Source organism: Rhizobium giardinii bv. giardinii H152 (assembly GCF_000379605.1).
In the GTDB taxonomy this organism is placed as follows: Bacteria; Pseudomonadota; Alphaproteobacteria; order Rhizobiales; family Rhizobiaceae; genus Pararhizobium; species Pararhizobium giardinii.
Map to the genome: position 1 here is coordinate 1 of NZ_KB902724.1, position 113,922 is coordinate 113,922.

Genomic DNA, 113,922 nt, shown 5'->3' on the forward strand with positions numbered 1-113,922 from the left:
GGAATCTGGAGGGTTCTGTGAGGTCCGTGCGCTATGCGTGCGGCATTCGCTGATCGGACCTCATTGAAGCCGGATTGAGCGAAGGCGCGGGTTGTTTGGCGCTATGGGGATTTAGCCGAAGCGGCGGATGGCGTTTGGGAAGATCGAGCCTTGCCGGAACGCGTGGACAGGTTTGGTAGGAGATTGTTGGCGATCATTGCAGTGTCTTCGACGCTCCCGTCGGCTGGTTTGCGTCGATGGAACCCTTGGTGGTGTTCCGCTCTCCGTCGCTCAGGCACGATTTGCCAAAACACTTGCCTCGCGCCCTCGGCATGGCGACGCTGATCGTTGCAACGATGCCGCCTGATCTGATCATGAGCTGTTGTTCCATGACGGCCGGCAGACCGGCTGGGTCGGGATCCACGCGCCGATGATCGTCATGGCTCCACCACAACAGGGGCAGCAGTGCGCCAAAGGTGGTGGCTTTGCGTCCGGTTCTTTGGCCGGCTGTTCCGGCGGTGGGACGTTGAGCAGGCTTCGGCACTGGTCCAGCTTCAATTGCCGATGGCCGTTGGCCAGCAGTCCGTAATGACGAATGCGGTGAAAGCCGTCCGGAACGGTGTGAAGCAGGAAACGGCGGATGAACTCGTGGGCATCGAGTATCATCACCTTTTGCCTGCCGCCCGTTCGATAGTCCTTCCATCGGAATGAGACGCGATCTCCATCGATGCTGACGAGGCGGGAATTGGAGATGGCAATGCGATGGGTGTAGCGGCCAAGATAGGCCAGCACCTGTCGGGGTCCGGCAAATGGCGGCTTGGCATAGACCACCCAGTCGATGCGACGCGCTGCTTTAAGGGTTCGATTGAAGGCGACCGGATCGGCCAGGTTGGCGATATCGCCGAAGAACCGAAGTTGGCCCAGATCATAGGCCTGCTTCAGTTCTTCGAGAAACAAACGCCGGAACAGGCGTGACAGAACCCTCACGGACAGGAAGAAGCTCTGCCGGCAGGCAACCCAACGGGACTGGTCGAGCGACAGACCTCCACCCGGCACGATGCAATGGATATGCGGGTGATAATGGAGGTTCTGGCCCCAGGAGTGCAGCACCGCAATGAAGCCGATCTCTGCGCCCAGATGCCTGGGATCGGCAGCAAGCTTGCGCAGTGTCTCGGCGACGGCGTGAAACAGGATCGTATAGACCTGTTCCTTGTTCTGGAAGGCGATCTCGGCGATCTGCTGCGGCACGGTGAATACGACGTGGAAATAGCCGACAGGCAGAAGGTCGGCCTGCCGTGCAGCAAGCCAGTCACGGCTCGCCTGTCCCTGGCACTTTGGACAATGCCGGTTGCGGCAGGAATTATAGGCGATACGGATCGCCTCGCAGTCCTGGCATTGCTGGACATGCCCGCCGAGGCGAGCGGTCCGGCACATCTCGATCGCGCTTATGACCCGGCGTTCGACACGCCCGAGATGAGCGCCGTGTGTTTGACGATATCGTTCTGCGTGGCGGCGAAAGATGTCCGCCACCTCTGGCCCCGCCGCCATGTCGAGGCAATCAACCCGGCGGCACCACCTCCAGCGCCAGCCGGTCTATTGGGCTGGTCGTGCTGCGGATCAAGGTGTTTGACACCTTCGTGTAGCGTGCCGTGGTGGACAGATTATTATGGCCAAGCAATACCTGGATGATGCGGATGTCGGTTCCGCTTTCCAGAAGATGGGTAGCAAAGCTATGGCGCAGCGTATGCACCGTCACTCTCTTATCGATGCCGGCAGCAGTGCACGCCGAGCGGCAGGCAGAATACAGAACCTGAACATCGATGGGCTTGGTCTTGTCCCGACCCGGAAACAGCCAGACCTCGGGTCTCGCCAGCCGCCAATAGACCCGCAGGATCGCGAGCAACTGCGCTGACAGCATGACGTTGCGATCCTTGCCGCCCTTGCCATGCTCGACGCGGATGATGCCGCGTTCGCCATCAATGTCGCGGACCTTGAGATGGACAGCTTCCGAGGCACGCAGCCCCGCTGCATAGGCCGTCGTCAGCGCGGTGCGGGTCCTCAGGCTCGGAACCGCTTCCAGAAACCGCACGATCTCGTCGCCGTTGAGGATCGTCGGCAGCTTGGCGGGGGTCCGGGCATAGGCAATGCGTTCCGGTATCTCGGCATGACCGAGCGTGACGCCAAAGAAGAACCGCAGAGCGCAGACCGTCTGGTTCAAGGCCGGCCACGATAGGCCCGATGATACCAGATGCACCTGAAAGGCACGCACGTCTTCCAGTCCAAGGCGGTCTGGCGAACGGCCGAAATAGCGAGAAAACTTCGTCACCGCATGCAAATACGATCGTTGCGTCGCTGGCGAAAGATTGCGGATCGTCATGTCATCGATCATGCGCCGGCGTAGCGGGCTCATCTCTGTCATCGTCATCTCCTGTTCAAAGGTTGGGCTGAAACAGCCCAATCCTTCAAATCAGAAGCGTATTATGCAAATCCGCGCTCCAAATGCCGCGCAAGCGGCTTCGTTCAATCCCCTTTCCGACTCCGCCTAAATGCATCCCGCTCTAATGGTGCGCCCTGTGGTTTCGCAATGCCCGCTCCAACGCCAGTCCAATCATCATGACGGCAAAGGTCCAGCCAAGCATGTAGTTCATGGACATCAAATGGGTTGGATATGTTGGATAGAAGGCCGTGCGGAAAAGGGCGACGAAATGCATGATCGGGTTGTAGGCCAAGAGGTCCTTGATCTGCGGCGGCATGTACTCAGGAATGAAAAAGACCGCGCTGAAAAATATCTGAATGCGTGAAAAAATCGCCCAACAAAATTTCCACAAGGGAAACAAAAAGATCAGAAAGGAATTGATCAGGCCTATTCCAAAGGAAAACATCGTGATCATTGCGAGGAACTGAACTATCGCAACAGGATTGTATGGTATTGCGTAGCGCGACAGATCAAAGGCGCTAATCATTGCGAAAAAGCCGAGAAAGGCGAGGGTGAAGGATAGGAACTCCACGACACTGCGCGCAATGGAATAGTCGATCGCCTCCACGAATGGGATGCTTGTCACCGATTTGGATGCCTCGAGCGCGGAGGCAGCTTTTATGCTGATCGTCCGGAAAAAGAGAACTGGAAGGATGCCCGTTGTAATGAACAACAGCAGACTGTCTCCGATCATCAAGTTGCGGTGCAGGAACGTAAAGATAACCCAGTGACCAAGGATGAAGACAAGCGCTTCTAGCAAATCGAACAGCTGCATGAAGGCATGCTTGCTGTTACGCAGTCTGACTTCCCGGATCGTCAGCGCACTGACGATCCTCATTTGTCTGGATAGACCGAGCGCAAGTGTATTCATCGACGTATGAGCCCCAGCTGCCAGCGGCAATCAAGCATGGTCACGGATGCTGTAGTACACGAGCGTCAATACCACCCAGGCGCCAAACGCCGACAGGAATACCAGGAGCGTATCGATAAACGTGCGTGGGTAAGACGCAATCTGGGGCAGACCCGGCTGAACATAGGTCGCGAGATATGTCTGATTACTGCTGGCCCGCATACGGGCATTTTCATAGTTTGTTAGAGACGATTCATACAGTTTTGTCGCGATCACAACATCCGTCTGCAGCTGATCGTATTTCGTGACACGTTGGGCGTCATCCAATGCGCCGGGCTTCGATGCATCGACATCGGTGATTTGCGACTGCAAAATTTCAATCTGTTCTTTTGCTGCGGTGATCTGATTCTTGAGGACTGTAAGTCGCGGAGACGTCGGATCCATATCGCTCGAAAGCGCCGAATACTGCGCTTCCAGCGCTGCCAAATCGCCTCGCAGCTTGTTGTTCAGAAGCATCTTCCCTTCGGCTTCCTTGCGAACATCGATACTCTTCTGACCGGATCGCAGTTCGGTCTCGCGCTGGCGAACCTCCTTGAGGCGCGCTTCGGCACGCTCCAGTTCATTTTTGGCGAAGGCCATCTGGGTCTGACGCGCCTTTTCGGAAATGTCGTTGACGAGCTTTTCGCAAAGTGCCTGCAGGGCCGTGGAGATCTTGAGTGCGTCCTGGGGAGAGAAAGCCGTCACCTCAATGGTATTGATCCCGGTCATGATGTCGTAGCTTGTCGAAACCCTTTTGCGCCAGTAATCCACCAAACGCTCTAGAGAGACGTTGTCGGAAAGACGTGAGAACCGGTCAGTGCTGTCCATCGAATAGATTTCGCGCAATCCAACGCTCTTCTCCAACGATTCGACAGCATCACGGCTGAGCGCATAGTCGGCCACGATGTAGCTGTTCGACATCGCCAAGGCCGCATCTGCGGCAACGGAAGAAGACGACATAATGGCGCCATCCGTCGGCCGAACGGAAAAGCGGAACTCTGACATATACTGCGGAGACGCCACGAAAGCGAAATAAAGAGCGCCAATAATTGTCGGTAGGACGACCATGAGGAAAAAGGAAATGGATGTACCGGATAGGCTGCTTTTTGCCTTGGCGACCATGCCCGTAACACGCACAGATTTGTATGTGACGGTAGTTTTGCGAGGAAACGGCTTGGGAATGGCGACTGGGGTTGCAGCCGGCTGCTGGCGGACCGGCCGGACTTCGTCGAGGCGCAACACCAATGCTCCTGTCTCATCGGAGCGCGCCTGTGACCTTTCGAGCTTCGCCGACCGGTTCGTATCCTTCAATGTCGTCTCCTGAACTGGGCGCAATCATAGCGGCAAGGGAGCCTCATAACACAGTTCCACCATTGGGAAAAGCGCTGCGACCCACCGGCGCCAGATGCCTCGACCGATGCAGCTTTAAGCTTAACAAGTTGGCGGCTTTGAGACCGGTCCGTCCCTCAAGCGCTAATTTCTCAAATCGCTGAGCGTGTTCGTAACAGATGCAGCTTGCGCGACTGGCGCAGCGGTCGAGCTGACGAGTGTTGCGAACTTGCGAACCTCGGCAAGAGACGAGTTTGCGATGTAGATAAGGTCACGATTGCGCAGGTTGAAGCTCTTCAAAAGGAAGAAACCGCTCGGATCCGTAAGATCGACCTGGTAAATGACGTTGGTGGTCGGCCCATACGCGGAGAAGTTCTTTTGCGGCATCAGCTGCCGGAGCAGTTCTGTGGACTCTGTCCGGTAGATGAAGATTCCCTTCGCATTCGCCCGCTCGTCGTTCAGGCCGCCGACTTTGGCCAGGGCCTGGTTCAGATAAAGTTGGGACTCGTCGAACTGTATCGATGCATTGGCCGTTGACGCGCCGAAAACCGTAAAGCTCCTGGGCTGGCGGATCAGTGCGACGACGTCATCCGGCTGAACATAGATGTTTTCGCTCGGGTCGGAGATCAGGCGTTCCATCGGAATGGTCTCCGTCCGGCGGCCGCGCGTGATCTGAGCAGAGAGCTGATGTGATTCGATGCGAGGCCCGCCAGCCATGGCGATGACATCAAGCAGTTTTTCTCCGCGCGGAGACAAAGGAATACGTCCGCTATTTGCCACCTCGCCCGTCACCGTGACGGTGTTGGACACGTTCTTGACGACGCTCACAAGAACCTGCGGCTGAACCGCCATGCGCACGAGCGCTTTCTCAATCGATTCCTTGACCTGCTCCGGCGTCCGGTTTGCAGCCTTGATGATGCCTGCGTAAGGAACGGAGATCGTCCCGGCTTCGGAAACCGGCTGCTCAGGAATCTGGGTTCCGCCGCCCCGCCCCGAACTCGAGAACAGGCCGTCAGGCGACGCTTCCCAGATGGAAATAATGACCGTATCTCCCACGCCGATCAGCGCGGAACTGCGCTTTTTCGTGTTTCCAAGGGAGGCCGCGAGTTGCTTGTCAAAGCCCTCGGAAAGAATGGAAACGACATCGGAAGTCACATTGATGAGCGTGTAGGGCGCATATTGCTCCTTGGCCTCGGCCTGGATCTTGTTTGCGCTCGGACCGGAACTGGGCATCGTGCACGAGGACAGGGCAACACAAACCGCAGCTACCGAAAGTTTGGTGAATTTATCCAAAAACTGCATTTGAACCCTGTACACCGGGCTTGCCCGCAAGCCCATTTCCTAATCAAATTCCGGTGCCGCATTGGATATATCAACACCAACGAGTAGACAATGACATCAAAGCCGCAACTCAAGAAAACAACAGTTTTGAGTTAAAGGCGGCGCATTGGCGTCATCAATAGCGGTTTCCGTGCAACACCTCTTCAGAGCATCGCCAGACCTTGTCCTCGAATCGAACCGCCCGCGGCAGTGGAAACGCGTTGAACAGCGCCTCACCCGTGTAGTCCAGTGGCTGCCAGTGGCTATCGATAAATTCCATTGCCTTTTCCCAATCCGTTTCCTGATGAAGCGGGTGAAGATAACTCAAGACCGAATCCCGATCGGCGCCGCCATAAAAATCGATCATGCGATGATCGATTGATCGCGATCCATCGATGGGCAAAAACCCGGACGCGCCATGGTTGGTTGAAAACCAAGCGCAGGGGATGTTGTAGGTCTCAGCAATGACCAAACCGTGAAGACTGGTGGAGAGAATACGCCGGCAGGAGACGATTTCCCGTATTTTGTCCTGCATTCCAGCGATATCCGGGGCGGCATAGGTGTTGATTATCTTAATGTTTTGGGCGAGTTCAGGAGGAATCCTGTAGCGTTCGAGATTCTTGCGCACGGATGCGCGTGCAGTTGCTTCATCCAGTTCGGAAATGTGGACGATCACGCCCAGTTCGAACTCCTTCCTGATGTCTGCAAACGGAAACACACGTGGCAGAAACCAGACCGGATCGCCATAGATGTCGGGAACGTCCACGCCGAGCTTTCTCAGGCCAGCCGCCGTTTGTTTCCCTCGCACCGCATGAACAACCAGTTCGGTATTGTCCGGAACCCGGTAATCGCCGATGGCGCCCGTGGGCCCCCGCTTCAAATCGAAGCCGGTGCCCCACACGTGAACCTTTGCTCCGTACTGAGCATGACCGATGGTTCCGACCGCCGTCATTCTCTCGTTGTCGTGATTAAAAGCAGCTGGCTCTATCTTCAAACCGGAAATTGCCGAGACCATGACCGCGCTCAGGGCATCTCCCAGGTTCGCATCAGGGTGCTGCCCCGTGGTCCAGACCCAGGAGAGGCGAATACGCCCGCTTTTCGCTTCGTTGTCCTTCGAAATAACGCCCGCCGCAGGCGACGCGGCCTTGCGACGAAACAGCCGCCGTGCAGCTCCCAGACCCACCGAAACCACCATCCTCTTATCGTACCCATCGCAAAATGCGCGAAACCAGGCCGTTCTTGGCGCGCATGACCAGTCCAGCTTCTCGTCTGGTCGGGACGGAACGAATTAATGGATGATCGAATGCACTGCCGGTCACGCCTTTTTCCATCATGGACAAAGGGAGCGGGAACGATTCAATGAGCGGATCTTCAGAGAGATATTTCGGTTCCCAGACGTCGTCGATGGTGCGGATGAGAGCATCCCAATTCGTTTCTTCGGTGCGCGGCTGGTACCAGACATCGAGATGGTCCTGCCCAAGACCGCGATAGAGATCGACAAATCGCAAGTCGAGCCCTTCTTCGCTCATCAGATCGATGCGCCCGAGCCCTGATGTTTTCGCCCTCGGCGAGAAGTAGAGACAGGGAATACCGTAGGATTCTGCGAACACCATTCCATGCAGGCTTGTGGAAACGATACGTTTGCAAGCCAGAATCTCGTCCAGACGCTGCCGCAGGCCTTGGATCGAAACAGGCGTTACCGTATTGATTAACTTGATCGCCTGGCGATCCTCCGGCGCAATATCGTGGCGCTTCGAATCAGTTCTGGGATGTGCGTCGTGCTCACGGTCCGCCAGTTCCGACAAATGAAGAATGACACCCAGTTCATGGGTCTTCTTTTTTGGCGCTTCGTGGAAGCGCGGAAGAAGCCATAAGGGATCGCCATAGACTGCCGCCCCGGTAGCATCCGGCGCCAGGATCCGCCGGCTGAACGGGCCGCGGGTAGCGTACGTATGGATCTTGGTATTCGCCGGCCGTACATAGGGGACTTTTGGTTGATCAGTTTGATTCGGGTTGGCGTTCGGCGATGTTCCAGTTCCCCAAAACGATACGTTTCCGCCCGCAAACATATGACCGATCGTCCCGACCGCTGCCAGTCTCACCATTTCGGACTTGGACGCGGTATGCTCCACCGGCAAGCCGGACATCATTGATACGATGACAGGGGACAAAGCGTCGCCCAGATTGAGATAATTGTGATCACTGCTGGTCGTAACCCATGAAAGGGGGATCGACCTTTGGGAACGAACGATTTCAAGGAGTTCTTGCGACAATTTTCACCATTTTCGGCTTTTTCGGATGGAACCGGGAAGTTGATATTCCCACAGAAAGCACCGCCGTTTCAGTTGCGGCGGCGTATACCATATCGATTTAATATGCGAAAGTGGCGCTTGTGGGAGCAAAAGACGAGCGATTGGGTGAGGACGCAGTCCGCTTTGAATTGTTGCGCAACGGCGGTTATTGGACTTGTGGGTATAGATGTATCGTCTTTCAATGAGGTCCCTCTCAATCGAGACACCTCGCGTGCTTTTTGATATTTCACGTCTTGTGCGCAGTTACGAGCAGCCATTTGGCACCGGCGTGGACCGAATCGATCTGGCGATAGGACTTGAATTGTCGAAACGATTTGGCTCTGAATGTCATTTCGTGCATGCCGGCCGTCATGGCGTTTGCATTCTGCCGCAGGCGCTGGGCAATTCTGTTCTTCAACGCCTCCAGCATATGTGGAACGATGGTCTCTCTCCGTTAGAAACCGAGGACCGGTTAACTAGGCTCCGGCTGAAATATGAGCCCCACGTGCACAGCCATTTTCTACCCAAGGGCGACCCAATCGTGTCGGCGCAAACGACCTATGTCGTGGCTTCGCATTCGGGTGTAGGAAAGGTGAGGGGCGGAATGACCCGCCTTGATCCGCTTGGGAAAATGCAGCGTCTGATCTATATCCACGATCTGATCCCCCTAGAGTATCCTGAATATCAACGGCCGGAGACGAAGCAGCAGTTTTCAGGCTTTTTGAAAGAGCTGACGAATGCGCCAGTGATTGCCGTCAGCAATTCGAACGACACTGATCGGCGCGTCAAGAAATATGCGGCAGAAAATGCGTGGCAACTGGCAGGAACCGACGTTATCGTGCCGACGCTGGATTTCATAGACACCCCAGCCACGCCCTTGGCGCCGCCAGTCAACGCATTCTTGCAAAACAGCAGTCCCTACTTTGTCATCCTTGGAACGATCGAACCTCGAAAAAACCATCTTCTGTTGCTCCAGATCTGGCGAGAACTGTCTCAGCGTAAAAATCCGCCCCGCCTCTGCATCATCGGAAAGCGGGGCTGGGAAAATGAAAATGTAGTCGACATGCTGGAACGTTGCCCGGCCATAAGGGACACGGTATTCGAGTTCGCGGGTGCTTCCGATTTTGAAGTTCAGACAATGCTGCAAAACGCAACGGCGCTTCTGTTCCCGTCGTTTGCCGAGGGCCTCGGGATTCCCATATTGGAGGCTGCTGCCCTCGGCGTTCCATGCGTTGCTTCCGACATTCCGGTGTTTCGTGAAATCGCACCGGCCGGAACGACGTTTTTAAACCCTTTGGATGGCGTGGGCTGGCTGGCCGAGATCGTTTCGCGGGCGAGTGATTTGCGCACAATCAGATGAAAGACCAACCTTGACAATCAGTTTCACCAACGTTCACAAGACGCTACGCAAGAAGAACGCGAGAACCAAGGTCCTTGAGGGCGCGGACGCGGAATTTATCCCGGACCGGCTCACTGGCATCCTCGCGCCTCCCGGCAGCGGAAAGACGACGATTGCCAACTTGACGACAGGTAAGCTGCGGCCCGATTTGGGCCGCGTTCGGCGATCATCACTGGTTTCATTCCCGGTTGCAGCTGGTGGAGTTTTCAACGGCGCTTTGACAGGCCGCGAAAATCTTGCATTTCTTTGCCGTGTGTTCGGCTTTGATCCTGTCCCCATCATCCGCTTTGTCGTAGATTTCACGGAGATTGGAAAGGCAATCGACAAACCGTTCAAGGATTTGAATCGGGATGAACGTACGAAACTGATGTTCACTTCCTGCTACGCTATTCCATTTGAGACGTACATCGTCGACGAAAGCCTCATCGGTGGCCGCGGCTCATTCAGGGTGCGATGTGAGGAGCTTGTCCTGGAAAGAATGCAGTCTGCTGGGTTTCTGGTTCTGACGTCATCCCCTAATTTGATCAGAAAATACTGCAGGGACATCTTCATAGTCGATAATTTCAAGATCTTGGAAATGAATTCAATAGAAGAGGCCGAAGCCTGGTTCGGCGCTGAACGTCTGCGCGATGGGAATGGTGAGCTTGAGCTTGTTGGGGAAACCGAAGAGAACAATGAGCTGAATCCACGTGGTTAGTGAGGGCGGAGGGATTGGATCCGGTAGTTTTAGGCTGGGCCAGAGTGTACAATGGTGGGTCCTTCTTAAAAAGTTCTCCAATCGCACCTTCCGGGCGCCGTCTGCATGCACCCGCGTTTCACCCTGAAGGCTGTGACACGCCCGTCCCGTCACAACCTCACTGTTTCCCGTATTTAAGCCAGAGAGCCAAACGCCCGTCGTCGCAACGACTTTCCGAACAAACTCCAGCGACAGCATTAAGGTTGCTTCCAGAATGGCAATCGCCTAGATAGCGGATCGCATGTTTTCAGCCAGCAATGACAGTTTCGTCATGTGAGACTGGGAACGAACAACCTCCTCGGACTCGCCTCCGCACAATCCGGGCCGATACAGCAAACCGCAAGTGGGATCTACATTTCATGTCTAAAGCTCGCGTCATGGTCGATGGCTATAATCTCGCTTTGGAGAAGGGCACCGGAATTGCTACCTACGCCCGAAACCTGAGTGAGCAGTTGTCGGCTCTGGGGCATCAGGTGGACTTGATGTATGGAATTCGATCATCAGTCGGAAAAAATGATCTCCTTGCGGAAGTGAGCTTCTTTGACCCTTCTGTCAAACCGATGAAGACGCAGGAAATCGTCAAGCGTCTGATCACATCCCCATTTGGGGTCACTGCCCGCCGTGTCCCGATCACTGGCAAGGTCATCGCCCGGAACACACCCGGCGGCCTTCCTGCGCATGACCGGATTTTCAATTCACGTAATCTGTACGCGATCTCCCGCTGGCATTTTCGGACCTACGGCCAATTTCTAAACGTCGAATATCCCGGCAGTGCCGACATCGCCCACTGGACCTATCCACTGCCGGTCACACTCAAGAATGCATCCAACCTTTATACCATCCATGATCTCGTTCCGCTGCGCCTGCCCTACGCGACGCTCGACAACAAGAAGGAGTTTTTGAAGATGGTTCGGCGCATCGGTGAGAAAGCCGATCACATCGTTACGGTTTCGGAGGCTTCCAAGCGGGATATCGTCGAGCTTCTAGGCGTTGACGAAAGCCGCGTCACGAACACCTATCAAGCCGTCAACCTACCGAGCCGTATTCTCAACCGAAAAGAAGACGAGGTGCGCGAAGAGGTGTCGTCGATATTCGGCCTCGAACATAAGCAGTATTTTCTCTTCTTCGGTGCGATCGAGCCGAAGAAAAATGTGGGCCGAATAATCGAAGCCTATCTCGCCAGCCAAAGCCGGTTTCCGCTGGTAATCGTCGGTCAGCTGGTCTGGAAGAACGCCAATGAGCTCCGTCTTCTTGGCGTTCCTCAGGATTTGGGAAGATCGACGCGCCAGCAACCGTTCACGGATCCGACGATCAGCCACGCCTCGAAGACCTCTTCGGTTATTCGACTGGAATATCTGCCTCTCAATCTGCTGACGTCTTTGATCCGATGTGCGAGGGCGGTTGTGTTTCCTTCACTCTACGAAGGGTTCGGCTTGCCGATTCTCGAGGCGATGCAACTGGGCACCGCGGTGATCACGGGAAGCGAGGGCGCAAACCCCGAGGTTGCCGGCGACAGTGCATTGATCGTTGATCCGTACAATGTTAACTCGATCACACAAGCGATCAAAGACATAGCAAATGACGACGGTTTGATGGAGCACTATCAGACGGTGGGTCAAGAGCGCGCCAGGATGTTTTCTCCAGAGAAGTACGCTGAGCGCCTTCAGGATCTCTATGCCAAGTTCAAATGACATCTTTGGGGAATGGCACGGCGCACTCTCGTGATGAAGAAATCAGACCACCGATGACCGATCAGAAGCTTTCACTCAACGACCTTCTCGCAAGGGCGAGGGATACAGCGCAGAATATCGGCGATCAAAATACGGCAGCGCTTCTTCTCGAAGTTTGTTCTGCGGCGTCAGCTCTTGCCGCGCAACAGGACGAGATCCGAAAAGAGGCGTTTCGGGATGGCATCCGCGGGGCCGCCAAGGTGATCCGAAACCGGCAAGCATCACCCGGGTCCGCGCTCTCCGAGCTGTTTACGGGTGAAGGAACCAATCCGGATCTCTTTGCGGATGAGCTGGCAGGCATAGCCGGCAATACCGCCGTCACGGTCAACGATCTACGCAAGCTTCGCCAGAAAATAAAGACCGCGCCTGAGGGGAACGACGACATCGATAACGATATCAGGCGTGTCTATTACTCGGTGATGAGCGATCGTAATCCGACATCCGCCGATATTTTGCCGCCAGGCTCCCCATCCAGATCGCTTGACGTCGCGACTTTCGTCATCGAAAAGATTCTGCGCGAGGGCTGGTGGACGCTGGGCAATAGCGGCGTTAACGCGAGCGACAAACCGGTTGGGAAAGTCGGCCTTACTCCAACGCAAAGCTCCAAACCCCAGACGGCCGCCACGACACCCCTGACACTGCTTTCCGCGCTCGTGTTGACGTTGATTGAAAGCAGCAAATCGCGCTGAAGCAGCCGTTGCCGCGCGCTCAAAAGCCTCTTTGAGAGTTGGATTTCATATTCTACGCGCGCAGTTTGTCCACACGCTTCAACTCATTGACATCATGCCGAAGAATAAGATTTTGCAGGGTCGGGTGATCCCAAATCGTCCCGCCGGCAGGTGATGTTAACGGAGCTAGATCGAGCGGAAAGGCATCGAGAAGAGCCTGCGCATCGAAGGTCTTTTGAACCCAGACACTATCGATCGCAGCCATCAGGTTATCCCAATCGGTCAAAGTGTCGCGGTCCTGAGCGTAAACCGGCAGCTCAGTCATCCCCAACCCTCGATAAAGGTCAATGATGCGTAGATCGAGATCGCAGTGGACGTCGAGATTCCGCACTTGAAGGCCCTGCGTCGGGCCGTGCGACGGAAAATGCAGGCATGGAATACCGTAGCTTTCGGCAAAGACCATGCCGTGAAGGCTTGTGGATACGATCCGATCGCAGGACAATATCTCATCGATCTTGTCTTTGATCGACGTCATGCTGATCGGCGTCACGGTGTTAATCAGACGGATATGATCCTTCAGGTTCTCCGGGATGGAATAGCGCTGGAGCTCGGACCTGACGTGGGTCTCGGGATCGCGATCTGCCAATTCTGACAGATGGACGATAACGCCCAACTTCCACTTCTTGATCGGCACCGGCGCATAGAATCGCGGCAGCAGCCACACCGGATCGCCATAAACTCCGACCGTCCCTTCCGGCTTTCCCGTCAGCAGATGCTCCGATACCGGACCGCGTGTTGCGGTCACCGTAAAACCTTTCTCCCCGGCCCCGCTAAAGCTTTGCCAGTCGCTGCGCGGTGCGGAGGGATTTTTCCACATCGACGCGCCCGTTCCCCAGAACCATACGTCTCCGCCGGCAAATCCATGACCGATCGTCCCGACGCATGCCATGCGCAGTGAATTCGATTTTGAGGGCACGCGCTCGATATCGCGGCCAGACAGAAGTGCCACCATCACAGCGCTGAGAGCATCGCCGATGTTGAGATAGTCCATGTTGGAAGTGGAGCCGGCCCAAGACAGGGGGACCTTATGATGACGACGCACATACTCGGCAAGCGCGTTCGATTTTCCGCCTGCCACCCGTGCGGTTAACGCCCTAAAAATCGACTTCACTGAGCTTCTCCTGAATAACCACCGCTTCGTACGAGCACTTCGATTTTTCTGTCAAGGACGAGGTGAATTCCACGGCGGTCGATGGGGCGTCTTGGCGAGAATCGTCCGATAATCCCTGGCACGTTGTCCTGTCCATGAGCAATCTGCGACGTGATACACGCGAAGTCCAAAACGCAGGGGCCCCCATAGCTGATTATTTTCTGCTCCAGCGTCCGACCGAGGAAACAACTCACAGGCTTTCGAACAGCGTGTCGCATTGCAGTCCCGCCACGAGCGTGACAACCAAAAAGTGGCCGGAGAGCTGGCGGCATTTTCCGCCTTTGCTGATCGGCTTCTGGTGAACTGTCAAACAGGCAATCGATCATTCGGAGCCTGTTCATCGTCAAACATAAGTTGATTTATTTCGGTCTCGAGGTCAAAGGCGTGTTCTGCGTCCGGCGCGCTGGCATCCAGGACATTTTCAACGGCGGGAGTGCCGGTTCGAACGTGACGCACGGCAAATCGTTCAGCGAGAAGGGTACGATAACGCCTGGCAACTTCCGGCATCTCGATATGCCCGGCGATCCACTCCTCAATCCAAGCGTGGAAACGCTCGTCCTGTTCAACGGCGTGCCCTGCCTCTCGCGCTCGTTGAAACGCGTTTTCCGCGGCCCTTCGCCTCGTCTCTGCTGACATGCCTTACCTCACACTGTACCTTCATTGACCTGAACATAGGCGCGGCGGTCACGATTTCCATGCCACTCCTTGTCCAATTCCCAAGGGTACCTTCGTCAGTACGTGCGGTAAAAGTGTGGTCAGCAGGCACGCAAACTCATTCGATCAGGCCGTCAAAGACCTCGAGCATCGCATCGCAGATTGCCTTGCCAAGCGTTGCGGCAGTTGCCGCAAGCGCTTCATCATTCATATCACGTGCGGCAATGGCAAAGGACGCACCTTCCGTCGTCACGATTTCCTGTGCACGCTGAATAGCCCAAAGTGCAAAATCACTGCGGCTGCCGATCTCTGTCGTTTCCACGCGTTCTCTCCTGATTTGGTTTAGCGTGTGGCATAACATCCGAGCCGCGGCTCTGCGAGAGCCAAAACAGAATGCGCTTTGCTTCCTCTGTACAGCCCGAACTCGGTTCAGCCGAATGGCATGGCATCGGTCCCATGGCGGTGGAGTGTAACGCGCCGATTTGTCGTCTCAACGTTCGGGGGCGTTACAACAGTGCGGAGCGCAGGCTCATTGTTTGGCGCAATCAGAAGGAAAGATCGAGAACCCGGTCCTCGAAGAGGCGGTTGCGGGAACCTTCGAGATGAAGCCGCATCGCCCGTTCCGCATCCTCCGCGCGGCCATCGGCGATCGCCTGATAGATGGCGTTGTGCTCCTCGAACACTTTTTCCAGTCCAAGCCGCGGACCCATCAGCGACAGGCCATGCAGGTGCATACCAACGGCGATGTGCGGTTTGAGGGCCTCGATCGACGCCGTATAATAGTGATTGTTGGCTGCCTCGGTAACGCACCGGTGGAAAACGAAGTCCGCGTCGGTGCGGTGAAGCTGATGGCTCGTCGCCTCGCGCAGATCGGCAAGGGCCGCGGCAATCTTCTGGAGGGCAGCTTCGTCGCGCCGCTGGGCGGCAAAGAAGGCGGCTGCCGGTTCGATCGTCAGGCGGAATTCGTAGCAGCGCTGGATGTCGGCGATCGTCTTGACGGGTGAATACGCAAGATGCGTGGCAGGCGACGCCTGGGCGCTGACGAAGGTTCCGGCTCCCTGGCGCGAATAGACCATGCCTTCCTCGCGCAGGCGCCCCAGCGCGTCGCGCACGATCGGACGCGAAACACCCATGATCGAGGCCAGTTCATGTTCCCCCGGCAGGCGGGAGTCCGGCGGATAGTTGCCCGAACGAATACGCGCGCGAAGCTGGTCGAAAACGCGATCGACCAGCCTCACCGACTTTCCGCGTTCTGGTTTGGCGGCCTGGCCGGGCTCTCTAATTGAGGGGGCATCTTGCGCCATTTTCTTCACCACGCCTGTTTTTCGCTCCTCGTCCCGTCGGACGTCTCTTGCCTTAGCAGATTCTCGGGAACGAGTTTTAGCAAAGAATTGATATTGCCAAAGCCCCCCGATTTTACGGCACACCGGATTGTGCGGTCATGCCTGTCTTTGATCTCGAACCAGGGAATGCCCGCCTCGATTTCGCCGTTCGGCATCAGCACCGTGGCCCCCAGTTCTTTGAGGATCGCCAACGCCGTATCGCCACCACCCATCATGATCATGTCCGGCCGCGTCTGCACAATCGTTTCGCAGACCCCTTCGGCGAAAAGGCAAACGACGCGTTCGGGCCGCGCCGTCTGCTGGCCTGAGCATCGCACCACCGCCGGAAGTCGGTTAACAGCCCGCGATGTCAGATCGCCGGCAGGCGCATCCACGACGCTTACGCTCCGGCAGCTTTCCGCGAGATTTTCGATTTGGGCGGTCGTGATCGGATCCCGCGACCCGAAAGCGAAGAGGGTTTTCTCCGATGGGGAAAATGTGGGTGGTGTCGCAGTGGGTTTTGCGAACATCCGGGCAAAGGCGCTGCCGAGGCCCCGCGCGCCGACGGCAATCGCGCCCGACCAATCGGTGCTGGCGACCAGATGATCGAGCTCCGCGTCGCTGACGGCATCACAGATATCGATGGGGAAGCATATTTCGGGAAACAACGGCCGAACCGGCAGGGGGGCGTCGACACCGCGCCCCGTGACCGCGCCGTTGATCGTGAAGCGCTGCTGATCGGGAATAGCAGGCGCCACGATAATCCGGTCGCGACCTGAAACCTTGGCGAGCGCCACGCTTTCAGCGGCAACGTTGCCCTTGAGCCTGGAATCGATCTTCTTGAACAGGATGTGGGGTTGCGCCGATCCGAGTGTCCTTGCCGTCGCGGTGATCCTTTCCACCGCTTCGTCGGCGGATAGCGCCCGCGACGCGGTGTTGACCACAACGACATCCGGAGTGTGGGCCAGCGCCGCGGGAAGGGCACCCACCTCGATTGCCACCGCCGCCTTCAGCCCGGCCGCGACGAAAGGCGTGCCGGTATCGAGCGCGCCCGTCAGGTCGTCGGCGATGATGGCGACCTTCAGCGTCATCCGGGCAGGCCCTCAGTGACAGCGTGACAGGCGACCATGTGTCCCGGCCGGGCTTCGCGCCATTCCGGCACGACCTTGCTGCAGATATCCATGGCGATGGGACAACGCGTGTGGAACCGGCAGCCGGACGGAGGGGACAGCGGGCTTGGCACGTCACCCTGCAGGATCTGCCGCTTGCGGCTTCGCTCATGCACCGGGTCGGCTTCCGGGACCGCGGAGAGAAGCGCCTTGGTATAGGGATGCAACGGGTGCTCGAACAGCTCCTCGCGGGTCGCCAGTTCGGCCAGACGGCCGAGATACATGACGCCGACCCGGTCGCTGATATGGCGCACGACCGCGAGGTCATGGGCGATGAAGAGATAGGTCAGGCCGTATTTCTGCTGCAGGTCGAGCAGGAGATTGATGATCTGCGCCTGGACCGAGACGTCGAGCGCCGAGATCGCCTCGTCGCAGACGATGAATTTCGGCTGGCAGGCAAGGGCGCGGGCAATCGCCACGCGCTGGCGCTGGCCGCCCGAAAGTTCGTGCGGATAGCGCGATGCGAAGCGGGGCGGCAGGCCGACATCGGCGAGCAGCGTGGATATCCTCTCCGGCAGTTCCGCCTTGGTCGCGAGTTTGTGAAACAGGATCGGCTCGCCCACCGCCTCGCCGATCGTCATACGTGGATTGAGCGTCGAATAGGGGTCCTGGAAGACGATCTGCAATTGACGCCGATAGGGGCGCATCGCCTTCTCGTCGAGCTCGACGATGTTCCTGCCTTGATAAATGACCTTGCCCTCGGTCGCCCGGTGCAGGTTGAGAAGCGTAAAGCCGGTGGTCGACTTGCCGCAGCCGGATTCGCCAACGAGGCTCAATGTCTCGCCCTCAAGAATGTCGAAGCTGACGTCGTCCAGTGCATGCACGGTCGCTGACCTTTCGCCGAAGGCGCCGAGCCGGATGTGGAAATGCTTGACCAGATTTTCGATGCGCATCAGCGGTTGTGCGCCCATCACGCAGCCTCCAGTTTTCGTTGCGCGACAAAGCAGGCGACACGGTGCGCCCCGGCCTGGCCGATGCCTTCAAGCGATGGAACACGGTCGCGGCAGATCTGCTCGACAAGCGGGCAGCGCGGCGCGAAGGGACAGCCCTTTGGGCGCCGTCCCGGTTCCGGTGGCGTGCCGCCGATCGAGCTGAGGCGGGCCGAGCGCTCGTCGGTGAGTTTTGGGATCGAGGCGAGAAGCCCCTGGGTATAGGGATGGCTCGGATTGGCAAACAGCGCGTCGACCGGAGCATCCTCGACGACGGTGCCGGCATAAAGCACGTTGATGCGGTCGACGAGCCCGGCGATCAGCGCCAGGTCGTGGGTAATCCACACGACGGACATGCCGAGCTTGTCGCGCAGTTCCTTCACCAGATCGACGATCTGCGCCTGGATCGTCACGTCAAGCGCGGTCGTCGGTTCATCCGCGATCAGAAGCTGCGGATTGCAGGCAAGTCCGATGGCGATCATCACGCGCTGGCGCATGCCGCCGGAGAGCTCGTGCGGGTAGGCGTCCAGGCGCTCGTCCGGTCCCGGAATGCCGACAAGACGCAGGAGTTCACCCGCCCGCTTGCGCGCCTGGGCCTTCGTCATGCCACGGTGATAGATCAGCGGCTCGGCCAGCTGCTGGCCAATGCGCATCACCGGGTTGAGCGAGGTCATCGGGTCCTGGAAGATGAACCCGACCTCGCCGCCGCGCACCTTGCGCAGTTCGGCATTCGACAGCTTTTGAAGGTCGCGTCCGGCGAAATTGGCCTCGCCCTTCGTGACCTTGATCTTGTTCGGCAGAAGCCGCATCAGGCTCAACATCGTCAGGCTCTTGCCGCAACCGGATTCGCCGACGATGCCGAGCGTTTCGCCCTTGTCGACATGTAGGTCGATGCCGTCGACGACGGTTGCCGGGCCACGCCGGGTGTCGATCTCGATCGTCAGGCCCTTCACGTCGAGCAGCCGCTCGCCGGTGTTTGTCGCGGGTTCAGGTCGGAAGTCGTTGGCCATCATCATCACTTCGCTCCGCGGGGATTGAGGGCATCGTTGAGACCGTCGCCGAGAAACGAGAAGGCGACGGAGGCAAGGCCGAGAATGGCGGCAGGCGCTGCCAGCAGATGCGGATAGTGCTGCCAGACCCGCAGCCCGTCGGAGATCATGTTGCCCCAGCTCGGAGTGGGCGGGTTCACCCCGACACCGAGGAAGGAGAAGGCGCTTTCAAGCACCATGGCGGTACCGAGGCCGGCGCTGACGGCAACGATCAGCGGTCCGAGCGCGTTGGGCACGACGTAGCGCATGAGAATGAGGCGGTTGGTCAGGCCGAGCGCCTGTGCCGCTGTGATATAGGGTCGCGAGCGGATCGACAGCACTTGCGCGCGCACGAGGCGGGCATAGGGCGGCCAGGAGATCAGCGCCATCGAGCCGAAGACGAGCAGGAAATCGACCCAGACGGTCTCGCGGTAGATGGGGTTGAGGGTCGCAAGGTAGCGGCTCTCCATCCAGCTGGCGATCGGCGATTTCAGCGAGGCATTGATGACGACGACGAGCAGCAGGTTGGGAATCGACATCGTCATGTCGGTCAGCCACATGACGATCCTGTCGAGCAAGCCGCCGAAGAACCCGGCCATTGCCCCCAGGGTAACGCCGATGAGAACGGCGATGAATGTGACGACAACGGCCACAAGGAAAGCAGTTCGCGTGCCATAGACGACGCGGCTGAAGACATCGCGGCCGAGATCGTCGGTGCCGAACAGATGCGACATCGACGGCGCCAGATTGCGTGCTCCGAGATCCTGGCTGAGGAAGTCGTGAGGGGTCAGATAGGGGCCGAATGCCGCCGTGAATGCAAGGATGATGACGACGATCAGGCCAAAGACGGCAAGCCTGTTGCGACGCAGCCGGTACCACGCGTCGCGCCACAGGCTGACGGGCGGCTCGATATCGGTTTCGACAGGAGTGGTCACAGGAACGGTGGACACGGTCAGCGGCTCCTTCTGGTGTCGTTGGCGCGCGGGTCGAGCAGCGGATAGAGCACGTCGACCAGAAGATTGGAGATCATCACCAGGAACGAGCCGATCAACGTGACGGCGAGAATGACCGGGTAGTCGGTATTGGTCAGCGCCTTTACGGTCAGGCGGCCAAGACCGGGCAGGCCGAAGACCAGTTCGACGAAAATCGCGCCGTTGACGATGGTGATCATGATCAGGCCGAGCTGGGTCACAACAGGCGTCAGCACCGGTCGCAGGATGTGGCGTAGCGCCACCATGGTTTCCGGTACGCCCTTGGCCCGGGCGGTGCGGACGAAATCCTCAGACAGCACCTCGATCACGGCAGCACGGGTCTGGCGAACGATCAAGGCGATTGGCTGGAAGGAAAGGACGAGCAGCGGCAACAGGATGCGCACATCAAAGACGCCGCCCCAGCCATAGGGAACGGCCGAGCCGGGCAGCACCATGATCAGGAGCACCATCAGCATGGGGCCAGCGACGTAAGCGGGGATCGCCCAGAGAAACAGCGCGGATCCGAGGATGATGTAGTCGGTGCGGGTGTTCTGTTTAAGCGCTGCGATCAGCCCCAGGGGAATGGCGACCAAAGCGGTGAGGAGGATGGAACAGAGCGCCAGCTTGAAGGAAACGGGGGCGGCGGCCGAGATCATTGCCCAGACGGAGCGGCCGGAACTCAGTGAATTGCCAAAATTCCCATGCAACAGGTTCCAGATATAACTGCCGAACTGGGCGAGGAACGGCCGGTTGAGGCCGGCGCTTTCGCGGATCGCCTCGATGCGCTCGGGATTATAGGCGACGTCGCCCGGCGCGCGCAGGAAGATCAGCTTGATCGGATCGCCGGCGCCATAATAGGCCAGGGCATAAACGCCGAGCATGACAAGCAGGACGGATGGAATCCAGACGACGAAACGGGTCGTGATATAACGCAGCATGGCAGTCTCCCACCCAGTTTTCGAAGGATGATGCCTCGAGCCCTGCGCTGCGGCTCGGGCTCCCGCAATCATACTCCGGCAATCGCAATCTGTGCGGAAGCGGCGCGCGCCTCCGCACAGGAGTATTGGTATCCGCGTCGCGTCAGGCGACCGAGATGTCCCACGGTGCAACGACCTGCCAGTCGAGGTTCTTTTCCATACCGGTCACCTTGTCGGTGGCCCAGCGCGACATGGCCTGGGCGTACCAGGGAATGAAGGTCCAGTCCTCGCGGAAGGCCTTCTGGGCTTCCTGCGCCAGCGCGATGCGCTGCGGATCGTCCACCGCTTTGGTGGCTGCTTCCGCCAGCAGGCTGTCGACCTTGTCGTTCTTGTAGCCGCCGAGCTTGTTCTGCGCATTCGATGAGGTCGAGGCGATGGAGCCCGCCAGATAGGAAACGGCATCCGGAACGCGGGTGCCGACATCGTCGCGGAAGATCTGCACGGCGTTCTGGTCCGGACCGGCATAGGCATCCTGTTGCGGCTTCATGTCGACTGCCGTGATGCCAAGGTTCTGGCGCCACTGCTCGGCGATGAACTGCGCTGCGGCCTCGATGGCTGGGCCTGAAACGCCCACAAAAAGCAGCTTCGGCAGGCGCTCAGGACCGCCATAGCTCGATTCCGCCAGCAGTTTCTTGGCGCCTTCCGGATCGAAAGGGTAGGGTTCGAAGCCGGAATTATCGGCGCCGGGAACAGAGTTCAGAATCTGGTCCGTCTTCTTGTGCGGGCCGTCCGGGAAAGATGCCTTCATCAGGCCTTCGCGATCGACGGCCATAATCAGCGCCTGGCGCACTTTCGGATCGTCCATCGGTGCACGGGACCCATTGAACCAGAAATGCTGGCTGGTCGGGATCAGCGGCCCCTCTGCAAAACTGGCGCCCAGATCCTGCACGATGGTCGACGTAACAAGCTCGGTGTGGGCATTGTATTCGCCGGACTTCAAAAGCGACGTCGCGGTGACGTTGTCTTCAATGGAGTCGATCTCGATGCGGGCAAGCTTCGGCTTCGGCCCGAAGAAGTTCTCGTTGGGTTCGAACACAAGCTTGCCGGCATCAAGGTCGATGCTCGTCAATTTGAACGGGCCGGAATAGACCGCGCCGTTGTCGGGCATGTACCAGTCAGCCACTTCCTCGCCATCTGCGCCGCGTGATTGCGATGCCTTGGTGATGGGGGCGATATGGTTGCCGAGGCGCATGAAGAAGATCGGGTCGGCTTCCGACAGCGTGACGACGACCGTGCCTTCGTCCGGCGTCGCGATGCCGGAAATTTCCTTGGCCTTGCCGGCGCTGACATCGGCGTAGCCTGCCACCTTGCTCAGGACCTGGTCGGCACGCTGGTTCTTGGTGTTCGGCATGGCCGATACATTCCACGAACCCTTCACGTCTTCGGCCGTGATCTTGCTGCCGTCGGAAAAGACGGCTTTAGGGTCGATCTTGAAGGTCCAGGTCTTGTTGTCGGCATCCGGCTCCCAGCTTGTAAAGACGTAAGGATGCAATTCCCCCTTGCTGTCGAAATACATCGGCGACGCCCACCAGGCGGAATTCCAGCGATAGGGAACGCCGCCGCCGCGCAGCGGCGACCAATCCTGGTTGAAGGCTGGGTTTGCGACCTTGAGCACCTGGCCTTCCTGCGCCACGACGATGTGGGCGCTCAGGCCGAAGAGGCTAAAGGCCACGCTCGTCCCTAGGCCAAGTTTCAAGGCGTTGCGGCGCGTCAACTGCGGCTGCGCCGAGCCGGATTCATTGTTTCGATTAGACATCTGATCCTCCCATAGATGCAGTCATCGCGCCCTCCATCCGTCTGGTTCCTGACGGGTACCGCGCCATGATAGGATCAGACACTGGATCGATATTGTAAATATGTCAATATTAATTCTCTGAGATATATCCATCGAAAATTGCTTTTCTGATAAAGGCGTTATAAATCAATAGGATAATTTTTCTCTAGAAATTTCGCACCGGAATTTTTCTTGACAAGTTGTTATGATTGCGGAAAAAGCGGGTGCCTTTACGTGAGATCGAAAAGCGTAGGGCCGGGCAGGAGGAGTTCGCAGGGATGACACATCAACAGATACGCGGCGTCTACAGCGCTGCCACCACGCCGCTCAATGCCGACAATACGCCGGATCTCGGTCTTTTCACTGGCCACTGCCAGCGTTTGCTGAAGGAGGGATGCCATGGCGTGGCGTTGCTGGGCACGACGGGCGAGGCCAACTCCTTCTCATCAGCAGAGCGCCGTCAGATCCTTGAAGCAGCGCTGAAGTCCGGCCTTTCCGGGGATCAGCTGATGCCGGGCACCGGTGTTGCCGCGATACCCGAGACGATCGAACTGACCCGGCATGCGTTGAGTGTCGGCGTTTCCCGGGTCGTCATGCTGCCGCCGTTCTACTACAAGGGTGTTTCCGACGATGGTCTTTTTGCGGCCTATGCGCAGATCATCGAGACGATTGCCGACGACCGGCTCCGTGTTGTGCTCTATCACATTCCTCAGGTTTCCGGCGTTCCCTTGACGCTGCCGCTGATCGGGCGCCTCATCAAGGCCTTCCCCCATACCGTTGTCGGGATCAAGGATTCCGCTGGTGATTTCGCCAATATGCAAGCGTTGGTGACGGCGTTTCCAGGCTTCTCGGTCCTTGCCGGCGCCGATCCGCTGCTCCTGCCGCTGATCAAGGCCGGCGGTGCGGGCTGTATTACCGCGACGTCCAACCTGGTCGCCGATTCCTTGCGGATCGTTTATGACCACGCCAACGATCAGGCCCGCGCTGCGGACGTCGAGGCGGCACAGGTCCGCATCAACGCATATCGTTCCCTCTCGAATTCCTACGTGCAGATCCCGACGATCAAGGCGATGGTCGGACTGAAGACCGGCATTGCCAGCTGGGCACGCCCTCGTCCGCCCTTGATGGCGCTGAGCGCCGCCGAGCACGCCGATCTGGCAACCAAATTCGCGCAACTGCCCTGAGGAGCGACGACTATGCTCACCACCTCCGGCCTGCGGCCTGATGAAATCCCGGCGCTGATGGACGGCGTCCTTGCCGTGCACCCGCTGGAAGAGAAGCGCCTCCAGGCGTTTCTCCCATCACCCTGCGTACAAAACCACGCCGCCAATCTCGCTTTCCTGCCGGACGGGACGCTTGCCTGCGTCTGGTTCGGCGGCACCATGGAGGGCATGGGCGACATCTCGATTTACATGTCGCGGCTCACGCCGGGCTCGGCCCGCTGGTCGCAGCCGGAGAAGATGTCGGACGATCCGCAGAAATCGGAACAGAACCCGCTTCTGTTCATCGCGCCCGACGGCAAGGTCTGGCTGGTCTTCACGTCGCAGACGTCGGGAAACCAGGATGGCGCCATCGTCAAGCGGCGGATCTCTGCCGACGGCGGACGCACCTTCGGTCCGGTCGATATTCTCTGCGATATTCCCGGCACATTCGTGCGTCAGCCGATCATCGTCAATCGCAACGGCACATGGCTTCTTCCGGCCTTTCGCTGCATTGGCCTGCCGGGCGTGCGCTGGACCGGGGATGTCGATACCGCCGCGGTTCTCGTGTCGCGCGATGCCGGCGCAAGCTGGGAGATGGTCGATGTGCCTGGCAGTACCGGCGCGGTGCATATGAACATCGTCAGACAGGGCGGCGGACAGATGGTGGCATTTTATCGCAACCGGTTTGCCGAGCAGATCCTGCGTAGCGTCTCGGCAGACGACGGCATAAGCTGGAGTGCACCGGAGCCGACCGATCTGCCGAACAACAATTCGTCGATCCAGGCAGTTGGCCTGTCAGACGGGCGCATTGCCATCGTCTACAACCATTCCAATGCCTCGATGTCGGAAGCCCGCCGCCACTCGCTGTATGACGAGATCGAGGGGGAAGAGGCGAACCAAGGCGAGAAATCCGAGATCGCCGCGGTCGCTGCGGCACGCAAGGCCGTCTGGGGCGTCCCACGCGCGCCGATGAGCCTGGCCTTTTCCGAGGATGGTGGCAAAAGTTTCGGGAACCGGCGCGATCTCGATACCGGCGATGGCTACTGCCTGACGAATAATTCCAAGGATGCGCTCAATCGGGAATATTCCTATCCCTCTGTGGTCGAAGGCCCGGATGGAGCCTTGCATATCGCCTATACCTATTATCGACGCGCCATCAAATATGTGCGCCTGGCGCCCGTCTGAGGCTGTCGGGGCTCCCGAACGACCCAAGGGCGCTCCGGCAGGAAATTTACAACCTGGAAAAAATGCCGTAGTCAGCGCGTCTTTCGGGCGAAATGAGCGTAAGTACGCTTGATTTTTGAGCCAAATTGAACGTTCGGCCGCCATACAATTTACATGGGCGTCGGCAGCCATAAGATCTTGCTTCCTGTGCACTCATTTAAATTCGATGAGTTCGTGACGTGCTGCGTCAGTCAGTATAAATGCATTAAAACAAAATGTTATGCGGGATCTGAGTCAAAGGCATGGCGGCCGCGGCCTGCTTGCAAGTGAGAAATGACCGGGAAGCGGCAAGTTCGCTATTGCCAGAAAAGTCAATCTTGTGTAACAAATTTACATGTTGTCTTGACCATCTGATGGACGCAGAAGCAGAGACGGGAGGATCCATCATGACAAGCCTGAGCGCCCCCATCACGATCGTGCGTCCCGAAATCATCGAATTCGGCGTCGGGGTCGCGGCAAAGCTTGGAAAATGGGCGGGCGCACAGGGCTTTTCGCGTGCTCTTGTTGTTTCGGATGCCTTCAATGCCTCGCGCGTCGATATTCTCGAGTTGCCAGGGCGCATCACCGTCTTCTCGCAGGTCAAGCCCGAGCCCGATACGGACAATCTGGATTTGCTTCTGTCCGTGGCGAACGAAGCGCGCGCCGATTTGATCGTCGGGTTCGGCGGCGGCAGCGCCATGGACCTTGCCAAGCTCGCGTCCGTCCTCTCCGGTTCTGCGCAGACATTGCGCGACGTCGTCGGCGCAGGAAAGGTTGCGCAACGGCGCCAGGTTGGGCTCGCACAGGTGCCGACGACGTCCGGCACCGGCAGCGAAGCGGGCATCCGCGCTCTGGTTACCGATCCCCAAACCCAGGCAAAACTCGCGGTCGAGAGCATCCATATGTTGGCCGACATTGCCGTCATCGATCCCAGCCTGACATTCACGGTGCCGGCAACGACGACAGCGGCGACAGGCGTCGATGCCATGGCGCATTGTGTCGAGGCCTTTACCAACCGCAAGGCTCATCCGATGATCGATCTTTATGCGATCGAGGGCGTTCGCCTGGTCGGGCACTATCTCGCCCGCGCCGTCGCCGACGGCTCGGATGCGGAGGCACGGGCAGGGCTTTCGCTCGCCTCGCTTTACGGCGGCTTCTGTCTCGGCCCGGTCAATACCGCCGGTGGGCATGCACTTGCCTATCCGCTCGGGACCCGCTGGCATGTCGCCCATGGTGCGGCCAACGCGCTGATCTTTCCGCATGTGCTGGCCTTCAATACGCCGGCCGTTGCCGAAAAGACGAGTAAAGTGATCGAGGCGTTGAACCTGAAGGCAGCGGCAGACCAGGCATCGGTGTTCGATGCTACGTTCGGTTTCTGTGCCGGTCTTGGCATCGAGATGCGGCTTTCCGCGCTTGGCGTGCCTGCTGACGATCTCGCCACCATGGCTGACGACGCCTACGCCATTCGCCGCCTTCTCGACAACAATCCGCGCGAGCTTGGGCGGGACGACATTCTTGCGATCTACCAGGCCGCCTATTGAGACGACAGGCCCGCGCTGACTTGCCGGACCGCCGCAGAGGAAATTGATCATGAGCACATCACGCGTAGCCGTTACCCTCGGCGATCCGGCTGGCGTCGGCCCCGAAGTCATCGTCAAGGCGTTGGCGGCGCTGCCGGAAGCCGAAAGAGCGAATTTCGTCATTGTCGGCAATGTAGAGGCGCTTGAGCGGGCGAACAGGGTAACGGGGACGGACCTGAAATTCTCAGCTGCGCCGGGCAACGGCACTATCGCCGTCGATGAAGTCGCGATCGGTGGCAGCCTGCCTGAGATCGGCAAGGTCAGCCCCGTGGCAGGCGATGCGTCGGTGCGCTACATCAAGCGGGCCGTCGAACTTGCCCTGGCGGGGGATGTCGACTGCATCGTGACGGCGCCGATCAACAAAGAGGCGATGAATCTCGCCGGTCACCATTTTGACGGCCATACCGGTCTTCTCGCCCATCTCACCGGTTCGAAAAGCTCCTTCATGCTGCTTGCTTCCGAGCGGCTGAACACCATTCACGTCTCGACGCATGTGTCGTTGCGCACGGCCATCGAGCGAGCGACTGTCGAACGCGTGCTGGCGACCATCGAGGCCGGCCACAAGCATTTCCTGCGGCTTGGCAGCAAGGCGCGCATTGCCGTTGCAGGCCTCAATCCGCATTGCGGCGAAAACGGCCTGTTCGGCGACGAGGACATGAAATTTCTGACGCCGGCCGTTGAGCTCGCACAGGCGAAAGGGATCGATGTCGTCGGCCCGATTTCAGCCGACACGGTCTATGCTCGTGCCTATGGCGGCGCCTTCGACCTTGTGGTGGCGCAGTATCACGATCAGGGGCATATCCCCATCAAGCTCGTCGCCTTCGAAACCGCCGTCAACGTTTCGCTGGGACTGCCGATCGACCGTGTCTCCGTCGATCACGGGACGGCTTTCGACATCGCCGGCACAGGCAAGGCAAACCATGCGAACATGCTGTCGGCCATCGACTATGCACGACTGGTTGCGCGGTCGCCAAGAGCGGTGGCATAGGCCAGAAGCGCGGAGTGCGCTTGAGAGACGGTCCAGGGCAGCAGGCGGGCGGCCGGTTACCTGAAACGGCCGTCCATCATTTCTTGATCACGATTCTCGACTGCCGTTACGGCAAGTTCCTTGGATGCCGCATAACCCTGTTCGACGTCAAACTCTGGCCCCCCGACATTTGACCACCTCCAGGCGCCTTCCGTTTCCAAGCGTCCCTCCAGCGTCACTCTGCCGATCATTCGTTCGCCCTCATAGCCAACAAAATCGTGGTCAGGCGAGAAATACGACGAGATCCAATAATAGGCATGGGGTTCAGAATCCGGCAGCATCGCTGGTCACTCCTTTGCGTGTGCAAGGTTTGCGTTTGCCCCAAATTTTGCCCGTTGACGGGCTGAAGGATGCTCCCCGTTTCGAAAAAAGGAAAGCCGATATTTTCCGCCTGTCCTATTCCTCGGTTCGGTCGATTGCGCGGGTGATATTTCCGGTCTGGGACCAAAGTCTTGATGCGCTTAGGACCAAAGGCTGAAGCGCGCGGCCTGAATATGGGCCAATATGCGCACACACGCGGCTCGACATCGGGCGGGGCGAAACGATGTCCGGAGGCAAATGATGGAAATGAAGACCGAACCAGTGTGGTATCGTTTCCTCGAGCGCGTTCATCCGACATCGGTCGATGGCGAATTTGCCTCGGTCGAGTTTGAACTGGCTTTTGCGGTCAATATCCGGACGGCCTTGTTGCTTGTGGAGACCACTCCCGCCTGTCGCCGATTTGCCGACGTTGCCATCAAGAATGCAGTCAACTACAGCTGCTTGCGCCATAGCGGAAAGAGAGGCGGGGTTCTCGCCGATGCCCACCGCGCAATTGACGAGGCATTGTGGCGATTGATAACCGAGTTGCGCCATTGCAAGTCGAAGGTCGAAACCTTTGTCGATCTCAGCGCGGTCTTCGTCGATCATGTGACCGATCGCGGGCGTCGTCATGAACAGCTTGCTGCGTCGCGGCCAGCAAAAGCATATCTCCGCAGACCCTAGATGATCAGTTCGCCCCGAGATTGACGGATTGCATCGGACGCAGCTGGAACTCAGCCGCGCCCGAACGCATTTCCGTCTGATTGCGGATCAGGCGATGTCGAAGCGATCCGCGTTCATCACTTTCGTCCAGGCCGCCACGAAGTCGCGGACGAACTTGTCTTGCGTGTCGCTCTGGCCGTAGACTTCGGCAAGCGCCCGAAGCTGCGAGTTCGAACCGAAAACGAGATCGACGCGGGTGCCGGTCCACCTCACTTCGTCCGTATTGCGGTCGCGCCCCTCGAACACATATTTCGAATCCGGCGCAGCCTTCCAGACCGTGCCCATGTCGAGCAGGTTGGTGAAGAAGTCGTTGGTCAGCGTTTCAGGGCGCTTGGTGAAGACGCCGTGCTGGGACTGTCCGGCATTGGCGTTCAGCACGCGCAAGCCGCCCACGAGAACCGTCATCTCCGGCGCGGTCAGCGTCAGGAGCTGTGCCTTGTCGATCAGCAACTCCTCGGGCGAAATGGAATATGCGTCCTTCTGATAGTTGCGGAACCCGTCGGCGATCGGTTCGAGAACGGCAAAGGAGTCCACATCGGTCTGCTCCTGCGTCGCGTCGGTGCGGCCAGGCGCGAACGGAACCTCGATGTGGCGGCCGCCGTTTGCCGCCGCCTTCTCGATGGCTGCTGCGCCGCCGAGGACGATGAGGTCGGCGAGCGACACCTTCTTGCCGCCAGGCTGAGCGTCATTGAACGCCTTCTGGATGCCTTCAAGCGTCTCAAGCACAGTCGCCAGTTGGGCCGGCTGGTTGACTTCCCAGTCCTTCTGCGGGCTGAGACGGATGCGCGCGCCGTTTGCGCCACCGCGCTTGTCGGAACCGCGGAAGGTGGACGCAGACGCCCAGGCCGCCGAAACCAGCTGGGAGATCGGCAGCCCCGATGCGAGGATCTTGCCCTTGAGATCGGCAATGTCCTGCGCGTCGATCAGGACGTGGTCAACGGCGGGGACCGGATCCTGCCAGATCAGTTCCTCTGTCGGAACTTCAGGGCCGAGATAGCGCGCGCGCGGGCCCATGTCGCGGTGGGTCAACTTGAACCAGGCACGGGCGAACGCATCAGCGAACTGATCCGGGTTCTCGAAGAAGCGCCGCGAGATCTTTTCGTAGGCAGGGTCGAAGCGCAAGGCAAGGTCGGTGGTCAGCATGGCCGGCGCATGACGCTTGGACGTGTCGTGCGCATCCGGCACGGTGCCGGCGCCGACGTCGTGCTTCGGTTTCCACTGATGCGCACCGGCCGGGCTTTTCGTCAGTTCCCATTCGTAGCCGAACAGGTTCCAGAAGAAGTTGTTGCTCCACTTCGTCGGCGTCGTGGTCCAGGTGACTTCCAGGCCGCTGCTGATCGTGTCGCCGCCCTTGCCGGTCCCAAAGCTGCTCGTCCAGCCGAAACCCTGCTCCTCGATGCCGGCTCCTTCCGGCTCGACGCCGACATGCGAAGCGTCGCCGGCGCCATGGGTCTTGCCGAACGTATGCCCCCCCGCGATGAGAGCGACGGTTTCTTCGTCATTCATCGCCATGCGCGCGAAGGTCTCGCGAATGTCCCTGGCCGCAGCAAGCGGATCGGGGTTGCCGTTCGGCCCTTCCGGATTGACATAGATCAGGCCCATCTGCACGGCGGCGAGGGGCGTTTCGAGATCGCGTTCGCCGGAGTAACGCTTGTCGGCAAGCCAGGTGTCCTCGGCGCCCCAATAGACGTCTTCCTCGGGCTCCCAGACATCCGGCCGGCCGCCGGCAAAGCCGAACGTCTTGAAGCCCATCGATTCCAGGGCAACGTTGCCGGTGAGGATCATCAGGTCGGCCCAGGATATCTTGTTGCCGTATTTCTGCTTGATCGGCCACAGCAGCCGGCGCGCCTTGTCGAGGTTGACGTTGTCAGGCCAGCTGTTGAGAGGCGCGAAACGCTGCTGACCGGCTCCTGCACCGCCACGGCCGTCGCCGGTGCGGTAGGTGCCGGCGCTGTGCCACGCCATGCGGATGAAAAGCGGACCATAGTGACCGAAGTCGGCCGGCCACCAATCCTGCGAATCGGTCATCAGCGCGTGGAGATCTTTCTTCAGGGCTTCCAGATCGAGTTTCTTGAACTCCTCGGCATAGTCAAACCCCGTGCCCATGGGATCGGACAGGGAGGAGTTCTGGTGGAGAATCCTCAGATTCAACTGGTTCGGCCACCAGTCCCGGTTCGACCTACCGCCATGAGCCGTGTGCGTGTGCGCGACCGGACACTTGCCCGCGGTTTCGACTTTTGAATCCATAGTGTTTTTCTCCCTTGTGATCACATGAAGCGGACCATCCGGTGGTCGTCCTCAAGCAAAGAGCTCAAGGGGGTTCGGCGCCGGGTTGGACTGGACGTCAACAAGTTGCGCGCCGCTGGTGGCCGTTCCATGGCGGTTCCTGGCGGCAGCTGCAATTCGTCTTCGCTATCGGCACTATAGCCAAGCCCGTTCATTAATTTAAGTTGGATTTTCTGATAGCGGCGATAAGGTCCGGTTATGACAAATTTGACACTGAAGCAGTTGCGCTATTTCGAGGCGTTGGCCCGACAGGGGCATTTCGGGCGCGCGGCAGATGCATGCGCGATCTCCCAGCCCGCCTTGTCGATGCAGATCAAGGAGCTGGAGGAAACGCTCGGCACGGACCTCTTCGAAAGAGGCCCGCGACAAGTCCGGCTGACCAATTTCGGAGAAGCGTTTGCCCTGCGTGTCCGTGACATCCTGCGTGCTGTCGACGAACTGGGCGACTTGGCGCGCGCTTCGCGGCACCGGCTGGTCGGGCGGTTGCGGATCGGCGTCATCCCCACGATCGCGCCTTATCTGTTGCCTGCAATCATCGGCAACCTCACGCGCATGCATGAAGGCCTTGAGATTCATGTGCGCGAGACGTTGACCTCGAAGCTCGTCCAGGAGTTGGCGGAAGGCCGGCTCGATACGGCAATTGTTGCGTTGCCGGTCTCAGAGCCTTCGTTGACCGAGGTTGCATTGTTTTCCGAGAATTTCGTGCTGGTCCGGCCAGGCGAGGACGAGGGCAAGCCAGTTCCCAATCGCGAAGCGCTTCGTGAAATGAGGCTTCTTCTGCTGGAAGAGGGGCATTGTTTTCGCGACCAGGCCTTGTCGTTCTGCAATATGCATTCGGCATTGCCGCGCGAGTTGCTGGACGGCAGTTCTCTGTCCACGCTGGTGCAAATGGTCAGCGCCGGCATTGGGGTCACCTTGATCCCGGAAATGGCCCTTGGGGTGGAGACACGCTCGGCGTCTGTGTCTGTCGCGCGCTTTCACAGTGTCCAACCCTCGCGAACCATTGGCATGATTTGGCGCAAGACAAGCCCCCTGGCCAAGCAGTTCCTGCAAATTTCGGACATCGTTCGCCATTCAGCCGATGCGATGCGCGAGCAATACGATCCAACATAAGCGACAGTGAACGCTCGGACCCAGCTACTACATGCTGCCAATGACGCCCGCCTTCCGGCTCGGGCTCAAGATCACCGAGTATGGGCGTTGCCGGCTTGTACGTTGATTTTAAATGCAATTTTCGCAGCGATAGCCGCTTCGCGAAAACGAATCGCAAATCGATTCGTGGTTTAAGCTCTTAATAAGTCCACACTTTAAAAAATGGTGTCATTCGGAATGGGCACGCGTCTTCGTTGCGCAGTTTCCGCCACGCTTTTAAGGCCACTTCGCCTTCGTTGAAATGGCGGCCGCTTGAGTCAACCTGGATGAAAGCACCTGATCGGCAGCTTCGAAATTGAAGCAAGAAAATTGGGTCGCCGTGTTGCAAGTTCAGCAGCCGTTTGCGAAATCGACGTGATTATCACCAATCCATATTGGTTCCCGCTCCATCCGGTTCAGGTTCGGGCAAGCCTGTTCGCTCATAAATTGTTCCCGTGAGCGGCAACGCTTGATTTTGATATCCGTCACTGCCTCAGGGGCAGGCGGCATATGCCGGCACGTCGACGCGGGCGGTTGTCGAAAATCTGGCTCACATTTTCCCGGAAGCTGGCAGCCGGGAAAATCCAGGCGGCGGGATAATACAAAGGGTTTCATTTTATGACTTCGACCATTCCCTCCCTCAGCGTCAGCCAGATCCGGTCACTCACGACGACGGCAATTGCAGCCTGGACCACCGAAGACATTGCTGCGCTGTCTACGACGCAGATCAGGGCCCTTTCGTCGACCCAGGCCGCAGCCCTCGAAACGGAGGACCTTGCTGCCTTTTCGACGACGCAGATCCGCGCGATATCAGCGGCGGCTATCATCAGCCTGAGCCTGGACCAAATGGCCGTTCTGACGACGGACAAGATCGAAAGCCTGATAACGACCCAGGTCGCCGCCCTCAGCACCAAGCAGGTGGGTGGGCTGGATTCGGCACAGGTCGAGGCCTTGACCTCCTTGCAGGTTGCCGCCCTGAGCTCGGCGCAGCTTCAGACTTTGACCACCGATGAAATCGTGACGCTGTCGACGGCCGACATTGCGGCGATCACCTCGACTGCGATAACGGGGCTTTCCACCGACAATATTGCGGCGCTCAGTACCGCCCAGGCGGCTGCTCTGAAGACGAGTCAGGTCGCGGCGTTGAAGACAACCCAGGTCGCAGCCCTGACATCCGGGCATCTCGCGGTGCTGACCGCCTCGCAAATCGGCGCCTTGAGTTCGGGGCAAATCCGGGTTCTGTCCAGTGAGGACATCGCCGCCCTCTCCACAAGCCAGGTTGCCGCACTGAGCGCGAAGGCGGTCGCAGGACTGACCTCCACGCAGATCGTTGCCTTGTCGACCGATCAGGTGGAGGCCTTGACGTCGTCGCAGGTGGCGGCCCTTAGCGCGACGCAACTTGCCGCTTTGGGCGCGGACGACGTGGTGACCTTTTCGACCGCCGATATTGCGGCGATCAGCTCGGCGGCCATAACCGGACTGTCCACCGGTAGCATCGCGGCACTGGGCTCCGCCCAGGCGGCAGCCATGAAGACGAGCCAAATCGCCGCGTTGAAGACAAACCATGTCGCGGCGCTGACGTCAGTGCAGGTCGCAGCTCTGACAACGGCGCAGATTAGCGCCCTGAGTTCGGCGCAAGTCACGGCGCTGTCCACCGACCGAATGGCCGCTCTCTCGACGGACCAGATTGCCGCTCTCAGCACCAAGGCGATTTCGGGCCTGACCTCTGCGCAGATCGATGCCTTGTCGACCGATCAGGCAGCGGCCCTTACGACTTCCCTCGTCGCCGCCATGAGCTCGACCCAGATCGCTGCACTGGACGCAGATGACATTGCAGCCTTCTCGACGGCCGATATCGCGGCGATCAGCTCGTCTGCCATAACAGGGCTTTCCACCGACAGTGTTGCTGCACTCAGCACCGCCCAGGCAGCGGCGCTGAAGACGAGCCAGGTTGCGGTGTTGAAGACGAGCCAGATCGTCGCCCTGACGTCCGAGCAGATCGCGGCGCTGACCACCTCGCAGTTCAGCGCCTTGACTGCGGCGCAAGTCAAGGTTCTCTCGAGCGACACCATTGCGGCTCTCTCCACCGGCCAGGTCGCCGCCTTGAGCACGAGGGCGGTCACCGGTCTGACATCCGCGCAGGTCGATGCCTTGTCCATCGACCAGGTCGAGGCTCTGACATCATCCCAGGTTGCGAACCTCAGCTCGACGCAGATTTCTGCTTTGAGCGCGGCAGATCTGGCAACCTTCTCCACGGCCGACATCGCGGCGATCGGCTCGTCTGCCATAACCGCACTTTCCACCGGGATTATCGCAGCGCTCAGCCCCGAGCAGACGTTAGCCCTGAAGACGGGCCAGATAGCGGCGTTGAAGACAAGCCAGATCGCCGCGTTGACGTCCCAGCAGATTGCAGCCCTGACCCCGTCGCAGATCAGCGCCCTGAGTTCGCTGCAGGTCACGGCCCTCTCGAGCGACAGCATCGCCTTGCTGGACACTGACCAGATTGCCGCCCTGAGCACCAAGGCGATTGCGGGGCTATCCTCGACGCAGATCGATGCCTTGTCCACCGCGCAGGTCGAGGCCTTGAGTTCGTCCCAGGTTGCGCACCTCAGCGCGACGCAGATTGGCGCCTTCAGCGCAGCAGATCTGGCGACCTTCTCGACGTCCGAGTTGGCGGCGATTACCCCGGCCGCCCTGTCCGGGCTATCCAGCGATAATATCGCGGCTCTCAGCACGGAGCAGGCTGCGGCCCTGAAGACAAGCCAGATCGCGGCGCTGAAGACAGCCCATGTCGCCGCGCTGACGTCCGAGCAGATCGCGGCGCTGACCACGTCGCAGATCGCAGCCCTCAGTTCGGCGCAGATAGCGGTCCTGCCCAACGACAGCATCGGTGCTCTCGCCACAGACCAGATTGCCGCCCTGAGCACCAAGGCGATCGCCGGTTTGACCGCATCGCAGATCAATGCCTTTTCCACCGCCCAGGCTGCGGCTCTGACCTCCGCGCTTGTCGGTGCCATGAGCTCGAGCCAGATAGCGGCACTCTCTTCCGAGGACATTGCGACCTTCTCGACGGCTGATATCGCGGCTATCAGCGCGACGGCCCTGTCCGCACTTTCGACCGGCAACATCGCGAGCCTCAGTGCCGACCAGGCGGCGGCTCTGACGGCAAGCCAGGTGGCAGCACTGTCTTCCAGCCAGATCGCCGCGCTGACGAATGACCAGATCGCCGCGCTGACCACGGCACAGGTCGGCGCCCTCAGTTCGGCGCAGGTCGCGGCTTTGTCCGACGACAGCATCGCCGCGCTGGACACGGCGCAGATTGCCGCCCTGAGCACCAAGGCACTGGCGGGCCTGAGCTCCACCCAGCTCGGCGCCTTGTCCACCGAGCAGGTCGAGGCATTGACGCCGAGTCAGGTTGCAAGCCTGAACTCGACGCAAATTGCCGCTCTGGACACGGCGGACCTCGCGACCTTCTCGACGGGTGACATCGCGGCGATCAGCTCGTCGGCCCTGTCAGGGCTGTCGACCGGAACGATCGCCGCGCTCAGCGCTGAGCAGGCGGCGGCCTTGACGACAAGCCAGATGGCAGTGCTGTCTTCCAGCCAACTCGCCTCGCTCACGTCGGGGCAGCTTGCCACGCTGACGACGTCGCAGATCGGTGCATTGAACTCGAACGCTATATCGGGATTGTCGAGCGCCAACATAGCAGCGCTTTCCGCAGATCAGATCGCCGCCCTGAGCACGCTGGCGGTCGCAGGCTTGACCACCACGCAAATCGAAGCCCTGAGTACCGACCAGCTGGACGTCTTGTCTTCTGCGCAGATCGGAGCGCTCGGCAAGGAGCAGGTGGCCGTTCTGAGCGCCGAGGATCTGGCAACCTTTTCAAATGACGAGATCGCGGCGATCAACTCTGCTGCCATACTTGGCCTTTCAGCCAGCAATATTGCGGCTCTCAGCCCCGACCAGGCTGCGGCCCTGACGACCGGCCAGGTGGCGGCGCTGTCCTCCACCCAGATCGCGGCGCTCGATTCCAGCCAGATCGCCGGCTTGACCCCGGCGCAGATCGGCGCCTTGACGTCTGCGCAGGTCGCGGCTCTATCGCCTGACGGCGTCGCCGCCCTCTCCACCACCCAGATTGCAGCCTTGAGCGCCACGGCGGTGGGTGGTCTGACCTCCTCGCAGATCAGCGCGCTCTCCACGACGCAGGTCCAAGCCCTCTCATCGTCTCAGGTGGCAGGCCTCAGCTCGACGCAGATGGCCGCTTTGAGCGCGGCGGACCTGGCTACCTTCTCGACCGCCGAGATCGCGGCGATCAGCTCGTCTGCCCTATCCGGCCTTTCCACCGGCAACATCGCAGCCCTCAGCTCCGAGCAGACCGCAGCCCTGACGACCGGCCAGGTCGCAGCGCTGTCGACCAGCCAGGTCGCGGCGCTGGGTTCGACCCAGCTTGGCAACTTGACGACGGCGCAGATCGAGGCGCTGAGCTCGGCGCATGTCACGGCATTGTCCACCGGCGGCGTCGGCGCGCTCTCCACGGCCCAGATCGCCGCGCTCAGCACCAAAGCGCTCACGGGTTTTACCTCCAGGCAGATCGATGCCTTGTCGACCGCGCAGGTCGAAGCTCTGACCTCCCCTCAGGTCGCAAGCCTCGACTCCACACAAATTGGCGCTTTGACGGCGGCGGACGTCGCTACCCTTTCGACTGCCGACATTGCGGCGATCAGTTCGTCGGCCATTTCCGGTCTTTCAACCGGCAATATAGCGGCCCTCAGCTCACAGCAGATCGCCGCCCTGACCACAAGCCAGGTGGCGGCGTTGTCATCCGGCCAGGTCGAGGCCGCCCAGCTCGGCAACTTGACCACCGCGCAGATCGGTGCCCTGAGTCCGACCGCCCTTTCGGGGCTGTCGACGTCCACCATCGCCGCACTCTCCACCGACCAGATTGCCGCCCTGAGCACGAAGGCAATCGGGGGGCTTACCTCGGCACAGATCTCCGCATTCACAACCGGCCAGATCGACTCGTTGTCTCCCACGCAGGTCGCCTCATTGGGATCGGCGCAGTTGGCGGCCCTGTCGAGCGGGGACATGGCGAGCTTCTCGACCGCCGATATCGCAGCGATCAGCTCGTCCGCCATACCGGGATTGTCCACCAGCAATATCGCTGCCCTCAGCCCCGAGCAGGCGGCAGCCCTGACGACAAGCCAGATACCGGCGCTGACCTTCAATCAGATCAAGGCCCTGAGTTCCAGCCAGATCGGCGGCCTGACCACCGTGCAGATCGGCGCCCTGAACGCCATACAACTTGCGGCGCTGGGTACGGACACGATTGCCGCACTGTCCACCAGCCAGATTGCCGCCCTGAACTCCAAGGCGATCGTCGGGCTGACCACCGCGCAGATCGGCGCCTTGACGACTGAACAGGTGGAGGCATTGACGGCGGCCCAGGTCGGAGGACTGAGCTCGGCGCAAATCGCGGCACTGACCACCGAGGACCTCGCGACCTTCTCGACCAGCGATATCGCGTCGATCAGCACGTCTGCCCTTTTCGGACTGTCGACCCAGGATATTTCGAGCCTGTCGAGCAACCAGATATACGCCATAACCACGACCCAGATTGAGGCGATGGATGCCGAGCGGATTGCTGCAGTCGTTTCAGCCTACCAGTCATTCTGACGGTGGGCTGCGCGGCGTTGACCAGATGATGCAGGGCGGCGTGCGCTTGTTCGACGAGCCGATGGGACAGTTTGTCGAAAAGCGCCTGTCGTCGGGGCTCCGGGCTGCTAGCCCGGAACCCTCGAGGGGGAAACCGGTGGAGGCCGTCATCGCGCTAAGCATTGCCTTCGTTGCCAAGGAATTGATCACGCAGCGTCCCGGCGAACGACGCCTTCCCAAGCCTATCCCTGTCTCGTGGCATTTGCTTTTGGACTTCTTCATGGCTTCGGATTTGCTGGCGCGCTCAAGGGGACGGGGTTGCCACAGTCGGACGTGCCGGTAGCTCTGCTGACCTTCAATCTTGGCGTCGAGGCCGGCCAGCTCCTCTTCGTGGCGGCGGTGCTGATTTTGTTCTGGGCATACCGCCGCCCCCTTCGCCTGATGGCCGGTCGCCCAGCAGCCATACGCTGTACCTCGCTTACCTCGGGTTGGCATGGGGGCTGGCTGGCATTCTGATGTGGCCCGCCATTGCGGTCTGGCGGCAACAGTATCAGCAAGACGGCGAAGCTGACCGGCTGCAGCGAAGCGCAGGTGAAGCGCGTCTGGGCTCGACATCAGAAGGAAAGCGGGAAGCAGGAAATGTTGTCGCAAAAGTTGAGTTCTGCGACTGTGCAAAAGTCAGTTGCAAAACCGTCGCTTTGATCGGGAGTTTTCGCGACAAGGCAAGGTCGCGAGAGGTGGTTTTCTTCCGTAGCTTCCCTCGATCGGAACGAGAAAGAAGCGCCATTTCGCGACATTCGTGGCCCTTCTCAAAACCTGCCCTTCGCGCAACGGCTCGAGTCGACCCTTCTGCTACGTTCACCGGTCACAACGGGACCAGCAGTCATGACCCAAGGCTGCCACTTCGGGGCCAGTCGCGGATATGGTCGCCCGCCTGTCCTGCCGCCCATTTTGGGCACTTGGGTTCGGATGACCACGGCGTCCGCGCTGGTTCATTTCTCGGGAATGCCGGCACGGATCAGACCTGCAATGACGTGCTGGAGGTGTGGCAGACGACGCGAAACCGGCAGGGCGGCATGCCGCGCGATCGTGAAATCGGGCTGCAATTCGAGGAACCTGCGCGCCGCCCAGCGAGCCGTCGCAAGATCGTCGGCCATCGCCGCCCAGGACGCCAGCATGCGGTAGGCCCAGGTGACATTTGGATGCCGAGTGACGACGTCCGTTGCGATTTCGGCCGCTTCCTTCCAGCGCCCCTCCAGCGAAAGCGTTGCCCCCACGCCCATCTTCATGTTGAACGCGAAAGGGTCCAGCGGACTTAAGGCCATGGCTCGTTCGAAGCGAGCGCGGGCGTTTTCCGGCTCGTTCTGATAGATGCCTACCCAACCGAAGCGATTCCAGGCCCAGGCATTGTTCGGGTCCAGCGACAAGGCGGCCTCGATGAAGGTAAGGCCCTTCTCGATATCTCCCGCGAGGCTGGCGGCCGAACCGCAAGCCGTCAACGCGGTCGGATCGTTCTCGATCAGGCCGGTTGCCTTTCCTACCTCGTCCATCGCTACGGCCACGGTGCCGGCGGTGTCATTCGTCCAAAGATACTGTGCTGACAACGCAAGGCACCATGCCAGCAACGCATGCGCCCGACCGTAATTGGGGTCGAGGTCGATCGCCTGTCGCAGGATCGCCACGGCTTCGTTCATGGATTCGGAATTTTGGCCCCACAATTTGGGAAAGGCCCGCATGACCAGATCGTAGGCACCGAGATCCGCCGGCGGCGTGCTCCTGGCTGCCTCGATTTCCGCCAGGCGGACCGCTGGATGGATCGCGCCGGCAACCTGCGCCGCAATCCGGTCCTGGAAGGCGAACAGCTCCGACGTATCGCCCTCATAACGGTCCGACCAGAGCTGGTTGCGGGACTGCGCGTCCACGAGCTGCACGGAAATGCGTAAACGGCTGCCTCCACGCCGCACTGTGCCTTCCACGACATAGGCAACCCCAAGTTCTTCGCCGACCTCGCGCACATCGATGAACCGGCCCTTGAAGACGAAGGCGGACTGGCGGGCGATCACGAAGAAATCGCGCACACGCGACAACGCAGCGGTTATCTCCTCAACGACGCCGTCGACGAAGTAACCATCATCGCCACCGCTCAGATTATCGAAGGGCATGACAACGATCGAGGGCTGGTCACGACGCCTGCGGGGCACCGAGATAGAGACCTGTGCGGGACCAGCCGGCGACTGCGCCACAACAGGGCTTTGGTCCGGCGTCCCGTCGATCTGCCCGGAAAGCAAGGCCTGTGTGGCTTGTTCCGGCTCCACGCCCAAATCGCGACGCAGGACCTCCTGGCACAGCAGATATTGTCGCAGCGCCGCATTAGCCTTGCCGCGATCGAGGTAAATTCGGATCAGGGCGCGATGCGCCTCCTCGGCAGACGGATCGGTTTTTAAAAGCCGTTCCGCCAGACGCTCGCAAGATAGTTCTTCAGGCGAGCCACCGCGCGGCGAGGCGAGGCTGAGACGCTCGACCAGTTCAAGGGCAGTGCGGCGGTAGCCCATCCTGTAGGGTGCGAACCATTCCACCCCCTCCGAAGCAGGCTGCGCGCCGAGCAGATCGCCAACATAAAGGTCGGCAGCGAAGGCGAGAGCAGCAGCATCGTTTGCCGAAGCTTTGTGATCGAACAGCCAGACATCGACATCGTCGTCACTCGCAGTCAGCACGAGGCACTCGTTGTCACCGGCGATGTGGATTGCAGCTCCCTCGCCGGATGGAAACACTCGCCTGATGTCCACCAATGCCTGACGCAAACTATTGCGTGCCTGGGCTTCGCCGCGATCCGGCCAGAAGGCTTCAGCCAAGGCTTCACGCGTCCGCCCCTTCTTGCCGGCCAGCACAAGCGCCGCGAAAACCAAGGCGGCCTTTCGCGTGGCAAAACGGACCGCCCGGCCTTGCGGGGATACGAGATCGAAACCGTCGAACAACCGAACACGCATGGGAAAGCCTTCGTTGCCCGCGGTCACGATAACATTTGCGGCTGTCGTTTTAACGCAGATTTAGCGCCGCTGCCGCCTGCAACGAAAGTTTTTTCACGCCCGGACGAATGGTGGCCAAGCGCCGGCCTGCGAATCTTGTCCCATCGAAATTTGAAAAGTGGGAGACCAGCATGGCACATTTTCAGGTCAATACGGGGTTCGGGAACCGCAACCTCGGCAAGACGCTGAGCGAGTATCTCGGGCCAATCCTTGCGAGATTGGACAGCTGGCGGCGCGAAACGGCCCAGCGCCGGGCAATTGCGGACTTGACCGACGATACATTGCGCGACGTGGGCTACTCACCCGATGCTACGCCGAAGCCGGTCATTGAGATCGAAGCGGGCCTGATGAGCAAGCTGATGTCCATGCGCTGAGGGCTAGGCAGTTCCGGTCGCATTGCGGCAACAAAGCGATCGATCGCCGAACCCGCGGCGTGAAGACCACCAAGTCAGCGGCTTCATATAACATGGCGGCTTTGCGCAACACGACCAACCGAAATTGCCGCGACCGCCCCTGATGGCCCAGGAATGCAGAACCGCAGCTCGGTCGGGATTCTGGCTCTCCGTCGGCGTGCCGATCCGCCGCGCCAGGTCGGCCCGGAGATCACCGGAATCGAAATAGGCTCGCATCCGGAATTCATTGAGAAGCTTTCGGCCTACCCCTCGTCGGCCGTCGCCGTGCCGCACCTTTTTCAGAAACGCTCTGCGTGGCGTAGCGGCAGGTGAGCGTCACGACCAAAATAATTCATCCTGTGGCTGGCTTGATTGCGATCCTGACCCGCGATCGCTTCGGAATTTCGGTAATCGGGAATATGGAGCCCGGTGGTTTCACAAGGGTTCGGTCTCGTAAAAATTTGAAAATTGATGGCCTTCGTCCAGAGGACCGCATCGTAGCGGTCCTCTGTCATTTCGGATTTATGCCCGCGCCGGTGTCCTTGCGGGCACGATGGCATTGACCGCAACCGCGACGGCGATGTTCGCCGCAAGGGCAAGCAGGCCGGTGTAGATGGTGAACGGTTCTCCACCGAGGCTGATCAGGTGCAGCGGCTTCCAGCCGGCATCCCAAACGAGGAAGGTGCCGCCGATGAAGCCGACGAACCAGCCTGCGAGCAGGCTCGGTGCACGGAACCAGTTGGTATAGAGACCGAAAACCAGGGCCGGAAGCGTCTGCAGGATCCAGATACCGCCAAGCAATTGCAGGTCGAGGGCGAACTGCGTCGGCAGGAAGATGATGACCAGCAGGGCGCCCACCTTGACGACGAGCGAGGTCAGTTTGGCGACCTTTGCTTCGCCCGCATCGCTGACATTCGGATCGACGTAAGCCTTCCAGAAATTGCGGGTGAAGAGGTTCGCCGCGCCGATGCTCATTACCGCAGCCGGCACGAGGGCGCCGATCGCGATCGCCGCGAAGGCGAAGCCGGAGAACCAGCCCGAGAACAGCGTCTTGAAAAGAGCCGGCACGACATCATTGGCGCTTTCGAGCTTCAGGCCGGCGGCATGGCCCATATAGCCGAGGAGTGCGAGAAGGCCGAGCAGCAGCGTGTAGGCCGGCAGCAGGACGGCATTCTTGCGGATCGTCTTGCCGCTGTTCGAGGCGAAGATACCCGTCAGCGTATGCGGATACATGAAGGCGGCGAGCGCCGAGCCGAAGGCGAGCGTCGCATAGGCGACATACTGGTTGCCGGCGAGCAGAAGATCACCCTTTCCCTTGGCCTGGAAAGCCGCGTCGGCCGAGGCAAAGACGTTGGCATAACCGCCGAGCTTCGAGGGAATGAGCGCCACGGCTGCGATCACCACGATATAGATCATGATGTCCTTGACGAAGGCGATCAGCGCCGGGGCGCGCAGACCGGCCGAATAGGTATAGAGCGCAAGCACGATGAAGGCGATCGCCAGCGGCAGTTCGCCGTGCAGGCCAAGCGCCTTGAGCACAGCCGTCATGCCGACGAGCTGGAGAGCGATATAGGGCATGGTGGCGATGACACCGGTTGCCGCCACCGCGAGTTCGAGGCCGCGCGAACCATATTGGCCGTGCACGACGTCACCGGCCGTCACATAGCCGAAATCCCTTGCCCGTTTCCACAGGATAGGCATGACCATGAAGACGAAGGGATAGACGACAATGGTATAGGGCAGGGCGAAGAAGCCGTAGGCGCCGACCGTGTAGACGAGTGCCGGAACGGCGATCACCGTATAGGCCGTATAGAAGTCGCCGCCGACCAAAAACCAGGTGATCCATGTGCCGAAGCTACGACCGCCAAGGCCCCACTCGTCGATATGGGCAAGCGTCTCGGGCTTGCGCCAGCGGGAGGCGACGAATCCGAGAACGGTTACGAGTGCAAAGAAGAAGAGGAAGACGGCAAGCGCCGTGCCGTCGATATCAGTCGTCATGGCGCGTGCTCCGATAGGCGATAAAGGTCAGCGTGGCGGTGATCGGTACCCAGAGAAGCTGGTACCAATAGAAGAAGGGAAAGCCGAACAGCGCCGGCTCGCGCATATTGTAGAGGGGCGGCCAAAGCAGGCCGATATAGGGAATGACGAGCAGCCAGAGCGCCGCCTTTTTCCGTGATTTTTCCATGTCGGATACCTCTCGGGCGCCAAAGGTGGCGCCAGGTTGCAGTTGTCGGCGTGGAAGGTGGGGCTTGTCAGTCGCTCGCCGGGGCGAACTTGGCTCGGGCCGTCGCAACGGGTTTTCCGACTGAGCGGAAGCAGACGTGATGCATTTGAAATCCTCCCAACGGCTCGCCTTAGCCAGCCGTGGTGGAGTCCTATGGCGAGGGTTTTCGTCCGGCAAGATGGCGGGAAGGGTGAAATACCCGCGTCTACCCAGAAGTGGGTAGACGCGATTTATCCCGCTTTGACGCCGATGCCGTGATCGAGCGCATAGCGGATCAGGCCGGCGGTCGTTGCAATGCCGAGCTTCCTTTTGAGGTTCTTGCGATGGGTTTCGGCCGTCGCTGGCGTTATTCCGAGCGCCTCGGCCATCTCCTTGTTGCTCCGGCCGGAACCGATGAGGCCGAGGATGTCGCGTTCTCGCGGCGTCAGGGAATGCGTGTCACTGCCGTTCTCGCGCTCCATGAGCACATCGACGACGCCCGACGAGAAGTATGTGCCACCGCCAGCCACCGTCTCGATGGCAGAAACGATCTCGTCGCTGGAAACGTCCTTGAGAATATAGCCGGCGGCGCCACGCATCACCGACGAGGAGATGTATTCCCGACTGTCATGCATGGAGAGCATGACGATTCTCGCGTCGGGCAGTTCCTTGCGGAAGAGCTCGATGGCGTCGATGCCGTTCAGCTTCGGCATGTTGATGTCCATCAGAACGACGTGGGGGCGGACTTCACGACCGATATCGAGGCCGGTTTGCGCAAGGCCCGCCGTTCCTGCAACCTCGATATGATCGAAGGTTTCGAGCACCGCCTTGAGCCCGTCGAGCACCAGCAGATGATTGTCGATCAGCAAGACCTTGATTTTCGAACGCGCTGTCATGCGGCTTTGACCTGGTCGTGCGGCTGCATATTGGCCGATTTCGGCATCATCGCCGTCAGTGTCGTGCCTGCGGCGTTGCTGTCGATCAGAAGCAGGCCGCGGAAATGCGCCATTCTTTCCTGCATGTTGCGCAGGCCAAGACCGTGCCCGCCGGGACTTGCCCCTTTGCCGTCGGCGAAGCCCGCGCCGTTGTCGGACACCGTCATGCGCGCCCGTCCGTCCTCGCTCCAGAGTTTCACCGCAAGTCGGTCCGCGCCGGAATGCCGCTCGACATTGTTGAACGCCTCCTGTGCAACGCGATAAAGCGCCGTGCTGGCTTCGGGCTTGAGCCGGTCGATAAAACCGGAAGCCTCGATCTGCGTCGATATTCCCGTTCGTTCCTGAAAATTAAAACACAGTGCCTGAAGCGCTGCCGTCAGCCCCATATCGTCGAGCACGCGAGGGCGAAGATCGTGCGACAGCCGGCGGATCTCCTTGATCGCGCCGTTCAGCGCCTCGACGCCGCGGTCTATGGTCAGGGCGGCATCGTTGACATCGGTCCTGACCTTTCGGCCGGCCAGGTCCATCGCATAGCGCACGCCGACGAGATTTTGCGAAATGCCGTCGTGCAGTTCGCGGGCAAGACGGGCGCGTTCCTCCTCCTGCGTGTCGATCACCCGCTGGGTCAGCGCCTTCAACTTGCCGTCGGCCATGCGTCGCTCGTGAAAGGTCAGCAGCATGCAGGTCGTGAAAACGACGATGACCGCGGGAACGGCAATCAGCGCCACGATCACGAAGGTGCTTCTGATGCTGGCGCGCATGCTTGCATTCGCCGCCGCCGTCTGCGCGAAGACGTCGTCGAGATATACGCCGGTTCCCACGACCCAGCGCCATTTGTCGAGGCTGACGACGAAGGACAGCTTGTCGGCCATCTGGCCGCTGGACGGCTTCTGCCATTTATACTGGTGCAGGCCACCCCCTGCCTTTGCCGTTGCGATCAGCTCCGCGATGACCTTGTCGCCGTCGGGATCGGTCAGGTCGAGCCAGTTGCGCCCATGCCTGAAGATCTGGCGCGGATGGACGATGTTGTTTCCGTCATAGTCGTAGGCGAAGAAATAACCATCCTTGCCGTAGTCGAGCGACGTCAGGATCGCTGCGACCCTATCCTTTGCGGCCTGATCGTCGGCATCGGCGTCGCGGTATGTCGCCTGGATGGCCGAGAGGGCGAGGTGAATGAGGTTGAGGATTTCCGTTTCCTTGGCCTTCAGCATGTTCTGTTCGAACGTCGCGATATTGTCCTTTGTGAGGTTTGCCGACTGCCAGGTGATGAAGGCCGTGATCGCCAGGATCGCAATCACAAGCGGAATGATCGCCAGTGCTATGATCTGATGCCTTAGCGTCAAGAGACGTCCTCCCCCAGGTTCCCGGCCGATTTCATGCGGGTCGCTCCTCGTCACGGACCGCCGAAACATTGGTCAGTAAGGCGGCAATGATAGCGCGCGGTCAAGTATGGCATGTGCCATCTTGTGGTATATCGTTTCCGTGCGATGAAACGTGCTTGGCGACAGCCGGCGCCAGGCCGACATGGTACAAGGGGGCAGGCCAGCGCCGCGATGACGCCGTGGGCGCACCTATCCGTAGGCTCCGGAAATCAGCAGAATGGCGCCCACCGCCATCATACCCAAACCGGGCCAGTTCCGGCTGACCCCGAGGAAGCCGAGCCCTTGTCTGGGCGGCTCCAGCGTGGGGCTCGCGGCACCCTGAGCGGCCTTGTTCGGATCACTCAGCCGCCGGCGAGCGATCGCTTCGCGGAACAACAACAGCAAGCCGCAGATAAACAGCGCGGCACCCGCAAAAATTGCCAGCATGGCAGCATCCTCCCGGTCACGCAGTATAGCGCATGCGCGCAGCGGACGACACTCCGGCTGGCCGAGGGAATATATTTGACCTCATGGTGATGCCGAATGCGTCCGGCCACTGGCTTTTCCGGCACCGTTCCCTTAAGCCCCGGTGCGATGCCACCAGTAGTCCATCCATCGGCAAGGTACACCCAATGCGAGAATTTTCGTTGCAGGGGAAAGTTAATCTGATAGGTTGTATATGGACGAGCTCGTGTGGAGCAAGCCCGCCCCGGTATCTTGCCCCTTGCCGAGCGGCAAGGGGCTTTTTTGCGAAGATTCGGCGACATCCGGGCCTTCGTTTTGCGGATTGCGCAGCAGCGCCCGACGCCCCAATGCCTCTCCCGGGATTGCTCGTCCTACGTGTATTGCCGCCGCCGTCTGGGTCGGGCGGCGAAAGCCGGTTCTTCCTCGGCAGCCGCAAGGGCGCGCCACGCCTCAGGCCACGCAGCCGCACCTCGCGGATCGGGCATAGGAAGCGAGCGCGGCCCGCTTGCTGCGACCGTCGCCGAGGAACGCATCGATCACGGCGGCGATATCGCCGGATCGGTACCGCGCCCAATGGCCGAGGCCATGAAGGGCTGCCTCCTGACAGGCGATCCAGTCGAGTTTCAGCGTCCGGCGCATGACATCGATCGCGGTGCTGTGCAGCAGGTCGCAAGCCGGATCATCCGGAAGCGCCAGGCAGGGGAACTCGTCCCACCACATATAGCACACGGTGTTCAACGCCGCCGCGCCCGGTTCGTCGCTGTGACAGAGGACAGCGGCGCAGCGCGGGGCAAACAGGTCGTCGAAGACGTCGGCGATCGCCTCGATGCACCGCCGGCGCGCTGCCGTCGGCACGGAGGTATTGTAGAACCAGCCGTTGTCGCCCGACGCGCTCGTGCTCAAGAGATAGGTGAAGCCCTGCGCGATCTGCGCGTCGGAAAAACCGGCGAGCGACGGTCCGGTCGACGAAAACAGCCGCGTAAAATAATCGATGGCGACGGACGGCTGCGGATCCCACCAGGGCGGGTCGTCGTCGAAGAACCACTGGTTGCCGTGCGGCCGGATCGCGGGGCCGAACGCGTGCTCGAGCCAGTCGTCGTAGTTCAGGTCTGATACAGCAGGCATGGAAGCCTCCCTGGCGGCTGCGATTCCAGCCGGATCTTTTTTCTCATGACCTGGTCGCGAACGCCAGTGATGTCCTCGAATGTCGTTTTCCAAGGCGTGGCTGCTCAGACTTTCCCGCGGTCTGTGGCTGGCTGCGGCTTTTACTCTCCCCTCGAGGGGGCGGTTCCGAGCACAGCCCGGGGTGGGGGTGAATTCCGCCGTCCCTGACGCTCATCCCGCTGCGCTGTGCTCCCGCGTCAAGGGGAGATGGGCCGCCGAAACACCGTCCGAACCATCCTCCCTGGTGTTACCTGTCCTTTACCTGACTGGGGCGCTGGGAGGTGGATGTAGATTTTTCTCCTCTCCCAGAGGGGAAGAGGCGCGCGGCGGCTTTCCTGGCGCACGGAGCGTCCGCGTTTTCGGACGTTTCATGTGTCGGGCCTGCGCGCTATTTGCTCATTTCCGTATGCGAAAGATCGGATTCAATCTTTGTTGGTAATTTTCCGTTAGCAATTGACGGCAGTGGGGCGCGTCAGCGCCGTGGGCTTTGTTTTGCGTGTGTGGTCCTATGCGTCTGTCGGCTGTTCTAGCACTTCTTCTTGTCGGGTTTGCCCTGTCGGGCTGCGGGTCGCGGCCCGACAGCGGCGCGGCGGCCCGACCATCGCCGGAGACGACCAACTCGGTCACGCAGCCGGTCGTCCCCGTGCCATCGGCCGACGTCGCCGAAACGCAGGCTGCGCCGCAGCAGGAGGAGCTGGCCTGGGCCGGGCAGGTCCCGCAGCCGCAGGCCTTCGAGGCCGTGGCGACCGAGGGCATGGCCATTCCGACGGAACGGCCGGTGGCGCTGATGACGCCGGACAATCCGGCGACGGCGGCGCGGCCGGGCCGGCGGGCGCAGATCTACAGTCGCCAGTTCCGCGACGCCCATCCGATCAATTTTGGCTCCCGCTCGCCGCGCAAGCTTGCCGTCCACGGCGTCGACATTTCCCGCTGGCAGGGCGAGATCGACTGGGACAAGCTTCGCACGCAAGGGGCAAACTTCGCCTATATCAAGGCGACCGACGGCGGCGACCATCTCGACCCGATGTTTAGGAAGAACTGGAAGCGCGCCAAGGAGGCCGGGCTGAAGCGCGGCGCCTATCACTTCTTCTATTGGTGCCGCACCGCCGGCGAGCAGGCCGACTGGTTCATCCGCAACGTACCGCGCGACCCGCAAGCGCTGCCGCCGGTGATCGACGTCGAATATAACGGCGAGTCGAGCTGCAAGCGGCGCATCTCGCGGGCCAAAGTGCTGGAAAAGATGCAGGTCTTCATGGACAAGTTGGAGCGGCACTACGGCCAGCGCCCGGTAATCTACACCGCACCGGATTTCTACCGCGACAATCTCGACGGCGAATTCAAGAACCACCCCTTCTGGCTCCGCTCCGTCGCCGCCCACCCGTCAAAGGTCTATCCGGGACGCAAGTGGCTGTTCTGGCAATATTCCGGCTCGGGGCTTTCGCATGGCGTGGAGGGCAGGATCGACCTCAACGTGTTCCACGGCAGCGAGGAGGATTGGCATGGGTGGGTTGCCGGGCTCTAATGGCGGAACGTCGTGGCCGACCGGTGGGCACTGAGCGCAGCGACACGTCCAAAGCAGCATAAAACATCGTCTTCCTTGTCTCGGTTACATCGAGATCATAGTGGGAGAGCTTGCCCCTTTTGGAACCGCCCGATTACACATGCTTTGGGCCGATAGCGGCCCCCATCGGCCCTAAGATCATCTGGGGAGGGACAAATCTCCGCGTTGACGTGACCTGAACGTTTTGTTTTAGTTGCGCCGCCTGTAGAATTCGAACGCTCCGGGTACGTAGAGCCCTCTCGGCATTGCCGACTGGGCTCTTTGTTTTTCTAGCAAACCCATTACCGCAAGATCATCTGTGCTCCAGCCCCTGGGGCTTTTTTGTCTGGTGGTGTTCGCTGATTTATGTCGGGTTCGACATCTATTTGATCTCGTTACCTCTGCCCGCCTATCGCCCGTGTCAGCCCATCCGCCGCAGCCTTGACCACCGGCCCCAGCTCCTCAAGCCGCCCGTCCTGCAGCCTTACCGCCGGACCTGATACCGAAATTCCCGCGATCGCTTCGCCATATTCGTTGAAGATCGGGGCGGCGAGGCAGCGCATTCCCAGGGTGTGTTCCTCGTCGTCGACGGAGAATCCGCGGGTGCGGATGGCGGCAAGGTCGGTCAGGAGCCTGGGCAGCGTGTCGCGGGTGTTTTCGGTGAAGCGAGGCAGCGGGCGGGACGCAAACAGGCTTTCGATAGCCGGTTGGCTCCATGTCGAGAGGATGGCCTTGCCGATGCCCGACGCGTGGACCGGGCCGCGGCGGCCGGGACGGAAGAAGGCGCGCATCGGGGCGTGGCTCTCGACCTGGGAGATGAAGACGACGTCGCCGCCGTCCTCGATTCCGATATTGGCGGTTTCGCCGGAGCGTTCCATCAACTGTTTGAGGAAGGGGCGGCTGATCGTGCCGAGCTTGCGGAAGCGCAGGAATGCATTGCCGATCTCGAACGCCTTCAGCCCGATCGTCCAGGCGCCGGTCTCGGCGTCATGGGCGACCATGCCGTGACCGGAAAGGGCGGTGAGCAGCCGGTGGACGGTGGAGGGGGCCATGCCGGATTGGTCGGCAAGGTCGGTCAGCGCCGCACCGTCGCCGCCCGCCACCAGCTCGAGCAGCTTCAGGCTGCGGTCGAGCACCTGGACGGAGGAGTGGGCGGCGTTTTCATTTGCCTTGCGGCCGGGTCTGGCGCGCAGATGATCCTGTCTTGGTGGTTTTTCGTCTGCCATGTGCGTCCCCTTGACCGTTTCGTACACCACCCCCTCTGCCCTGCCGGGCATCTCCCCCGCAAGGGGAGACCGGCGTGGGGGGCCGGCCGCTTGCTCCCGATCTTCCCCGGCGGAGAGAAGAGGGTCATTCATGTCGGTTTCGTTGAAAATGTTTATTTCCATTCTATGGGAATGATTTCCATTATTCAATTGCTCGCTCAAGAAAAAGGACTACCCTTCCTCTCAGACGATGGAGGATCTAGTCATGGCGAAAATGCGCGCTGTCGATGCGGCGGTTCTGGTTCTGGAGCGGGAAGGCGTCGATTGCGCCTTCGGGGTTCCGGGCGCGGCGATCAATCCCTTTTATTCGGCGCTGAAGGCGCGCGGCTCGGTGCGCCATATCCTGGCGCGGCATGTCGAGGGCGCCTCGCATATGGCGGAGGGTTTTACCCGCGCCAAACACGGCAATATCGGCGTATGCATCGGCACCTCGGGGCCGGCCGGCACCGACATGATCACCGGCCTTTATTCGGCCCAGGCGGATTCGATACCGATCCTCTGCATCACCGGCCAGGCGCCGCGCGCCCGGCTCGACAAGGAGGACTTTCAGGCAGTCGACATCGCCAGGATCGCCGGGCCGCTGACCAAATGGGCGGTCACCGTCATGGAGCCGGCGCTGGTACCCTTCATCTTCCAGAAGGCGTTCCACCTGATGCGCTCTGGCCGCCCCGGGCCGGTGCTGATCGACCTGCCGGTCGACGTGCAGCTCGCCGAGATCGAGTTCGACATCGACACCTATGCCTCGCTTCAGCCCTACAAGCCAACGGCGACGCGGGCGCAGGCCGAAAAGGCGATCGCAATGCTGAATGCGGCCGAGCGGCCGCTGATCGTTGCCGGCGGTGGCATCATCAATGCGGACGCCTCTGATCTTCTCACTGAATTCGCCGAAATCACCGGCATTCCCGTCATCCCGACGCTGATGGGCTGGGGAACGATCCCGGACGATCATCCGCTGATGGCCGGCATGTGCGGACTGCAGACCTCGCACCGCTACGGTAATGCCACCCTGCTCGCCTCCGATTTCGTGCTTGGCGTCGGCAACCGCTGGGCGAACCGCCACACCGGCAACGTGCCGACTTATACGGAGGGGCGAAAATTCATCCATGTCGATATTGAGCCGACCCAGATCGGCCGCGTCTTCGCACCGGATTTCGGCATCGTCTCGGATGCGGGCGCAGCCCTGAAGCTGTTCCTCGACGTTGCGACCGAATGGAGGACGGCGGGCAAGTTGAAGGATTGGTCGGGCTGGGCGGAGGAATGCCGCGAGCGCAAGCGCACCATGCTGCGCAAGACGCATTTCGACCAGACCCCCTTGAAGCCGCAGCGCGTCTACGAGGAGATGAACAAGGCGTTCGGCCGCGACACCTGCTACATCTCGACCATCGGCCTCAGCCAGATCGCCGGCGCGCAGTTCCTGCATGTCTACAAGCCGCGCAACTGGATCAATTGCGGCCAGGCGGGGCCGCTCGGCTGGACCCTGCCGGCAGCGCTCGGAGTGCGCGCGGCGGACCCGAGCCGGTCGATCGTGGCGCTGTCGGGCGACTATGATTTCCAGTTCATGATCGAGGAACTGGCGGTCGGCGCCCAGCACAGGCTGCCCTACCTGCATGTGGTCGTGAACAATTCCTATCTCGGCCTCATCCGCCAGGCCCAGCGCGGCTTCGACATGGATTTCGAGGTGAGCCTCGCCTTCGACAACATCAACGCCTCGGGTGACGCGGAAAAGGGCTACGGCGTCGATCACGTTGCCGTCGCAGAGGGCCTCGGCTGCAAGGCGATAAGGGTGAGGAGCCCGAACGAGTTCCAGGAGGCATTCGCGAAGGCAAAGGCATTGATGGACGAACATCAGGTACCGGTCGTCATCGAGTTCATCCTTGAGCGCGTCACCAACATTTCCATGGGCGTGGACATCAATGCGGTCGTCGAGTTCGAGGAGCTGGCCGAACGCGGCGAGGATGCGCCGACGGCGATCATGGCTGCCCTGCTCGACTGATCGATGACAAGAAACGGAGGATTGTTCATGCCGAAATTCGCGGCAAACCTGACCATGCTTTTCAACGAGGCGCCGTTCCCCGATCGCTTCGCGCTCGCCGCCAAGGCCGGCTTCGATGCGGTGGAATACCTCTTTCCCTACGACTTCGACGCCGATGCGCTGAAGGCTGCCCTCGATGCCAATGGCCTGACCCAGGTGCTGCACAACCTGCCGGCCGGCGACTGGGCCGGCGGCGAGCGCGGCATCGCCATCCTGCCCGACCGGGTGGACGAGTTTCGCCGCGGCGTGGTGTCGGCCATCGACTATGCGACGGCGCTCGGCTGCACGATGGTCAACTGCCTCGCGGGCATCGAACCGGCCGGAATTTCGCGCGAGGTGCTGCGGGCAACCTTCGTCGCCAATCTCAGGCTGGCCGCAACCGAACTTGGCAGGCACGGCATCCGGCTTTTGATCGAACCGATCAACCGCTTCGACATTCCCGGCTTCTACCTCAACACGGTCGAACAGGCAGGGTCGATCATCGCGGAGGTCGGCAGCGATAGCCTGTTCATCCAGTACGATCTCTATCACCAGCAGCGGACCGAGGGCGAACTGATCGGCACGTTCCGCAGATACCAGGATCGCATCGCCCATATCCAGCTTGCCGACAATCCGGGCCGCAACGAGCCGGGCACAGGCGAGATCAACTATCCGTTTGTATTCGAGGCGCTCGAAGCCGCCGGATATGACGGCTTCATCGGCTGCGAATACAAGCCGCGCACGACGACCATGGAAGGGCTCGGCTGGTTCGCGCAGACGAGCCGGCAGCCGCACAGCGCAGACATCATCAAGATCAGGAGCTAAGCATCATGGCCACAATCGGCTTTATCGGACTGGGTATCATGGGCACGCCGATGGCGCGCCATCTGCAGGATGCCGGCCACACCGTCGTCACCTCGAAATTCTTCATCCCGCCGAAGCAGGAGCTGGTCGACAACGGCCTCTTGTTTGCGGAAAACCCGAAGGCGCTGGCCGAAGAGGTCGACATCATCATCCTGATGCTGCCGGACACGCCGGAAGTGAACGACGTGCTGTTCGGTGAGAACGGTGTCGCCTATGGCCTGTCAAAGGGCAAGCTTGTCGTCGATATGAGCTCGATCTCGCCGATCGAGACCAAGGAGTTCGCCAAGAAGGTCCGCGAAACGGGGGCCGAATATATGGACGCGCCGGTTTCGGGCGGCGAGGTTGGCGCCAGGCAGGCGTCGCTCTCGATCATGGCAGGCGGCACGCAGGAGAGCTTCGATCGGGCTCTGCCGCTGTTCAAGCTCATGGGCAAGAACATCACGCTGGTCGGCGATTGCGGCGACGGACAGGTCACCAAGGTTGCCAACCAGATCATTGTCGCGTTGACCATCGAGGCCGTGTCCGAAGCACTCGTCTTCGCGTCCAAGGCCGGCGCCGACCCGGCCCGGGTGCGCGAAGCGCTGATGGGCGGGTTTGCCTCCTCGCGCATCCTGGAAGTGCACGGCGACCGCATGATCAAGCGCACCTTCGACCCGGGCTTCCGTATCTCGCTGCACCAGAAGGATCTGAACCTGGCACTGCAGGGGGCAAAGTCTCTCGGCATCTCGCTGCCGAACACGGCGGCGACGCAGGAACTGTTCAACAACTGCGCCGCCAATGGCGACAGCGGCCTCGATCACTCGGGCCTCGTCAAGGCTCTTGAACGCATGGCAAACCACGCGGTCGCCTGACGAACCGACCGGGCGGCAAGGAGGACTGCCGTCCGGTCTTTCTGACCTACGAGGACATGAATCATGCCTGCGATCGAAAACCCCAGGACCTTTCTGGAAACACTCTTTCATGCGGCGGTCGCGGCCGCTGATCCGGCCAAGGTGCTGGCAGCGAACCTGCCGGAAAAACCGAAGGGCAGGACTGTCGTGATCGGTGCCGGCAAGGGTGCCGCCCAGATGGCGCAGGCATTCGAACGGCTCTGGGACGGTCCGCTCTCGGGTGCGGTCGTGACGCGCTACGGCTACGGCGCCCCCTGCGAGCGGATCGACGTGCTGGAGGCATCGCATCCGCTGCCGGATGAAAGTGGGTTGAAGGCATCGCGAAGGCTACTGGAAGAGGTAGGTGCCCTTGGCGAAGACGATCTCGTTGTCGCGCTGATCTGCGGTGGCGGGTCGGCGCTGTTGCCACTGCCGGCGGATGGGCTGACGCTGGATGACGAGATTGCCGTCAACCGGGCACTTTTGGCCTCAGGTGCCCCCATCAGTGCGATGAATGCGGTGCGCAAGCAGGTTTCCGGGATCAAGGGCGGGCGGCTGGCGGCTGCGGCGTATCCCGCAAGGGTAGTGTCATTGGTCGTGTCGGACATTCCCGGCGACGATCCAGCACTGGTCGCTTCCGGGCCGACGATCGCCTGCACCAGTACGCGCGAGGACGCGCTGAAATATATCGAGCGCCACCGGCTGGACCTGCCGCAGAAGATCATGGATGTCATTCGCGGCGGCGACGCCGCCGCACCGCGACCGTCCGATATGCGCTTTGCGAGAAATACCGTCCGGCTCGTGGCGTCGGCTGCGGTTTCGCTGGAGGCGGCGGCAGCGATGGCCCGCGCGGCGGGTGTCGAAACCGTCATTCTTTCCGATGCCATGGAAGGGGAAGCGAGCGAGGTGGGACGTGTGCATGCTGCGATCGCGCGCGAGGTTGCCATGCGCAACCGGCCGTTCCGCAAGCCCGTCGTCATCCTCTCCGGGGGCGAAACGACCGTGACGATCAAGGACGGCGGCAAGGGTGCGGGCAAGGGCGCGGGCAAGGGCGGACGCAACAGCGAGTTTCTCCTGTCGCTGGCGCTCGGCATCGATGGCCTCTCCGGGATATCGGCGCTTGCGGCAGATACGGATGGGATCGACGGATCCGAAGACAATGCGGGGGCGTTTGCGGATGGCGCGTCCGTCGCCCGGCTTGCCAAGGTCGATATCGATGCGGCGGCCCTCCTTGACCGCCATGACAGCTGGTCCGCCTTTGCTGCCCTCGGTGGTCTATTCACGCCAGGCCCGACCGGCACGAACGTCAACGACTTTCGGGCTATCCTCGTTCAATAACGCCATCCCTGGGTCGAAAATCAGGAACCAAAAAGCGGTTTGCCGGTTTGTCTCCTTATGGAAAATTCAATGATACGAGGATCAAGGCAATGCTGAAATCTCTGACCGCCGCTATGCTCGGCACGGGGATCGATCCGCAGCATGGCGGGGAAAGCCTTGTCGATTTTGAATGGCGCCACCGGGTTCTCGTCATCTTTCCCGGCGACCATCCCGACGAAGCGAAGCGCCAGGCAGACAGGCTGCTGGCTGAAACCGCGGGACTGCGCGAGCGCGACCTGATCGTGCTGGAGGTCGGCCGCGGCGACGTGAAGGTGCTGTTCGGTCCGCACTATGATCTCAACCCCCATGCCATCCGCTATGATCTCGATGTCGCTGATGGCGACTTTGCCCTGCTGCTCGTCGGCATGGATGGGGCCGTCAAGCTTCGGGCGAACCAGGTGGTGCCCGTCTCCACCATCTTCGAACTGATCGACCAGAGACCGGCACGGAAAACCTCCGGCTGAAGATCGTCACTGGGCATGCAGCCATGCGAGGATGCCGCGCGCGGCGGCGCGACCCGTGGCGAAGCAGGCCGTCAGCAGATAGCCGCCGGTGGGCGCCTCCCAATCCAGCATCTCTCCGGCAGCGAAGACGCCGGGGAGCGCCTTGAGCATATATCGCTCGTCGAGATCGTCGAGACGAACACCGCCGGCCGATGAAATCGCTTCGGAGATCGGGCGCGGCCCAAGCAGCGGTATCGGCAGCGCCTTGATAGACCGCGCAAGTCTTTCCGGATCGGTGGCTTCGGGCGCGACTTCCCGCAGCAAGGCGGATTTGACGCCTTCCAGCCCGGCGCCCTTGCGCAGGCGGTTGGAAAGGCTGGCCTTTGCCTCCTGCCGTGCGAGGTCTTTCGCCAGGCGTTCGATACTTCTTCCCGGTACGAGATCGATGACCAGCATCGCCCGGCCGTCCTGGCTCAGCCTGTCGCGCAAGGCAGCCGCATGCGCGTAGACAAGGCTGCCTTCGATGCCATGGGAGGAGATGACGAATTCGCCGGGAAAGGTGCCAGCGTCGGAGGTCGTGGTTACCGCTTTCAGGGGCGCGCCCGCGAAGCGGTCCTTGAAGACGTCGCTCCAGGCCACGTCGAAACCGCAATTGGCGGGCTGAAGGTCGGCTATTTCAACGCCCTTGTCGCGCAACAGCGTCGTCCAGGCACCATCAGAGCCCAGACGCGGCCAGCTGGCGCCGCCCAGCGCAAGTAATGTGGCATCGCTGCGGACAATTGTTCTTCCATTCGGCGTTTCGAAGACGAGACCATCGCCCTCAAAACCCGTCCAGCGATAGCGCGTGAAGAGCGTCACGCCTTGCGCCTCCAGCCGCCCGAGCCAGGCACGCAGAAGCGGCGATGCCTTCATCACTTTCGGGAAAACACGCCCGGACGTCCCTACGAAGGTTTCCGTGCCGAGCCCGGACGCCCATGCCCGCACGTCTGCGGGAGTAAAGGCATCAAGCGCGGGGCGCAGTCGCTCGCACGCGGCGCCGAAACGGCTGGCGAAGCGCGCGTAATCCTCGGAATGCGTGATGTTGAGGCCGGACTTGCCGGCGAGCAGGAATTTGCGGCCGAAGGTCGGCATGGCGTCATAGACCGTGACCGCATGCCCGGACAGTGACAGCACCTCCGCTGCCGCCAGCCCTGTCGGCCCGCCGCCAATGATCGCGATCTGCTTTGCCGTCATGTATTTGTCCAGTGTCGAATCCTGTTGTCTCGTCTTGGGGCCTATGGCGGTCTCGCGCAAGGGCCATCGCGCTCATCCGCCGGCGCAAGGTACGCACTCTTGCCGCTCGTCTGGCTTCCTTGTTCGATAGGAGGGGCTCCCTTCTCCCCGTTCTGGGAAGGGGCAAGCGGCATCCTCTGTTCATTCCCTCTCCCCGCGTGGGGGGAGAGGTTAGGGTGAGGAGCAAAAGCGAGCAGGGCATTCGTAGTGTGATGTACACTGCGCCGTGGGGTTGCCATGTCAAACAACCGATTTCGCACCACAATTTTTGCAAAACGTGCGTCCAAGCCCCTGTCTTGGTTCGGAAATTGTCGGGCGGGTGTGATAGTGTCGAAATCGGTACCGGCGAAATGGAAGAGGAGTCCCTTGGCCGGCCCAATTGGATAGTTGCGGCCCCGGGAGGAATGCAGGTGTTCGCCAAGTGCGCCCGGCGAGGCCGCGGTGGATGTCGTCTCCGTCTCTCCTGTGAGGACGGTGAAGACGGCGTGACGTGATAGGGGGAGGAGACCCGATGTATTCAGGCGGTTTGAGCTTTGCTCTGGGCGAAGAGATCGAGGCCCTGCGGGAGACCGTGCGCCGATTTGCCGGCGAGCGCATCGCGCCGCGGGCGGCCGATATCGATCGGGACAACAGCTTTCCGGCGCCGCTATGGCGGGAAATGGGTGATCTCGGGTTGCTTGGCATAACCGCCGATGAGGCCTATGGCGGCAGCGGGCTTGGCTATCTTGCCCATTGCGTAGCGATGGAGGAAATCAGCCGCGCCTCGGCGTCGGTCGGTTTAAGCTACGGCGCGCATTCCAATCTCTGCGTCAATCAGATCAACCGCAACGGCTCGGATGCGCAAAAGGCTCGCTATCTGCCGAAGCTCATTTCCGGCGAGCATGTCGGCGCGCTGGCGATGTCCGAACCGGGTGCCGGCTCCGATGTCGTTTCCATGAAGCTCAGGGCCGACAAGCGCGGCGACCGCTATGTGCTCAATGGCAACAAGATGTGGATCACCAACGGCCCGGATGCCGATGTGCTCGTGGTTTATGCCAAGACCGATCCTCAAGCCGGCGCGCGCGGCATCACGGCGTTTCTCATCGAAAAGACCTTTGCCGGTTTCTCGACCGGCCAGAAGCTCGATAAGCTTGGGATGCGCGGCTCCAACACCTGCGAACTGATTTTTGCGGATTGCGAAGTGCCGGAGGACAACGTGCTAGGCGCTGTCGGCGGTGGAGTGCGGATCCTGATGTCGGGGCTGGACTATGAGCGTGTCGTGCTTTCGGCGGGGCCGCTCGGGATCATGGCCGCTTGCCTCGACGCGGCACTCCCCTATCTGCATGAAAGAAAGCAGTTCGGTCAGCCGATCGGAGAATTCCAACTGATGCAAGGCAAGATCGCCGATATGTATGTGACGCTAAACGCGGCGCGCGCCTATGTCTATGCCGTAGCGGCGGCCTGCGACCGGGGCGAGACGACACGGAAGGACGCTGCCGGCTGTATCCTCTACGCGGCCGAGCGGGCGACGGCGCTGGCGCTCGAAACCATCCAGGTGCTGGGCGGTAATGGCTATACGAATGAGTATCCGGCGGGGCGGTTGCTGAGGGACGCGAAACTCTATGAGATCGGCGCGGGAACCTCGGAGATACGACGCATGCTGATCGGCAGGGAGCTGTTCGGCGAGACGGCATAGCACCGGAGGCACTGACCGGGCCGTTGCTTCGGATATAGGGGGGGACGACTACCGGATGTCGGGTCGATCGGGGGATGAATGGCTGTTCTGAAATCGCAGATTTCAACGTCTACGGAGGCATTCCGCGCCAACAGCGCGGCGATGGCCGAAGCGATGCGCGTGGTAGAAGAGGCGGCGCTTTTGGCAGCTGGCGGCGGCGGCGAAGTGGCGCGCGACCGTCATGTCAGCCGCGGCAAGATGCTGCCGCGCGAGCGCGTGGCCCAGCTGCTCGATCCGGCAACACCGTTCCTCGAAACGGGCATGACCGCCGCCCACGGGCTCTACAATGGCGATGCGCCGGCAGCCGGCCTGATCACCGGCATTGGCCGCGTTTCCGGCCGCGACTGCATGATCGTCTGCAATGACGCGACGGTCAAAGGCGGCACCTATTATCCGATGACGGTGAAAAAGCATCTGCGGGCACAGGAGATCGCCGCCGAAAACAACCTGCCCTGCATCTATCTTGTCGATTCCGGCGGTGCCAACCTGCCGAACCAGGACGAGGTATTTCCGGACCGCGACCATTTCGGCCGCATTTTCTACAATCAGGCCAACATGTCGGCCGCCGGCATTCCGCAGATCGCCGTGGTGATGGGCTCGTGTACGGCGGGCGGCGCCTATGTGCCGGCGATGTCGGACGAGGCGATCATCGTCGAGGGGCAGGGCACCATTTTTCTGGCCGGCCCGCCGCTGGTGCGCGCGGCGACCGGCGAGATCGTCTCTTCCGAGGATCTCGGCGGTGGTGATGTTCATACCCGCCTTTCCGGGGTTGCCGACCACCTGGCGCGCGACGATGCGCATGCGCTTGCACTGGCGCGCCGGACCGTGGCCAACCTCAACCGTCCCTCCGTCACGAGCGTGGTGCGGCAGGCGCCGGAGCCACCTGTGTACGATCCGGAGGATATTGCCGGCATCGTCCCGTTCGATCTGCGCACGCCCTATGATATTCGCGAGGTGATCGCCCGCGTGGTCGACGGCTCGCGGCTGGACGAGTTCAAGGCGCGCTACGGCACGACGCTGGTCTGCGGCTTTGCCCATGTGCACGGCATTCCCGTCGGCATCATCGCCAATAACGGCGTGCTGTTTTCGGAATCCGCGCTGAAGGGCACGCATTTCGTCGAATTGTGTTCCCAACGCAAGATTCCGCTCGTTTTCCTGCAGAACATCACCGGCTTCATGGTCGGGCGGAAATACGAGACGGAAGGCATCGCCAAGCACGGCGCCAAACTGGTGACGGCGGTGGCGACGACGAAGGTGCCGAAGATCACCATGCTGGTCGGCGGCTCCTTTGGTGCTGGCAACTACGGCATGGGCGGCCGGGCGTTTTCGCCGCGTTTCCTGTGGACCTGGCCCAATAGCCGGATTTCGGTGATGGGCGGCGAGCAGGCGGCGGGCGTGCTCGCGACCGTGCGCGGCGATGCGCTGAAGCGGGCAGGCACCCCCTGGAGCGAAGAAGACGAGGCGAAATTCAAGCAGCCGGTGCTCAACCTGTTCGAGACCCAAAGCCATCCTCTCTATGCTTCGGCACGGCTTTGGGACGATGGCATCATCGATCCGCGAAAGAGCCGTGACGTGCTGGGGCTCTCCCTTTCGGCGACCTTGAATGCACCGATAGACGATACCCGTTTTGGCCTGTTCAGGATGTGAGGAGACGACAATGAAACGCGAAGCTTTCAATGCCAAGAATGCCCCTCAACCCCGCGGCGGCTATTCGCAGGCCGTCCGGCTCGAGGATTTCCAGCGGCTGCTGCTCGTCAGCGGCCAGATACCGGCCTCATCCGACGACACCGTCCCGGCTGGCTTCGAGGCGCAAGCCCGCCAGGTCTGGCTCAACGTTGATGCGCAGCTGAAGGCCGCGGGGATGACGAAGGCGGATATCGTCAAGGTGACCACCTATCTTGCGGACCGGCATCATACCTCGGCCAATCGCGAGATCCGCAGCGAGTATCTCGGTAGCCTGGCGCCGGCGATGACGGTGGTGATCGCCGGTATTTTTGACGGGGCCTGGCTTCTCGAGGTCGAAGTCGTGGCCGCGCAGTAACCGGGATACACCATGTTTTCGAAGATCCTCATTGCCAACCGAGGTGAAATCGCCTGCCGCATCATCCGCACGGCGAAACGCCTCGGCATCCGCACAGCAGCGGTCTATTCCGATGCCGACGCCGGTGCGCTTCATGTGGAAATGGCCGATGAGGCCTTCCGCATCGGTACCGCCGTGGCCGCCGAGAGCTATCTTTCGATCGAACGCATCATCAGTGTGGCGCAACGGTGTGGTGCCCAGGCGATCCACCCAGGCTATGGATTCCTCTCGGAAAATGCGGATTTCGCCGAGGCGGTCGAGGCGGCGGGGATGGCCTTCATCGGGCCTTCCCCAGCTGCCATCCGAGCCATGGGTTTGAAGGATGCGGCCAAGGTGGTGATGGAGCAATCCGGCGTACCTGTTGTTCCAGGATATCATGGGGACAATCAGGACGCTGCCTTCCTGAGCGAACAAGCCACCGACATCGGTTTTCCCGTTCTGATCAAGGCGCGGGCGGGCGGTGGCGGCAAGGGCATGCGACGGGTCGACCGGCCGGAAGATTTCGGTGCGGCACTCGACGCTGCGCGGCGAGAGGCGGAAGCGGCCTTCGGTGATGGCGCCGTGCTGATCGAGAAATTTCTGCAACGGCCCCGCCATATCGAAATCCAGGTCTTCGGCGACCGCGATGGCAATGTTGTGCACCTGTTCGAGCGCGACTGCTCCTTGCAGCGACGGCACCAGAAGGTGATCGAGGAGGCACCGGCACCGGGCATGACGGCCGAGATGCGCATGGCCATGGGCGAGGCGGCCGTTCGGGCGGCGCAGGCAATCGGTTATCAGGGGGCCGGCACGGTCGAATTCATCGTCGACGTCTCCGATGGGCTGCAGCCGGACAGGTTCTTTTTCATGGAAATGAACACGCGGCTGCAGGTGGAACATCCGGTGACGGAAGCGATCACCGGGCTTGATCTTGTCGAATGGCAGCTGAGGGTGGCAAATGGAGAGCCCTTGCCGAAGCGGCAGTCCGAGCTTGCGATTAACGGCTGGGCCTTCGAGGCACGCGTCTATGCCGAGGATCCGGCGCGCGGATTCCTGCCGTCGACCGGCACGCTGTGGCATCTGAGCTTCCCGGATGACGAAGTGCGGATCGACGCGGGCGTCAGGCAGGGCGATCGCATCAGTCCCTATTACGATCCGCTGATTGCAAAACTCACCGTGCACGGCGCGACCCGAGCCGCCGCGCTCGCCCGGCTGACGGAGGGCTTGATACAGAGCCATATCGGCGGCGTTGCCAACAATCTCGAATTCCTTCGCCGCCTGAGCCAGCAGCAGGACTTTGCAGCCGGCCATCCTGACACCGGCCTGATCGACCGAGAGGTCGAGACACTGGCGGTGACTGAGGCGCCCGATGCGGCAGCGGTGGCGCTGGCGGCGGTCCTGTCACTTGGCATCCTGCGCAAACGGCCCGCCGGCGATCCCTGGCTGTCGCTTGGCCACTGGCAGATCTGGGGGCAGGCGACGCGCACGGTGACGCTTGATCGTGGCGGCGAGCGGCATGACTTGCGCGTGGCAGCGCGAGGGCTCGATCTGTTTGCAGTTCATATCGGCGGCCGCGTCCTGCCGGTGCGCATTTTCGGCCGCTTCGACGGGGGCTGTCATGCCGAGGTCGACGGCCGGCAGCTCCGCTTGCTGCTGCTGGAGACCCCGCACGGTCTGACTTTGCTGCTTGACGGCCAGGCCCATGATTTCCACCTGCCTGATCCGCTGGATGGCGAAGCCGAAAGTGCTGCCGGAACCGATCGTGTCGTTGCGCCCATGCCGGGACTGGTCAAGCTGGTGCGCGTCCAGGCGGGAGACGCTGTTTCCAAAGGTGACGCGTTGGTCGTCATGGAGGCGATGAAGATGGAACTGACGCTGTCGGCAAGCCGCGACGGCGTCGTCGAGAGCCTGAATGTCGCCGAGGGCGACCAGACCGCCGAGGGCACGGTCCTGTTGTCGCTGAAGCCCGAGGCCGCGTGATGTCACGAACGGATACAGGCGGCGCGTCGAACCGCGTTTCGATCGTCGAGATGGCGCCGCGCGACGGGCTTCAGAACGAGAAGGTGCCGATCGATACGGCAGACAAGATCAGGCTCGTCGACCTGTTGTCGGCCTGCGGGTTCGAGCGGATCGAGGTGACGAGTTTCGTCAGCCCGAAATGGGTGCCGCAACTGGCCGATGCAGCCGATGTCATGGCCGGGATCGCACGCCGGCCGGGGGTGCGCTATACGGTTCTGACACCCAACATGAAGGGGTTTGAGGCGGCGCTGGCAGCAGGCGCAGACGAGGTAGCGATCTTTGCCTCGGCGTCAGAGGGGTTTTCGCGGCACAACATCAATTGCTCCATAGCGGAGAGCATCGAGCGGTTTGTGCCGGTCGCGCAGGCGGCACGGAAGCACGGCATTGCGATGCGCGGCTATGTCAGTTGCGTGGTAGAATGCCCATATGACGGCGCCATCGCCCCGGCGAGCACTGCCGATGTCGCGGCACAGCTCATGGAGCTCGGCTGTTACGAGATCAGTCTCGGCGATACGATCGGCCGGGGAACGCCGGATGCGGTCGACCGCATGTTGACGGCGGTGATGACGACGATCCCGCCGGCAAGGCTCGCCGGACATTTTCACGATACGTCGGGACGGGCGCTCGACAATATCGGCGTCGCGCTGGATCGCGGCATCCGCGTGTTCGACGCTTCGGTGGGTGGCTTGGGCGGCTGCCCATACGCACCGGGCGCCAAGGGCAATGTCGATACGCTACTGGTCGACCGCTATTTGAAAGGCCGCGGGTTCGAGACGGGTCTCAGCGAAGGCGCGCTCGCTACGGCTGCGGAATTCGCGCGCGCATTGAGGAGTTTCACATGACGTTCAAGACGATTCACCTGTTTGTCGATGACCGGGGCGTGGCGCGCCTGACGCTTGGCCGCCCGGAGAAACACAATGCGCTCTCGGCCGCGATGATCGACGAGTTGACGGATGTGGCAGGGCAATTGGGGATCGACCGGTTCGTGCGTGTCGTCGAGGTGACCGGCGAGGGCACAAGCTTCTGCGCCGGTGGCGATCTCGGCTGGATGAAGGCGCAGGTCGAGGCCGACCGGGCGACGCGGATGGCGGAGGCGCGGCGGCTGGCGCAGATGTTCAAGGCACTGAACGACCTGGAAAAGCCTGTCATCGCCCGCGTCCACGGCAATGTCTTTGGCGGCGGCATCGGTCTGCTTGCCGTTGCCGACGTTTCCATTGCCGCGGACACGGCGAAATTCGGGCTGACCGAGACGCGGCTCGGGCTGATCCCGGCGACCATCAGCCCCTATGTGGTGGCCCGCATTGGCGAAGGCCACGCGCGGCCGCTGTTCATGTCCGGCAAGATCATCGGCGCGCATGAGGCGCACGCGGCCGGATTGGTGACGCGCGTGGTGCCAATGGCCGTGCTCGACAAGGCGATGGAGGCGGAGATCCAGCCTTATCTGCAGGTGGCTCCCGGCGCCGTTGGACGCGCTAAGGCGCTGGCGCGATCGCTGGGGATGCGGATCACCGACGCGGTCATCGAAGCGACGATTGAACGTCTGGCCGACAGCTGGGAGACGGCGGAGGCGCAGGAAGGCATTTCGGCCTTTCTGGAGAAGCGGGAGCCGAGCTGGCGCAAGCCGGGCTAGATATACTGCGCTTGAAATGTGCACAGTTTGAGCATATTTTGATATTGTGTTTATCAAGATGTGCTAGGAATGTGCCATGACGGCTTTGAGCTTGGATACGACAGCAACCCGGTTCGGGGACGGGCAATCGCCGTTCCTGTCGGCGGATAGGGTTGCGAAACAGCTCGGCGTCACGCTGTCCGAGCTCGCCCGGCTAATCGGCGTTGCCCGCAACACGCTGACGGCAAAATCCGGCGCGCGAAAGGTGGACCACGCCTTGAGCCATGTCGTGCGCATCCTTGCCATGGCAAGCGAAATGGCCGGCGACGAGAACCGCGCGACCATCTGGTTCAAGCATCAGCCGATCCCTGGTTGGGCGGGCAAGACGGCCTTTGATCTGGTGAGCGAGGGCAAGTCGGACAAGGTGCTGGCCTATCTCGAGGCGGTGCGTTCCGGCGTCTATGCCTGATAAAGACGCGGGTAAGCTGACCCTCTGGCGCGCCTTCGTGCCATTGTCGGGCGAAGGCGCGGCCCGGTTTGGCGGACGCTGGAACCCCATCGGCGCGCCGACGATCTATGCGGCTTGCGAACTCTCGACGGCGTGGGCGGAATACAATCAGGGCTTTGTCCAGCATCCGGCACTGATCGCGCAGCTGGAACTCAAAGACGCCACGCTGGCCGACCTGACCGATGAAGCGGCGCTCGCAAAGCTCGACACGCCAGCCGATATTCATCGGTGCGAATGGCGGATGGATCTCGACAAGGGCGAGGTGCCCGAGACCCATCGGCTGCGCGAACGGCTGATCAAGCAGGATTTCGACGGGGTGGTCTACCCTTCCTTCATGTCACCGGGCGGAACCTGCGTGGCGCTTTGGCGGTGGAACACAAATGGCGCGCCGCGCCTTGATGTGGTCGATCCCGACAGCAGGCTGCCGAAGACACCGGCCTCGTGGATGTAGGCACCCTCCCTTCGCATGCCGGAGAGGTGGACCTGCGAGAACTTTGCCTGAAGGCACCGAACCGGAACGAATTTTTCCAAAATAGTCTATAAAATAGATAAGCATAATTGTTTAACCGGCGACGCTTCGATGTAGGTTCCCTCGACGCCGGGGAACAGCACCACATGACCAGCAAGCCGTCTTACATCATCAAGGTCGCGGGCCGCCGCCTGGAATGGCCGACCGTCGTTCTCACGGCCGTGATCTATGGGGGTTTTCTGGCGGTGACCTGGTGGTGGGACGCGCTGCCATTGCCTGTCGTTGCGCTTGCCGGCGGCTGGCTGGTCGCCTGGCATGGATCGCTGCAGCATGAGGTCATCCATGGCCATCCGACGGGCAACCAGCGGATCAACAACGCCATCGGTTCGGTCCCGCTCTCGCTCTGGCTGCCCTATGAGATCTACCGCGAGAGCCATCTGGAACATCACCGCGACGAGCATCTGACGGACCCGATCGAGGATCCCGAATCCTCCTATTTCACCAGGGCGGCCTGGCAGCGGCTTGGTCCGGTGGGCAGGGTGCTTGCGCGCTGGAACACGACGCTGTTTGGGCGGCTGACCATCGGCCCGGCCGTGATGCTGTTGAGCTTTCTGGTGCAGGAAGCCCGGCTGTTGGGGGCGGGAGAGCCTGGCCGGGCGCGCATCTGGACGGTCCACCTGATTGGCGCCGCCTTCGTTGTCCTTTGGGTCACCGCCGTCTGTAACATGCCGCTCTGGCTCTATTTCTTCGGTTTCGTCTATCTCGCGGCGGCGCTGACGCGGCTGCGGAGCTACGCCGAACACCGATATGCCGAGCGGCACGAGGAGCGGACGGCGATCGTCGAAAACAGCCATCTGTTCGGTCTGCTGTTCCTCTACAACAACCTGCATGTGCTGCATCACCTGAAGCCCGGAATTTCCTGGTACCGCCTGCCGGGAGTCTATCGCCTGAACCGCGACGACCTTATCGCCACCAATGGCGGGCTGGTCTATAACAGCTATTGGGACATCGCCCGCCGGTTCTTCGTGAAGCCGCATGACAGCATCACGCATCCCAACCATTCGTGATCGCACCGAATCGCGGCTGACTGCGAACTGCGCCAGCCCAACTGTGGTAAGTTCACCCGTCACTGCGAGAGTTCCCGAATGCGTCTTGCCAGCCTTGCCATGTATACCAGCCCGCCACCGCTCGCCGAAGCTACGGTGGCTTTGTGGAATTTCCTGAGCGGCGCCTTGAGGCGGGCGGGTCTGGATGATGTTCCCGACACGCTCAACGCGTCTGTGGGGTACAAGGAGGCCTGGACGGATCCCGAGCTGCTGCTCGCCCAGACCTGCGGCTTTCCTTATGTCAAACAGCTGCGCGGTAAGGTGCGGCTCGTCGCGACGCCTGTCCATGCCCATCCGGGTTGCAACGGACCGTTCAAATGCAGCTTTATCGTCGTTCGAGAGAATTCCGGCGCCCGGTCGCTGGAAGACCTGCGCGGCGCAAGGGCCGCGATCAACGAGCCCATCAGCAATTCCGGCGTCAACCTGTTTCGTGCGGCAGTCGCGCCGCTGGCGCGGAATGGGCGGTTCTTTTCCTCGGTGGTCGAGACGGGCGGGCATCGCAACAGCATCGCGGCGATCATCGCCGGCAAGGCGGATGTGGCGGCAATCGACTGCGTCACCTACGGCAATGTGCTGCGCTTTGACCCGCAGAGCCTGGCGGGAGTTCGTATCCTCGCCGAAACGGCCAAGGGGCCGGGACTGCCGCTTGTCACCCGCGCCGGCGCCTCCGACGAAGAGGTGTCATTGCTCAGGCAGGTGTTGCAGCAGGCGATCATCGAACCATCGCTCGCGCCGGTGCGGGACGCGTTGGCGCTGAAGGATTTTGTCCTTCTGTCCGACGCGGACTATGAAGCGTTGGCGGAGCTGGAACGAGAGGCGCAGCGATTAGGGTATCCGCTGGTCGCCTGACGCTGCGGTATCGTTTTTTGGCGTGTCGCAGGCGACCGGCGGGTTCGGCAAGCGCTTGGGCCTCGTGCGTGGCATGCGTGTCGCGGTCACCGCATTTGCCCTCACCATGGCAACGCTGGCTATCGTCATGAGCCTTGGCTTCAACCCGCTACCGCTTCCGGCTGCATTCTTCTTCGTCGGCTACGGCTGCCTTGGTCATCCCGACGACGGCGGTTCTGGCGCGCGAGGACTATGGCGAAGATCGCCGGCACGGCCTCGTAGATGATGGTTGCGTCGATCTTCTTCGATGGCACCGCCGTTCCGATGGCGATGGGGATAGCGCTGTGTGCCGTCGCCGCTCTGTTGCCTTTTGGCGGGCGTGTTGCGGCGCGGCCATGCGCTGAAGCTGGAAAATTCCGACCCGAGCGTTATCTTGCTTCCGGAATGAAGGACGTGGACCGGCAACCGAGGACGACGCATGACAGGCGAACTGAGCATATGGCAGGGGATCCGGATCCCCGATCTCGAGGGAAAAGCAGTCCTGATTACCGGTGCATCGACCGGCATCGGCGCGGCGCTGGCGAGGGCGTTTTCTGCCCAGCACGCAAAAGTCGCGATCCATTACAATGAGAGCCGCCAGGCGGCAACCAAACTGCTGGCGGACATCGAGGCGGCGGGCGGCAAGGCGGTGGTGGTCCAGGGCGACCTCTCCGCAGATGGGGCGGCGGAACGGGTGGTCGAGGAGGCAGCCAGTCATTTCGGACGGCTCGACGGGCTGATCAACAATGCCGGGGGCATGCTCGGTCGCGTCCCGACCGCCGACATGAGTGATGCGCACTACCAGCGCGTGATGGATCTGAACGCCCGTTCGGTGCTTGCCGCGACGCGGGCCGCACATCCATGGCTGCGCAAACAGGGCGGCTTCATCGTCAATACAACGTCGATCGCCGCCCGCAACGGCGGCGGCAACGGCGCGATCCTCTACGCGGCGGCCAAAGGCTTCGTCTCGACCATCACCCGCGGCCACGCCAAGGAATTCGCCGGCGACGGCATCCGCGTCAACGGCGTGGCGCCCGGCATCATCGACACGCCGTTCCATGAACGCTACACCAGCCCCGAGATGCTCGACGCGCAACGGCGTACCGTGCCGATGGGCCGGGTCGGCTCACCGGATGATTGCGTCGGCGCCTATCTGTTCCTGGCGTCGCCCGCTTTGTCCGGCTACATCACCGGCCAGATCATCGAGGTCAATGGCGGTCAGTTGATGCCTTAGCAAACCGATCAAACGCGGTTGAACAGCGACGCCGGCCATCTTGACGCTGTTGCCACGTTCGGACTAAACCATTGCCGACGGTTCCCCGATGGATGACTTCGAGGGGATTAATAGGGAACACGGTGCGGAAGACCCAACAGGGACCAAGACCGTGGCTGCCCCCGCAACTGTAAGCGGATTGCCAATCGTCCTCGTGGCGCCTTTGCAGGCGCCATGCCACTGCGAGACCCTTCGGGTTTTGCGGGAAGGCAGACGCAAAGCACATGTTCGCAAGCCAGGAGACCTGCCGTCGAAAGCAAGATCCACTCACCCGGGCGGGGTTGCCCGGAAAGGAACCGTCATGATCGATTTCGACCGCCTCGCCGGGCGCCTCGTCGCCTTTTCCCGTATCTTCGCGCCGATATCTGCAGCAGCCATCGCATTGGGATGCCTTTCCACACCGGCCGCGGCCGCATCGACGCACTATCCCCTGGAACTCGCCAATTGCGGCCACACCGTCCGCTTCGACAAGCCGCCGCAGAAGATCGTCTCGATTGGCCAGGGCATGACCGAAATCCTGTTCTCGCTTGGCCTGGTCGACAAGGTTGCCGGGACTGCCGTCTGGGTCGGTCCGGTGCTGAAAGAGTTTGAGGCCGAAAACCGGAGGATCAAGCGTCTTGCCGACAACGACCCGAGCTTCGAATCCGTCGTCGGCGAGGCGCCGGATCTCGTCACCGCCGAATTCGAATGGCATGTCGGATCGCAAGGGTCGGTCGGAAAACGCGAGCAGTTTGAAACCCTTGGCATCAACACCTATGTCTCGCCTGCCGATTGCGTCGCAAAGGTCAATACCGATGGCGGCGATGGCGTGCGCAAGCAACTCTTCACGATGGACCTGATCTGTCAGGAAATCCGCGAACTCTCGCAAATCTTCGACATAAAGGATCGCGGCGATGCGCTGATCGCGGACCTGAAGAAGCGGGAATCCGCCGCCGTCGCTTCGATCGGCGGCGCGAAACTCGGCGATATCCCGGTCGTGTTCTGGTTTTCCAGCAAGGAAGTGGCGGGGGATGCCTTCATTGCCGGCAAGAACGGCGCCCCGGCCTATATCCTGAAGACGCTCGGCGCCCGGAATGTCGTGACGACCGAGGAGGAATGGCCGCTGGTCGGCTGGGAAACGATCGCTTCGGCCAATCCCTCCGTCATCGTCATTGCCACCATGGACCGTCGCCGCTATGCAGCCGACGATCCGGCGGTGAAGATCGATTTCCTCGAGAAGGATCCGGTCACCAGCCAGTTGGACGCGGTCAGGAACAAGCGCTTCATCCAGATGGATGCGCAGTCGATGAACCCGACGATCCGCACGATCGACGGCATCGAGACGCTGGCGCAAGGCATCAAGGCGTTCGGATTGTCGCAGTGACGCTTGCGGCGGCCGGGCAACCCGTGGCGGCCGAGGGCCGGTGGTGGTCGCGTCTTGCGCTTGCCACGCTGGCGCTCGCCGCGCTCGCCTTCATGATCAGTCTCGCCGTTTCGATCGGCGAGATTCCCATTCCGCTCGCAACAACCGCCAAGGCGGTGGCCAATCGGATTTTCGGGGCGTCATTCGAACTCAGCCGCATCCATGAGGGCATCGTCTGGGACTATCGGCTGAGCCGCGCCCTGCTTGCCGCGAGTTGCGGGGCGGCGCTTGCGCTGTCGGGCGCGATCCTGCAGGCGCTGCTGCGCAATCCGCTGGCCGAACCCTATGTGCTCGGCATTTCCGCAGGCGCCTCCACTGGCGCGGTCGCGGTGATGATCCTTGGGCTCGGCTACGGTGTTCTGACGCTCTCGGGCGGTGCTTTCCTCGGCGCCGTCCTTGCCTTCGTTCTGGTCTCGGCTCTGGCCGCCGGCGCCGGCGGAGGGGCGGACCGGATCATCCTCGCCGGTGTCGCGGGCTCGCAGCTTTTCACTGCGCTGACCTCCTACATCGTCACCACATCGGCTAACGCCGAGCAGGCGCGCGGCGTCATGTTCTGGTTGCTCGGCAGCCTGGCCGGCGTGCGCTGGCCGGACGTTTATCTCGCGGCACCCGTCGCTCTCGCCGGTTTTGCCGTCGCGATGTTCCATGCCCGTGCGTTGGACGCGTTCACCTTCGGGGTCGACGCGGCGGCGGCCCTGGGCATTGCGGTCAACCGCGTCCGCACGATCCTTCTGGGCGCAACGGCGCTGATGACAGCGGCCATGGTGAGCATCGTCGGCTCGATCGGCTTTGTCGGACTGGTCATTCCGCATGCGGCACGGTTCGTCGTCGGTCCTGCGCATGGCCGTCTTCTGCCGGCATCGGCATTGATCGGCGCGCTCTTCATGGTCACCGCCGATATCGTATCGCGCATCATCGTTCCGCAGCAGATCCTGCCGATCGGGGTCGTCACCGCGCTGTTTGGCGCGCCGGCCTTCGCGATCATTCTTTACAAGGCGAGGAGACCGGTTTGAGCATTTCCGTCCATGACGTCCATTGGTCGGCCGGCGGCGCAATGATCGTCGACGGCATCAGCATCGAGGTGGCGCCCGGCAGCACGCTCGGCCTGCTTGGACCGAACGGTTCGGGAAAATCCAGCCTGCTGCGTCTCATCTGCAGGCTGCGGAACGTCAAGAGCGGCGTCGTTTCGCTGGGAAACACAGATATAGCCGCAATGTCCCGTCTCGACATCGCCCGGCGCGTCGCCTTCGTCGAGCAGCAGGCAACGACCGACGCCCAGGTCACCGTTCTTGACGTGGTCCGGCTGGGGCGAACGCCGCATCGTGGCCCGCTCTCGCCCTGGGGTGTCGCTGACGACGCGGCGGTCTATGCCGCTCTTTGCCATGTCGGTATGCCCGGCCGGGCCGGACAACTCTGGCACACTTTGTCCGGCGGCGAGCGCCAGCGCGTGCACATCGCACGCGCACTCGCCCAGACACCGAGCGAACTGCTGCTTGACGAGCCGACGAACCATCTCGATATCCAGCATCAACTGGAAATCCTAGGGCTGGTGGCCCGGCTGCCGGTGACCAGCATCGTCGCGTTGCACGATCTGAATCTGGCGGCGATGTTCTGCGACAGTCTTGCCGTCCTGCACCGGGGCAAGGTCGTGGCCGCCGGCGCGCCGGAAGATATTCTCACAGAAAGGCTCATAGCCGAGGTTTTTGGCGTGCGTGCGCATATCGAGCGCTCGGCCTATCATGGCCGCTGCCATGTTCAGTACCGTACGCTCTGAATGCGGTGCAGATCAACATCCACATCTACGCAGCGCTCCGCCGAGCTACGATCCGATCTATCGTCAGCGCTGTTGTGGCCAGTGCCGATGCGACAGAGGCGACCGTGATCCCGATCGAGCCAAAAAGAGCGGCGCCTTGCGTTGCACTGAATGTCGCGACAGATACCCCGATTGCCACACTAGCGTTGTGGCCTCCGCTACCTATGGGTACACGGACGGCGATTCCACGAGAGCGAACATACTCAGCAACGGCGATTTCGCTAGCGACACGGTTTGGGTGAAGGGATCAGGCTGGACGATATCGGGCGGCAAGGCGAGCAGGGCTCTTGCCGCTGTATCTACCCTCCACCAGACGCTTGCCTTTGCTACCGGCGATGTCGTCAGATGTGCCTTCACGGTGACTTCCTACTCGGCGGGCAATGTGCGCCCTCGACTTGGGACCAATGGTGGCGCACCGAACCGCGCGGCGAACGGCACCTATATGGACACCCTTGTCGCTGCTGGCGCGAGGGATTCGTTTGTATTGCGTGGCGACCCTGCCTTCGTCGGGTCTGTTGATGATGCAATCGCATACAAGCAGACGCTGACCACGGCGCCACAGGGCATCTGGGGCAACTACGCCGTGCCGTTCAACGGCTCCGGCATCGCGGGAACGTCTTCCGGCCCCGGTGACTGTCACAATCATCTGACGCTCAAGAAAATCATTGACCTAGTCCTGGCCGCTTGCCGCGGCGCATTTGCATGGAGACCAGCATGGGCGATATCCGCAGTGCTTTCGATGCCGCCTTCCCAGATGGACCTAGTGGAGCCCCATCGCAGCCGGACAAGCCCGCCATCCGGCAGATCGGCACTACCATCGAAACAGCCGTTGAAGGTGCGGCCGCCGGCGAAGTACGCATGGAAACATGGGCAGCTCTTGCGGCTGTAGCCGGAACGCGTGCTGGGCAGCCTGCTGAAATCCCCGAACACCGCGACTGGAACGCACACAACCCTGTTGCCGGTGGCACTGTACCAAATCCGGGATTTTATCGCTGGAGCATCTCTCCGGCGGGATGTGCGCCATCCACCGGGGGCGCAGCAGGGGCGCCGGCTCTGGCACAGCTTGATGCCTGCAAGTCGGCAACTGGATTCTACATGTCGACGCCTAAGTACATCTTCCGCATGGATGATTCGGTACATCTCCAAGCGCTGGATTATGCCGTTCTGGGCGAGTACCAGGCCAAGGCATGGCGCCGCATCAATTTCAACGTGCCACGTGGTGCGCTGGCCTTTGAATTCGACCTCCTACCGGAAGACAAAAACTACGGCTTTGAATATGCGGACGACAGTGCCTCAGCAACGATCTCGTCAGTCGCTATCACCGGACCAGCCCAGGTGACGTTGACCCTGTCCAACACGCCGACCGGTGCGAACAAGAAGGTTCGCTACGCCTACACGGGCATCAACCTGGGTTCCGGCACCCGATCGGGTGCGTGGGGCAACCTGCGCGACAGCGACACCGAACCGTCATTTCAAGATCCCGGCAGACTTTTGCGCAACTGCGTCAGCTTCGAAGAGGTAATTTCATGACCCGCACTGTCCGTATTCCCAATTCAAACTTCACTCAGCCTGGCATGCCGATCGTTCGCACTTTCGCCGATCGCATCCGTGATTTGCCGAACCTGACCTCGTGGTTTAACGGTCTACCGGCCACGGTCGTGCGCGACCCTGACGACCGCCTTGTCACATGGAGGGATCGGTCGCCCGATATTCGCAAAAGCTCCGCCGGCCGACGCGGCTAATCCGCTGTTTGTCGCAAATGCCTACAATGGTCGCAACGCCATGCGGTTCGTGAAGTCGCGCGGCGATGCGATCAAATGGAGCGGTCAGCGAGGCATCGGCAACGCACGCCTGACCTCCATCATCATCGCTTCCCTAACTCCGCAGAGCACAACCGCGCAGCATCTCCTGTCCGATATTGAGCCAAAATTCAGGATGGAACGCGCTCTATGTAAAGAAGGAAGGTAGCGGATCGGTCTCACTCAATCTCTCGACTGGTGAGAGTGGCGCAGTCGGGAAAATAGTTGATATCACCAACTATATCGGCCGGCCCATTCTCATCATGACGGTGGTCGATGCCTTCTACGGAGCATTGAAGACCAGGATCAATACACAGCCTGTTTCGATTACCACAGGCGTCACCCCCGTCCTTACCGCGGCCGACGTAAATATCGGCGCGTCTGGCTACCCGACGTCCTGGCAGCGCTCGGTATCGATATGGACCTGTTCGAGCTTATAACCATGCAGAACGATATCTTTGCTGCCGGCAACGAAGACCATCATGCGATGATCCTGGAATACGCCAAGGCGGCCTACGGTATCGTGTAAAAAGAATGCGGCGTGGTTATCCTCGGAACTCGGACAGACGATCTCCGTATTCTTTTGTCAGTCCGAGACTATTTTTTTCGAGGAAACCAGTGAAAATATTCAGCCTATCTTTGTAAACGTTGATGAATGACGAATAATCAGTCCGTTGGGCATGCTCGAGCAGGGGGGATTCAAGTGAAAACTCCTCCGCTCCAATGGACGGAAGGGAAAAATAATCGGTCATTTCTCTTGTGCGGCTGTCAAACGTAATAAATAAAGATCGAACGCCGGCCAAAATTGCCGCCACATTGCCATGAAAGCGCAGGCCGAAACTGAAGTCGTATCGGCTGTTGTGGCGTACCCATGATTCCAGGTCAAAGAACAAATGCGTGTGACGATCAAACCATTGCCTAACCTGACTATCAGGCATTGACGCGGGGGTAAGCGGTAAAAGCGTCTGCTCGGAAAAACCGTGGCAGTGTGTTGCGATGTATTGCAGCATCTGGTGATCAGCGGGCTTCAGTTCCCCGTAGAAAGAACGATAGTTCGCTGTCGTAAATTCCGCGGATGGCTCTTTGGCTAGGAAATCCAAGTTATCGGCATAAAGGGGTATTTGATACATCGAAGGGCATCCGATGACCTCGATGTTAGTTACGCCGTGACGCCTCAGTGTCTCCGCGGTGTATTCACCTCGAACCGCCAGCGTACACCGAGATTCAAGCTCCTTAAGCGCAAACAACATTTCCGGCTGCAACGTGAAGTCAGGGTTAAAACCGTCAGACTGTAGGCCCACGCTAATGGGTATGATCGGACGGTTCTTGGCTATCTTGATGCGGTTTAATAGCCGATCAGATGGCTTGGTGCTCTCTTGAATCCAAATAAATTCTGTCGTGATGAATGCGTCGTAATCCTCCATCTTCCAGTCTTCCAACGACTGGATGATGTCGCAATCGATCGTTTTCTTGATCGCCTCAAAAAAAAGGATGTTGCCTGTGTTCCAGCCGATGGAATCGTACTTTTCACTTAAAGACGTGTAGTGGTTGTACGTATCAACGAAAAAACCGGCTTTCATTACCCCACCCCCTGATTATCGCATCTCGCCTACCATTAAGAGCCGCAAGCGTTCAACAACAAAACGCCAGCTTCTCACCCATCGCACCACAAGGACTCGAAGAACAAATGACCATCACCACCACGTCACCGCGTGGGCGCTCCTTCATGCGTGGGCATGAGGGCAATCCAGCCGATTGACCACAGCAAAGCTCGAACCAAAGGACATCATCATGCTTGCCATCACTGCCGCGCAGGTGCGCGCGGCTGCGCTTTCGCGCGTCAACGACAGCAATCTGAATTCCGTCATCTCTCGCTCGACCGCTATGCCGACGATCTCGGCATGAACAAGCCGCATATCCTGGCGCAGTTCCTGCCGCAGCTGATGCATGAGGGCGGCGATTTCCGCTTCGACCGAGAGATCTGGGGGCCGACGCCGGCGCAGAAGGGCTATGACACCCGCACCGATATCGGCAACACCCCTGAGAAGGATGGCGATGGAATCTCTATCGCGGCCGCACCGCCATGCAGCTCACCGGCTAGAGCAACTACCGGCAGTTTCGCGACTGGTGCCGGCAGCGGAGCTATAACCCGCTGGATTTCGTTGCCTCGCCGGATCTCGTCAACACCGATCCGTGGGAGGGGCTGGTGCCGCTCTGGTATTGGGAGAGCCGCAACCTCAACAAATGGGCGAACGAAGGCGACATCGAGACACTGACGAAGAAGATCAACGGCGGCAAGAACGGGCTTGCCGATCGTATCAATCGCTACGGCCGTGTTGCCCTTGTCCTGCTCGGCTATCGGGCCGACGGCGTGCGGCAGTTCCAGGCGGACCATCGACTCGAGGTAGATGGCGACGTGGGGCCGAAGACGCGCGCGGCGCTGCACCAGGCGCTTGTCGCGCTCGTGCCCGGCGAGGCGGAAAAGCCGGAGGTGAAAGCCGCTCCGGTCACCGAGGAGAAGACGGTCGTCGAGCAGAAGCCAGTCGTGCCGGATGATGTCGACACGCAGGTGAAGAACAAGACCAATCAGTCCGGCTGGCTGATCGGGATCGGCGGCTCGCTCACGACGGCGCTGACCGGGCTCTTTGGGCAGGATTGGCAGACGGTAGTTGCCGTGGGTGGCGTGTCGATCGTCGCACTCGTGCTTCTGCTTCTGCTACGTCACCAGATCATCGCCGCGGTGAAGGACATTCGCGGGGCGGTGGAAGGATGATCTCGCGCGGTTCTGCCTTCCTAGGCGGCGTTGTCGGGATCGCCCTGGCCGTTGCCGCCGTCATCGTCATCAACGCGCTCTGGCTGCTGCCTGCCGCCCGCACCGAAGGGCGCAATCGGCTTATCGTCGACCAGGCTGTGCAATCTCAAAAAGAAGAACTGGAAAGGAAAGGTGACGATGCGAAACTTCAGCGTCTGTCTGATTATGATCTGTGTATTGCCTATCTTGGCAGGGTGCCCGAGTGCGACAGTCTCCGGCTGCAGCCCGTTTGAGAAGAATAATCTTTCGCCGGCCGGCACGGTCGCTCTGCTTCAGGCGGACCGTCCCGGCGCCGAGCGAGTAATAGGCAATGACAGGGCAGGTACGCGGAAGGGATGCTGGGAATGACTGAGTATGCCGTGCATGAAAAGCTCGGGGCGCTGCTAGCCGAGGTCAAGAACCTTCGCGAGGACTTCCGGAGATCCGACGACAAATCGGATGCCAGCCGAGCATCGGTGCATCGCCGGATGGATGATCTGGTCGACCGCGTAGGCAAGGTCGAAGGCTCCGTTGTCCAAGTGAGCGAGGACGTCAACGAAATGAAGCCGGTGACCGACGACGTGCGGAAATGGAAGCTGATGGGGATGAGGCGCCCTTGCGGTCGTCGGTCTCGGCGCCACGGCCCTTGGGGTCAGCATCGCCGGCTTCTTTGAGCAGCTATCGAGATTTTTCAGGCGCTGATCTGCCCAACCGAGGTCACAGCGTATGTCGTTGTCCGTGGGAGAGTGATAGCCGCATTCCGGAACCTTTAAGCATATTCGCAGTTCCGAATATGCCGCTATATATCGAGTGCGGAAATTTCATCACGTAACTCTTTTGGCCCGCTGTTAAACAGCGGCGGGCCCCCTCATCACATGACAATCCCCTCTGACCGGTCTGCTATTTCCCCCAAAGGATAAGCTCAATCGCGATCGGGCGCGTGATGAGTTCCTGTTCGTCCGTCACTCCGTTCTGGAACAGTTCGATGAGCTGACTGGCGACCATCTCCGCTTCCGAGCTGTCGGATCGAATGTTCAGATCCTTGCAGCGAGCATTGATCGCTCGGCGCAATATTTCCATGTCCTCTGAATCAAGAAAGTCGAACATGTTTCCACTCCCCAGCGAAACCAAGTGACTGCTAAAATATTGGGAGTGTTTTTCGGCATCGCAAGAGATGGACGCCGGCCCCTCGGATAAAATGTAATGAAACAAGTTAGACGCAAAAAGCCCGGCCGGAGCCGGGCTTTTGACTGTGAGGGTCAGAATAAAGATTCAAGCTGCGTCGCTGCGCCGACGCGGCCCTCCAGTAGCGGTTCGAGCAGTCGTCGGCGTTGCGCTGGGGAAGCCGGCGCATATCGCGGCCGTCGAGATAGAGCACGTCGACGGCATAGAGGATGATCTCGTCGGATTCGTGCGTGGCTGGCCGGCGGCCGAGCGCGCTGCAGAAGCCCGAAATCGGAACGGCCCTGGTCGTCTAGCACGACGGCTTCACCAATCGCACGTACATAAATGACCTCCTCGGGAAAGTCACGGGTAAGGTAGAAACAGCCGACGAAATGGTGACTCTCCTGAAGTCTCTCCTAGACGCGGACTGGACGGATACTATAATCGAGGTGTCCGCATCCGATCCGAACTACATTATTGTCAAATCTGACCCTGCAATAGACAGGAAAGCGGGTCCGAGCACCAGTATAGGGTTATCCAATATTGTCGTCAGTATCGAACCGATTCCGGTTGTGAACTTCCTCAATATTGATATTGAGCAGAACCCTGACTTGATCGACCACTATATCAGCTACATGGAAGTGTCCTCCCAGCGCGTAGTCGAGGGAGCCTCGGTCCTCGGCGCTAGTTCGAAGCGTATCGAGATGCAGACCGAGTTCACCACCAAGATGCTTTCCACAATCGAGAAAGGCATCGGTCGCCTTGTCGACGCGGATATGAACGAAGCCTCCACACGATTGAAGGCGTTGGAGGCGCAGCAGCAACTGACGTTCCAGGCGTTATCTATTGCCAACGCAAATGCGGAAGACGTCATACAACTATTCCGTTGATCATCCGATCCTCGTAACGTCGTTGACGGACCAGACTGCGCGACCCGGGATGCTCTAACGATCCAGATCGTCGCGATACCAGAACTTTCGCCTGGTGTTAACTACTCTCGGGGCAGAGTAGACAGTCCCAACGCGCTCGAGGAAATCCTCCACATGCTTCGCCGCAATAACCGGCGGCGCGATCGACCGACATTTTCGGCGGCCAGCTTCCGCTTGGGATTGATGCTAGACGGCACTCTGTCACTCCCTCACCTTCATCAGCATACTCAAAGCTCGGCGGTATTTTTGCGCGCGGGCTCTGGAATTTGCATCATCCGGAAGGGGCCGGCTCGGATCGAGGTTGTCTCGAAGGTCGGCAATCTTCACCGCCTGGGCAATCGAGTTCGCCGCTACGCGGCGAATGAAGTCGAAATAGTCCTCGCCGTTGCGACGGGTGAGGGCGGCGATAGCCGTCACGATATCCGGCTTGAAGCCATGCACCCAATATAGATCATCGCAGGAGACGTCAGTGTCCTCGACAACGTCGTGCAAGACAGCCACGATTCGCTCGTCCGTGATCGCCATGGCTAGCATCACGCGGAGCGGATGAAGGATGTAGGGCTGTCCGCCCTTGTCGACTTGGCCGGCGTGGGCCTCGGTGGCGAGCTTGATTGCGTTGTCGAGGTTCATTCTCCCTTCCTTTCCGAGGAGTGGGCGCGGGCGAAGTAGACACGCGGCTCGGTTGAAGCTGCGATATAAAGTGGGTGGCCGGGGTGTCCGTCCGCTGTTAACTTGAGCACCGACAGGTTAAAGAATTCGAGCTTGTGGGCGACCTCGCGTCCACGGTCTCGAAAGGCACCGTGAGTTCCCCAGGCACATATGATCTTCGTAGAACTTCGCGCGATGGCGCTAAGGTGCTTATCATTGTCAGCCCCAATTGGATCCTCGTGGCTGTAAAGCACCTTCGGGTCAGTCGACCTTAACGCGAAGAGGTTGCCGACAATTAGGCCACCGAATCCCCATGCGTTCGCGAAGGCCATGCAACGGCGGATGGTCGGGTCGTCTTGCTCTGCGTCCGCCGTCGAGGGATTGAGCATGATGAAGGCGACTTTGCTCTTGTTGGCGTCCCACTGCCTTTCGAGCCGATAGCGATAAGCACCGCACGCCGAGATCGTGGCAGATGACGCTGATGCGTTAGTAAACAAGTCATTCACGGCTCAATCCTCTGGTAAAGCGACCGTCTCGGCAGTTCCGGCAAGCCCTTATTCGGCAATGGCTTGGCGGCCTTTTCGGATTTGGCAAAGCCGGGTGATTTGACGGTGCTTCGGACGCGAGAAACCGTGAAACTTTGCCTCGCGGCGCTTGGCTTCGGCTATCACCGCGACGTCGACCTTGGCTTTCGGCGCATGGCAGCACTCGGCACCGAGCAGCTTGCCGCCGTCGGCAGTTAGCTTCCGGCTCTTGTCGACCCGTGGGCGATCGTGTGGTCGACGTGGGTCTTGCCCAGGATCAGGCCCCAGGCTTCGCAGGCAATCTCGTCATTGGCTTGCATGGCGCGCTTTCGCGATCTGGGCGTAGACCGACTTGGAAAATTCACGGCGCGCCATTCAGAAAATCCTCATATCTATCTGCGGGACGGCGCCGAGGGATGCGAGCATTTGCCGCGTGATACTTCGCGTCCCCATCGGAGATGGCATCTTTGACAGACTGCTCTGCAGCGCCGCTCCGCGGCGATCGGATCTGATCGGCATCAGAAAGCCTCCCCATACGGAACATTATCGATGGCTACCGGTTCACTTTCCAACACGAAAGGAGACCGACCATGAAAGCAGCCAAGGACAAAACCAGCAATGAACCCATGCACGCGCCGACGTGGAAACCGAACCCTCCCGAGATGGACCTCGAACCGATTCCGTTGCCAGACCGGTCCGGCGAACCCCCTTTTAACGATACCTACGAGCGGCCGGTCGATCGGGGCCGCGTGCCTCCGGTTCCGAGCCGCGATGAGGCCAATATAGACCCAGATGACGCCTTGCCCGAAGACAGCGAGGAGGAAATCCTCAACGACGACCCCGCGCGCGAAAAAACCCGCTTTGACGAGGAGCTTCCTAAGAGCAGCCGATAGGTGTTGCTGTCGATTCGACATCACGCCGCCCACCAATGAAAGCGTTTCAACATCCGCCTTTCCGGCACGGCTTTTGTGGCCGAGCGAAGGCAGGAGACTGGGCATGGCTATCATGCTAGCCGCCCTCGATGGCTCGGGAGGAAGAACCGCCCGGCACCTGACCCGACCGCTGATTAGGCTCGGCGAACCATCGCTGCGTAGGGCGAGGACGGCGTGGGAAGGTTGCCGCTCAAGGGAGGACATGACGCGCTTTTGCGAGGCGCAGGCGATGTAGACGATCTCGGTCACGTCAAAAGACTGACGCCAATGCACTTTGCCCCGCCTTTTCAGGGAGCTGGACGGCGGATTGGTCCGCCGCCTGTTCGTCTTGATGGCGAACATCAACCTTCCCATCGTGCCTCGTCGTTGCAACCGGGCAATGTCGTCCACGTTATTTGGGCGCCGGTCAAAAAAGACGCGGCAGCAGCAAGATGCCGCCACCGCGTAATTTGGGGCAAAGGCCGCACCGCCTTGCCCCCCGCCTTGATCGCGTCGCCTGGGGAGAGGCAAGCGATGCGATCAAGGAAAAGTTGCCCTTACACCTTCTTGCGTCCTTTCTGACGATAGACGTCGACGACGACGGCGGCGATGATGATCAGGCCCTTGACGACTTCCTGGTAGTAGGCGTCGACGCGCAGGAAGGTGAAGCCGGAGGTCATGACGCCGAGGATGACGGTGCCGATGACGGTGCCGGTGATGCGGCCGACGCCGCCGGTGAGCGAGGTACCGCCGATGACGGTGGCGGCGATGGCGTCGAGTTCATACATCACGCCCATGCCCGCCTGCGCCGTCTGGGCGCGGGCCGCCGTCACGACGCCGGCGAGCCCCGCCAGCATGCCGGCGATCGCATAGACCTTGACCAGATGCGCCTCGACATTGATGCCGGAGACGCGGGCGGCCTGGACATTGGCGCCGATCGCATAGGTGAACTTGCCGTAGCGGGTATAGCGCAGGGCGATATGGAAGATCAGCGCAACGACGAGGAAGATGACCACCGGCCAGATGCCGGTACCGATGAAGTTGAACTGGTCGGTCAGGCCCGACACCGGCTGGCCCTTGGTGTACCACTTCGACAGGCCGCGGGCCGAGACCATCATGCCGAGCGTGGCGATGAACGGCGGGATCCTGGTGCGGGCGATCAGCTGGCCGTTGATGAAACCGGCCAACAGGCCGATGCCGAGGCCAAGCCCGATCGGCACGATCGCAGGCAGGTCGGTCAGCGACGGATACAGCGCCCGCGGCCAGGTCGAGGCCTGGGCGACGCTGGCGGCGATCATCGCCGTCACCCCGACGACCGAGCCGGAGGACAGGTCGATGCCGCCGGTGATGATCACCTGCGTCACGCCGACGGCGATGATGCCGATCACCGCCACCTGCAGGATCATGATCGTCAGCCGCTGCGAATTCATCAGGAAGCTCTGGCCGACGAAGATCCAGCCGAGCACCTCATAGACCAGCGCAATGCCGACCAGCACCAGGAAAATGTTGAACTCCGGCGGGATGCGCCGTGCGGATTTGGCAAGCGGTGGGTTGGCTCCTGCCGCGACGTTGGTCTCCATTGCTCTTTCCTCCCTGTGGTTTGATTGCCCCGCCGTCAGCGCGCGGCCAGTTCCATCACCTTGATCTGGCTGGCCTCGGCCCGGTCGAGGAAGCCGGTGACCCGGCCTTCGTGCATGACCATGATGCGGTCGCTCATGCCGAGTACCTCGGGCATCTCCGACGAGATCATGATGACGGCAACGCCGTCGCGGGCGAGTTCCGTTACCAGCCGGTGGATTTCCGCCTTGGCGCCGACGTCGATGCCGCGCGTCGGCTCGTCAAGGATCAGGATGCGCGGCCGGGTCAACAGCCAGCGGCCGATCAGCGCCTTCTGCTGGTTGCCGCCGGACAGGTTCTCGATACGCTCGGAAAGGTTCGGCGTCTTTACCCTGAGCTTGCGGGCCATCTCCTCGCATTGCGCCGACAGCGCCTTCTGCTCGACAAAGCCCAGCCTGACGAACTTGTCCTGCAGCACGGCGATCTGCATGTTCTCCAGGATGTTGAGGATCAGCAGGCAGCCGGTGTCCTTGCGGTCCTCGGTTAGAAACGCCATGCGGTTACGGATCGCCTCGGTAGGCGAAGTGATGGCGACAGGCTGGCCGTTGATGGCGATCGAGCCGGAGCTGGCCGGCGTGACGCCGAACAGCGCCTCGGCGACGTTCGAGCGGCCGGAGCCGACCAGGCCGGCCAGCCCGAGGATCTCGCCGGCCCGCACCTCGAACGAGACGTCGTGGAAGACGCCGGCGAGCGTCAGGTCCTTGACCGACAGCACGACATCACCGATCGGCACCTCCTCCTTCGGGAACATCTGGGTGATCTCGCGGCCGACCATCATGCGGATGATGTCGTCGCGCGTCACGTCGCTCGAGGCGTGCGTGCCGATATACTTGCCGTCGCGGAACACCGAGAACTCGTCGGCGATCTCGAACAGCTCGTTCATCTTGTGGGTGATATAGACGATGCCGATGCCCTGGCGGCGCAGGTCGCGGATGATGGTGAACAGATGCGCCACCTCGCGTTCGGTCAAGGCCGAAGTCGGCTCGTCCATGATCAGCACGTCGGACTCGTACGACACCGCCTTGGCGATCTCGACCATCTGGCGGTTGGCGATCGACAGGTCGCGCACCTCCGCCTGCGGATCGAGCGCAATGTTCAGCCGGGCAAACAGCGCCGCCGTCATCCGGTTCATCTCGCGGTGGTCGACAAAGCCGAGGCGGGTCTTCGGCTCGCGCCGGATCCAGATGTTCTCGGCCACCGTCATGAACGGCATCAGGTTGAGCTCCTGATGGATCATCGCGATACCGTTTTCCAGCGCATCGAGCGGCGATGTCAGCTGGATGTCGACGCCCTTGAACTTCACCTCGCCCTTGTCTGGGGTGTAGATGCCAGCGAGAATCTTCATCAGCGTCGACTTGCCTGCGCCGTTCTCGCCCATCAGTGCATGCACCGTGCCGCGCTTCAGCCGGAACGACACGTCGTCGAGCGCGACCACGCCCGGAAACTCCTTGCGCACCCCTTCAACCGCAAGCAGATACTCCGCGTTCGGGATCGCCCCACTCGCGCGTACCGCCGCTATCGTCGTCGGACTAACCATACTATGACCTCCCTGTCGCCTCGTTGGCTAGAACCCGCGCCCGCAAGCATCCAAGGTTCTGGCATGGTTTCATCGGACGCAACGTGCGCCGTCCGTCATAAAAACCGGGCAATCCGGAGCGCGGTCGACGCCGCGCTCCGGGATCATTGGCTTAGTTCTTGGCCTGGTAGTCCTTGAGGTTGGCCGGGGTCACCAGTTCGAAGGGAATGTAGACCTTCTTGTCGACCGTTTCGCCCCGCGCAAGCTTGAGCGCTGCATCGAGCGAACCCTTGCCCTGACCGGCAGCGTTCTGGAACACGGTGACGTCGAGGTCGCCTTCAGCCATGGACGCAAGGGCGTCCTGCGTCGCATCGACGCCGCCAATGACGACGCTGTCCATGGAGCGGCCGGCGGCCTTCAGAGCCTGGATGGCGCCGATGGCCATTTCGTCGTTGTTGGCGATGACGGCATCGAATTCCAGACCGGCCGAAAGCCAGTTGGTTACGAGGTCGGCACCCTGGGTGCGCGACCAGTTGGCCGTCTGCTCTTCGACGATCTCGATACCTTTGCACGCATCGGTCGCGAGTACGTCATGGACATCCTTGGTGCGCATGCGGGCCGCCTGGTTGGAAAGCTCGCCCATCATGACGACGGCCTTGCCCTTGCCGCCGAGCAGCTTGCAGACTTCCTGGGTTTCCAGCGTGCCGGACTCTACCTCGTTGGAAGCGACGAAAGCCTGCTTTTCCGGAAGGCTGTCGATGTTGCTCGGTTCGCGGTTGACGTAAACGAGCGGAATACCCGCATCCGCGGCGAGCTTCGACATCGCAGCGGTTGCATCGGTATCGACCGGGTTGACGATGATGGCATTTACGCCGGCGGCGATGAAGTTCTGGATCTGGCTCTGTTGCTTGGCAACGTCGTTCTGAGCGTCCTCGACCTGCAGCGTCACGCCGTCGAGCGTCTTGGCATAATCCTGCATACCGTTGCGCAGAACAGTCAGGAAGTTGTCGTCGAACAGCGCCATAGAAACGCCGACAGTCTCAGCGGCATGCGCTGCCGTCGACATCATCACGGCCAGTGCCGCGCCCATGATCATTCTCTTCATGCTATTTCCTCCACAAAACGGTGTCCGGCGACCACCCTCCACAAGCCGGAGGCATCCCCGCTCCCCGGCGATGCCATTTCTTGTCGCATGCCTCTCCCGTGGCAGGCCTAAAACAGAATAAACAAACCGACTGTTTGCCAATACGGAATATGTATTCCATTTTTTAATGAGCCGTCAAGTGCGCGATGGCCTTTATTCACGCAAAAAACCAAGTGATGCGCTTGCGGGTTCACGCCCTTGACGCGAGGAACGCCATGCTGTCGCGCAAGGCGGCCTCGACGTTGCTCAGCTGATGCACATCCGGCGAGAACGGCTCAAAGGAAAAAGGCCCGGCATAGCCGCTTTCCCGCAGCCTTTTCATCTGGCCGGCATTGTCGAGCCGGTCGCCGGCGCCCACCAGCACGCGGTGCGGGTCGCGCATGTCGCTGACAGTGACTGCCGGATCGGCGACGCCAGATATGTGAACGAGGCCCGTCAATTCCGGATGGAATATTTCTTCCCCGGCGAGATGATGGTGGAATGTGTCATGCACGAGTTTGAACGTCCCTTCACCTTCCACGGCCCGGATACCTTCCGCCGCCTCGGTTTTCGAGCGTAGCGAGCAGATTTCGAAGCCGAGCGGTTCTACGAGACCGACGATGCCCGCTTCATCGAGCATCGGCTTCAGCGCCGTCAGCGCCTGGCGCAAATTAGCCTGCCGCTCACCGTCGCCTTGACCGCTGCCATCGTTGACCGGGACGAGAACCAGTGCCTTGGCGCCACACTCACGCGCGTAAGTGACAATCTCCTCCGCCTCACGGGCGCGATCACCGTTCCATTCGTTGAACCGCTGCAGCGCGTTGATCGAGATGATCGTCAGCCCGTGCCTTTCAGCAAGATCCCGGACTGCTGCGGCGGGCGTACCGTCGATGATGGCATTGCCCTTAAGATCGTTGCGGATTTCCACCGCAGAAATGCCGAGCGATGCGGCCAGCGCGAAAAAATCCTTCACCGGCAGGGCCGGCGCGGTCATGTGGTTGAGAGCGAATGGGATGGTCGTCATAGGCGATGTTCCTCCTGCAAAGATATCCGACGGGGAGGGCGGCAACGCGGCATGGCGTTTCGCGGCTGCGCACCCTTGATCGGGATTGCAGCATCAGCAGCTTATCGCCGCGCAGTCAAAGCGGAACGTGCCGATTCTCTTGCATCTGTGAAAGAATTCGAACGCGCGATGATGAAATTCTATCATCTGGCGCCGGACGGCTCAGATGTTCTCCGGCGTGAAAATATCGAAGGGGAGAAACGTCTGGCCGGGAACAGCGGCAAGGCCGCGGTCGATGGCGCCGACCATCAGGCCGACCAGCTCGCGCGCGAGTTGGGCGACGGGGGTCGCAATGGCCATGGTGACGAGATCCTCCGCGAGCGCCGCACGCGACTCCGGAGTCAATTCATTGACGACCACCAGCAGCTTGCGGGCCAGCTTCTCCTCGGCGAGGGCCGAAATGGCCCCCTCCATTCCGCCGCCGCAGACATAAAAGCCGATCAGATCAGGATGGCGCTGCAAAAGGTTCAGTGTCGCCTCATGGGTGATCTCGGCCGTCTCAAGGTTGACCAGCGTATCGAGCACCTCGAATTCGGGCGCATGCTCCCGAAAATAGGACCGAAAGCCAATCTCCCGCAGTTCATGACCGTGAAAGCGGTGGCTGCCGACGAAGGCCGCCACCTTTCCCGGTCTGGTCGCCGCCTTGGCAATCATCCAGGCTGCAGTGCGACCGGCTTTCCGGTTGTTGAGACCGACATAACCTTCACGCACGCCGGTCGCGAAGTCGGAAAGAAGGGAGAAGACCGGGATCCCCCGTTCTTTCAGTTCCTCGACCACCGTCGTCACAGCCGGGTAGTCGGGCCCCACGAGTGCGATCGCCTGATTGCGCGCAGCCATGGCCCGCAGCTTCTCCGTGATGGCCGTGGGCGTCGAACTTGCAGCAAAATCGATTTGCGGAACGACGCGGATGCTCGGTGCGGACAGCGCCGCGTTCTCGATCTCCCTGGCCATGGACTGGTAGAAAAACTGATTGGGTTTCTGCAGGATGAAGCCCAGCCGGTATTGCGGCAGATCCTCGAACACCCTCTGCCGCAGCAGGCCGACCGCATGGTAGCCTATCGATTTGGCCGCATCATATACCCGGCGGGCCGTTTCCTCGCGCACGCGGTGGCGTCCGTTCAGCACGCGGTCGACGGTGGCGACGCTGACGCCGGCAGCCTTGGCAAGATCGGCAATGGTCGGTCGTCCGCTCATGTGTTCCTCCTGATGCAAGCTATCATTTCATCCAGCCAGCTTTGATGTGTTTTGATAGAATATATCAAGGCTGCATTGAGCTGCCGGGAAAGTCAACCTATCCTCATGACCACAGTGCAAGGCGCATCCGGAATCAATGCGCAGGGAGGATAGAGATGACCAGGGTTGCCGCGAAACGCGACTACAGCCTGCTGGGGCGCGATGCCCAGGCCGCCGTCGAAAGCGGACTTGCCGCTGCGGAGTGGTACCACACTGACATTCCGAGAAAGCAGATGAAGGCGTTGATGAAGCGTGAGGACGGACCGGCCATCCGCGACACGATCCTGTGGCTGGGCAGCATGGTCGTGTGCGGCGCTCTCGCCATCTATTTCTGGGGTTCCTGGTGGTGTGTGCCGTTCTTTTTTGTCTATGGCGTGATGTACGGCTCGGCCTCGGATTCGCGCTGGCACGAATGCGGCCATGGCACGGCCTTCAAGACGCGCTGGATGAACGATGTCGTCTACGAGATCGCCTGCTTCATGATCATGCGCAACCCGGTGACCTGGCGTTGGAGCCATACGCGCCATCATACCGACACCGTGATTGTCGGCCGTGACCCGGAAATCGCCGTCATGCGCCCGCCGGATCTCCTCCGCCTGGTCCTCAACTTCTTCGGCATTCTCGATGTCTTCCATGCGACGATCGACATGGTCCGCAACGCCGCCGGTGTGATCAGCGCCGAGGAAAAGACCTTCATCCCGGAGCAGGAGCAGCCGCGCGCCATCCGCATCGCCCGTATCTGGCTGGCGATCTATATCGTGACGATCGCCCTTGCGATCACCATGGGCTCGATCCTGCCGCTGATGCTGATCGGCCTGCCGCGCCTCTATGGCGCCTGGCACCATGTGATGACTGGCCTTTTGCAGCATGGCGGTCTCGCAGACAACGTCATCGATCATCGGCTGAACAGCCGCAGCGTCTACATGAATCCCTTCAGCCGGTTCGTTTACTGGAACATGAATTACCACGTTGAACACCACATGTTCCCGATGGTTCCCTGCCATGCGCTGCCGCAGTTGCATGAGATGATCAAGCACGACCTTCCGGCACCGAACAAATCGATCATTGAAGGCTATCGCGAAATGATCCCTGCCTTCCTGCGCCAGCTCAGGAACGAGGACTATTTTCTCAAGCGCGAACTGCCGCCGACGGCCAAGCCCTACCGGGAAGAGCTGCACGCCGAACCGATCGCCGCCGAATAGATCGGTGCACTGAACAATCGACTGGAGGAAAGCATGAGCAATTGGGTGGAAGTCTGCGCGACGGACGAGATCGACGAAGAGGATGTCATCCGCTTCGATCATGCGGGCAGGACGTTCGCAGTCTATCGCAGCCCCGATGACGAATTTTTTGCGACCGATGGCCTCTGCACGCATGAGAAAATCCATCTTGCTGAGGGGCTGGTGATGGACGACATCATCGAATGTCCGAAACACAACGGCCGGTTCAGTTACAAGACCGGCGAAGCCAAGGGTGCGCCCGTTTGCGTCAACCTCAAGACCTATCCGGTCAAGATCGAAGGCGGCAGCGTCTTCATCTCGGTTGCGTGAGAAGGACCCCATCATGTCGCACATCGTCATCATCGGGGCAGGGGAGTGCGGCGCGCGCGCCGCCTTCGCCCTGAGGGAAAGGAATTTCGACGGGCAGATCACACTGGTCGGCGCCGAAGAGCATCTTCCTTACGAGCGCCCGCCGCTATCGAAGGAGGCGCTGCTCAATGGCCTTGAACCGAAACTGGTTTCGGACGCAGCCCGCTATGCCGATGCCGGGATCGAGGTTCTGACCGGCCACAGCGTCGAGGGCATCGACCCCGCCGGCAAGACCGCGCGGCTTTCCGATGGTCAAATCCTTGCCTATGACCGCCTGCTGTTGACGACCGGCGCCCGGCCCCGACCCTTTCCGGGGCTTTCAGGCCCCAATCATCGTATCAGGACACTGCGCACCCACAGCGACGCCGTTGCAATTCGCGCCGGCCTGCAGCCTGGCGCGCATCTGGCCATCATCGGCGGCGGCTTCATCGGCCTGGAGCTTGCCGCCACCGCCCGCAAGCTCGGCGCCAAGGTAACGCTGGTTGAGGGGCTGCCACGCATTCTCAGCCGCGGTGTGCCCGCTGAGCTGTCTGCGGTGATCGCCGCGCGGCACAAGGCGGAGGGCGTGGAAATTCTTTGCGGCGTGACGATCCAGGAATTGTCGGAAGGTCCTGACCACGCGCGGATCCTGACGGAGGATGGCCGCACGATTGCAGCTGATATGATCGTCGTTGGTATCGGCGCCGTCCCGAATGTCGAGCTTGCCCGCGACGCAGGTCTTGTGATCGACAACGGCATCGCCGTCGATGCGCATTTGAGAACATCCGATCCGGATATCTTTGCCGCAGGCGATTGCTGCTCCTTTCCGTTGCCGCATTATGGCGGCCGCCGCGTGCGGCTGGAGGCCTGGCGCAATGCGCAGGACCAGGGCACGCTTGCCGCCGCCAACTTGCTCGGTGCAGAGGAGACGGTGTCGGCCGTGCCGTGGTTCTGGTCCGATCAGTACGATCTCACGCTGCAGATTGCCGGCATCGCCGACGGTGCGACGCAGGCCGTTTGGAGGCATGTCGCAGAGGGCACCTTCATTCTCTTCCATCTCGACATCGATGGACGCCTGATCGCAGCCAGCGGCATCGGCCCGGGCAATGCCGTCGCCCGCGACATCCGCCTTGCTGAAATGATGATCGCGGCGCGTGTCCGTCCTGATCCGGTGGCGCTCGCTGCGCCGGGGACGAAGCTGAAGACATTGCTTGCCGCCTGAAGCTCCGGGAGATGCCCGGTTCCTGCGGCCGTCTCCCACCGCCTCCATTTTAAAATAACCACAGAACCAGTCGGTGGCGGCCCTGACCGCCAGCCGCGACAGGGAGAGATCAATGAGACACCGGCGCCCGACCGTGGCCGACCTTCTGTCAATGAAGGGCAAACGCCAACTCAGCATGCTGCGCGTCGAAACGCTGGATGAGGCCGACGCCGCAGAGCGGGCGGGGGTCGACCTGGTTTCCGTGCCGCCTGCCTTGCTGGGGCCAGCCTTCCGCGAGGCCGCCCCCTCGGTCTTTGCCTTTCCCGGCCTCGAATATGGTGATTTCGTCACCGCCGAAGAGTATATCCGCGCGGCATTCCAGGCGCTGAAGGCCGGCGGCGATGCCGTCTATTGCGCGGCCAGTCTCCAGACGGTGCGCCGCATGCGCGACGAGGGCATTCCGGTCTGCGGCCATCTCGGCCTTATTCCCTCAAAGGCCACGTGGACCGGTGGTTTCCGCGCGGTCGGCAAGACGGCGCTTGGTGCGCTGGAGATCTGGCGCCAGACCAAGGCGCTCGAAGAAGCAGGCGCCTTTGCCGCCGAAATCGAGGTCGTACCAGGCGACGTGGCCAGCGCCATCAGCAAGCGCACCGCGATGCTGATGCTTTCCATGGGCGCCGGCAGTGGTTGCGATGCGCAATATCTCTTTGCCGACGACGTGCTCGGCGCCAACCGTGGCCATATTCCGCGCCACGCCAAGATCTACCGCAACTTCGCCGCAGAACATGATCGGCTGCACCAGGAACGCATCGCCGCCTTCTCCGAATATGTCGCCGACGTCAAGTCCGGCACCTATCCGGGCGAAGCGCATCTGGTGGGTATTGATCCGGCGGAGCTGGAGGCGTTTCTCCTGGCGTTGGAGTGAGAGGTGGGCTGTATTTTGGTGCCTATCGAAGTCCGCGGGTGGAATTCAAGCTTGAGAGAATTTGTCTTCTCGCACAGGATTTGCCCTTAGCCAACTTCGACCGGACGATGCGCAAAGCGCGAGTTATCGGATGGGCTTTTCCGATCGCTCACGCTTCTTCTTGACCCATGCGAATGGCGGCTGGCGCTGACCCGAGGCGCTTGAGTAGCCGCTACCCGGCGCGCTTGCGGCCTGCGGCATAACCGAGTTGCTCGGACAATTCATGCGCGGCGGCAAGAAGGCTGTCGAGATAGCTCTGGCGATTGCGCAGCCCGTCTTCCTTCGGGGTCACGAGGCAGAGCGTGGCGACGCATTGGCCATCAGCCTGATACACCGGAACCGCAAAGCAGTGCGTGAAGGTCTCGACCTCGCTGTTGAAGGTGAAAAAGCCGTCGAGGGCCGCTTGCCGGACTTCCGCGATGAACTGTGCCGGATCCAGCCGCTTGCCGTTCGGCAGAACGAAGTCGCTGGTGGGAATGAGATCGATAATCTCCGCGTCGGTGAGATGTGCCACCAACAGGCGGCCGGAAGCGGTCCACGGGATTGGCACCAGTTCGCCGATATTGGAGGAAATGCGGAATGCGCGCACACCTTCGCGCATCATGGCAACCGTATATTTGTTGCCTTCCAGCAGGCACATCTGCGCCGTCTCACGGGTTTCCTCCGCCAGCCGGGCGAGCATGTCCTCGGATTCGCGCATCAGGTCGAACTGGTCGGCATAGGCCGTGCCGAGGAAATAGAGCTTGCGACCCAGAAACACCCGACCGTCGCCGCCCTGATAGTCCAGCATGCCGTGGCGCAGGAGAAGGTTGATCAGTTCGTAGACGGACGAGCGCGGTGCGCCGATCTCGACGGCAATCTCGTTCGGCCGCATCGGCTGGCGTTTCGTGCGCAGGAATTCAAGAATCTCGAAGGCACGATCAAGACCCCGCGTCCGCCGCGATACGATGTCTTCTGCGCCATCAGCCATTCGATCCGTCCTCTTCAATGATCACGGGCGCGACCTTTGCAAGCCGCGCCCTGCATTTCAAGCCCTGTCCGCCCGATAGGCGATGCAATCGACTTCCACTTTGCAATCGACCATCATGCGCGACTGCACGCAGGCACGGGCCGGAGGGTTGGCGCCGAAATATTCGGCGTAGACGCCGTTGAAGCTCCAGAAATCCCGCGGATCGTCCAGCCAGACGCCGACGCGGACAACGTCCTCGATGCCGTAGCCCGCCTCATGCAGGATGGCGATCAGGTTCTCGATTGCCCTGCGGCTCTCGGCTACAATGCCGCCGCGCACGATCTCGCCGTTTTCCATCGGCACCTGGCCAGACACATGCAGCCAACCGTTTGCTTCCACCGCACGGGCAAAGGGCAGGGGTTGACCACCGGCACCCGTTTCACCGGCGCCATAACGCTTGATAGTCATGAGGATTCTCTCTTTGTCTTTGTTTGAGATGGAACGGGATGTGAGCGGAAAACCACTTACACTTTTCTCATCCCGTTCAGTTGAAACTGGATGTCTTGAGGAATTCGACGAGCCGCTCGGTCTTCGGCCTCAGGAACATCTCCTTCGGGTCGCCTTCCTCGCAGATCACGCCCTGATTCATGAAGATCACCCGCGAGGAGACTTCATAGGCAAAGCGCATCTCGTGGGTGACGAGCAGCATGCTCATGCCGTCCGCCGCCAACCCCTTGATGACCTGGAGCACTTCGCCCACCAGTTCCGGGTCCAGCGCCGAGGTGACCTCATCGAACAGCATCAGTCGCGGGTTCATCGCGATCGCCCGGGCGATCGCAACGCGTTGCTGCTGGCCGCCGGAAAGCTGGCCCGGATAGTGATCGGCGCGCGAGGCAAGGCCAACGCGGTCCAGCCATTTTTCGGCGATGGCCCGTGCTTCGTCGCGCGACAGCTTCTTCACCTTGACGAGGCCGAGCATCACGTTTTCCGCTGCGGTCATATGCGGGAAGAGGTTGAACTGCTGAAAGGCCATGCCTGTCAGTGCGCGCTGCCGGGCGATGTCCTTCTCGCTCTTGCGCTTGCGGACAGTGCCGCTTTGTTCATAGCCGATGTCCTCGCCCTCGAGCAGGATGCGTCCGCCCTGGAATTCTTCCAGCATGTTGATGCAGCGCAGCATCGTCGTCTTGCCCGAACCTGAGGAGCCGATGATTGAGATCACTTCGCCTTCCTGCATGGTGCAGTCCACGCCCTTCAGCACCTCGACGGTGCCGTACTGCTTGCGCAGCCCCTGTATTTCCAGAAGTATCTTGCTCATGTCGTGGGAGCCCTCAGGACGGAACGGCGGTCTTGCGCTCGACATATTTGCCGAACCGCTCGATGCCGTAATTGATGGTGAAGTAGAGAAGCCCGGCGAAGAAATAGAACTGCAGGCTCAGGAAATTGCGCGAGATGATTTCCTGCGTGCGCAAGAGTAGTTCGGCGACGCCGATGACGGAGAGCAGGGTCGAAGCCTTGACCATCTCGGCAGCCGTATTCACCCAGGCGGGCAGGAATTGCCGCAGCGCCTGCGGCCACAGAACATAGGCGAATGTCTGGCGGAACGTCAGCCCGATCGCCTTGGCAGCTTCGGTCTGCCCCTTGGGAATGGCCTGCAACCCGCCGCGGACGATCTCACCGACATGCGACGAGCAGAAGATCGCCAACGCCAGGACACCGGCCTGGAACGGCCCCAGTTCGATACCGATCGTGGAGAGCACATAGTAGCTGGCGAGAACCAGCACGAGCACCGGCGTGCCGCGAATGAAGTCGGTATAGGCCCGGACCACGAGCCTGAGCAACCGGTTGCCGTAGACGAGAGACAGGCCGACGAGAACACCGAGCAGCGACCCGGCAATGATCGAGAGAAGCGAGATCGATACCGTGACGCCCAGCCCTTTGAGGATAACGAAGCGAGCGATCCAGAGTTGATCGAAGAAGGCGGAGATTTCCGTCATGGTCATCACCTCGGAACGGCAAGCCGGCGCTCGACCATGCGCATCAGCGCCGCAAGCACGGAACAGGTGGCGACGTAGAGACCCGAAGCGACGATCCACGTCTCGATGACCCGGAAGGTCTCGACATTGATTTTGCGCGCCTCGAACGTGAGTTCCGGCACCGCGATGGCCGCTGCCAGCGACGTATCCTTGAACAGCGAAATCACCGTCGAGGACAAGGAAGGCAGGACGTTGCGCAGCATCAGCGGCACGATGATCGACACGCGAATCTGCATCGGCGTCAGCCCGATGGCGAGGCCGGCCTCCGTCAGTCCCTTGGGAATGGAGATGAGACCCGCGCGGAACACCTCGGCCAGATAGGCGCCGGAATAGATCGACAGCACGGCGACGAAACTCTCGATCTTGCCCAGCCGCACGCCCATCTGTGGCAGGGCAAAATAGGCAAAGAGCACCAGTACGAGAATCGGCAGGTTGCGGATGATCGTCACGTAGGTTGCCGCCGGCCGCTGAATCCAGCCGCTTTTGGCAATGAGCGCGAAGGCGACCAGCAAGCCGATGACGGCGCCGATGAGGATGGAAACGAAAGCCAGACCAAGGCTCAGCAGCAGGCCTTCGAGAAGCTGGTCGAAGCTGCGCCAGACGGCGGCGAAATTGAGCGTATAACCCATGGCGGCATCCTGCCGTAGAGGGTGGGGGAAGGACGAAGGGCCAATGCCCTTCGTCCCAACGGCTGCCGTTCGGCCTTATTTGTACTCGACCGGGAAGCCGATCTGCGGCGGTGCCAGATCCTTGCCGAACCAAGTCTTGAAGGACTTGGCATAGAAATCGAACTCGACGCCGGTCATCGCCTCGTGCAACGCGGTGTTGACGAAGTTCAGCCAGTCCTGGTCGCCGCGCTTGACGCCGCAGGCATAGGTCTGCGGGTTCCAGCCGTAGCCGGCATCCTTGTAGCGGCCCGAATTCTGGGTCATGTACCAGGCAAGCGACGACTGGTCGGTGGCCGCCGCATCGGCGCGGCCGGATTCAAGCGCCTGATAGATCAGGTCGACGGATTCATACTGGTCAACGGTCGCCTCCGGCAGCGCCGCATGCACCATGTCCTCGGCATAGACGTTCTGCAGAACAGAAATGGTCACGGAAGACCCTGCAGCCTTCAGCGCCGCATAGTCGGCATGCTTGCCGTCAGCCTTGAGCATCAGGCCGACACCTTCCCGGTAGTAGGGAATGGTGAAGGCGATCTGCTGGGCGCGTTCGCCGGTCACTGTCATGAACTGGCAGGTGAGGTCCACCTTGTCGGTGGTGATGTTCGGAATGCGGGCGTCGGACGACTGGTTGACGTACTCGATCTTGTCGGGATCGCCGAACAGTGCCTTGGCGACGATGCGGCCCATGTCGACGTCGAAACCCTGGAGCTTGTCTTCGGCGCTCTTGAAATGCCACGGCGCGTTTGTGCTGCCGGTGCCGAGGACAAGATGGCCGCGGGCCAGAACCTCATCGAGTTTGCTGGCCGCCTGCTGCGCGGCGGCGGGCATTGCGGAAAGAAGAAAGGCGGTTGCCAGCGAGAGCGCGCCGGCGCGGAGCGAAATGATCATGATGTTCCCCTGATGAACGGTCATTTTCCAGTGTCCAGTATTGTGGACATGTGTCTGTTTTACTGGATTGACGTATTCAGCGTCAGGATGCATAAATTGTCAAGACTTGGGCGAGTAGGAATCTGCGCAACAGGCATGCGGCGGTTTCTTCCGCCTGAATTTTCATCGGAAATTTTCTTGAGAGGGTCCCCATGACCAAGGCCGCAGCGACGCTTCAGACCGTGAACACACCGGCCGTCCTGGTCGATCTCGACACCGCCCGCCGCAACATCGAGCGGTTCCAGATCTATGCGGACGCCCATGGGCTGAAGGTTCGCCCGCATATCAAGACGCACAAATTGCCTGCCGTGGCCGAGATGCAATTGAGGGCGGGGGCCGTGGGCATCACCTGTCAGAAGGTGTCGGAAGCCGAAGCCATGGTTGCCGGCAGCCCTGAAATTCGCGACGTGCTGATCACCTACAATATCCTCGGCGCCGAGAAGCTCGAGCATCTGGCATCGCTTGCCCGCAAGGTGACGCTCAGCGTCGTCGCTGACAATGAAACCGTCATTGACGGCCTCTCCTATGCGTTCGCTTCCCAGCCGGCACCGCTTGCTGTCCTGGTGGAATGCAACACTGGTGCGGACCGTTGTGGCGTGCCAACTCCGGAGGCGGCGGCGGCACTCGCGCAGCGGATCACCAAGGCCCCCGGTCTCGCCTTCGGCGGCCTGATGACCTATCCCCCAACCGGTGGTGCAGCCGCAGTCGAATCCTTCATGACCCGCGCAAAAGCCTTCATCGAGGCGGCTGGCATAAGGGTACCCGTTGTCACTTCGGGCGGAACACCGTCGATGATGAAGGCCGCCGAGGCTCCGGTCACGACCGAATATCGCCCGGGCACCTATGTCTACAACGACCGTTCGCTCGTCTCGCGCGGTGTCTGCGGGTGGGAGGATTGCGCGCTGACCGTGCTCGCGACTGTCGTTTCGGTGCCAGCCGCCAACCGCGCCATCATCGATGCCGGCTCGAAGACGCTAACCTCCGACCTTCTGGGCCTTTCGGGTTACGGTCACGTACTCGGTCGCGACGACATTTCTATCGACCAACTCTCCGAAGAACATGGCCGCCTCGTCAGCGAGGGCCCGATCAATCTGATGGTCGGCGACAAGCTCCGCATCGTGCCCAATCATGCCTGCGTGGTCACCAATATGGTCGACGCGGTGAATGTCGTGGAGCACGGCGAGATTTCAGCCGTCTGGCCCGTCGTCGCCCGAGGCCGCATTGTTTAATGTCCAAATCGCGACCGGTTGCCTCGTCGCCGCGTAGTCATTGACGCAACATGCCCGGGAACAAGGCTTCGCGTTTGAATCTTAAGCGCCGGCGCACCCGGGTGCCATGTTCACTTGACGCCATCGGGCGCATTTCAGCGGGGACTATCCAATTCGCGCAATCTTCTCGCTTCGGGCATTGGGGTCAAATTGACAGGGGGACGCCGATGCCAAAGATGCCGGCGCTGCGAGCGCTTCATGCTCGCCGTTCAATCGAAAGGGAATACATATGGAAAGGCGTGACTTCCTCAGGGGCCTAGCCTTGCTTGCCGCATGTCCGCTCTGCGTCAAAACCGCATACGCCGCAGAAGGGGTCCATTGGAGCTACGAAGGCGAAGCGGGTCCTGAGCATTGGGGCTCCTTGAGCAAAGACAACAGCGCTTGCGCTGCCGGTTCGCAGCAATCGCCGCTCGACATCAGAGGCGCGATCAAGGCAGATATTCCAGACATCACAATAGACTGGAAGGGCGGCGGCACGATCCTCAACAATGGGCATACGATCCAAGTGAAAGCGGCGCCCGGCGGCACGCTGCGCCGCGGTGACAAGACCTACGATCTCGTGCAGTACCATTTCCACGCACCAAGCGAACACCTGGTCGAAGGAAAGTCCTTCCCTATGGAAGTGCATTTCGTCCACAAGCACGCAGAAACGGGCGCCCTTGGTGTATTTGGCGTTTTCCTCGTCCCCGGAGTTGCCAATAAGACCTTTGCAAGCCTGGCGGCCGCTTTCCCGCAAAAGGCCGGGGATGAAGCCAGCCTGCACGGGGTGGTGGATCCGAGCGGTTTGCTCCCGTCGGCTCTCAGCTATTGGGCCTATGAGGGATCGCTGACGACACCGCCGTGCAGCGAAATTGTCGACTGGATGGTGGCGATGAACCCCATCGAGGTGGACCCCGCCGATATCAAGAAGTTCACTGCGCTCTACTCTATGAATGCCCGCCCGGCGCTGGTCACCAATCGGCGGTATATTCTAAGCTCCAGCTAAGGTCACGTTTCGGGCGCGAGCGGGAATCGCCCGCGCCCAGCTTTCTATCCGTTTGCGCCGCCGGACCATTGGGCGACCATTATCCTCCGACGCTTGCGGTCTGCGAGTGAATGCCGCCGGGCTGGGAAATTCCGGCCAAAGCTTCTCCGGTGGCGCCGTTGGCGCCCGAAGTTGCCAGATCACCGAGCGACAGTATGCCTACGAGGCGTTTGTCACGACTGACCACGGGAAGACGCCGCAGTTTCTGATCGCCAAGATTTTCCAGCACATCGTGGGTGTCGTCGTCTTCGTAGCAGTATTTTACTTCGTGGGACATTATGTCAGCAATCCTGGATTGCGGGCCCATTCCCTTTGCCACAGCACGCACGGCAATATCACGATCGGTGATCATTCCCACCAGCCGATCGTTTTCACGAACGGGAACAACCCCGGCGTCGATCTCAGCCATGATTGCCGCTGCTTCCTGGATCGTTTGGTCGGGGCTAGCAATGCGAACATCACGCGTCATAGCTTCGCGAACTTTCATGGCTTCCTCCTTTTTAGGTACCCTATGTCCGGGAACACGCGGCCATCGAAATTGTTCCGCCGTTGAGACTTCAGGCGCTTCGATAGCTTGGAACTGCGCCCACAAGCTGTAGATCGCCACCGCTTAAACAACGGCCGCGTTCATTTGCGTGCCGGCTGTCCGCCGCATCGTGCGGCATTGCCCACAGGCAATCTGCTGATCAAGCTGTCACTGTCAAAGTTTGGCCGGATTTGCGCTTACATTCCAGGCTCCGCCTTAACACGTCGTGTCCACAGGGACGCCGGTGACGGTTTGCATTGTCGGCGGCAAAAAACGGAATGGGAGCGGACGCCGCCAAGGAGAATTGGCAGACAAAGGCTTATCGCCGAGGGGTGTCTATGTCGAATACACGCGACCGGCAGTTGGACGGGCTGAGAGCCATTGCCGTCACGATGGTGCTGTATGCGCATTTTTTCGCCGAGGATGGGGCTTTCTGGGGCCACCTCGGGGTGCGCCTGTTCTTCGTGCTCAGCGGATTTCTGATAACGCGGCTCCTTCTGGATGCGCGAAGTGCTGAGCGCTACGAGCCGTCTACCGCATTGAAATCATTTTATATACGGCGAGCGCTGCGCATATTCCCTCCCTATTTCGCCATGTTGGGCTTCATCTGGGTTGTCAATCTCGAGGGTGCCAGAGGTAACCTTGCGTGGCATGCGCTCTATCTGTCGAACTTCTGGTATGCGATACAAAACGAGTGGAGCCCGTGGGTTTTGTGTCACACGTGGAGCCTGAGTATCGAGGAACAGTTCTATGTTCTCTGGCCACTGGTGATCCTGCTCGCTCCCCGCCAGCTGATTGAGCGGATTTGCATCGCCGTCATCGCATGCTCGTTGGCATATCGCCTCTGTTGGCCCGTGACCGGCGCGCCGACGCTCATGCGCGACCTGCTCCCTACAGCATCGATGGACGCGCTCGCATCGGGCGCGCTTCTTGCTGCCTATCGAGCCAGAAGCGCGGCGTGGCCGAGATGGATGAGGCTGAGCTGGATGCCCTCAGTTGCTGCCGTTGTCATCTTGGCGTGGCCGAGACCGGCGATGATGCCCGCACTTGACTGGGCAGCCTGGATCGGCACGGAGGTTCTTCCTCTTCTGCCGCTTACAATGCTGGTGGGATGTTGTTCGGCGGGCATTGGGGGGTATTTCGGCCGCGCGGCAGAATTCACCCCGCTCACCGCCCTTGGGCGCATAAGCTATGGCGTCTACCTCTTCCACCCAATCGTGCTCTCCCTGGTGGTCAAGGCGCAAGCTTGGATTCCTGTCAATGTCTCGGAGCAAGGCTCCGGACGTTTCGTGGTTGCAGGCGCAGCCACACTGATGCTTGCCTCGCTTTCGTGGTCGCTTTTCGAAACGCGTCTCAATCAACTCAAACGCCACTTCCCCTACGTCGCTCCAGCAGACCCCAACCCAGCTGCATCATTCGTGCATGCAGGCAATCCGGTTGAGTGGAGCGGTGACAGAAGGGACTCCCGGTCTGTGATGCCCGCAAGCAAATCCGCCCATCGCGGCAACGCTTTCCAGACCTCCGATCTTCAATAACACGCGAGCTGAAGCATGTCCGTTCCATTGGTCTCCGTCCTGCTGCCCGTCTACAACGGCGAACCTTATCTCGCTGCGGCGCTGGAGAGCATCCTGCGTCAGGACCATGACCGCCTCGAGGTCATCGCAATCGATGATGGCTCGACCGATGGTTCTCTGGAGATCCTGCGCCGCTACCAAAGCGCCGACGATCGTATCGCGATCGTGTCGCGTGAGAACCGCGGTCTGATCGCGACTTTGAACGAAGGGTTGGCCATGGCGAAGGGCAATCTCATCGCCCGGATGGACGCCGATGACATATCCTATCCAACGCGCTTTTCCCGCCAGGTCTCCCTGTTCACCGAACAGCCTGATCTCGCCATCAGCGGTACTGGCATCGACAGGCTGATCGGCACGCGAATGGTCCGCGGTACGCCCAATCCGATCTATCAGTCCGGGCAGTGGGGCACATTGTCGATGTTCTTCACCGTCTTCATGCATTCGACCGTGATGTACAACAGGAACGTCATACCGGAGGACATGCTGGTGTACGACGCAAGCTATGTCCACGCGGAAGACTTCGATCTGTTCCGACGGATTACCGCCCGCTTTCCCGCCGCCATGATCGATGACAGCCTCGTGGCCTACCGCATTCATGAAGGCAGCGTCACGAACAAGCACAAACGGCAAATGCGCCGGACCCATTTGAGGATCGTCACCGAGAACCTCGAGCGGAACGCGCTCATGAATGATCCGCACGTCCTTGACGATATCGGAGTTGCCGTGACGCCGGACACTGTTCGGCGCGCGGCCGACTTCATCCTGTCGCTCCAAGGAAAAATCGAAGCGCTGCCGGCTGCAACGTCCCCGAGCTACGATGATGGCATGTTGTGCTTTTTCTATTTCCTCTACCAGCTCATCAACGATGAGGAGCAACCGCGGCTGACGCACGACTTTCTGACACGGACCGGCAAATGGCAGTCCATTCGGCGGCGCGAACGATACGGCCTGCGCGCCGGCGCGTACGCACCATGGTGCAGTCACCTTTCAATGGGAGTTACCAGGCGATTGGACGCGCTGGCGCGGTACATGCAGTCCGTTCCCGCCAAGATGGTGTTGCTGAACAATGGTGTTGCATAGCATGGTTGCACAATCTGTCGGAACCGTAGGAGAGCATGGCGACGCGATTGCGAGCCAGACCATGGCGAGCGAAAATCGTGGGCCGCTGGCAAGCTTCATCGTCTGTACGCGCAACCGGGCTGATGCCCTCGAGGCCTGCATCCGATCGATTGAAGCCGCCTGTCAGTCGCTGCCGGCTGTGACGAGCGAACTTGTGGTGGTCAACAATGCCTCGACGGATGACACCGCCCAACGGCTGGCGCGTATCGCCGCGACATCGAGTATCGCCATGACGCTTGTGATGGAGTCGCGCCCGGGCCTGGCCGCGGCCCGCAATGTCGGAATGGAACGGTCACGCGGCCAAATCCTGATTTTCGTCGATGATGATTGCGAAGTCGACCCTCGTTACCTGCAGGATCTGCAGCGGCACTACGCCGCCGGAGAACGGTGGGTTATCCGCGGTGGGCGTGTCGAGCTTGGCAGCCCTCGTGACCTGCCGTTCACGATCAAGCGGGCGCGGACGCGGGCGCGCTTTACCCCAGATATCCACCCCGGCGGATTCATATTGGGGTGCAACATGACGATGCATCGTGAGGTTGCGCTTCAAATCGGTCGCTTCGACGAGCGACTGGGGGCCGGCAGCCCCCTGAAGTCGGCCGAGGACACGGACTATCTGGTGCGCGCCTTTCAACTTAGCATCCCGATTGAATATGTCCCGGACATGGCCGTCCTTCACCATCATGGTCGAGATACGCGCGAGGCAATCGAAAGGCTTCACCGCGATTATAGTCTCGGCAATGGAGCGCTGTGCCTGAAGCACCTCGTCAAGGCTCCGTGGCTGATTCGCCATTTTTTCTGGACCACGAGGTCGGCGTGCCACGAACTGCTGGGCGGCCCGCGGTTCGATCCAGAGGTTTCGCTATCGCATTGGCCAATCGTGTTCATGAATCTGCTTGGCGCCATCAAGTTCGCGCGCCTTGCAATCACCAGACGGCCGCACGGCCCCGAAATAACGCAATCAAACAGGCAGCTCATTCGCTGAGGTATCGATCATGTTGACATTCCTCCTGCCGGGTTTGCAGGTCGTGCGCCACACACTGGGTCGGCAGTGGCACCTGCTTGCAATTGTCGTCGTGCTCGGCCTGGGCAGCGCCATACTCGAAGGCACCGGCATTGGTCTCATTATTCCGATGCTGAGCATCATTGCCGGGCAAAAGGGTGACGGTGGCTTGGGCGGACTTCCTGCCATCTTCGAGCGGGTGGGATCGGGCCTGGACGATGGCCAGCGACTGATGGTGATCTCCGTAGCCGTCCTTGCATTGATCACGCTGAAGAACGTTCTGGCCTTTGCGAACACCGTTCTGACAAATCTCATCTACGGCAAAGCCAGTCATGCCATACGAAGCGCACTTGCCGACCAGCTCTTGAGGATTGGATATCCATTTTTTCTGCAACAGAGCCCCGGCCGGTTGCTGAACATTATTTCCAATGAGTCCTGGCGGGCGTCGGATGCGATGCAAACTGTGCTCGCGGCAACTGTGAACGCATCGGCCGCAGTTATCCTGTTTATCTTTCTCCTGCTCCTGTCATGGCAGATGACGCTGTGCGTTGCGTTTGGCCTCGTGCTCGTCCAGCTGGCACATGCCATTCTGTCGGCCAGCCTTAAAGCCCCGAGCCGCAATGTCACTTCCCTCAACAGCGAACTTGCCGCAAGAATGCTTCACCTCGTGCATGCCGGGCGGCTCATCCGCGTGTTCGGACAGGAGCAGCGCGAACAGGCAGTCTTTGAATCCGCGTCGGACGCAGTTCGGAAGGCCGGCTTTGTCCTCCAAACCCGCCAAGGGGCGCTGCCGCCGCTGACCGAAGTGCTGCACTCGGCGCTCTTTCTCGCAGCGGTCGTCAGTGCATGGCTCTTGGGAGTAACTTTTCCCGTCATTGTAGCCTTCGTCGTCCTGCTTTATCGGTTGCAACCGCACATGCGCGCCCTGCAGTTGGCATGGAGCCAGTTACAGGGGTGGAGCGGCTCCCTGGAGGAGGTGCGATGGCTGTTGGACTCTTCCGACAAACCGCCACCACCGACAGGCGACGAGCCAGCCCGCGGTTTGCGCCAGCAGATCAAGTTTGATCGGGTAACGTTCAAATACCCAGGTTCCGACGAACGGCCCATGGTCCTTAACGCTGCGACCTTTGAAATCCGTCGTGGTTGCTCGACGGCAATCATCGGCCGCTCGGGCACCGGAAAGACGACGATCGTCAATCTTCTGTGTCGATTTGTCGAGCCCGATCAGGGTCACATTCTGGTTGACGGAACGCCGCTGGACAGAATCGATCCCACCCAATGGCGCAGCCAGATCGCCCTTGCCAGCCAGGATCTCGAGCTGGTGGACGGCACCATTCTGGACAATATCACCTATGGCCAAAATTCCTCGATAGTGGATGCGGAGCGTGCCGCAAGGCTTGCGGAAGCGCACGAATTTATCGAAAAGCTACCCCATGGTTATGAAACTGTCGTCGGCTATAGAGGTGCAAGCCTGTCAGCCGGGCAGCGCCAGCGGATAGCACTGGCAAGAGCCCTGGTGCGGGATCCCGAGATCCTTATTCTTGATGAAGCGACGAATGCCATGGATGGCCTGTCGGAGGCGGCGATCGTCGACACGTTGAAGTCGAGGGCCGGCCGTCGGACCACGATCGTGATCAGCCACCACCGCAGCACGATTTCATTCTGCGACGAAGTCGTCATCCTTGGTGACGGCCGCGTGACGAACCAGGCGCCCTTTGCCGCCGTTGCCTCCTTGAGCATGGACCAGCTTTACGAACACGACGCGGACAAACCACATCTGGCTACGCGCTAACCCGCATCGCGTCGAAACGGATTGATGCGATGCGGGTTAGGCTGCTGTTCCAATGCATGTCGTTGTCCCAGAACCACGGCTTTGGGCGACCTGCATTAAAGGTCAGGCGAACCAGAAATCGCTTGCGCGCAGATCTTCCACGCCGACGACCGTGAGATCGTCTCCAGCACTAAAGTGGACGATGCTGTTTCCGCCGCTCACCTCGATGTTCAGTTGATCAAAACCGTGAATGTTTTCCGCGGCAAAGGCCGTCAGGTCGATGATGTCCAGGCCACTTTCGAAATCGACAGTGTCGTGCCCCGTCTGCGGAGCAAAGACGTACCGATCAGCACCCTGTCCTCCAATCAAGTGGTCGTCGCCGGTGCCGGCAATCAGCGTATCCGCTCCGATTCCGCCATTGAGAATATTTTCCGTTCCGCCGACGACCGTGAGCTGATCATTCCCCGCGCCGCCGTTCAGAAAACTCGTTCCGACCGAGCCGCTGGCCACGGTCGCGAGAAGCTTGTCATTGCCGGAACCACCGGCCAGATGGTTTTCCGCTCGCGAATCGTCTTCCGTAAAAGGAAAGGCCGTTACCGTCAGGAAGGCCTTCAGAAAATCGTTGCCGGCTCCGCCCTTCAAGACGTTGGCAATATCGTACAAGTTGAGCCCGAGAAAGCTAGGTCCGCCATGGGCATCGGCCTCGATACGTGCCGTCAGCACATCGCGTTCATTGCCTCCCGTCAACTGGTTGAGGGCCTGCACAAAGCCGCCAAGGGCGGTGGATTCCGCTACGAGGCGGTCACATCCGTTGCCACCGTCCAAAGTGTTGGTGACATCCGTCACAGTGTTCTCGCCATCGGTGGAATGGGTTGCCTCCAGCACGTCATTGCCCGTGCCGCCCCATAGTTCATTGACGCCGACCGGGGCTCGCGAGTTGGAATCCGTCACATTCAAGGCGCGCAGGAGATCATCGCCTTGTCCGCCCCTGAGCGAATTCGAGACCAATTCGGTTGAATTGGACACCCCTCTCGCTGTGGCATCGAGGACATCGTCACCGTCCCCGCCGCTGAGGACATTGATGGCTGTGGCTAAAGATCCGCTCAGCTCTGTTTCGGCGCGAGCCGTGATATGGTCGTCGCCGCGGCCGCCCTCGACGGAATTCTTGGCGAAGTTGCGGTCCAGGGCACCGCGCGTATCCGCGACGGCATCAATGGTGTCATTGCCGGAGCCGCCGCGAATGTTGGTTGTCGCGGTTACGTCTCCAAATACCGGGAGGGCCACATTGGCCACGGCGTTGATAACGTCGTTCCCGCAGCCGCCATCAAGTAAGACCTCTGCGCTTAATTCCCTGTCCTGAACCGTCACGACTCCGCCCTGAAGCGTTACCGTCGCATCCAGACTATCGTTGCCTTTGCCACCGATCTGGATGGCAAGCCCCTGCACAGTGTCTTGCATGGGAACGATGACATTCGTCGTCAGGCTGTCGTTGCCGCGGCCGCCGATCAGCGCCGTTCGATTAAATGCGCTGCTCAGGGCATCATCGCCATCGAGCCCGAGGACAACGTCACCTTCCGCCTCTGCGCTGAGAGCGTCGTTGTTCTGCGTGCCCATGATCGTGTCGTTGATCGGCGCAATAAGCGAGAGCCACTCAATCGCCGTCAGGTCTGCAACGTGCTGGCTGATTGCCTGCAGCGTCAATTGGCTCTTCGTTCCACTGAGATTGGCCATCTCGTTCTCCTTGCAATGCGGCAAGTCTTCAAAAGGCCTGGAGTCGCCGCGGCCGTGCATTGCCGCTGCCTGCGCCTGGCGAAACCACTGGGGAAGTATTAACGCCGGCCATTTTGTCACTGTTTCGCTGTTTGTCGACGCCTCCTAATTCATGCCAAACCACTCAAACGCACTCAGCCGAAAGGCTTAACCTTCGTCTGCTTATGGGACAGGGAAATGGGTTCGACGAAGTAAGCCGGCGCGTCACACAACCTTAAGCATGCGTTCCAGAGTCGCGGCGATAAACGCCAGGCGAGCCTTGTCGGCAGACATCTTGCGCTCCATGGCCAGCCGGCAGCAAAGTTTTGCGTTCAAGTAGAGCTTGTCCTCCGGTTCGCAACTGAGGACTTCAAAGGCCTCAAGGGGACCGCAAATCTTGTGAACGCGCCCGTCCGGGAACGTGACCATAACCGGTTGCCATTCGATTTCGGTAGGTTTGGGGATTTCGTTCGGATGCATTGGTTCCTCCCAACCATCACCAGTCCCTCTCGCGCGAGTAACGCGCGAAAAAAGGAATTTGTTCCTGACGAGCTGGTCTCGGCGTCTTTGAGCACCGCGAGGCTCGACCCGGCATCCGTCGCATGGACCTCGCGGACAGGACGTCAACTCGCCAAGATTAGCTATCGACTGCTCATAAGATAAGACTAATTTAGATTAGCCGCGGCCTTCGGGGGAGCCGGCCCGGCTTTTAAAGCGAAAGCGTTTTTGATCTACCTGTTCGAGGGATTTTTATCAGTTCTGCGTTTCTCGATCACTTGTACCCGTCACCCTTTGGGTGGCGGGTTCTTTCTTGTTGGTGCGATGCAATAGTTCCCGTCGAGCAACTTTCCAAAAAGTCGCCAAACTCCAACGCGACCTGTTTTTCGGATAGCCAAGCGACTTTGACTGGCAGACATCGATGACAATACCGGTCGAGCGACGCAGCGTCTGTTCGTGCTAGTCCCGCTGGGCGAAATGTGCGTCGATTGCAGCCTGTCTGGCTCGCGAGATTGTCCGGCCGGAACGTTTCCGCGCGCCCCAGCCGGTGAGGGAGGTGACAACTCTTCCTAAAGGGTAGCCTTCCCCTGAAACGGTTGTGCCGCAAAACTGCAACTGCGTCTATTAGTAGAATTGCTGATCATAAGGATTTGGCGAGTTGGCTTGCCAGACGACACAAGAGACCAGATACCTCTGCCTGATCGTATCGAACACAAAGGCGACATCCGTCTAACCGAATCCCGTTTGCCCTCTGGACCGGTGTCAAATTTGATGCATTGCTACCAAAGCGGCGAACCGATCATGGTAATCCGATCAGCGGCCTCTAGTCTGACCTGGACGCCTGAGTGCTTCGAGACGTTGAAACCCACAATATAGCCGGTTTCAACGCCTTACGGATCTCGAGGCTCAGCGCTGCGCGACATACAGAACGCGATCACGCGCCGCAAACCATTCCTCGGCGAAATCGTCGTTCTGGTACTCTTCGAAATAGGGGCCACCGTCGGTGAAATGCACCAGATTGGCATCTTCATTGTAGTCATACTCGTTGACCAGCCAGTTCCATGTCGGCGGAAGAGCGCCGATCAGCTCGTCCGATTCGAGCCACTTGAACTGGTGCAGCTGTAAGCCGGTTGCGGTGTTGACGTAGTCGGGCGTCAATGCTTGGCATTTCGCGTTGTTGAACAAGATGACGCTCGACCAGTTCTTCTTTTCGTACTTGGTTTGGGTCTGCCCCAGAAACTTGGTCTCGATCTTCGGCGTGTAGTCATGCTTGACGCACATGGCCGCGTAGCGATCGTCCCGCAGATCCCAGAGCTTGGCGATGTCGGTGCGCATCAACATGTCGCAATCGGCAAAAAGGCTCCAGCCTTCAAAGTTGCTGAGATAGGGAACGAGGAATCGCGAAAAGGAAAATTCGGTAGACTGCAACTGATTGCGTTCACGCGTAAAAACGCTGCCAAGATTGCTTAGGGATAGCGGAAGAAACTCGACCGGAATGGAACTCTTTTCCAAAATACTCTGACAAAATACGTGATAGGCTACGACTTCCTTGCTGTCGAAACCGATGAATACCCGCGCTTTATCCGCCATTTTCCCTCCGAATAAACAACATTCCTGCGCCTGTCTGGCATGCGATACAACATATGTCTCGATCGTTCCTGCTCAAAAGTATGGATCGAAGCATGCCAAGGCTTAGTTTGCGTTGCCGAATTATTCAATCGCCTTACAGTCAAGTTTTGTCGCGTTGTGAAAGAAAGCATCGGGTCAGCGCGTTCGCGATCATTACCCCCAATCAGGCACGAAGCATGCGGGCACGTCTGTCACTGCTGCTTGTCTTCACGTTCAATGACAGCCTTCAGCCAATCTCTCGGAGCAACATCTTGCTTTACCATTTTTCTCGCGCCCCGATGATGCGCGTCGATCGTCGTGTCCGACACGATGCGGGTCTCGAGGAGCACGTCACTTGGAGCCATCTCTCGACGCTCCGTCGCGACGTCATCAGGTCAGCGTTATAGAACGCCTCGATTACTACCCAAGGGGAAATTTTATAAAATACTAATACAACCTCTCTAAATAAGGCGGCTGTTGTGATAAGATTGAGGCTAGGAGCAAGGCCGGCACTATGACCACGGGCCGGACGATGTTTCGCCTTGGCGCAGAGTGGTTCTGCATGGGTGTAGAGTGAGCGTTTCCGCCATGCCGGAAGGAGTGAGCCCCTACGAGAAGGTGTTTGGATAACAGCTCGGAACGGGAGGTACACAATGCTTCGCAAACTGTTTTTCACCTTGGCTGTCGCGACGTCGGTACTCGCGCTCAACGGAGCCGCATGGGCCGACATCACCATCCTCGTGCCGTCCGGCAGCGAGGGCGACGGGCTGAGGGCCGCGGCCGCCGATTACGCAAAGCTGAAGGGAACGAAGGTCGAGGCCGTCCAGGCGCCTTATGCCAATGTTTTCGAACAGGGCGCCAATGCGGGGTCCACCAAATCCGGTGTCTTCGATATCATCCTGATGGACGACCCATGGATTCCATTTTTCGCCGAGAACGGGCACCTGGAGGACCTGACGCCCTTCTTCAAGAGTGCCGGAATGGAGGGGCCAGACAGCGATTTCCTTTCGAAATCGCTGGCAATCTGCCGCAACCCCTACAATGCAGGCCCCTATGTGTGCCTGCCTTATGTGGGAAACGCACAGATGTTCTTCTATGACGCCGCCAAGTTCAAGGAAGCCGGCGTTGACGTGCCGAAGACCTGGGATGACGTGCTGAAGGCCGGCAAGACGTTGACCGACGGTGGCGGCGGCCGCTATTTCGGCTACGTTTTCCGCGGCGGCCAGGGAAACCCGGTGGTTGCGGATTTCATGCCGATCTTCTGGTCCTATGGCGCGGATATGTTCAATGCCGACCGCACCAAGGTAACGATCGACACACCCGAAGGCGCCGCCGCCATGAAGACGTTCATGGCGCTGCGCGACATCTCTCCGAAGGGCGTGGAGAGCTACAATGCCAATGAGGTTGGCACCGCGCTCGCTGCAGGTACCGCAGCCTCGTCAATCAACTGGCCGAATTGGGTTGCGACCTTCGAGGATCCAAGCCAGTCGAAGATGGTCGGCAAGATCTCCTACAGCCCCATACCCGCTGGAACAAAACCGGGCAGCTCGGAAATCGGCCACTGGACAATGGGCATCATGTCGGCGTCCAAGAACAAGCAGGAAGCCTTTGATTTTATGGTCTGGGCAACCTCGCCCGAGCAGATCAAGATTTCCGCCGAGCGTGGCAACCCACCGGTCCGAGCCTCGGTCTTCACCGATCCGGAACTGACCAAACAGGAGAAGTTCCGGCATTATCCGGTGCTGATGGAGGCAATTCAGGCCTCGACACCGCGTCCACGTCACCCGAAGTGGCCGGAGATCGAGAATGCGTTCGGCATCGAACTTTCCAAGGCCGTTGCCGGCACGGTCACGCCGGAAGAGGCCCTGAAAAACGCGCAGGACGCGGTCTCGCGCATTACGAACATTTACTAGAGCGTTTCGCTTTCAAGCGGGTTTGAAAGCGGACGCGATGCCCTGGCATCACACAGAGCGTCCTTTGCGTGTTCACGACGCGCGGCGCTCCGAACCAAGACGCTGAAGCGGGATATAGCCCGAAGGCCGCGCGCGGCTCTCGCCCTCCCGCTTCGGACAATGGCCACGCGAAGCGAGGTTTTCAGGCGCATCAAAAGGGCTTGGGGAGAGACGAATGGTGGGGTCCGCAAGCGGCATGTCGACCGCGCAGCTTCGACCGGGCGGCGGTCTGGAGCGGTGGGCGGAGCGGCATTTGCGTGTCCTCATGCTGGCACCAACGGTCATCATCCTGCTGGGGCTGACGATTTTCCCCAGCATCTACATGTTCTACGCGGCGGTCCACAAAATCAGCCCCAATCCCGATGTGCCGTGGGACTTCGTCGGTCCAGGCAACTTCGTGCGGCTTCTCTCCGATCAGCAATTCCATGTCGCGTTGCTGAACACCACGGTGTTTACCGTCCTGGCGGTGACGGTCGAGTTCCTTCTCGGCCTCGGCCTGGCGCTGCTGCTCGACAAATATATCCGCCGGCTGACCTTTCTGAAGACGATGCTGATGATCCCGATGATGCTGCCGCCGATTGCGGTGGCGATCACCTGGAAGCTCATCTACGAGCCGCAATTCGGCGTTCTCAACGAGATCATGTACCGTCTCGGCCTTCCGCTGCAGGCCTGGGCGGGTGACGTGGATCTGGCGATGTTCTCGATCATCGTCGCCGATGTCTGGCAATGGACGCCGTTCATCTTCCTGCTGATGCTGGCGGGGCTGGCCAGCCTGCCGGTCGAACCCTATGAGGCCGCCGCACTCGACGGCGCCTCGTCCTGGCGGCAGTTCTGGGATCTGACGCTGCCCTTCCTCAAGCCCGTCATCGCCATTGCCTTGCTGCTGCGGGTCATGGATGCGCTTCGCCTCTTCGATCTGGTCTTTATCCTGACGGGCGGAGGTCCGGCCGACCGGACGAAGGTCCTCAGCCTCTACATCTACCAGGTCGCCTACCGCTTCGCCGATCCCGGCTACGCGGCGGCGATATCGCTGTTCGTACTGTTCGTAACGATCATCCTCAGCACCTGGTTCATGAACCGCATGCGACTGGCGGACTGATCATGGAGATCGTCCCAAAAATCCATGTCCGCAGCCGCTTGAGGGAGATGCTGGTTCGCCTGACGGCCTATGTGACAATCGTCGTCGCGCTGGTCGTCACGCTTTTCCCGATCTATTGGATCGCGGCGAATTCGTTCAAGTTCGATATCGATATTTTCGCCGTGCCGCCGGAATGGGTGCCGAAGAACCCGACGTTGAAGCACTATGACGAAGCCTTCATCCAGCGTCCGTTCCTGCGCTATGCGCTGAACAGCTTTCTCGTCGCCGTCGGAACGACCATCGTTTCCGTCTGCTTCGGCACGATGGCCGGCTATGCGCTGGCGCGGTTCAGCTATCCCTGGCAATGGCGCAGGCAGATTTCGTTCTGGATCCTGTCGACGCGCATGATGCCGCCGATCGTCAGCATCATTCCGCTCTACCTGTTCTTCAACTATTTCGACATGCTCAACACGAAGTCGGCGCTGATCATCGCCTACACCGCTTTCAACCTGCCGTTTGCGACCTGGATGATGAAGAGCTATTTCCAGGACCTTCCGGTTGAACTGGAGGAGGCGGCGATGGTCGACGGCGACACGCGCTGGGGCGCGTTCCTGCACGTAGCCCTGCCGCTCGCCAGGCCCGGTCTTGCCGCTACCGCCATCTTCTGCCTGATCATCTCGTGGAACGAGTTCCTGCTGTCCCTCATCATCACCTTGACGGAGCAATCGCAGACTTTGCCGATCGGCATTGCCGGGCGGGTGACGCAGTACAACACCTATTGGGGCGAAATCAGCGCGGCCGGTTTCATGGCTTGCGTGCCGATCGTCGTCTTCGCCTTCATGGTGCAGAAACATCTCGTCCGGGGATTGTCCCTGGGCGCCGTCAAGGGTTGAGGCCTATGGCGTCCGTCACCTTCAAAAAAGTCTGCAAGAAGTTCGGTGAATTCGTCGCGGTGAACAATTTCACCCTCGAGATCAGAGATAAGGAGTTCCTCGTTCTGCTCGGCCCCTCAGGCTGCGGCAAGACGACGACCATGCGCATGGTCGCGGGCCTGGAGGAAGCCACCTCGGGCGATATCTACATCGACGCGGATCGCATCAATGGCGTCCTGCCCAAGTATCGCGACGTCGCGATGGTTTTCCAGTCCTACGCGCTTTATCCGCACCTGACCGTCGAAGACAATATCGGCTATCCGCTGAAGATCCGCAAAGTGGAGCCTGCCGAACGCAAGCGGCGAATAGCCGAGGTCGCGCGGCGGGTCGAACTCGACACGATGCTGTCCCGCCTGCCGAAGGAACTTTCCGGTGGCCAGCGCCAGCGGGTCGCACTCGCGCGCGCGATCGTGCGCACACCGCGTGTCTTTCTGATGGACGAGCCTCTGTCCAACCTCGACGCGAAGCTTCGCACCCAGATGCGGGCGGAACTGAAGCATCTCCAGCACGAACTGCAGGTCACGACGATCTATGTCACCCACGATCAGATAGAGGCGATGACGCTCGCCCACCGCGTGGCTGTGATGAACAAGGGTGTGATCGAGCAGCTCGGAACGCCGCGGGAAATCTACAACGATCCGCGCACGCTGTTCGTGGCCGGTTTCATTGGCTCGCCGCCGATGAACCTGATTCCCGGCGAGGTCAAGGAGGGCATCTTCAACAGCGCCGGTTTTCGGGTCGGCGGCTTCGCCCGGGCCAACATTTCCCGCGCCGTACTTGGTGTGCGACCAGAGGACGTCCATGCGGCTCCAGTCGAGGATGACGACGTCAATCTGGTTGCGCCGATCTACTCGGTCGAACTCACCGGCGAGAACACGCTCGTCAGCCTGCGGTTGGGTGGTCAACTGATGACCTTGCGCGCCGACAAGAATTTCACCGGTCAGATCGACGAGCAGATCGGTGTCAAGGTCGCGACAGATCGCGTATTTCTGTACAACGGAGAGACACAAGATCGTGTTGATTTCTAATGTCTGGGCAGCGGTACTGGTGATGACCGTGGCATTTCAAGCCGCTGCCGCTGAAACGAGCCCGATCGTTGGTAATCCACTGATCGAAATTCCAGCAGGGATGTTTGTTTTCGGCCGCGACGAGGGTCTTGAAAACGAGCGGCCGCGCCGCGTTCTGAAGGGCCTGCCGTTCGCAATCAACCGCACCGAGATCACCAACCGGCAATATGAGCGCTTCGTTCAGGCGACCGGTCACCGTCCCGCCTTTTACGCCAATCACCCGCTCCTCGGACTGGACGACCGGCCCGTCGTCGGGGTGAGTTGGGGAGACGCGGAGGCCTTTTGTCGTCACTACGGATTGGTCCTGCCGTCGGAGCAGCAGTACGAGCGGGCGGCGCGAGGAACAACGGGTGCCGCGTTTCCATGGGGCGACGGCCCGCCGGATGAGACACGCGCAAATTCCGGCGCCGACCCCTGCTGTTCCGGCGATGCGCGCGACGGCTATCCGATGACGGCGCCGGCGGAGTCCTTCGTAAGAGGCGCAAGCGACGACGGCGCCCTCAATCTTGTCGGCAATGTCTGGGAGTGGACCCGCGATCCTTACGGGCCTTATGAAAGCGAGGAGGCGGCCGAGAGCGCCGCAGCATTCCGCGTGCTACGCGGCGGATCATGGAACAGCGATCGAAACCATCTTACGACAACCTATCGCCTTGCCTACGACCCGGAATTCCGCTTCTCAGCCAATGGAGGCTTCCGATGCGTTCGCTCTGTGCCCTGACGGTTGCCGCCGGTTTTCTATTCTTGGCAACATACGCCGGCGCCGAGCCGACGGTTGCCCCCGGCTACAGGCTTGAGACGTTCAGCACGCCGGGGGCCGCTTTTTCCGGGTTGTCGCGAGATGGCGGGGATCTGCTCGTTACAGATCTCGCCAGTGGCCGCCTTTACCGGCGGGGCGCAGACGGCAGGCTTGTCGCGTTCGGTCCGAACTTCCCTTTTGGCCGGGACGTGATCGGCGACCCGACCGGTCCCTATCGTGTCGCCCGCGCCGGCAATGTCCTTATCGTCGCCCAGGGATGGACGCCGGTCGGTTCCGACGAGGGCGCGCTCGACCATGCCCTCCTCGCGCTCGACCGGGCCGGCAAGGCTCGTGTCATCAGCAGTGATTTCTGGAATCCGTTCGACTTCATAGTCGCTGATGGAACTTACTACG

104 protein-coding genes, 4 pseudogenes and 1 riboswitch (1 of these 109 only partly in view) are annotated in these 113,922 nt (G+C 60.5%); of the genes and pseudogenes, 57 read left to right on the forward strand and 51 right to left on the reverse strand.

The window, feature by feature from the left end; translation table 11 throughout:
* Positions 1-351 precede the first annotated feature (351 nt).
* The 7 genes from A3AY_RS0128515 to A3AY_RS36425 all read right to left on the reverse strand — a co-directional run bounded on the left by A3AY_RS0128515 (position 352) and on the right by A3AY_RS36425 (position 8,266).
* Complete coding sequence (locus A3AY_RS0128515) at positions 352-1,527, reverse strand: IS91 family transposase (RefSeq protein WP_018327355.1); 1,176 nt, start codon at positions 1,525-1,527, stop codon at positions 352-354.
* Positions 1,528-1,537: 10 nt separating this feature from the next.
* Positions 1,538-2,398 carry a tyrosine-type recombinase/integrase gene (locus tag A3AY_RS0128520; protein WP_018327356.1) on the reverse strand — a complete coding sequence of 287 codons (861 nt, stop codon included), beginning with the start codon at positions 2,396-2,398 and terminating at the stop codon, positions 1,538-1,540.
* A gap of 139 nt (positions 2,399-2,537) precedes the next feature.
* Positions 2,538-3,326 carry an ABC transporter permease gene (locus A3AY_RS0128525; RefSeq protein WP_234913123.1) on the reverse strand — a complete coding sequence of 263 codons (789 nt, stop codon included), beginning with the start codon at positions 3,324-3,326 and terminating at the stop codon, positions 2,538-2,540.
* A gap of 30 nt (positions 3,327-3,356) precedes the next feature.
* On the reverse strand, positions 3,357-4,655 hold the full coding sequence (locus tag A3AY_RS0128530) for a KpsE/RkpR family capsule polysaccharide export protein (protein ID WP_018329086.1): 1,299 nt from the start codon (positions 4,653-4,655) through the stop codon (positions 3,357-3,359).
* A gap of 162 nt (positions 4,656-4,817) precedes the next feature.
* Positions 4,818-6,005, reverse strand: a complete 1,188-nt coding sequence (locus A3AY_RS0128535; protein WP_162709210.1) for a polysaccharide biosynthesis/export family protein — start codon at positions 6,003-6,005, stop codon at positions 4,818-4,820.
* Positions 6,006-6,129: 124 nt separating this feature from the next.
* On the reverse strand, positions 6,130-7,188 hold the full coding sequence (locus A3AY_RS36420; protein WP_018329088.1) for a polysaccharide pyruvyl transferase family protein: 1,059 nt from the start codon (positions 7,186-7,188) through the stop codon (positions 6,130-6,132).
* A gap of 4 nt (positions 7,189-7,192) precedes the next feature.
* On the reverse strand, positions 7,193-8,266 hold the full coding sequence (locus tag A3AY_RS36425; protein ID WP_154663342.1) for a polysaccharide pyruvyl transferase family protein: 1,074 nt from the start codon (positions 8,264-8,266) through the stop codon (positions 7,193-7,195).
* A 250-nt stretch (positions 8,267-8,516) separates the two neighbouring features.
* Between A3AY_RS36425 and A3AY_RS38375 the strand changes: the two genes are divergently transcribed.
* The 4 genes from A3AY_RS38375 (at position 8,517) to A3AY_RS0128570 (ending at position 12,838) form a co-directional block, all read left to right on the forward strand.
* Complete coding sequence (locus A3AY_RS38375) at positions 8,517-9,644, forward strand: glycosyltransferase family 4 protein (protein ID WP_162709209.1); 1,128 nt, start codon at positions 8,517-8,519, stop codon at positions 9,642-9,644.
* Positions 9,645-9,654: 10 nt separating this feature from the next.
* A complete protein-coding gene (locus A3AY_RS0128560) occupies positions 9,655-10,380 on the forward strand; it encodes a hypothetical protein (protein ID WP_018329092.1) in 726 nt (241 codons plus the stop codon).
* Between the two features lie 398 nt (positions 10,381-10,778).
* Entirely contained in the window at positions 10,779-12,110 is a 1,332-nt protein-coding gene (locus A3AY_RS0128565) for a glycosyltransferase family 4 protein (RefSeq protein ID WP_026203937.1), read from the forward strand.
* Between the two features lie 53 nt (positions 12,111-12,163).
* Positions 12,164-12,838: a hypothetical protein gene (locus A3AY_RS0128570; protein ID WP_018329094.1), complete on the forward strand. Its 675-nt coding sequence runs from the start codon at positions 12,164-12,166 to the stop codon at positions 12,836-12,838.
* A 52-nt stretch (positions 12,839-12,890) separates the two neighbouring features.
* On the opposite strand, the gene A3AY_RS0128575 is transcribed toward A3AY_RS0128570, so the two are convergent.
* The 10 genes from A3AY_RS0128575 to A3AY_RS0128630 form a co-directional block, all read right to left on the reverse strand.
* Positions 12,891-13,988 (reverse strand): polysaccharide pyruvyl transferase family protein, encoded by a 1,098-nt coding sequence (locus A3AY_RS0128575; RefSeq protein ID WP_245275961.1) that lies wholly within the window; start codon positions 13,986-13,988, stop codon positions 12,891-12,893.
* A gap of 345 nt (positions 13,989-14,333) precedes the next feature.
* Positions 14,334-14,663, reverse strand: coding sequence for a hypothetical protein (locus tag A3AY_RS39455; protein ID WP_154663343.1), 330 nt, complete (start codon positions 14,661-14,663; stop codon positions 14,334-14,336).
* A 136-nt stretch (positions 14,664-14,799) separates the two neighbouring features.
* Positions 14,800-15,003 (reverse strand): hypothetical protein, encoded by a 204-nt coding sequence (locus A3AY_RS0128595; protein ID WP_018329097.1) that lies wholly within the window; start codon positions 15,001-15,003, stop codon positions 14,800-14,802.
* A gap of 223 nt (positions 15,004-15,226) precedes the next feature.
* Positions 15,227-15,985: a FadR/GntR family transcriptional regulator gene (locus A3AY_RS0128600; protein ID WP_026203939.1), complete on the reverse strand. Its 759-nt coding sequence runs from the start codon at positions 15,983-15,985 to the stop codon at positions 15,227-15,229.
* A gap of 5 nt (positions 15,986-15,990) precedes the next feature.
* Positions 15,991-17,094, reverse strand: coding sequence for a four-carbon acid sugar kinase family protein (locus tag A3AY_RS0128605; protein WP_018329099.1), 1,104 nt, complete (start codon positions 17,092-17,094; stop codon positions 15,991-15,993).
* Complete coding sequence (locus A3AY_RS0128610) at positions 17,091-18,083, reverse strand: ABC transporter ATP-binding protein (protein WP_018329100.1); 993 nt, start codon at positions 18,081-18,083, stop codon at positions 17,091-17,093. The genes A3AY_RS0128605 and A3AY_RS0128610 overlap by 4 nt, the downstream gene beginning before the upstream one ends.
* Positions 18,083-19,117, reverse strand: coding sequence for an ABC transporter ATP-binding protein (locus A3AY_RS0128615; RefSeq protein WP_018329101.1), 1,035 nt, complete (start codon positions 19,115-19,117; stop codon positions 18,083-18,085). Before A3AY_RS0128615 ends, A3AY_RS0128610 begins: the two co-directional genes overlap by 1 nt.
* Complete coding sequence (locus A3AY_RS0128620; protein WP_018329102.1) at positions 19,117-20,079, reverse strand: ABC transporter permease; 963 nt, start codon at positions 20,077-20,079, stop codon at positions 19,117-19,119. The genes A3AY_RS0128615 and A3AY_RS0128620 overlap by 1 nt, the downstream gene beginning before the upstream one ends.
* Positions 20,080-20,081: 2 nt before the next feature.
* Positions 20,082-21,038: an ABC transporter permease gene (locus A3AY_RS0128625; protein WP_018329103.1), complete on the reverse strand. Its 957-nt coding sequence runs from the start codon at positions 21,036-21,038 to the stop codon at positions 20,082-20,084.
* Between the two features lie 142 nt (positions 21,039-21,180).
* On the reverse strand, positions 21,181-22,833 hold the full coding sequence (locus tag A3AY_RS0128630; protein ID WP_018329104.1) for an ABC transporter substrate-binding protein: 1,653 nt from the start codon (positions 22,831-22,833) through the stop codon (positions 21,181-21,183).
* A gap of 296 nt (positions 22,834-23,129) precedes the next feature.
* Here A3AY_RS0128630 and A3AY_RS0128635 point away from each other — a divergent pair, with 296 nt between their 5' ends.
* From A3AY_RS0128635 to pdxA, 4 genes are all read left to right on the forward strand, one after another.
* Positions 23,130-24,035: a dihydrodipicolinate synthase family protein gene (locus A3AY_RS0128635; RefSeq protein ID WP_018329105.1), complete on the forward strand. Its 906-nt coding sequence runs from the start codon at positions 23,130-23,132 to the stop codon at positions 24,033-24,035.
* A gap of 12 nt (positions 24,036-24,047) precedes the next feature.
* Positions 24,048-25,238, forward strand: coding sequence for a sialidase family protein (locus A3AY_RS0128640; protein ID WP_018329106.1), 1,191 nt, complete (start codon positions 24,048-24,050; stop codon positions 25,236-25,238).
* A gap of 425 nt (positions 25,239-25,663) precedes the next feature.
* Positions 25,664-26,797, forward strand: coding sequence for an iron-containing alcohol dehydrogenase (locus tag A3AY_RS0128645; RefSeq protein ID WP_018329107.1), 1,134 nt, complete (start codon positions 25,664-25,666; stop codon positions 26,795-26,797).
* A 49-nt stretch (positions 26,798-26,846) separates the two neighbouring features.
* On the forward strand, positions 26,847-27,824 hold the full coding sequence (gene pdxA / locus A3AY_RS0128650) for a 4-hydroxythreonine-4-phosphate dehydrogenase PdxA (protein WP_018329108.1): 978 nt from the start codon (positions 26,847-26,849) through the stop codon (positions 27,822-27,824).
* A 56-nt stretch (positions 27,825-27,880) separates the two neighbouring features.
* Here the strand turns inward: pdxA and A3AY_RS0128655 are convergent, their stop codons facing one another.
* The 3 genes from A3AY_RS0128655 to katG form a co-directional block, all read right to left on the reverse strand.
* A complete protein-coding gene (locus tag A3AY_RS0128655; RefSeq protein ID WP_018329109.1) occupies positions 27,881-28,144 on the reverse strand; it encodes a hypothetical protein in 264 nt (87 codons plus the stop codon).
* A gap of 115 nt (positions 28,145-28,259) precedes the next feature.
* Positions 28,260-28,796, reverse strand: a complete 537-nt coding sequence (locus A3AY_RS40205; protein ID WP_162699836.1) for a hypothetical protein — start codon at positions 28,794-28,796, stop codon at positions 28,260-28,262.
* Between the two features lie 138 nt (positions 28,797-28,934).
* Positions 28,935-31,133, reverse strand: coding sequence for a catalase/peroxidase HPI (gene katG, locus A3AY_RS0128665; RefSeq protein WP_018329111.1), 2,199 nt, complete (start codon positions 31,131-31,133; stop codon positions 28,935-28,937).
* A 237-nt stretch (positions 31,134-31,370) separates the two neighbouring features.
* On the opposite strand from katG, the gene A3AY_RS0128670 reads away from it, so the two are divergent.
* From A3AY_RS0128670 to A3AY_RS39460, 4 genes and pseudogenes are all read left to right on the forward strand, one after another.
* Positions 31,371-32,285, forward strand: coding sequence for a hydrogen peroxide-inducible genes activator (locus A3AY_RS0128670; RefSeq protein ID WP_018329112.1), 915 nt, complete (start codon positions 31,371-31,373; stop codon positions 32,283-32,285).
* A gap of 636 nt (positions 32,286-32,921) precedes the next feature.
* Positions 32,922-37,976, forward strand: coding sequence for a beta strand repeat-containing protein (locus A3AY_RS0128675; protein WP_018329113.1), 5,055 nt, complete (start codon positions 32,922-32,924; stop codon positions 37,974-37,976).
* Between the two features lie 130 nt (positions 37,977-38,106).
* Positions 38,107-38,369, forward strand: a pseudogene (locus A3AY_RS38380) (HupE/UreJ family protein); the annotation flags it as partial.
* A 114-nt stretch (positions 38,370-38,483) separates the two neighbouring features.
* Entirely contained in the window at positions 38,484-38,657 is a 174-nt protein-coding gene (locus tag A3AY_RS39460) for a helix-turn-helix domain-containing protein (protein WP_234913124.1), read from the forward strand.
* Between the two features lie 290 nt (positions 38,658-38,947).
* Here A3AY_RS39460 and A3AY_RS0128690 read toward each other — a convergent pair whose 3' ends face one another.
* Positions 38,948-40,942 carry a BTAD domain-containing putative transcriptional regulator gene (locus tag A3AY_RS0128690; RefSeq protein ID WP_040669368.1) on the reverse strand — a complete coding sequence of 665 codons (1,995 nt, stop codon included), beginning with the start codon at positions 40,940-40,942 and terminating at the stop codon, positions 38,948-38,950.
* 170 nt (positions 40,943-41,112) lie between these two features.
* Between A3AY_RS0128690 and A3AY_RS0128695 the strand changes: the two genes are divergently transcribed.
* Complete coding sequence (locus A3AY_RS0128695) at positions 41,113-41,355, forward strand: DUF1127 domain-containing protein (protein WP_026203942.1); 243 nt, start codon at positions 41,113-41,115, stop codon at positions 41,353-41,355.
* A gap of 317 nt (positions 41,356-41,672) precedes the next feature.
* On the opposite strand, the gene A3AY_RS39915 is transcribed toward A3AY_RS0128695, so the two are convergent.
* From A3AY_RS39915 to A3AY_RS0128730, 7 genes are all read right to left on the reverse strand, one after another.
* On the reverse strand, positions 41,673-41,888 hold the full coding sequence (locus A3AY_RS39915) for a hypothetical protein (protein WP_162709207.1): 216 nt from the start codon (positions 41,886-41,888) through the stop codon (positions 41,673-41,675).
* A 7-nt stretch (positions 41,889-41,895) separates the two neighbouring features.
* The gene (gene mctP, locus A3AY_RS0128705; protein WP_018329119.1) at positions 41,896-43,371 is read right to left on the reverse strand and encodes a monocarboxylate uptake permease MctP; all 1,476 of its coding nucleotides are present in this window, start codon (positions 43,369-43,371) and stop codon (positions 41,896-41,898) included.
* Positions 43,361-43,558 (reverse strand): DUF3311 domain-containing protein, encoded by a 198-nt coding sequence (locus A3AY_RS0128710; RefSeq protein ID WP_018329120.1) that lies wholly within the window; start codon positions 43,556-43,558, stop codon positions 43,361-43,363. Before A3AY_RS0128710 ends, mctP begins: the two co-directional genes overlap by 11 nt.
* Positions 43,559-43,827: 269 nt before the next feature.
* A complete protein-coding gene (gene mctR, locus A3AY_RS0128715) occupies positions 43,828-44,472 on the reverse strand; it encodes a two-component system response regulator MctR (protein WP_018329121.1) in 645 nt (214 codons plus the stop codon).
* Positions 44,469-45,854, reverse strand: a complete 1,386-nt coding sequence (mctS, locus tag A3AY_RS0128720; RefSeq protein WP_018329122.1) for a two-component system sensor histidine kinase MctS — start codon at positions 45,852-45,854, stop codon at positions 44,469-44,471. Before mctS ends, mctR begins: the two co-directional genes overlap by 4 nt.
* A gap of 228 nt (positions 45,855-46,082) precedes the next feature.
* Positions 46,083-46,319 carry a hypothetical protein gene (locus tag A3AY_RS0128725; RefSeq protein ID WP_018329123.1) on the reverse strand — a complete coding sequence of 79 codons (237 nt, stop codon included), beginning with the start codon at positions 46,317-46,319 and terminating at the stop codon, positions 46,083-46,085.
* A 468-nt stretch (positions 46,320-46,787) separates the two neighbouring features.
* Entirely contained in the window at positions 46,788-47,462 is a 675-nt protein-coding gene (locus A3AY_RS0128730; protein ID WP_018329124.1) for a hypothetical protein, read from the reverse strand.
* A gap of 547 nt (positions 47,463-48,009) precedes the next feature.
* On the opposite strand from A3AY_RS0128730, the gene A3AY_RS0128735 reads away from it, so the two are divergent.
* Positions 48,010-49,023, forward strand: coding sequence for a glycoside hydrolase family 25 protein (locus A3AY_RS0128735; protein WP_018329125.1), 1,014 nt, complete (start codon positions 48,010-48,012; stop codon positions 49,021-49,023).
* A gap of 413 nt (positions 49,024-49,436) precedes the next feature.
* Here the strand turns inward: A3AY_RS0128735 and A3AY_RS0128740 are convergent, their stop codons facing one another.
* Positions 49,437-50,267 carry an IclR family transcriptional regulator gene (locus A3AY_RS0128740; RefSeq protein ID WP_051108438.1) on the reverse strand — a complete coding sequence of 277 codons (831 nt, stop codon included), beginning with the start codon at positions 50,265-50,267 and terminating at the stop codon, positions 49,437-49,439.
* A 244-nt stretch (positions 50,268-50,511) separates the two neighbouring features.
* On the opposite strand from A3AY_RS0128740, the gene gcl reads away from it, so the two are divergent.
* The 5 genes from gcl (at position 50,512) to A3AY_RS36435 (ending at position 55,891) form a co-directional block, all read left to right on the forward strand.
* Positions 50,512-52,299 carry a glyoxylate carboligase gene (gcl, locus tag A3AY_RS0128745; protein WP_018329127.1) on the forward strand — a complete coding sequence of 596 codons (1,788 nt, stop codon included), beginning with the start codon at positions 50,512-50,514 and terminating at the stop codon, positions 52,297-52,299.
* Positions 52,300-52,326: 27 nt separating this feature from the next.
* Positions 52,327-53,142: a hydroxypyruvate isomerase gene (gene hyi / locus A3AY_RS0128750; RefSeq protein ID WP_018329128.1), complete on the forward strand. Its 816-nt coding sequence runs from the start codon at positions 52,327-52,329 to the stop codon at positions 53,140-53,142.
* 5 nt (positions 53,143-53,147) lie between these two features.
* Positions 53,148-54,032, forward strand: a complete 885-nt coding sequence (locus A3AY_RS0128755) for a 2-hydroxy-3-oxopropionate reductase (protein WP_018329129.1) — start codon at positions 53,148-53,150, stop codon at positions 54,030-54,032.
* A gap of 63 nt (positions 54,033-54,095) precedes the next feature.
* Positions 54,096-55,388: a glycerate kinase type-2 family protein gene (locus A3AY_RS0128760; RefSeq protein WP_018329130.1), complete on the forward strand. Its 1,293-nt coding sequence runs from the start codon at positions 54,096-54,098 to the stop codon at positions 55,386-55,388.
* A gap of 89 nt (positions 55,389-55,477) precedes the next feature.
* Positions 55,478-55,891 (forward strand): DUF4174 domain-containing protein, encoded by a 414-nt coding sequence (locus tag A3AY_RS36435; RefSeq protein ID WP_018329131.1) that lies wholly within the window; start codon positions 55,478-55,480, stop codon positions 55,889-55,891.
* A gap of 6 nt (positions 55,892-55,897) precedes the next feature.
* On the opposite strand, the gene A3AY_RS0128770 is transcribed toward A3AY_RS36435, so the two are convergent.
* Entirely contained in the window at positions 55,898-57,103 is a 1,206-nt protein-coding gene (locus tag A3AY_RS0128770) for a TIGR03862 family flavoprotein (RefSeq protein ID WP_018329132.1), read from the reverse strand.
* Positions 57,104-57,653: 550 nt separating this feature from the next.
* Between A3AY_RS0128770 and A3AY_RS0128775 the strand changes: the two genes are divergently transcribed.
* From A3AY_RS0128775 to A3AY_RS39470, 16 genes and pseudogenes are all read left to right on the forward strand, one after another.
* Positions 57,654-58,817, forward strand: a complete 1,164-nt coding sequence (locus A3AY_RS0128775; RefSeq protein ID WP_018329133.1) for an isovaleryl-CoA dehydrogenase — start codon at positions 57,654-57,656, stop codon at positions 58,815-58,817.
* Between the two features lie 78 nt (positions 58,818-58,895).
* Positions 58,896-60,503 carry a carboxyl transferase domain-containing protein gene (locus A3AY_RS0128780; RefSeq protein ID WP_018329134.1) on the forward strand — a complete coding sequence of 536 codons (1,608 nt, stop codon included), beginning with the start codon at positions 58,896-58,898 and terminating at the stop codon, positions 60,501-60,503.
* Positions 60,504-60,513: 10 nt separating this feature from the next.
* A complete protein-coding gene (locus A3AY_RS0128785) occupies positions 60,514-60,897 on the forward strand; it encodes a RidA family protein (RefSeq protein WP_018329135.1) in 384 nt (127 codons plus the stop codon).
* Between the two features lie 12 nt (positions 60,898-60,909).
* Positions 60,910-62,895, forward strand: coding sequence for an acetyl/propionyl/methylcrotonyl-CoA carboxylase subunit alpha (locus tag A3AY_RS0128790; protein WP_018329136.1), 1,986 nt, complete (start codon positions 60,910-60,912; stop codon positions 62,893-62,895).
* Positions 62,895-63,776 carry a hydroxymethylglutaryl-CoA lyase gene (locus tag A3AY_RS0128795; RefSeq protein WP_018329137.1) on the forward strand — a complete coding sequence of 294 codons (882 nt, stop codon included), beginning with the start codon at positions 62,895-62,897 and terminating at the stop codon, positions 63,774-63,776. Before A3AY_RS0128790 ends, A3AY_RS0128795 begins: the two co-directional genes overlap by 1 nt.
* The gene (locus A3AY_RS0128800; protein WP_018329138.1) at positions 63,773-64,564 is read left to right on the forward strand and encodes a crotonase/enoyl-CoA hydratase family protein; all 792 of its coding nucleotides are present in this window, start codon (positions 63,773-63,775) and stop codon (positions 64,562-64,564) included. Before A3AY_RS0128795 ends, A3AY_RS0128800 begins: the two co-directional genes overlap by 4 nt.
* 76 nt (positions 64,565-64,640) lie before the next feature.
* The gene (locus A3AY_RS0128805) at positions 64,641-65,012 is read left to right on the forward strand and encodes an antitoxin Xre/MbcA/ParS toxin-binding domain-containing protein (RefSeq protein WP_018329139.1); all 372 of its coding nucleotides are present in this window, start codon (positions 64,641-64,643) and stop codon (positions 65,010-65,012) included.
* Positions 65,005-65,502 (forward strand): RES family NAD+ phosphorylase, encoded by a 498-nt coding sequence (locus tag A3AY_RS0128810; protein ID WP_018329140.1) that lies wholly within the window; start codon positions 65,005-65,007, stop codon positions 65,500-65,502. The genes A3AY_RS0128805 and A3AY_RS0128810 overlap by 8 nt, the downstream gene beginning before the upstream one ends.
* 164 nt (positions 65,503-65,666) lie before the next feature.
* On the forward strand, positions 65,667-66,587 hold the full coding sequence (locus A3AY_RS0128815; RefSeq protein ID WP_018329141.1) for a fatty acid desaturase: 921 nt from the start codon (positions 65,667-65,669) through the stop codon (positions 66,585-66,587).
* Between the two features lie 78 nt (positions 66,588-66,665).
* Complete coding sequence (locus tag A3AY_RS0128820) at positions 66,666-67,475, forward strand: phosphate/phosphite/phosphonate ABC transporter substrate-binding protein (RefSeq protein WP_018329142.1); 810 nt, start codon at positions 66,666-66,668, stop codon at positions 67,473-67,475.
* Positions 67,476-67,479: 4 nt separating this feature from the next.
* Positions 67,480-67,820 (forward strand): annotated as a pseudogene (locus tag A3AY_RS40210) (multidrug effflux MFS transporter); the annotation flags it as partial.
* A 112-nt stretch (positions 67,821-67,932) separates the two neighbouring features.
* Positions 67,933-68,727, forward strand: a complete 795-nt coding sequence (locus tag A3AY_RS0128825) for an SDR family NAD(P)-dependent oxidoreductase (protein ID WP_018329143.1) — start codon at positions 67,933-67,935, stop codon at positions 68,725-68,727.
* Between the two features lie 61 nt (positions 68,728-68,788).
* Positions 68,789-69,032: riboswitch (cobalamin riboswitch) on the forward strand.
* Positions 69,033-69,067: 35 nt separating this feature from the next.
* Positions 69,068-70,129, forward strand: coding sequence for an ABC transporter substrate-binding protein (locus A3AY_RS0128830; RefSeq protein ID WP_018329144.1), 1,062 nt, complete (start codon positions 69,068-69,070; stop codon positions 70,127-70,129).
* On the forward strand, positions 70,126-71,181 hold the full coding sequence (locus A3AY_RS0128835; RefSeq protein ID WP_018329145.1) for an iron ABC transporter permease: 1,056 nt from the start codon (positions 70,126-70,128) through the stop codon (positions 71,179-71,181). Before A3AY_RS0128830 ends, A3AY_RS0128835 begins: the two co-directional genes overlap by 4 nt.
* A gap of 41 nt (positions 71,182-71,222) precedes the next feature.
* Entirely contained in the window at positions 71,223-71,942 is a 720-nt protein-coding gene (locus A3AY_RS0128840) for an ABC transporter ATP-binding protein (RefSeq protein ID WP_420830259.1), read from the forward strand.
* 753 nt (positions 71,943-72,695) lie between these two features.
* Positions 72,696-73,511, forward strand: a complete 816-nt coding sequence (locus A3AY_RS39470; RefSeq protein ID WP_154663344.1) for a hypothetical protein — start codon at positions 72,696-72,698, stop codon at positions 73,509-73,511.
* Positions 73,512-74,325: 814 nt separating this feature from the next.
* Here A3AY_RS39470 and A3AY_RS0128865 read toward each other — a convergent pair.
* Positions 74,326-75,360: a polysaccharide pyruvyl transferase family protein gene (locus A3AY_RS0128865; protein ID WP_018329150.1), complete on the reverse strand. Its 1,035-nt coding sequence runs from the start codon at positions 75,358-75,360 to the stop codon at positions 74,326-74,328.
* A 626-nt stretch (positions 75,361-75,986) separates the two neighbouring features.
* Between A3AY_RS0128865 and A3AY_RS40895 the strand changes: the two genes are divergently transcribed.
* The 3 genes and pseudogenes from A3AY_RS40895 (at position 75,987) to A3AY_RS36450 (ending at position 77,273) form a co-directional block, all read left to right on the forward strand.
* Positions 75,987-76,553, forward strand: coding sequence for a peptidoglycan-binding protein (locus A3AY_RS40895; protein ID WP_245275964.1), 567 nt, complete (start codon positions 75,987-75,989; stop codon positions 76,551-76,553).
* On the forward strand, positions 76,550-76,825 hold the full coding sequence (locus tag A3AY_RS0128875) for a hypothetical protein (protein ID WP_018329152.1): 276 nt from the start codon (positions 76,550-76,552) through the stop codon (positions 76,823-76,825). Before A3AY_RS40895 ends, A3AY_RS0128875 begins: the two co-directional genes overlap by 4 nt.
* A 111-nt stretch (positions 76,826-76,936) precedes the next feature.
* Positions 76,937-77,273 (forward strand): annotated as a pseudogene (locus tag A3AY_RS36450) (DUF1515 family protein).
* 198 nt (positions 77,274-77,471) lie between these two features.
* Here the strand turns inward: A3AY_RS36450 and A3AY_RS36455 are convergent.
* Together A3AY_RS36455 and A3AY_RS40900 are read right to left on the reverse strand one after the other, a co-directional pair.
* Complete coding sequence (locus A3AY_RS36455; RefSeq protein WP_018329153.1) at positions 77,472-77,678, reverse strand: hypothetical protein; 207 nt, start codon at positions 77,676-77,678, stop codon at positions 77,472-77,474.
* Between the two features lie 179 nt (positions 77,679-77,857).
* Positions 77,858-78,064 (reverse strand): annotated as a pseudogene (locus A3AY_RS40900) (non-homologous end-joining DNA ligase); the annotation flags it as partial.
* Positions 78,065-78,184: 120 nt separating this feature from the next.
* Here A3AY_RS40900 and A3AY_RS0128895 point away from each other — a divergent pair.
* Complete coding sequence (locus A3AY_RS0128895) at positions 78,185-78,625, forward strand: flagellin (RefSeq protein ID WP_245275965.1); 441 nt, start codon at positions 78,185-78,187, stop codon at positions 78,623-78,625.
* Between the two features lie 240 nt (positions 78,626-78,865).
* On the opposite strand, the gene A3AY_RS0128900 is transcribed toward A3AY_RS0128895, so the two are convergent.
* Both A3AY_RS0128900 and A3AY_RS0128905 read right to left on the reverse strand, forming a co-directional pair.
* Positions 78,866-79,294, reverse strand: a complete 429-nt coding sequence (locus A3AY_RS0128900) for an HD domain-containing protein (RefSeq protein ID WP_018329155.1) — start codon at positions 79,292-79,294, stop codon at positions 78,866-78,868.
* Positions 79,291-79,818: a DUF1643 domain-containing protein gene (locus tag A3AY_RS0128905; RefSeq protein WP_018329156.1), complete on the reverse strand. Its 528-nt coding sequence runs from the start codon at positions 79,816-79,818 to the stop codon at positions 79,291-79,293. The genes A3AY_RS0128900 and A3AY_RS0128905 overlap by 4 nt, the downstream gene beginning before the upstream one ends.
* Before the next feature lie 608 nt (positions 79,819-80,426).
* Here A3AY_RS0128905 and A3AY_RS39475 point away from each other — a divergent pair.
* Entirely contained in the window at positions 80,427-80,729 is a 303-nt protein-coding gene (locus A3AY_RS39475) for a hypothetical protein (protein WP_154663345.1), read from the forward strand.
* A 103-nt stretch (positions 80,730-80,832) separates the two neighbouring features.
* Positions 80,833-81,003, forward strand: coding sequence for a hypothetical protein (locus tag A3AY_RS39480; RefSeq protein WP_154663346.1), 171 nt, complete (start codon positions 80,833-80,835; stop codon positions 81,001-81,003).
* A 301-nt stretch (positions 81,004-81,304) separates the two neighbouring features.
* Here A3AY_RS39480 and A3AY_RS0128930 read toward each other — a convergent pair whose 3' ends face one another.
* From A3AY_RS0128930 to A3AY_RS0128950, 5 genes are all read right to left on the reverse strand, one after another.
* Entirely contained in the window at positions 81,305-82,327 is a 1,023-nt protein-coding gene (locus A3AY_RS0128930; protein ID WP_018329161.1) for an ABC transporter permease, read from the reverse strand.
* Positions 82,328-82,362: 35 nt separating this feature from the next.
* On the reverse strand, positions 82,363-83,901 hold the full coding sequence (locus A3AY_RS0128935; RefSeq protein ID WP_018329162.1) for a sugar ABC transporter ATP-binding protein: 1,539 nt from the start codon (positions 83,899-83,901) through the stop codon (positions 82,363-82,365).
* Between the two features lie 151 nt (positions 83,902-84,052).
* Positions 84,053-84,985: a sugar ABC transporter substrate-binding protein gene (locus A3AY_RS0128940; protein WP_018329163.1), complete on the reverse strand. Its 933-nt coding sequence runs from the start codon at positions 84,983-84,985 to the stop codon at positions 84,053-84,055.
* 229 nt (positions 84,986-85,214) lie between these two features.
* Positions 85,215-86,027 (reverse strand): TIM barrel protein, encoded by an 813-nt coding sequence (locus tag A3AY_RS0128945; RefSeq protein ID WP_018329164.1) that lies wholly within the window; start codon positions 86,025-86,027, stop codon positions 85,215-85,217.
* Positions 86,028-86,228: 201 nt separating this feature from the next.
* Complete coding sequence (locus A3AY_RS0128950) at positions 86,229-87,260, reverse strand: LacI family DNA-binding transcriptional regulator (protein WP_018329165.1); 1,032 nt, start codon at positions 87,258-87,260, stop codon at positions 86,229-86,231.
* A gap of 155 nt (positions 87,261-87,415) precedes the next feature.
* Between A3AY_RS0128950 and A3AY_RS0128955 the strand changes: the two genes are divergently transcribed.
* From A3AY_RS0128955 to A3AY_RS0128970, 4 genes are all read left to right on the forward strand, one after another.
* The gene (locus A3AY_RS0128955; RefSeq protein WP_018329166.1) at positions 87,416-88,501 is read left to right on the forward strand and encodes a fatty acid desaturase family protein; all 1,086 of its coding nucleotides are present in this window, start codon (positions 87,416-87,418) and stop codon (positions 88,499-88,501) included.
* 33 nt (positions 88,502-88,534) lie between these two features.
* On the forward strand, positions 88,535-88,849 hold the full coding sequence (locus tag A3AY_RS0128960) for a MocE family 2Fe-2S type ferredoxin (protein ID WP_018329167.1): 315 nt from the start codon (positions 88,535-88,537) through the stop codon (positions 88,847-88,849).
* Between the two features lie 13 nt (positions 88,850-88,862).
* Positions 88,863-90,089: an NAD(P)/FAD-dependent oxidoreductase gene (locus A3AY_RS0128965; protein WP_018329168.1), complete on the forward strand. Its 1,227-nt coding sequence runs from the start codon at positions 88,863-88,865 to the stop codon at positions 90,087-90,089.
* A gap of 112 nt (positions 90,090-90,201) precedes the next feature.
* Positions 90,202-90,993 (forward strand): 3-methyl-2-oxobutanoate hydroxymethyltransferase, encoded by a 792-nt coding sequence (locus A3AY_RS0128970; protein ID WP_018329169.1) that lies wholly within the window; start codon positions 90,202-90,204, stop codon positions 90,991-90,993.
* A gap of 211 nt (positions 90,994-91,204) precedes the next feature.
* On the opposite strand, the gene A3AY_RS0128975 is transcribed toward A3AY_RS0128970, so the two are convergent.
* The 6 genes from A3AY_RS0128975 to A3AY_RS0129000 form a co-directional block, all read right to left on the reverse strand.
* Positions 91,205-92,002: an IclR family transcriptional regulator gene (locus tag A3AY_RS0128975; protein WP_018329170.1), complete on the reverse strand. Its 798-nt coding sequence runs from the start codon at positions 92,000-92,002 to the stop codon at positions 91,205-91,207.
* 57 nt (positions 92,003-92,059) lie between these two features.
* Entirely contained in the window at positions 92,060-92,449 is a 390-nt protein-coding gene (locus A3AY_RS0128980; protein WP_018329171.1) for a RidA family protein, read from the reverse strand.
* 76 nt (positions 92,450-92,525) lie between these two features.
* Entirely contained in the window at positions 92,526-93,296 is a 771-nt protein-coding gene (locus A3AY_RS0128985; RefSeq protein ID WP_018329172.1) for an amino acid ABC transporter ATP-binding protein, read from the reverse strand.
* 13 nt (positions 93,297-93,309) lie between these two features.
* Positions 93,310-93,975 (reverse strand): amino acid ABC transporter permease, encoded by a 666-nt coding sequence (locus A3AY_RS0128990; RefSeq protein ID WP_026203949.1) that lies wholly within the window; start codon positions 93,973-93,975, stop codon positions 93,310-93,312.
* Between the two features lie 5 nt (positions 93,976-93,980).
* A complete protein-coding gene (locus A3AY_RS0128995) occupies positions 93,981-94,643 on the reverse strand; it encodes an amino acid ABC transporter permease (protein ID WP_018329174.1) in 663 nt (220 codons plus the stop codon).
* Positions 94,644-94,718: 75 nt separating this feature from the next.
* Positions 94,719-95,567, reverse strand: coding sequence for a transporter substrate-binding domain-containing protein (locus tag A3AY_RS0129000; RefSeq protein WP_018329175.1), 849 nt, complete (start codon positions 95,565-95,567; stop codon positions 94,719-94,721).
* Between the two features lie 191 nt (positions 95,568-95,758).
* Between A3AY_RS0129000 and A3AY_RS0129005 the strand changes: the two genes are divergently transcribed.
* Positions 95,759-96,835: a D-TA family PLP-dependent enzyme gene (locus A3AY_RS0129005; RefSeq protein ID WP_018329176.1), complete on the forward strand. Its 1,077-nt coding sequence runs from the start codon at positions 95,759-95,761 to the stop codon at positions 96,833-96,835.
* A 268-nt stretch (positions 96,836-97,103) separates the two neighbouring features.
* Positions 97,104-97,859: a carbonic anhydrase gene (locus A3AY_RS0129010; protein WP_018329177.1), complete on the forward strand. Its 756-nt coding sequence runs from the start codon at positions 97,104-97,106 to the stop codon at positions 97,857-97,859.
* Positions 97,860-97,938: 79 nt separating this feature from the next.
* Here the strand turns inward: A3AY_RS0129010 and A3AY_RS0129015 are convergent, their stop codons facing one another.
* Complete coding sequence (locus tag A3AY_RS0129015; protein ID WP_018329178.1) at positions 97,939-98,385, reverse strand: CBS domain-containing protein; 447 nt, start codon at positions 98,383-98,385, stop codon at positions 97,939-97,941.
* Between the two features lie 377 nt (positions 98,386-98,762).
* On the opposite strand from A3AY_RS0129015, the gene A3AY_RS0129020 reads away from it, so the two are divergent.
* The 4 genes from A3AY_RS0129020 to A3AY_RS0129035 all read left to right on the forward strand — a co-directional run bounded on the left by A3AY_RS0129020 (position 98,763) and on the right by A3AY_RS0129035 (position 103,909).
* Positions 98,763-99,959, forward strand: coding sequence for an acyltransferase family protein (locus A3AY_RS0129020; RefSeq protein ID WP_040669373.1), 1,197 nt, complete (start codon positions 98,763-98,765; stop codon positions 99,957-99,959).
* 15 nt (positions 99,960-99,974) lie between these two features.
* A complete protein-coding gene (locus tag A3AY_RS0129025; RefSeq protein ID WP_018329180.1) occupies positions 99,975-101,078 on the forward strand; it encodes a glycosyltransferase family 2 protein in 1,104 nt (367 codons plus the stop codon).
* A 61-nt stretch (positions 101,079-101,139) separates the two neighbouring features.
* Positions 101,140-102,099, forward strand: a complete 960-nt coding sequence (locus tag A3AY_RS36460; RefSeq protein ID WP_018329181.1) for a glycosyltransferase family 2 protein — start codon at positions 101,140-101,142, stop codon at positions 102,097-102,099.
* 10 nt (positions 102,100-102,109) lie between these two features.
* Positions 102,110-103,909 (forward strand): ABC transporter ATP-binding protein, encoded by a 1,800-nt coding sequence (locus A3AY_RS0129035; RefSeq protein ID WP_018329182.1) that lies wholly within the window; start codon positions 102,110-102,112, stop codon positions 103,907-103,909.
* 102 nt (positions 103,910-104,011) lie between these two features.
* On the opposite strand, the gene A3AY_RS0129040 is transcribed toward A3AY_RS0129035, so the two are convergent.
* The 4 genes from A3AY_RS0129040 to A3AY_RS39485 form a co-directional block, all read right to left on the reverse strand.
* Positions 104,012-105,619, reverse strand: coding sequence for a calcium-binding protein (locus tag A3AY_RS0129040; protein ID WP_018329183.1), 1,608 nt, complete (start codon positions 105,617-105,619; stop codon positions 104,012-104,014).
* A 243-nt stretch (positions 105,620-105,862) separates the two neighbouring features.
* Positions 105,863-106,117: a DUF982 domain-containing protein gene (locus A3AY_RS0129045; protein ID WP_018329184.1), complete on the reverse strand. Its 255-nt coding sequence runs from the start codon at positions 106,115-106,117 to the stop codon at positions 105,863-105,865.
* A gap of 924 nt (positions 106,118-107,041) precedes the next feature.
* Positions 107,042-107,725: an LPS glycosyltransferase gene (locus A3AY_RS0129050; RefSeq protein ID WP_018329185.1), complete on the reverse strand. Its 684-nt coding sequence runs from the start codon at positions 107,723-107,725 to the stop codon at positions 107,042-107,044.
* Between the two features lie 230 nt (positions 107,726-107,955).
* Positions 107,956-108,108, reverse strand: a complete 153-nt coding sequence (locus A3AY_RS39485) for a hypothetical protein (RefSeq protein ID WP_018329186.1) — start codon at positions 108,106-108,108, stop codon at positions 107,956-107,958.
* A gap of 288 nt (positions 108,109-108,396) precedes the next feature.
* Between A3AY_RS39485 and A3AY_RS0129060 the strand changes: the two genes are divergently transcribed.
* The 6 genes from A3AY_RS0129060 to A3AY_RS0129085 all read left to right on the forward strand — a co-directional run.
* Positions 108,397-109,656 carry an ABC transporter substrate-binding protein gene (locus A3AY_RS0129060; RefSeq protein ID WP_018329187.1) on the forward strand — a complete coding sequence of 420 codons (1,260 nt, stop codon included), beginning with the start codon at positions 108,397-108,399 and terminating at the stop codon, positions 109,654-109,656.
* Between the two features lie 214 nt (positions 109,657-109,870).
* Positions 109,871-110,794: a carbohydrate ABC transporter permease gene (locus A3AY_RS0129065; RefSeq protein ID WP_018329188.1), complete on the forward strand. Its 924-nt coding sequence runs from the start codon at positions 109,871-109,873 to the stop codon at positions 110,792-110,794.
* Positions 110,795-110,796: 2 nt separating this feature from the next.
* Positions 110,797-111,666 carry a carbohydrate ABC transporter permease gene (locus A3AY_RS0129070; protein ID WP_018329189.1) on the forward strand — a complete coding sequence of 290 codons (870 nt, stop codon included), beginning with the start codon at positions 110,797-110,799 and terminating at the stop codon, positions 111,664-111,666.
* A gap of 5 nt (positions 111,667-111,671) precedes the next feature.
* Positions 111,672-112,733 (forward strand): ABC transporter ATP-binding protein, encoded by a 1,062-nt coding sequence (locus A3AY_RS0129075; RefSeq protein ID WP_018329190.1) that lies wholly within the window; start codon positions 111,672-111,674, stop codon positions 112,731-112,733.
* A gap of 22 nt (positions 112,734-112,755) precedes the next feature.
* Positions 112,756-113,490, forward strand: a complete 735-nt coding sequence (locus tag A3AY_RS0129080) for a formylglycine-generating enzyme family protein (protein ID WP_018329191.1) — start codon at positions 112,756-112,758, stop codon at positions 113,488-113,490.
* A protein-coding gene (locus tag A3AY_RS0129085) for a ScyD/ScyE family protein (protein WP_018329192.1) crosses the window boundary here: on the forward strand, positions 113,469-113,922 show its start. 551 nt of this gene lie beyond the right edge of the window; the window shows 454 of its 1,005 coding nt (coding positions 1-454); it begins with the start codon at positions 113,469-113,471; its stop codon lies off the right edge, out of view. Before A3AY_RS0129080 ends, A3AY_RS0129085 begins: the two co-directional genes overlap by 22 nt.

What these genes read in the sequence shown, in the direction of transcription:
- A3AY_RS0128615 (WP_018329101.1), bottom strand. Translation starts at nt 19,117, where the DNA reads ATGATGATGGCCAACGACTTCCGACCTGAACCCGCGACAAACACCGGC.
- A3AY_RS0128795 (WP_018329137.1), top strand. Translation starts at nt 62,895, where the DNA reads ATGTCACGAACGGATACAGGCGGCGCGTCGAACCGCGTTTCGATCGTC.
- A3AY_RS0128875 (WP_018329152.1), top strand. Translation starts at nt 76,550, where the DNA reads ATGATCTCGCGCGGTTCTGCCTTCCTAGGCGGCGTTGTCGGGATCGCC.
- A3AY_RS39455 (WP_154663343.1), bottom strand. Translation starts at nt 14,663, where the DNA reads ATGTCAGCAGAGACGAGGCGAAGGGCCGCGGAAAACGCGTTTCAACGA.
- gcl (WP_018329127.1), top strand. Translation starts at nt 50,512, where the DNA reads ATGGCGAAAATGCGCGCTGTCGATGCGGCGGTTCTGGTTCTGGAGCGG.
- A3AY_RS0128960 (WP_018329167.1), top strand. Translation starts at nt 88,535, where the DNA reads ATGAGCAATTGGGTGGAAGTCTGCGCGACGGACGAGATCGACGAAGAG.
- A3AY_RS0128940 (WP_018329163.1), bottom strand. Translation starts at nt 84,985, where the DNA reads ATGAAGAGAATGATCATGGGCGCGGCACTGGCCGTGATGATGTCGACG.
- A3AY_RS0128605 (WP_018329099.1), bottom strand. Translation starts at nt 17,094, where the DNA reads ATGACGCTGAAGGTCGCCATCATCGCCGACGACCTGACGGGCGCGCTC.
- A3AY_RS0128790 (WP_018329136.1), top strand. Translation starts at nt 60,910, where the DNA reads ATGTTTTCGAAGATCCTCATTGCCAACCGAGGTGAAATCGCCTGCCGC.
- A3AY_RS36455 (WP_018329153.1), bottom strand. Translation starts at nt 77,678, where the DNA reads ATGTTCGACTTTCTTGATTCAGAGGACATGGAAATATTGCGCCGAGCG.
- A3AY_RS0129075 (WP_018329190.1), top strand. Translation starts at nt 111,672, where the DNA reads ATGGCGTCCGTCACCTTCAAAAAAGTCTGCAAGAAGTTCGGTGAATTC.
- A3AY_RS0129000 (WP_018329175.1), bottom strand. Translation starts at nt 95,567, where the DNA reads ATGATCATTTCGCTCCGCGCCGGCGCGCTCTCGCTGGCAACCGCCTTT.
- A3AY_RS0129080 (WP_018329191.1), top strand. Translation starts at nt 112,756, where the DNA reads ATGACCGTGGCATTTCAAGCCGCTGCCGCTGAAACGAGCCCGATCGTT.
- A3AY_RS0128995 (WP_018329174.1), bottom strand. Translation starts at nt 94,643, where the DNA reads ATGGGTTATACGCTCAATTTCGCCGCCGTCTGGCGCAGCTTCGACCAG.
- A3AY_RS0128975 (WP_018329170.1), bottom strand. Translation starts at nt 92,002, where the DNA reads ATGGCTGATGGCGCAGAAGACATCGTATCGCGGCGGACGCGGGGTCTT.
- A3AY_RS0128955 (WP_018329166.1), top strand. Translation starts at nt 87,416, where the DNA reads ATGACCAGGGTTGCCGCGAAACGCGACTACAGCCTGCTGGGGCGCGAT.
- A3AY_RS0129070 (WP_018329189.1), top strand. Translation starts at nt 110,797, where the DNA reads ATGGAGATCGTCCCAAAAATCCATGTCCGCAGCCGCTTGAGGGAGATG.
- A3AY_RS0128565 (WP_026203937.1), top strand. Translation starts at nt 10,779, where the DNA reads ATGTCTAAAGCTCGCGTCATGGTCGATGGCTATAATCTCGCTTTGGAG.
- A3AY_RS0128520 (WP_018327356.1), bottom strand. Translation starts at nt 2,398, where the DNA reads ATGACAGAGATGAGCCCGCTACGCCGGCGCATGATCGATGACATGACG.
- A3AY_RS0128800 (WP_018329138.1), top strand. Translation starts at nt 63,773, where the DNA reads ATGACGTTCAAGACGATTCACCTGTTTGTCGATGACCGGGGCGTGGCG.
- A3AY_RS0128635 (WP_018329105.1), top strand. Translation starts at nt 23,130, where the DNA reads ATGACACATCAACAGATACGCGGCGTCTACAGCGCTGCCACCACGCCG.
- A3AY_RS0128740 (WP_051108438.1), bottom strand. Translation starts at nt 50,267, where the DNA reads ATGGCAGACGAAAAACCACCAAGACAGGATCATCTGCGCGCCAGACCC.
- A3AY_RS0128785 (WP_018329135.1), top strand. Translation starts at nt 60,514, where the DNA reads ATGAAACGCGAAGCTTTCAATGCCAAGAATGCCCCTCAACCCCGCGGC.
- A3AY_RS0128675 (WP_018329113.1), top strand. Translation starts at nt 32,922, where the DNA reads ATGACTTCGACCATTCCCTCCCTCAGCGTCAGCCAGATCCGGTCACTC.
- A3AY_RS39480 (WP_154663346.1), top strand. Translation starts at nt 80,833, where the DNA reads ATGGCTATCATGCTAGCCGCCCTCGATGGCTCGGGAGGAAGAACCGCC.
- A3AY_RS36420 (WP_018329088.1), bottom strand. Translation starts at nt 7,188, where the DNA reads ATGGTGGTTTCGGTGGGTCTGGGAGCTGCACGGCGGCTGTTTCGTCGC.
- A3AY_RS0128630 (WP_018329104.1), bottom strand. Translation starts at nt 22,833, where the DNA reads ATGTCTAATCGAAACAATGAATCCGGCTCGGCGCAGCCGCAGTTGACG.
- A3AY_RS0129035 (WP_018329182.1), top strand. Translation starts at nt 102,110, where the DNA reads ATGTTGACATTCCTCCTGCCGGGTTTGCAGGTCGTGCGCCACACACTG.
- A3AY_RS0129025 (WP_018329180.1), top strand. Translation starts at nt 99,975, where the DNA reads ATGTCCGTTCCATTGGTCTCCGTCCTGCTGCCCGTCTACAACGGCGAA.
- A3AY_RS0128815 (WP_018329141.1), top strand. Translation starts at nt 65,667, where the DNA reads ATGACCAGCAAGCCGTCTTACATCATCAAGGTCGCGGGCCGCCGCCTG.
- A3AY_RS0128945 (WP_018329164.1), bottom strand. Translation starts at nt 86,027, where the DNA reads ATGACGACCATCCCATTCGCTCTCAACCACATGACCGCGCCGGCCCTG.
- A3AY_RS0128930 (WP_018329161.1), bottom strand. Translation starts at nt 82,327, where the DNA reads ATGGAGACCAACGTCGCGGCAGGAGCCAACCCACCGCTTGCCAAATCC.
- A3AY_RS40205 (WP_162699836.1), bottom strand. Translation starts at nt 28,796, where the DNA reads ATGACGACGCCCGCGATCGGTCACATGATCGACGAAGACCGCGCTGAG.
- A3AY_RS0128825 (WP_018329143.1), top strand. Translation starts at nt 67,933, where the DNA reads ATGACAGGCGAACTGAGCATATGGCAGGGGATCCGGATCCCCGATCTC.
- A3AY_RS0128600 (WP_026203939.1), bottom strand. Translation starts at nt 15,985, where the DNA reads ATGGCGCAAGATGCCCCCTCAATTAGAGAGCCCGGCCAGGCCGCCAAA.
- A3AY_RS39485 (WP_018329186.1), bottom strand. Translation starts at nt 108,108, where the DNA reads ATGGCTCCAAGTGACGTGCTCCTCGAGACCCGCATCGTGTCGGACACG.
- A3AY_RS0129010 (WP_018329177.1), top strand. Translation starts at nt 97,104, where the DNA reads ATGGAAAGGCGTGACTTCCTCAGGGGCCTAGCCTTGCTTGCCGCATGT.
- katG (WP_018329111.1), bottom strand. Translation starts at nt 31,133, where the DNA reads ATGGATTCAAAAGTCGAAACCGCGGGCAAGTGTCCGGTCGCGCACACG.
- A3AY_RS0128965 (WP_018329168.1), top strand. Translation starts at nt 88,863, where the DNA reads ATGTCGCACATCGTCATCATCGGGGCAGGGGAGTGCGGCGCGCGCGCC.
- A3AY_RS0128950 (WP_018329165.1), bottom strand. Translation starts at nt 87,260, where the DNA reads ATGAGCGGACGACCGACCATTGCCGATCTTGCCAAGGCTGCCGGCGTC.
- A3AY_RS0128810 (WP_018329140.1), top strand. Translation starts at nt 65,005, where the DNA reads ATGCCTGATAAAGACGCGGGTAAGCTGACCCTCTGGCGCGCCTTCGTG.
- A3AY_RS0129065 (WP_018329188.1), top strand. Translation starts at nt 109,871, where the DNA reads ATGGTGGGGTCCGCAAGCGGCATGTCGACCGCGCAGCTTCGACCGGGC.
- A3AY_RS0128525 (WP_234913123.1), bottom strand. Translation starts at nt 3,326, where the DNA reads ATGAATACACTTGCGCTCGGTCTATCCAGACAAATGAGGATCGTCAGT.
- mctR (WP_018329121.1), bottom strand. Translation starts at nt 44,472, where the DNA reads ATGACAGCGCGTTCGAAAATCAAGGTCTTGCTGATCGACAATCATCTG.
- A3AY_RS0128725 (WP_018329123.1), bottom strand. Translation starts at nt 46,319, where the DNA reads ATGCTGGCAATTTTTGCGGGTGCCGCGCTGTTTATCTGCGGCTTGCTG.
- A3AY_RS0129005 (WP_018329176.1), top strand. Translation starts at nt 95,759, where the DNA reads ATGACCAAGGCCGCAGCGACGCTTCAGACCGTGAACACACCGGCCGTC.
- A3AY_RS0129015 (WP_018329178.1), bottom strand. Translation starts at nt 98,385, where the DNA reads ATGAAAGTTCGCGAAGCTATGACGCGTGATGTTCGCATTGCTAGCCCC.
- A3AY_RS0128710 (WP_018329120.1), bottom strand. Translation starts at nt 43,558, where the DNA reads ATGGAAAAATCACGGAAAAAGGCGGCGCTCTGGCTGCTCGTCATTCCC.
- A3AY_RS0128690 (WP_040669368.1), bottom strand. Translation starts at nt 40,942, where the DNA reads ATGCGTGTTCGGTTGTTCGACGGTTTCGATCTCGTATCCCCGCAAGGC.
- pdxA (WP_018329108.1), top strand. Translation starts at nt 26,847, where the DNA reads ATGAGCACATCACGCGTAGCCGTTACCCTCGGCGATCCGGCTGGCGTC.
- A3AY_RS0129050 (WP_018329185.1), bottom strand. Translation starts at nt 107,725, where the DNA reads ATGGCGGATAAAGCGCGGGTATTCATCGGTTTCGACAGCAAGGAAGTC.
- A3AY_RS0129020 (WP_040669373.1), top strand. Translation starts at nt 98,763, where the DNA reads ATGTCGAATACACGCGACCGGCAGTTGGACGGGCTGAGAGCCATTGCC.
- A3AY_RS0128820 (WP_018329142.1), top strand. Translation starts at nt 66,666, where the DNA reads ATGCGTCTTGCCAGCCTTGCCATGTATACCAGCCCGCCACCGCTCGCC.
- A3AY_RS0128735 (WP_018329125.1), top strand. Translation starts at nt 48,010, where the DNA reads ATGCGTCTGTCGGCTGTTCTAGCACTTCTTCTTGTCGGGTTTGCCCTG.
- A3AY_RS0128670 (WP_018329112.1), top strand. Translation starts at nt 31,371, where the DNA reads ATGACAAATTTGACACTGAAGCAGTTGCGCTATTTCGAGGCGTTGGCC.
- A3AY_RS0128840 (WP_420830259.1), top strand. Translation starts at nt 71,223, where the DNA reads ATGATCGTCGACGGCATCAGCATCGAGGTGGCGCCCGGCAGCACGCTC.
- A3AY_RS36435 (WP_018329131.1), top strand. Translation starts at nt 55,478, where the DNA reads ATGCTGAAATCTCTGACCGCCGCTATGCTCGGCACGGGGATCGATCCG.
- A3AY_RS0128625 (WP_018329103.1), bottom strand. Translation starts at nt 21,038, where the DNA reads ATGCTGCGTTATATCACGACCCGTTTCGTCGTCTGGATTCCATCCGTC.
- A3AY_RS39475 (WP_154663345.1), top strand. Translation starts at nt 80,427, where the DNA reads ATGAAAGCAGCCAAGGACAAAACCAGCAATGAACCCATGCACGCGCCG.
- A3AY_RS0128990 (WP_026203949.1), bottom strand. Translation starts at nt 93,975, where the DNA reads ATGACGGAAATCTCCGCCTTCTTCGATCAACTCTGGATCGCTCGCTTC.
- A3AY_RS0128645 (WP_018329107.1), top strand. Translation starts at nt 25,664, where the DNA reads ATGACAAGCCTGAGCGCCCCCATCACGATCGTGCGTCCCGAAATCATC.
- mctP (WP_018329119.1), bottom strand. Translation starts at nt 43,371, where the DNA reads ATGACGACTGATATCGACGGCACGGCGCTTGCCGTCTTCCTCTTCTTC.
- A3AY_RS0128775 (WP_018329133.1), top strand. Translation starts at nt 57,654, where the DNA reads ATGTATTCAGGCGGTTTGAGCTTTGCTCTGGGCGAAGAGATCGAGGCC.
- A3AY_RS0128980 (WP_018329171.1), bottom strand. Translation starts at nt 92,449, where the DNA reads ATGACTATCAAGCGTTATGGCGCCGGTGAAACGGGTGCCGGTGGTCAA.
- A3AY_RS0128935 (WP_018329162.1), bottom strand. Translation starts at nt 83,901, where the DNA reads ATGGTTAGTCCGACGACGATAGCGGCGGTACGCGCGAGTGGGGCGATC.
- A3AY_RS0128640 (WP_018329106.1), top strand. Translation starts at nt 24,048, where the DNA reads ATGCTCACCACCTCCGGCCTGCGGCCTGATGAAATCCCGGCGCTGATG.
- A3AY_RS39470 (WP_154663344.1), top strand. Translation starts at nt 72,696, where the DNA reads ATGGGCGATATCCGCAGTGCTTTCGATGCCGCCTTCCCAGATGGACCT.
- A3AY_RS36460 (WP_018329181.1), top strand. Translation starts at nt 101,140, where the DNA reads ATGGCGAGCGAAAATCGTGGGCCGCTGGCAAGCTTCATCGTCTGTACG.
- A3AY_RS0128655 (WP_018329109.1), bottom strand. Translation starts at nt 28,144, where the DNA reads ATGCTGCCGGATTCTGAACCCCATGCCTATTATTGGATCTCGTCGTAT.
- A3AY_RS0128770 (WP_018329132.1), bottom strand. Translation starts at nt 57,103, where the DNA reads ATGACGGCAAAGCAGATCGCGATCATTGGCGGCGGGCCGACAGGGCTG.
- A3AY_RS0129040 (WP_018329183.1), bottom strand. Translation starts at nt 105,619, where the DNA reads ATGGCCAATCTCAGTGGAACGAAGAGCCAATTGACGCTGCAGGCAATC.
- A3AY_RS0128695 (WP_026203942.1), top strand. Translation starts at nt 41,113, where the DNA reads ATGGCACATTTTCAGGTCAATACGGGGTTCGGGAACCGCAACCTCGGC.
- A3AY_RS0128865 (WP_018329150.1), bottom strand. Translation starts at nt 75,360, where the DNA reads ATGAAAGCCGGTTTTTTCGTTGATACGTACAACCACTACACGTCTTTA.
- A3AY_RS0128780 (WP_018329134.1), top strand. Translation starts at nt 58,896, where the DNA reads ATGGCTGTTCTGAAATCGCAGATTTCAACGTCTACGGAGGCATTCCGC.
- A3AY_RS0128730 (WP_018329124.1), bottom strand. Translation starts at nt 47,462, where the DNA reads ATGCCTGCTGTATCAGACCTGAACTACGACGACTGGCTCGAGCACGCG.
- A3AY_RS0128610 (WP_018329100.1), bottom strand. Translation starts at nt 18,083, where the DNA reads ATGGGCGCACAACCGCTGATGCGCATCGAAAATCTGGTCAAGCATTTC.
- A3AY_RS0129045 (WP_018329184.1), bottom strand. Translation starts at nt 106,117, where the DNA reads ATGCATCCGAACGAAATCCCCAAACCTACCGAAATCGAATGGCAACCG.
- A3AY_RS0128970 (WP_018329169.1), top strand. Translation starts at nt 90,202, where the DNA reads ATGAGACACCGGCGCCCGACCGTGGCCGACCTTCTGTCAATGAAGGGC.
- A3AY_RS0128900 (WP_018329155.1), bottom strand. Translation starts at nt 79,294, where the DNA reads ATGAACCTCGACAACGCAATCAAGCTCGCCACCGAGGCCCACGCCGGC.
- A3AY_RS0128760 (WP_018329130.1), top strand. Translation starts at nt 54,096, where the DNA reads ATGCCTGCGATCGAAAACCCCAGGACCTTTCTGGAAACACTCTTTCAT.
- A3AY_RS0128755 (WP_018329129.1), top strand. Translation starts at nt 53,148, where the DNA reads ATGGCCACAATCGGCTTTATCGGACTGGGTATCATGGGCACGCCGATG.
- A3AY_RS0128570 (WP_018329094.1), top strand. Translation starts at nt 12,164, where the DNA reads ATGACCGATCAGAAGCTTTCACTCAACGACCTTCTCGCAAGGGCGAGG.
- A3AY_RS0128985 (WP_018329172.1), bottom strand. Translation starts at nt 93,296, where the DNA reads ATGAGCAAGATACTTCTGGAAATACAGGGGCTGCGCAAGCAGTACGGC.
- hyi (WP_018329128.1), top strand. Translation starts at nt 52,327, where the DNA reads ATGCCGAAATTCGCGGCAAACCTGACCATGCTTTTCAACGAGGCGCCG.
- A3AY_RS0129060 (WP_018329187.1), top strand. Translation starts at nt 108,397, where the DNA reads ATGCTTCGCAAACTGTTTTTCACCTTGGCTGTCGCGACGTCGGTACTC.
- A3AY_RS0128830 (WP_018329144.1), top strand. Translation starts at nt 69,068, where the DNA reads ATGATCGATTTCGACCGCCTCGCCGGGCGCCTCGTCGCCTTTTCCCGT.
- A3AY_RS0128515 (WP_018327355.1), bottom strand. Translation starts at nt 1,527, where the DNA reads ATGGCGGCGGGGCCAGAGGTGGCGGACATCTTTCGCCGCCACGCAGAA.
- A3AY_RS0128805 (WP_018329139.1), top strand. Translation starts at nt 64,641, where the DNA reads ATGACGGCTTTGAGCTTGGATACGACAGCAACCCGGTTCGGGGACGGG.
- A3AY_RS39915 (WP_162709207.1), bottom strand. Translation starts at nt 41,888, where the DNA reads ATGACAGAGGACCGCTACGATGCGGTCCTCTGGACGAAGGCCATCAAT.